Genomic DNA, 110931 nt, shown 5'->3' with positions numbered 1-110931 from the left:
CAGCTGGGAGAGCGAACGTGAGCGAACCCGCTTCGCCCGGCCAGCCTGCGGTTCGCCATGCCAACAAGCGCGGTGCTGCCCGTCTGGCCGCTGTGCAGGCGCTCTACCAGATGGACGTCGCCGGCAGCGGTGTGTTTGAGATCACCGCCGAATACGAGGCGTTCAGGCTCGGCAAGGAAGTCGACGGCGCGCTCTATCGCGAAGCCGATGCGCAATGGTTCCGCGCCATTCTTGCCGGCGTTGTCGAGCACCAGAAGACCATCGATCCAGTCATCCGACAGGCGCTGACCGAGGACTGGCCTCTGTCGAGGCTCGATTCCACATTGCGCGCCATATTGCGCGCCGGCGTCTACGAGCTGATGCAGCGCGAGGACGTGCCGGTGGCGGTCATCGTTTCCGAATATGTCGACATCGCCAAGGCATTTTACGAGGAAGACGAGCCGAAACTGGTCAATGCGGTGCTTGATCGCGTGTCGCGCCGGGTGCGCGGCGAGGGCCGCGGCAAGGACGCCCCATGACTGCCGTCGTCGCCGTTGAGGCGGGCAGGGAAGCGCGTCGCACCGCCTTCATCCTTGCAGCCTCGCAGGCGGTCATCGGTTCGGCGGCACCCATCGCCATTTCCATGGGTGGATTGGCCGGGCAGTACCTGCTCGATGCTGACAAGTCGCTGGCAACCGCGCCGATCACCGGTTTCAATGTCGGCGTGGCGCTCGGTTCCTTACCGGCCGCGGCGATCATCCGCCGGCTCGGCCAGCGCGATGGCTTCATGACCGGCACGGCGGTGACAGCGCTTGGCGGCCTGATCGCCACGTTGGCGCTGTTCCATGCCAGCTTCTGGCTGTTCGCTTTCGGCCTTGCCGTAATCGGCATCGGCGGTGCCTTTGTCCAGCAATTCCGCTTTGCCGCCGCCGACAATGCGCCGCCGGAATTCAAGGCGCGTGCCATCTCCTTCGTGCTGGCCGGCGGCATCGTCACCGCCGTACTCGGGCCGCAGATCGTCATCTTCACCGGCGATCTGTTCTCGCCGGTGAAGTTTGCCGGCGCGTTTTCGTCCATCCTGGTGCTGGCGGCGGTTGGCGCCGCCATTCTCTCTTTGTTGCGCATCCCAGCCAAGGCAACCGAGAAGGTGGAAATCGCCGACAGCGACGCCCGGCCGCTCTCAGAAATCGTCACCAGGCCACGCTTCATCGCGGCGTTGTTTTGCGCCATCGGCAGCTACGCACTGATGAGCTTCGTGATGACCGGCGCGCCGCTGGCCATGGTCGGCTGCGGCCTTTCGACCGACGACGCCACGCTCGGCATTTCCTGGCACGTCATGGCGATGTTCGCGCCGAGCTTCTTCACGGGGTCGCTGATCCATCGTTTTGGCGCGGAACGGATCGTGGCCATCGGGCTGGTGCTGCTCATTGGCTGCGGTATAGTCGCGCTGTCGGGGTTGGCACTGTGGCAGTTCTGGACGACGCTGATCCTGCTCGGCCTTGGCTGGAACTTCAGCTTCATCGGTGCCACCGCCATGGTGGCCGACAGCTACCAGCCATCCGAAAAAGGCAAGGTCCAGGGGTTCCACGATTTCGTCCTGTTCGGCTCCGTCGCCTTCGCCTCGCTGATGTCGGGCGCGGTCTACAATGCCTGGGGCTGGGAGATGCTGAACTGGATGATTTTCCCGGTCGTCGCGCTGTGCTTCGTGGCACTGGGCGTGTTGAAGATGACAGGCTTGCGCGCGGCCAGCTGACGTCACGCTGTCGGGACGAGGCAACAGCGGAGTCACTCGCATCCGAACAAAATTATTGCGTCCATCCCCCTTCTTATGAAACCGTGTACCCCGACGTGACATCGAAGCCATGCTCATATGCGGCAGCCGTATTCCGGTTCACAGCAAGGGATTTGTGAGATGTTTTCAATCAAGGTTCTGGCCGGCGCTGTACTGGCGCTCGGCATCACGGCAGCCTCGGCAAGCGCCCAGGTGGTGGTGTCGTCGAAGATCGACACCGAAGGCGGCGTGCTCGGCAACATCATCCAGCTGGTGCTGAACGCCAACAATATCCAGACCACCGACCGCATCCAGCTCGGGGGCACGCCCGTGGTACGCAAGGCGATTACAGCCGGCGAGATCGACATCTATCCCGAGTACACCGGCAACGCCGCCTTCTTCTTCGAGAAGGCCGACGATCCGGTGTGGAAAGATGCCGCCAAGGCCTACGAGACTGCCAAGAAGCTCGACTACGACGCCAACAAGATCGTCTGGCTATCCCCGTCACCGGCCAACAATACCTGGGCGATCGCCCTGCGTAAGGAAGTCGCCGATACCAACAAGCTCGTCACCCTCTCCGACTTCGGCAAATACGCCTCGGGCGGCGGCAAGGTGGTGCTGGCGGCCTCCGCCGAGTTCGTCAATTCGGCGGCCGCGCTGCCCGCTTTCCAGAAGACCTATGGCTTCACGCTGAAACCGGACCAGTTGATCACGCTGTCGGGCGGCGATACGGCGGCGACCATTGCCGCTGCGGCCAACCAGACCAACGGCGCCAACGCCGCCATGGTCTACGGCACCGACGGCGGCATCGCGCCCTCCGGCCTCGTCGTGCTTGAAGACAACAAGGGTGTGCAGCCGGTCTACCAGCCGGCGCCGATCATCCGCGAGGCGGTGCTGAAGGAGCATCCCGAAATCGAGACGCTGCTGAAGCCGGTCTTCGCCAAGCTCGATCTCGTCACGCTGCAGGAGTTGAATGGCCGCGTGCAGGTTGGCGGCGAGCCGGTCAAGGGCGTCGCTGAGGACTTTTTGAAGAAGAACGGCTTCCTGAAGTAAGGCAATTCCGGCGCGCCGCTGTCGAGGTGCGCCGGATCGGCCGACGGGGGAGGGCGTGCGCATCCGGTTCGACAAGCTCGGCGTGGTCATCGCGGCGATATCGGCCTATGCGGCTTTTGCGGCGCCATTCGCCACCTTCCGCGCCAATCGCATCGTACCCGGCGAGGCGCGCTCGATCCTCGAATCTTTGCCTGCGGCAGTCGGTCCGCTATTGATGGCGATTGTTGTCGCAGCGGCGCTCATTGCGCTGCTGAAAACGCCGCTTGCTCTGCGCCTCGCCGCCAGTGCGGTTGCACTTGCGGCGCTGGCGCTGCTGATCGGCGTTGCCGGCAGCTTCCTGACGCCCGCCGGCAACACCTTCGCCCGTATCTCGCCGGCTTCGGGCTTCTGGCTGCTTATCTTCGCCTTCACGCTTCTGCTCGCCGACGTGCTTACAAGGCTGAACCTGTCGCCGCAGGCACGGGTCGGCGTGCTCGTTGTCGCCGCAGCGGCGATCGGCCTGCTGCTGGTCTCGGGGAGCTGGAACAGCCTGTCGATCCTCAAGGAATATTTCAATCGCGCCGATAGTTTTTGGGCGGAAGGCTCCAAACACGTGAGGTTGGCGCTGGGTTCACTGGCGGCAGCAGTAATCATCGGCTTGCCGCTCGGCATCCTTTGCCACCGCGTCGAGAAATTGCGGGCCGGTGTGCTCAACGTACTGAACATCATCCAGACCATTCCTTCGATCGCGCTGTTCGGCCTCTTGATCGCACCGCTCGGCTGGGTTGCTTCGCATGTGCCGGGTGCTGCCGCGCTCGGGATTCGCGGCATCGGCACAGCGCCGGCTTTCGTCGCCCTGTTCCTCTATTCGCTGCTGCCGGTGGTGGCTAACACCGTGGTCGGCCTTGCCGGTGTACCGCGTGCCGCCAACGACGCAGCGCGCGGCATGGGCATGACCGACCGCCAGCGGCTGTTCGGCGTTGAGTTTCCGCTGGCCTTCCCGGTGATCCTCACCGGCATCCGTATCGTGCTGGTGCAGAATATCGGCCTCGCCACGATTGCCGCGCTGATCGGCGGCGGCGGCTTTGGTGTGTTCGTGTTCCAGGGCGTCGGCCAGACGGCGATGGATCTGGTGCTGCTCGGTGCCGTGCCGACGGTCGCGCTGGCCTTCGCCGCCGCCATCATCCTCGATGCAGTGATCGAAATGAGCGCCAGCAAGCGCAGGGTTGAAACGACATGATCGAGATCGAAGGCATCACCAAGCGCTACGGCGAGACGACAGTTGTCGACGACGTGTCGATAGTAATCGAGCCGCGCAGCATCGCCGTCATCGTCGGCACCTCCGGCTCCGGCAAGACGACGCTGCTTCGCATGATAAACCGGCTGGTCGAGCCGACGTCGGGCGTGATCAAGCTCGACGGCGTCGACAACCGCTCGGTGCCGGATTACGAGCTGCGTCGCAGCATCGGCTATGCCATCCAGGGCCACGGCCTGTTTCCGCATCGCACGGTGGCGCAGAACATCGCCACCGTGCCGGTATTGCTTGGCTGGGATGCCAACCGCATCAAGGCCCGCGTCGACGAGCTGATGAGGCTCTACCAACTCGACCCCGAAGCCTACGGGCCACGCTATCCGCATGAGCTTTCCGGCGGCCAGCAGCAGCGCGTCGGCGTCGCCCGCGCGCTTGCTGCGGAACCCAACGTGCTGTTGATGGATGAGCCGTTCGGCGCGCTCGATCCGATCATTCGCAACAAGGCGCAGGAGGACCTGCTGGCGATCCAGAAGCGCTTCGGCACCACCATCATCCTTGTCACCCATGACATGGAGGAGGCTGTTCACATGGGCGACAAGATCGCGGTGATGGATGGCGGCAAAGTGGTGCAATATGCCGGGCCGGCCGAGATACTGGCAAAACCGGCCAGTGCGTTTGTCGAAACCCTGGTAGGTGCCAGCGAAAAACCGTTCCGGCTGTTGTCGCTTGGCCGGGTCCGCGACGCGGTGGAAAAGGGCACCGCCGAAGGCGAGGCGATCCCCGGTGATGCCAGCCAGCGCGACGCGCTCGCCGAACTCCTGTGGTCGGGCCGCCCGGCGCTGCCGGTGAAGGATGCCGAAGGCAAGCCGCTTGGCCGCGTCACGGTGGACGGGCTGGTTAAGCGCGCGGCGAGGCCGGCATGAAGGCCTGGCTTCCCTCGCTGCTCAGGCTTGCCCTGGTGGTGGTGCTTATTGCCTTCGTCACCAATCCCGGCTGGTTCGAACCGCTGCTGAAGCCGCTGACAGAGAACAATGCGCCGGTAATCTACAATCAGGGCAGCCTGTTGACGCTGACGCTGCTGCATCTGCGGACCGTGCTGATCGCAACGGTTGCCGCGACGATCGTTGCAGTCGCGCTCGCCATCCTGGTCACCAGGCCGGCCGGCGCCGAATTCCTGCCGCTGTCGCGCAGCCTGGTCAATATAGGCCAGACCTTTCCACCGGTGGCGGTACTGGCGCTTGCCGTGCCGGCAGTCGGCTTCGGCGAAAAGCCGACGCTGATTGCGCTGTTTCTCTATGGGCTGCTGCCGATCTTCGAGAACGCGCTGACCGGCCTGACGACGCTGCCGGCCAACGTCGTCGAGGCGGCGCGTGGCGCCGGCATGACCGGCTGGCAAAGGCTGGTCAAGGTCGAGCTGCCGCTCAGCGCGCCGATCATTCTTGGCGGTATCCGGCTGTCGGTGGTGATCAGCCTCGCCACCGCGACCATCGGCTCGACGGTGGCAGCGAGGACACTGGGCGAGGTGATCATCGCCGGCCTGCTGTCGAACAACCTCGCCTTCATCCTGCAGGGCGGCCTGATCGTCGCCGCCCTTGCCGTGCTGATCTATGACGGGCTGTCGGCGATCGAGCGCTACACGGCTCGGCGCATGGGACGCGAGGCCGAGTAACCTCTCGGGGCGAAGTTCGTTTCTTTCAGCGGCCCGTTGAACGCGCTGGATGATCGAGCGTCAGTTCGAGCGTGGTGCCCGTTTCGCTAGCGACCCAGCGGCGGCGGATGATGGCGAAATCATGCCGTGTGTCGGCTCTAACCACAGAGACCAAGTCACCCACCGCGCAATCACTGTCGAGATCGAGGGCTTCGACAGTCTCGGCAATGTCTTGCTTGCCGGCATAATGTCTCGCGACAGCTGTGAGCACGATGATCACTGGCCCACCCGTTGCGCGATCTTCGGGACTCGGCGATTGATGAATGTGATGCCCCGATCTTTCAGCAGGAGTTCTTGCCATGACCGCGCGTTTCTCCAAGATCGTCATGTGTTTGTGTCTGGCGGCTTTCGCCTTCCTCGTCGCCTTCGGCAACATCACCGATTACGGGTCAAACTTCGCCTTTGTCCAGCATGTGCTGAGCATGGACACGACCTTTCCCGGCAACGCACTGATGTACCGCTCGATCACCAACCCGGCCTTGTGGACGGCGGGCTACTGGCTGATCATCATTGGCGAGGCGCTGACCTGCCTGCTCTACTTGATCGCCGCCTGGCAACTCTGGCAGGCGCGCAACGCCAGCGGACAGGCTTTCAACGACGCCAAGAAGTTCGCCATCATTGCCGCCACCATGGGTTTCCTCGTTTGGTATTTCGGCTTCATGGTCGTTGGCGGCGAGTGGTTCGCCATGTGGCAGTCTTCGACATGGAATGGTCAGGAAGCGGCGTTCAAATTCTACATGACCATGCTGGTGGTGCTGGTCTTCGTCATGCAGCCAGACGGCGACCCGCGCAAAGCCTGACGACCGTTCGCCGATTTCGATCGATCTAACCGGGCGGCAGTGTCGACAGGCGCACTGCCGTCCAGCCTTTTGGACGAAACCCGGGATCTTTTGGGCGAAAGCCGGACAAGAACCGAACAATATCTTGACGTTCCGAGCCCTGTTTCGCATAAGCCGCTGCGAAGGGACGGATTCCGGTTGCGGAAAATTCGTCCCTGTCTCAACGGCCCGGGGAGGGGTTCTTTTGGGCCACCAATCGAGGAAAATTCGGCAATGACCATAATTTCAGCTGTCATCGCCTGCGGTCTGCTTTCAGTCCTTTACGCCATCTGGGCGACACGTTCGGTCCTCGCGGCCGATCAGGGCAATGCACGCATGCAGGAAATTTCCGCGGCCATCCGCGAAGGCGCCCAAGCTTATTTGGCGCGCCAGTACACCACCATCGCCATCGTCGGCGTCGTGGTCCTGCTGCTTGCCTGGTGGCTGCTTTCGATCACCGCCGCCATCGGTTTCCTGATCGGCGCCGTTCTCTCGGGTGCCGCTGGCTTCATCGGCATGCACGTCTCGGTGCGCGCCAATGTGCGGACCGCGCAGGCAGCTTCCAACAGCCTCGCTGCCGGCCTCGAGATCGCCTTCAAGTCGGGCGCCATCACCGGCATGCTGGTTGCTGGCCTGGCCCTGCTCGGCGTCTCGATCTACTACCTGATCCTGACCCAGTTCATGGGTCTGCAGCCAAACGATCGCGTCGTCATCGACTCGCTTGTTTCGCTCGGCTTCGGCGCCTCGCTGATCTCGATCTTCGCTCGTCTCGGCGGCGGCATCTTCACAAAAGGCGCCGACGTCGGCGGGGATCTCGTCGGCAAGGTTGAAGCCGGCATTCCCGAAGACGATCCACGCAATCCGGCGACCATTGCCGACAATGTCGGCGACAATGTCGGCGATTGCGCCGGCATGGCCGCCGACCTGTTCGAGACCTATGCGGTGACCGTGGTCGCCACCATGGTCCTCGCCTCCATCTTCTTCGGTGGCACCGCCGTTCTCGGCGCGGCCATGCTCTATCCGCTGGCCATCTGCGGCGCCTGCATCCTCACCTCGATCGTCGGCACCTTCTTCGTCAAGCTCGGTTCCAGCGGCTCGATCATGGGCGCGCTCTACAAGGGCCTGATCGTCACCGGCCTGCTGTCGATTGTCGGCCTTGCCGTAGCCACTTCGGCATGTATCGGCTGGGGCGAGATCGGCACCGTCGCCGGCATGGCCATCACCGGCACGAACCTGTTCATCTGCGGCCTGGTCGGGCTTTTGGTAACCGGCCTGATCGTGGTGATCACCGAATATTATACCGGCACCAACAAGCGCCCGGTGAACTCGATCGCCCAGGCCTCGGTCACCGGTCACGGCACCAACGTCATCCAGGGCCTCGCGGTGTCGCTGGAATCGACGGCGTTGCCGGCGATCGTCATCGTCGGCGGCATCATCTCGACATACCAGCTTGCCGGCCTCTACGGCACGGCGATCGCGGTGACGACGATGCTTGGCCTCGCCGGCATGATCGTCGCGCTCGACGCCTTCGGCCCGGTCACCGACAATGCCGGCGGCATTGCCGAAATGGCCGGCCTGCCAAAGGAAGTGCGCCAGTCCACCGACGCGCTCGACGCGGTCGGCAACACCACCAAGGCGGTAACCAAGGGCTACGCCATCGGTTCGGCCGGTCTCGGCGCGCTGGTGCTGTTCGCGGCCTACTCCAACGACCTCAAGTTCTTTGCCGCCAATGGCGACAAATACCCCTACTTCCAGGGCATGGGCGAGGTCTCCTTCGACCTCTCCAATCCTTATGTCGTCGCCGGCCTGATCTTCGGCGGCCTGATCCCGTATCTGTTCGGCGGCATCGCCATGACCGCCGTCGGCCGAGCCGCGGGTGCTATCGTCCAGGAGGTGCGCAAGCAGTTCCGCGAGGATCCGGGCATCATGGCCGGCACCTCCAAGCCGAACTATGCGCGCGCCGTCGACCTTCTGACCAAGGCAGCGATCCGGGAGATGATCGTTCCATCATTGTTGCCGGTGCTGGCGCCGTTGGTGGTCTATTTCGGCGTCCTCCTGATCTCGGGTTCGAAGGCATCCGCCTTTGCCGCCCTCGGCGCCTCGCTGCTCGGCGTCATCGTCAACGGCCTGTTCGTTGCCATCTCGATGACCTCCGGCGGCGGTGCCTGGGACAACGCCAAGAAGTCGTTCGAAGACGGTTTCGTCGACAAGGACGGCCTCAAGCACCTCAAGGGCTCCGAAGCGCACAAGGCCTCGGTGACCGGCGACACGGTGGGTGATCCCTACAAGGATACTGCTGGGCCGGCGGTCAACCCGGCGATCAAGATCACCAACATCGTCGCGCTGCTGTTGCTGGCCGTGCTCGCGCACGGCTAAGCTCAGCCGCTACGACTCAAGACAAAACCCGCGGGATCGCTCCCGCGGGTTTTTCATTGCCTGAGATGTGCCGCTTACAGGGAAGCGAAAGGAACGAAAGCCGATACCGCCGGGGTGGATCAGGTGCCGCCGAGTGTGCTGCCGCCGCTGGCGCCCGGAACACCAGGCGCCAGCTTGCTGGCGCCACTGATGATCTGGCTGAGGAAGTTCTGGTCCTTGCCGCCGGTCGGCGTGGTGCGCGAGATGAAGTCGAACACTTTGCCGTCCTTCAGGCCGTAATTGGCGATCTGGGTGACGCGCCCGTCATCGCCAAAATAGACCGCCAGCACATGCTGGTCGACGAGCCGCGGCTTGTCGAAGGCGACATAGCGCTTGCGCGTCTGCGAAATGTAATAAAAGGCCTCGTTGTCGAAGGTCGCCTTCGTCGAGGGAGTGCCGAGCGCCAGCAGCACCTGTTCGCGACTTGAGCCGACCGGCACCAAGTCGATCGCCTGCTGGTCGATGACGTAGCCCTGCGTCAGCGTCTCGCTCGGATTGAGATCGCCGATCATCTTGGACGAATTGCAGGCGGAAAGCGCCGCGGCGATCACCAGCAGCGAAACCGCACCGGCGGGCCTGGGCAGGAAAGTCGACTTGAATTTCAGCGCGTGCAACTACAACTCCATAAGCTGGCCGCAACTTGCGCTGGGCCGCAAAACCGGTAAACCAGCTTGCTTGCCGATGCAACAAGGCCACTTCAACAAACGGTCCCGGGAGACCACCCTCTAATGTTCCAGCGCCTCTTTGGCCGCGAACGTCATGCCAACCGCGCCATCACCGAGGCGCTTTACGCACAAATCGTGGCGGCGGCGCGGCAAACGGTGTTTTATTCCGCCTGGAACGTGCCGGACACGCCGCTCGGCCGCTTCGAGATGCTGTCTTTGCACATGTTCCTGTTCCAGCACCGGTTGCGCGGCGAGGGCGGTGCCGCGGCAGAGGTAGCGCAGGTGCTGATCGACGAGTTCTTCATGGATGTCGAACATTCGTTGCGGGAACTGGGCATTGGCGACGTCGGCGTGCCGAAGCGCATGCGGAAACTGGCGAAGATGTTTTATGGCCGTACTGCCGCCTATGATGATGCGCTGCAACGAAATGACCATGATGCGCTTGCCGCCGCCCTTGCCCGCAATGTCCGGCCGGATGCCGGCGCCTGGCCGCAAGCGTCGCAACTGGCACTCTATGCCGCCGATGCATCCAGGCAACTCGCGGAACAGCCGACCGAATCGATCGTTTCCGGCACGGTGGCATTTCCCGTGGCCAACGCTTGAGCGACGGCAGGCCGAATGAAGGTGGCGAAGTGGAGGCGAAGATGAAACATCCTGATACCCACAGCCCAGTGTCGTTCCTGGCAAATGTCGCCCGGCTGCCGCAAAAGGGGCTACCGGTGGTGATCGATGCCGACGCTGGGCAGCGCGCCCTGCTGGCCGTCGAGCACGAGCTGCTTTCGGTCGAGAACTATCGCGCCGAACTCCTGGTCGAGCCCTGGAAGCGCAACGGGGTAAAAGTCAGCGGCCATGTCGAGGCCGATATAACGCAGGCCTGCATCGTCACCCTCGACCCGGTCGAGGCGCATATCGACGAGCCGCTCGAAGCGCTGTTCCTGCCAGAGCAATCCAAGCTCGGGCGGCAAGGTTTCGACGGCGGCGGTGAGATCCTGCTCGACGCCGAAGGCCCGGACAGCCCGGAAACCTTTTCGGGCGATACGATCGACGTCGGGGCGCTTGCCGAGCAGTTCTTTGGCTTGGCGATCGATCCCTATCCGCGCAAGCCGGGTGTGTCGCTGGAGGCCGCCGGCGATGCCGAGCCTGTGGAGAATGAATTCCAGCAAAAGCTCAGATCACTGTTGGGAAAATCCTGATGGCTGACCCAATTTGAGAAAAGTTGGTTGTGCGGCAGCCCAAAACCGTTATTTTCGCCGAACCTTCGCGAGCCCCGTATCTTGGCAAGCCCGCTGGCCAAGCAACCGTGAGATGAACACCGCGTGATCAGGATTTCCATCGATGCCATGGGCGGCGATCACGGGCCAAGCGTGGTCATCCCGGCGCTCATGACTGTCGCCACCCGCCGTCCGGATATACGCTTCGTCATTTACGGGCGCGAGGAAGTGGTACGGCCCGAACTCGCAAAATTCCCCAAGCTGGCGGAAGTGAGCGAGTTCATCCACTGCGAGATTGCAGTGCGGATGGACGACAAGCCGAGCCAGGCGCTGCGCCACGGTCGCTGGAAATCATCGATGTGGAAGGCCGTCGAGGCGGTTAAGGCAGGCACTGCCGACGCCTGCATCTCAGCCGGCAATACCGGCGCGCTGATGGCGATGTCCAGATTCTGCCTTCGCACTATGGCGACCATCGATCGCCCGGCAATCGCGGCGCTCTGGCCGACATTGCGCGGCGAAAGCGTGGTGCTGGACGTCGGCGCCACCATCGGCGCGGATGCGCATCAACTGGTTGATTTTGCCATTCTGGGCACCGGCATGGCGCGCTCGGTTTTCGGCATCGAACGGCCGAGCGTCGGCCTGCTCAATGTCGGCGTCGAGGAGATCAAGGGTCAGGAGGAGGTCAAGGAGGCGGGCCGTATGCTGCGCGAGGCCAACATGGCCTCGATGAACTACCATGGCTTTGTCGAGGGTGACGACATCGGCAAGGGCAGTGTCGACGTCGTCGTTACCGAAGGATTTGCCGGCAACATCGCGCTGAAGACGGCGGAAGGCACCGTCAGGCAGATCGCCGGCTATCTGCGCGCGGCGATGAACCGGACGCTGATGGCCAGGATCGGCTATATCTTCGCCAAGACCGCCTTCGATCGCCTGCGCGAGAAGATGGATGTCGGCCGCTCCAATGGCGGTGTCTTCCTCGGGTTGAACGGCATCGTGGTGAAAAGCCACGGCGGGGCTGATTCGGATGGCTTCGCGGCGGCGATCGAGCTTGGCTACGACATGGTGCGCAACAATCTGCTCGACCGCATCGAGGCCGATCTCGACCTGTTCCATGCCCGCAATCCGAATGCCCAGACAATCCGGAAATCCGACGTCGTCATCGACGCAAAGGAATAGGAAAGAGTATTGATCAGATCAGTCGTGCGCGGCACGGGCGCCGCGCTGCCTCGCCGCATTATGAAGAATGCCGATTTCGAAGGCATGGTCGAGACGTCGGACGAGTGGATCGTCCAGCGCACCGGCATTCGCCAGCGCCACATTGCGGCCGACGACGAGACGACGGCCTCGCTGGGCGAGGCGGCAGCGCGCGCAGCCCTCGACAGCGCCGGCCTGACGGCTGACGACGTCGACCTGATCGTGCTGGCGACCTCGACGCCCAACAACACCTTTCCCGCGACGGCGGTCGAGATCCAGAACCGGCTCGGCATGCACCACGGTTTTGCCTTCGACCTGCAGGCGGTCTGCTCCGGCTTCGTCTATGCAGTGACGACCGCCGACCTCTATATCCGCGGCGGCTTGGCCAGACGGGTGCTGGTGATCGGCTCGGAAACGTTTTCGCGTATTCTCGACTGGAACGACCGCTCGACCTGCGTCTTGTTCGGCGACGGCGCCGGCGCGATGGTGCTGGAAGCAGGCACGGGGGCAGGCGGCATCGGCGACCGAGGCGTTCTGGCAGCCAGCCTGCGCTCCGACGGCATCCACAAGGACAAGCTTTTCGTCGACGGTGGGCCGTCGACCACAGGAACGGTCGGGCACCTCAGGATGGAAGGCCGCGAAGTGTTCAAGCACGCGGTCGGCATGATCACCGACGTCATCGAGGCGACGTTCGCACAGGCCGGCATCAGCGCCGGCGACCTCGACTGGTTCGTGCCGCATCAAGCCAATAAACGAATTATTGACGCTTCGGCCAAAAAGCTCGGGATAGAGGAGCGGAAGGTGGTGGTGACCGTCGATTTGCACGGTAATACCTCGGCTGCTTCCGTGCCGCTGGCACTGTCCGCGGCCGTCGCCGATGGTCGCATCAAAAAGGGTGACCTGGTGCTGCTCGAGGCGATGGGCGGGGGCTTCACCTGGGGCGCGGTCCTGCTCCGCTGGTAAGTGCCGAACTATCGGGTTCGGGTCCTTGACCTTGACGGATCAATTACTTAGGTTCTGCCGTTGCTTGTATCGATTTATGTTTTTGAGCTGATGGGACGGTTCGTATGGGGGGAAAGACACTTACGCGCGCCGACCTCGCCGAAGCCGTTTATCGCAAGGTTGGGCTGTCACGTACTGAATCCGCCGAGCTTGTCGAGGCGGTGCTGAATGAGATCTGCGAAGCGATCGTTCGCGGCGAGACGGTGAAGCTGTCGTCCTTCGCGACCTTCCATGTCCGCTCCAAGAACGAGCGCATCGGGCGCAATCCCAAGACCGGTGAGGAAGTGCCAATCCTGCCGCGCCGGGTGATGACCTTCAAATCATCGAACGTGCTGAAGAACCGTATCCTGCGCTCCCATCAAAGCAGCAAAGCCAAGGGCAGCAAGTAGACGTCCACTCCCGCTTTGCCGAGAATCATGCTCCCAGGCTTCGGTTGAAAAACGAACCCTGCTTTTGCGCCGGGCTTGAATATTGTTTCATAAACCGCTGAAATAAGATGCGATTCGGCAGGCCGGATCGGTATTTGGGTGTGATCCGTTCCGACGGGACGGGAAGCTGCTCTCCTTGTTAAGCGTAATGTCGCCCGAACCGGTTCCCACCTTTCGCGATCATGTTCTAGCGTGAGGATTCGTCCATGGACAAGAGCCCCGATGCTTTCCGCACCATCAGCGAGGTCGCGGAGGATCTGGATTTGCCGCAGCACGTGCTGCGCTTCTGGGAGACGCGTTTCAACCAGATCAAGCCGATGAAGCGCGGCGGCGGCCGCCGCTACTACCGTCCGCAGGACGTCGAGCTGATCAAGGGTATTCGCCATATGCTCTACGATCAGGGCTATACGATCAAGGGCGTGCAGAAGCTGTTGCGCGAGAACGGCAACCAGTTTCTGATCGCCGTCGGCAGTGGCGACATGGCGGCGGTCGAGGCGATCTCGCAGCGCCGACAGGCTGACGCGGTACCGCTGACGCAAGCGGCGCAGCCGCGCGGCCCGGACGACGAAATGCTGGTCGGCCAGCCGAGGGTGAAACCCAGCCGTCGTTTTTTCGGCATAGGCAAGACCGACGAGGAAGGCCCGGTTCCGCCGGACACGTCAAAACTTTCCCGTGACAATCGCGCTTTGCTGCAGGAGGCGCTATTCGACCTCCTGGAATGCAAGCGCCTGCTCGATCAGGTTCGCTAGAGCCCGCCGGGTTGACCGGAACGGTCTTCAGGGTCATGCGTTAGGCTTCCTTCTGCAGATGAAGGAAGCACGTCATGGCATCGCTTTCGAGCATCTCCGACACCGATCTGAACAAGCAGGTCGCGGCCTTGACCAGGGAACTGGCCACCTTGAAGAAAGCCGTGTTGAAGCAGGGCGGCGCCTTTTACGAAGACGGGCGCGATACCGCGTCGGATTATTATTCGGATATCACTGAGCGGCTCGGCCACGCCTTGCCGGCAATCAGAAGGCAAGGCCGGGCGATCGAGCAGACCGCCCGAGATCACCCGGCGACAGCGGCCGCTGTCGGGCTGGTTCTGGTCGGGCTCGTCGCCAGTCTGTTCCTCACTGGCCGGCAGCAAAACGTGCCGCGAGCGCGTTCAAGGTCGGCACGTTGAGATAAGCAAATGGCGGTGGTCGGCGGACCGCCGCCATTTTTCGCCGACACGGCAAACCCGGCAAGCGCGCCGCCCTTGGTCAAGGACCAGAACGCCTGCTTGCCGGTCGTTCGCCCGAGGGTGTTTTCAGTACTTCTTCGCCACAACCTTCTTGTGGTGGTGGCGGTAGTGGTGGACGCGGTGATGGTAGTGATGGCGGTGATGCTTCTTGACGGTGGTCTGCATCGTCGTTGCGTTCGCGCTGCTTGCGCCGATGATCGGCATTGAAAGGGCAAGTGCGATTGCAAGTCCAAGGGCGGAGAGAAGAGGCTTCTTCATGACATCGTTTCCTTTTTGCGCAGGCGGAATTTGAGCGTCACTGATTCAGGTTGGTGACTCGAGCGCTGCAGTTGGGACTATCGCCTTGGAGTTTTTCGGTAGTTTTTCCGGCCTGTAGAATTTTGTTTCCGGACTGTGTCTGCCGACGATCCGGCCAGATGTCGGCTCGCCGGCATCCGCCTTCATTCCGGCGTCGGTTCACGATGCCGTGACGCTATCTTTGATGCTTGGCAAATCACCGGCGAGCGGGCATTCTCCCGATCGTCTCAGGCAACAACATGATTTGATCTAACTCTTTCATCCCACGGAGTTGCCAATGCCCCAAATAGCAAAACGCGAACCTTACTCCGAACTGGCGGCGAGCGCGGTTACGCCTGAACGCAGTGCTGTCCGAACCGCCCGGGAAGCCCGTGGATACAGCATCGAAGAGCTGTCCCTGGCGTGCGGGCTGGCAGCCTATGAGATTGCCGACATTGAAAGCGGCAAGGATGCCGATCCCTCGAAACGTCGGCGTATTGCCTCCGCGCTTCAGTTTCCGGAAAGCGCTCTGTTTGATGAAGCCGTGTTGCACGCCAAAAGGCGATCCGTGTCGTAGCGGCGTGCCATGCTTTTGTTCCACGAGCTCGCCATGGGTCGCCCTGGCGGGCTTCGTTTTTTTCGGCCACGTAGTAGACTTGCCGGCCGCCACGGCGACGCCAGACGGAAATTGCTGGAGATGAGCCTCGAATCCGTTCGCGCCTTCTTCGCCGCACACGCGCCCGACATTGACGTCATCGTCACGGAGGCAAGCTCGGCGACGGTGCCTCTTGCAGCCGAAGCGCACGGCGTAGCGCCGGCGCAGATCGCCAAGACGATCTGCTTGCGCGCCGGCGACCAGACGATGCTGATCGTGGCCGGCGGGGTCTCCAGGCTGGACAACCGCAAGTTCAAGGACCGGTTCGGCGGCAAGGCGCGAATGCTGGACGCCGAGCAGGTGTTCGCCGCGACCGGTCATCCCGTCGGCGGCGTATGTCCGTTCGGCCTGCCATCACCGCTGCCGGTCTATTGCGACATCTCGCTGCGCGCCTTTGACGAAGTTGTCCCCGCCGCAGGCGCAACCAACGCCGCCGTGCGGCTCAGCCCGCAACGCATGGCGGAACTCGTTGGCGCAGAATGGGTGGATGTTTGCCAGTAGCCATTTATCCGGGTCCTGGGACCCGCTGAGCGCTACCGCTATTCGGTCTTCTGCGACTCTTCTTTCTTGATCGTCTGAGCGTCCGTGACAGTCGACATATCGGCCTTGTCGACGCTCGCTGTCTTCGTCTGCGTGTCGACCGATGCCTGGACCTTGGAATGCGCGGGGCAGTCCGCAGAGGCAGCTGATATGGACATGGTCAGTGCCGCAGCCATTGCGAGGAATGTCTTCATGGTCACTCTCCTCTTTCGTTCGATGGGTAAAGTTAGCCCGTCTGGCGCCGACCGCAAAATCACATTTGTTCACACGCGCTCTTGCGCACACGGAAGCCTACGCTGGCCCAGCAATTCAATTGGTTGCGCGGATAGCCGCTTGCCGTATCAAAGCCCACCGGCTGCGGCCATAGGATTTTTGGCGTTAAAGATCTCGCCGCTCAGAGCCAGTCTCAAATCTTCGGCGCTGAGCTGACCGCTTTCAAATAAATCCATCACCCTGCGGCCGAGCACGTCTCTGCCTGGATCGCCGTCAGCGAGGCCTAGTTCACGGCATCGGGCATCAAGTGCCCTGGTCAACATGGTCAGCTCGGCAGGACAGGCAACTCCTTGAAGCGACATTGCATCTCTCCTGAAAGGGCGAAAGCGCGTGGCATCTTCGAAGCGTCCGCTCGCCCTTACAACTGCGGACGACGGCGATTCAACTAAAACCAACCTTTTTCGAACTCAACATTCAATCGTACCAAAACGCCGCGCGCTCCAATGGGAGGATACTGCTACAATACGGGATGGCCGTCCGAATAGCGGTTGTCCTCGCGCTTCTTTTCGCCTTCGCCTACGGTTTCGCAAAACTCGCGGAACATTATGGCGGCGTTCGCGACCGGCCCTCTCCGTGTAAAGAATTGCCCTATCCTGATTGTCCTGACCAAAAAGCTCCTCCCCGGGAAGAAACTAAGCCTTGAGCAGGCGCTTGTTCAGGTCAGGCCAGCCATCGGCATTGAACTAGTTCTTTCCAACCGACGGTTGGTGGACGCATTGCAGCTGATGCGCCTAGGGTTCACTACGATCCGCGCGCACCGGGCATGCCCAACCCCCGAGTCACCCCTGCCTGATGCAAGGCGCCTGATCGAGTCCCGCCGTTCTGGCATGTGCGGCGGGACCTTTTTTCATTGAAGCTGGAACACGGGCTCACGGTGAAGGTTGGCGTACGCAGCAAACCTTACCTAGCCATTACCGCGCGGTTTCTCGGTGGGCTTCTGGCTAGACGTCAGCCTCCGTGCCTCGCGCCTAAGTGATGCGTGATCGATTCCTCGATGAGATCACGCGCCTGCGTACGCTGCGCTGGCTGCAATGCGGCTATTGTCTGTATAGCCAGTTTGGGGGAAAACTGGCTAAGCCTTTGGATTTTAATGGTCGGAGTGGCCGGATTCGAACCGACGACCCCTTGACCCCCAGTCAAGTGCGCTACCGGGCTGCGCTACACTCCGGACCGGTCGCGATGTATCGTGATAGACCGGCTCCGGTCAACCGAATTCGGTTGCTATCCTGCCTGAAGTAACAGCAACGGGGATTGCCGGTCGCTGCGCCGCCCGCAACTGCCACTGGTGGCGGTATTCGAGCGCGATGGCACCCCAGATCAGGCCAAGCAGCAGGTAGACATGGCGCCAGTGGTCGATGTCGATGAAGGTGCCGAGCCCGATATTGCCGATGAAGGCGACGTAGGCGCATAGAAGATAAGGCTGCCACGGCCGGTCGCGCAGCAGAATGCGGAAGCCGGCGGCGATCGTCCAGCACGTCAGCGTCAGGAACGACACGAAGCCGAGCCAGCCGTAATCCATCAGCATCTTCAGCCAGATGTCGTGGGTGTCCTCGCCGAACATCTTGCCGAACACGAGCGGGCCGATGCCGAACGGATGCTCCAGTGCCATCTGAAAGCCGATCGTATAGCGGGCGAAGCGGCCGAGGCGGGCGGTGTCGTAGCTTTGTTCGAGTTGCGCGCGGTTCGAGAACATCTCCGCGACGCCCGGCAGTTGCAGGATGACGATCATCGCGATGACCAGCAGTCCGACGGCGGCGATGGTCATGACGACGACGCGCAGCCTGAACTTGCCGCTGGCGCTCTGCAGGAACAAGGCACCGGTCAGCAGGATCGCCGAAACGGCGAACATGCCCCAGGCGCCGCGCGAAAAGGAAAAGAAGATGCCGGCGGTGATGATCAGCAGCGGCACCGCCAATAGCGGCATGCGCGCGACCGAACCGGTAAGCAGCAGGTAGAGCAGGTAGATGCCAGGCAGCACCAGGAAAGGCCCGAACACGTTCGGGTCCTGGAAGGCGCCGGCGGCGCGGTCGTATTTGGTGAAGATCTCGGCTCCTGGAAAGGCATGGAAATAGCCGGCTATGCCGACCAGCGAAGTCAGCACCGCCGACACCACATAGGCGACGAAGATCACCCGATAGAGACTGGGCCGGACGGCCGTAACGGAAGCGAAGAAAACCGCGGTGAGGGCCAGGAACAGCGAGACGGCGAGATAGAGCGGCGTGCCGGCGAGGTCCGACATCTGCGTCATCGAGATCATGCCGCCGATGTTCATGATAACCAGCAGCACCAGCAGCGGCACCGCCACGCGCTGTATGCGCAGGCCGAACAAGGGCCACACCACGATCAGCCCGATCATATAGAGGTCGTACGGCGCGGGCTCGGCAATGACGAAGCCGGACAGGAAGACGCCGAGGAAAACCGCCCCCGACGCAATCAGTGCAATCAGCTTGGCGTTGACCGCCGCAGCCGACAATTCATAGGCCGTCGCGCTCAATATGCGTTTTCCGTGTTGAGCAGGCGGATCGGCGTCAGGAACAGGATTTTGAGGTCGAACAGGAGCGACCAGTTCTCGATGTAGTAGAGGTCGTATTCCGTCCGCATGCGAATCTTCTCGTTGGTATCCATCTCGCCGCGCCAGCAATTGATCTGCGCCCAGCCGGTCACACCGGGCTTGACCTTGTGACGGGCGAAATAGCCGTCGACCACCTCATTGTAGAGGAGGTTGTGCGACTGCGCGGCAATGGCGTGCGGGCGCGGCCCGACCAGCGACAGCGAGCCGAACAGCGAATTGAAGAACTGCGGCAGTTCGTCGATCGAGGTCTTGCGGATGAAGCGCCCGACACGGGTGACGCGTGGATCGTTCTTGGTCACGGTCTGCTTCGCCGTCGGGTCCGCCTTGTCGGTGTACATCGAACGGAACTTGTAGACCTCGATGATCTCGTTGTTGAAGCCGTGCCGCTTCTGGTGGAACAGCACCGGCCCCTTGCTGTCGAGTTTGATCGCGATTGCGGTCGCCAGCATCACCGGCGAGAACGCGATGATGCCGATGATCGAAAAGACGATGTCGAAGGCGCGCTTGGCGACCGAATCCCAGTCGTTGATCGGCTTGTCGAAGATATCTAGCATCGGCACCGAGCCAATGTAGGAATAGGCGCGCGGCCTGAACTGCAGCGCGTTCGAATGCGCCGATAGCCGGATGTCGACCGGCAGCACCCACAGCTTCTTCAATAACTGCAGCACGCGCGATTCGGCGGTCAGCGGCAGCGATACGATCAGCATGTCGATGCGCGCGATGCGGGCAAATTCGATGAGTTCGGAAATCGTGCCGAGCTTGGGATAACCGGCGACAACCGGCGGCGACCGCTTGTCGCCCCGGTCGTCGAAGATGCCGCAGATGCGGATGTCGTTGTAGGGCTGCCTTTCGACCGAGCGGATCAGTACCTCCGCCGCCTTGCCGCCGCCGACGATGACGGCGCGGCGCTCCATCCGCCCGTCGCGTGCCCAGCGCCTGATCAGCTTCGACATCACCAGGCGGAGACCCAGGATCAGCACGAAGCCGACGACGAACCACGTGCCGAAGAGCAGGCGCGAATAGTCTTCCGACATTTTCATGGTGAAGGCGGTGAGCGCCATCAAGGCGAATGTTCCGGCCCAGACCAGCAGGAGACGGCCGAAATTGGCGATCGGCCGCATCAACGCGACGATCTGGTAGCAGTCGGTGACGTCGAACAGAACGACCGCGAGGAACGAGGTGGCGGCGATTGTCAGTGAGTATTGCCAGGCAAGATAGTTGAAAAAGCCGACATAATAGAAATAGACGGCAAGACCTGACACCAACAGCAGCGCGAATTCCACCATACGCAGGACGCCGCTCACCATGATCGGCGACATCGTATCGCGCCGGTATTGCGAGGCGACCTGGCGGGCAACATCGTTCATGCCGCCGGCCGTATTGTTCTCGGCAGGGGCGTCGAATTTGCGCACCGCGTCTAGCGAAAAACGGCGCGCTGGGTCGATTTCGTTCATGGGGCGTCCGCAGGTTTCCCTCAGGTGAATAGCAAAAGAGAGCTAAGAAACCCTTGAAACAACAGATGGCTTTGGAGACGCTTTCACCGGGGGGCCTTTTGCAGCCGTTGCTCTATTGTTTGAGCGCGGCGAAATAAGCCTTTTCGATTTCAGCGGCCATTACATCGGCGCCGAAGCGTGCCTTGAGGTCGGCGAGGCCGGGCATCAGGCCCTTGTAGGTGTCGAGATCGGCCAATGCGGCGCTTATCTTGTCGCCGAGTTCGCGCGGGTCGGGCCGGATCAGGGCAGGCGAGCCGGTGTCGAAGATTTCCGGTATGCCGCCGACCGCCGTCGCGATGATCGGCTTGCCGGCGGCGAGCGCTTCCAGAACGATATAGGGCATGGCTTCCGCGCGCGAGGGAACGACGACCAGTTCGGCCAGCGTGAAGGCGAGCCTGGCCGGCATCGGCGCCAGGAAGCTGACCTTGAGGCCGAGCTGATTCACCTGGGTGCGATAGCGCGGCAGGTCGTCGCCGTCGCCGACCATCAGCGCCCTCAATGGGCGGCCGAGGCGTGTCGCGGCTAGCCCCAGCGCATCGATGAAGATGTCCGGGCCTTTGAGGTCTCGCATCATGCCGATATAGAGGAGGTCAACCGCATCGTGCTCGGTCCGCACCGGCTCGAATTCGGCGGCGCGCAGGCCGTTGTGGACGAGAGCGTTCGGAATGGGCGGCTCGCCGACCTTCCTGCGATAAGTCCGCCGCTCATAATCGGAAACAAACAGCAGGCAATCGGTGAAGCGAGCCATGAAGCGCTCAAGCGCGAAGAACAGCTTCCCCATGGCGGTGGTCTCGTCATAGTGAAGCGAGCCGCCATGCGGCGAATAAAGGCGGGCTACGCGAGACCTGGATACCCGCAACAATGAGCCGAACAGACGGGCATAGGCGCCACCTTTGGCGCCATGCCCGTGCAGCACGTCCGGCCGCAATTCTTTTATGATCCTATAGGTGCGCCGGGCCGAAGCGAGATCGCCTGGCCCGACATGCCGCTGCATCGGGGTGCGATGAATGCCGAGCGCCAGGCTGCCTTTCATCTGTTCGAACAGCCGTTCCTCGAAATCGCCGCCAGTGGTCGAATCGCAGACGATGCCGACGGCATGGCCGGCGGCGACCTGAGCCTCGGTCAGGTCGCGCACATGCCGGAAGATGCCTCCGACCGGTGAGCGAAAGCAGTGGACGATCCTGAGTGTGTCCGCCACTTGGTCAGCACATCAAAACAGGCGTTCGCGAACATAGACTGTATCGCCGGGTAGTAGCGGATCGGAGGTCACCACGCGTCCGGTTATCACTTTGCCGTTGATGTCGCGGGTGATGTCGACGCTTTCCTGGTTGGCGCGCGGCGTGAACCCGCCGGCGATGGCGACGGCTTTCTGTACGGTCAGGCCTGGAACGTAGGAATACTGCCCCGCCGCACCCACTTCACCCATGACGAAGATCGGCCGGTAGCGATCGATTTCGACCGAAACATCGGGATCCCGCAAATAACCCTGGCGCAGTTTCTCGGCGATCTCGCCCTCGAGCTGCTGGGCGGTGTGGCCGCGCGCCGGCACGTTGCCGACGAGCGGCAGCGAGAGATAGCCGGACTGGTCGACGCTGTAGGTATTGGTCAGTCCTTCCTGCTCGAACACGGTTACGCGGACGCGGTCGCCGGCGCCGAGGCGATAGGGCTGGTCGAGAACTTCATGGAATGCGGCCGGCGTCGGCCGGTAGCTGGAGCAGCCCGAAAGCATCGATACGGCAAGCAGCGCGCGGAAAAGGGGAGCAGTGCTTTTCATGAGCGGACACGTACCTTTGAATAGCCGGCGACTCTGCGGCAAACCTTAACGATCGAGCTCGGTTATCATCCTGTTAGGGTTAATGGCCGGTAAAGGCGCGCGGCCGATGCGGGCCGGATCGACAAATGCAGATGGTTTTCAGCCTCTTGTTTGCTGATTGTTAGTAGAGCCTAACAGGTTCTTACCGCGATATTAACGGCTGAGTTACCATAGTTGTTTACGGTGCATGCTGACTCAGTACCGGAGCAGGGATGCATGTCCGTTCAATCCGCGGCCGCAGATGTCGACGTCGATCTCAGGCAGCTTTTCGCCAGCCTGGCGCGAAACTGGCTGCGCATCCTTGTCGTCGCGCTGGTTGTAACCGGCCTGGCCTTTGCGCTCGCCTGGCTTGCAACGCCCGAATACAAGGCGGCAGCCAAGCTGGAGATCGGGCCTCGAGAATCGGAGTTCACGCGGCCAGCCGGGGCCAACGGCAACGAGCGGTCGATTCCCGACGAAGAGGCTGTGGCCACCGAGGTCCAGATCATCTCGTCCCCCGACATCCTCAAGCAGGTGGCGGCGAAGCTCAACCTGGCGAAATTGCCCGAATTCGACGAGGCGCTGAAGATGTCGGCGCTGAGCCGCGCCCTTGTCCTTGTTGGCTTGAAAAGCGATCCGTTCGAGATTCCGCTGGAAGAGCGCGTGCTGGACGCAATGCATGAGAAGCTCAACGTCTATGGCGTTGAAAAAACCCGCGCGATCGCAATCGAGTTCTCGTCAGAGGATCCAAAGCTTGCCGCCGCGATCCCGAACGCCATTGCAAATGCCTATATCGCCTCCAAGGGCAATGCCAAGCTCGAATCGAATTCCGCCGCCACCGACTTTCTGGCGCCGGAAATCGCGGATCTGCAGAACCGGGTGAAGGAGGCGGAAGCCAAGGTTGCCGCATTCCGTGCGCAGTCCGATCTTTTGATGGGCGGCAACAATTCGGTGCTTGCCACCCAGCAGCTGTCCGAATTGTCGAGCGAACTGTCACGCGTGCGCGCCAATCGCGCTTCGGCGGAAGCGACCGCTGACGGCGTGCGCAGGGCGCTGCGCAATGGCGGCTCGCTGGATGCCGTTCCGGAGGTGTTGTCTTCCGAACTGATCCAGCGCCTGCGCGAGCGGCAAGTCGAACTCAAGAATAACATCGCCGACCTTTCCACCACCTTGCTCGACAACCATCCGCGCATCCGCGCGCTGAAGTCGCAGCTCGCCGATCTCGACCGCCAAATCCGCAACGAAGCGGAAAAGATCATGAAGGGTCTGATGGCGCAGGCCGAGACGGCGAAGGCGCGAGAGGCTCAACTCGTGGCAGACGTCAACACGCTGAAGGCGGCGTCCGCCCGCGCCGGCGAAGAGCAGGTGGAACTCGATGCGCTGCAGCGTGATGCAGCGACCAAGCGTCAGCAGCTCGATCTCTATTCGTCCAGCTATCTCCAGGCGGCTGCACGCAAGGATCGCAACTACCTGCCTGTCGATGCTCGCGTATTTTCGGAGGCCCAGGTGCCGGCCGAACCCTATTTCCCCAAGATTGGTCCGATTGTCAGTGCGGCCTTTGTCGGCTCGTTGCTCATCATGGCGATTGTCACGCTGCTGCAGGAACTGTTTTCCGGCCGCGCCATGCGTCCGGCCGCCGGTGCCCATTTCGAGCGCATCGAGCAGGTTGCGATGCCGGCTGTCCAGGCCGAACGCGTAATGGCCGAGCCCGACCCACCGATTGCCCGGCCCGAACCGGCAGCCGCCGAGATCGATGAGACCGACGACGACAAGATTATCGAGACCAAAGTGGAGCCGGAACCCGTCGCGGTGGCGGAAGCGGCTGCCGAGAAAATCGAACCGGAGTACTCTGAAATGGCTGCTGCAGACATTGAACCGGCACGTTCTGTCCTCGGCGAGGTCGACATCGACAAGGCCGCGGAAAAACTGATCGCCACCGGTGCCGCCCGCGCCATATTCGTGTCGCCGGAAGGCGACGAGGCGGCCGCCTCGGCGGTGCTGGTGGCGCGTGCGGTCTCTGACGCCGGGCTACGCGTGCTGCTGCTTGATCTCACCGCTTCGGGTGCCGCCTCGCGGCCGATGCTGGACAGCGGGCTGTTTCCCGGCATCACCGATCTGCTCGCCTCGCAAGCGCAGTTCAGCGATGTGATCCACCCCGATCTCTATTCGGACTGCCACGTTATTCCCGTCGGCACAGCCGATCCGGTTCGCGCCATGCGCGCCGCCGACCGGCTGCCGATCATCATGCAGTCGCTGACCACCGCCTATGATCTGGTCGTGGTCGAATGCGGGCCGGCCGACGCGCAAGGCATCAGCCGCCTGGTGGGCGAGGGGACCGAGGTCCTGCTCTCCATGCTGGAGCCGGACGACGAGGTGACGCTGGCCGCGGTCGCGCTCATCGAGAGCGGCTATCCTGACCTGACGCTGGTCACGCCAATCGGCCATGTGGCGCCGGGGCCAATGCCGGGACGGCGCTCGGCCGCCTGAGGCAGTTTTCTCAAATCGAAATCAGCTGTCGTCTTCGCCTGCGGCCGGTGCTGTCCGCCCCACGGCTTTGCGGCGCAGCAGCTTGGTCAGCTTCCAGACCATTGGGCTGTGCTTGATGAATGCCTTCAGGCTTGCGCCGTGCCTGAGCGCAAGCGCCAGCGCACGACCCTTCAGCGTCAGCGGAACCAGCACCTCGAAATGCTGCGTTTCGACATCGCACCACAATCGCTTGTAGGGTTCGTCGCCAACCGAGAAATCATAGATTTTGAAACCCGCCTCGCAGGCTTCCTGGATGTTCTCAAAGAACAGGAAGTCGCCCGGGCTGGTGTGTGCGAGGTCGTCCTCGGCAATCGCCCCGAATTCGCAGATCAGCCGCTTGCCCGAGCGGCTCGATCCGGTGACTGCACGAAGTTTGCCGGCGACTTCCAGCCCATGCAGGACGAACGACGGATCTTCCTCTTGAAGCGCGTCGGCAAACAGCGAGCGGAAAAAAGCGCGCACCTCCGCTCCACCGAAAACATTGGCGATACCCATCTTGCGAAAGCGGAATTCCTTCATCTCGAAAAAGGCATCGAGCTGCCTGTTCACCTCGTCCGCAGTCTTCGCCTCGACGCGACGATAGCTGCCGACGGCCTCGAACTTGCGCGCCTGCGAGCGATGTTTCTTGCGCCTGCGCTTGCCGCTCACGCGGGCGAGCAGTGCATCAAATCCTCCTATAAGACTGGCGGCCAGCGACAGATTGGGGCTCGAAAAATGCGACAAGGCGGAGAGCGGGTTGGCAACGCCGTCGAGATCGGGCAGCAGCCGCTCTAGTGCGACCAGATCGATGTCGCGCCGCGCCTTGGCAATCGCAGCCAGCATCGAGCGGATCGCCGCACTATCGGCATTCGCCAGCCATTGCGGGTCGGCGGCGGCAAAATTGCCGTTGGCATGGCGGCCGCCCATGAAGCGGGCGATGCGAAACGCTCCACCGCGAGTGACCTCCAGCGCCAACGAGAAGACCGGCCTGTCGTCGGCGCGCAGCGTCGCAACGACAACGTCGGCGCCGGTACGTGCGGCCCAGTTCAGGATCCAGCCTGCGCTCTGCGCCGGGGCAAAAAGCGCCGAATGGCAGAATTCTGCGTACCCCGCCAGCGCCGCACCATCGGCGACCGAGGTTGACAGGCCGGCCTTGCCGGCCGGCAAGGCACACGGCGACGCCTCGCTGCTTGCCAGCCGATTGCCGTCAAATGACGCGGTGGCGTCAACCATACCTCAATCCTTAGGGCGTATTCGTCGCGATTGGGGGTCCGCGCAGGCGCATTCCATGCTTGATGAGCTTAGGCGCAAAAGGTGAATGAATGATCGACGGGGGCGAGGCAATCCGCAAACTGGCGCTCAATCTCGCCCGTTATTCCGGTCTCGCTCCGCTGGCTAAACCATTTATCGGCGGCCTCGGCGCCATCCTGATGCTGCATCGGGTCACCGCAACACCGGAAAAGCCGAACGGCGTCAACCGCCACTTGAACATCGCGCCTGGGTTTCTCGACGCCGTGATCGCCGACATGAAGGCGAACGGCTACAGTTTCGTCACGCTGGACGAGGCGATCGAGCGCATCAAGGCTGGCGACAAGGACGGCCAGTTTGCGACGATCACGGCCGACGACGCCTATCGAGACAATATGACCGAGGCGCTGCCGGTGCTGGAGAAACACGGCGCGCCGATCACCATCTACGTCGCGCCGGGACTTATCGACGGCGCTGCCGATTTGTGGTGGGACGTGGTCGAGGACATCGTCAATGCGCGCGATCGCCTGACGCTGACGACGCCGGATGGCCCGGTGACGATCGACTGCTCTAGTCCGGGAAAAAAGGTCCAGGCCAATGCGCGCCTGCATGCTCATCTGACGCTGAAGGTGCGCGAGCAGGACCAGCGCGCGGTGTTGCGGGATCTGGCGCGCTCGAACGGCATCGTGTTGGGTGGTCCGCGCCCGAGCACGCTGATGAACTGGGACGAGATCCGCACCATGGCCGAGCACCCGCTGGTGACGATCGGCGCACATAGCGTCAATCACTGCAATCTGAAGCGGCTTTCCGAGAGCGACGCGCGACATGAAATCGGCGACGTCAAGCGCATATTGCAGGCCAAACTCGGCGAGGAGCCGCGCCATTTCGCCTATCCCTATGGGTATGCCAGCGCCGTCGGCCGCCGCGAAGTGGGCCTAGTCCGCGATGCCGGCTATGCCTCGGCGGTGACGACCCGCCACGGCATACTCCGCGCCGAGCATGCTGGGTTCCTGCATGCCCTGCCGCGCATTTCGGTCAACGGCCGCTATCAGAGCGTCGCCCACATCCGAACCATGCTGTCGGGCGTCACGACGCCGCTGGCCAATGCCGGCAAGACGGTGGTGACGATCTAACTGTTACCTCGGCTCTTCGGCCGCGGCTCCAGGATCAGCCACTTGATGATCCCCATCGCCGGCAGCACCCACAAAAGCCCGCTGAGCAGGAAGAAGACGAAGTGCGCCAGCGGCCCGGACTGCGACAATTGGGCGACCGCCACGATCGAGGCGACCAGCGCATAGACTATGACCAGCACTACCAGCAGGAAGCTTCCGATCAGCTTTTTCAGGCGAATGGGCATGGCGCGATCTCGTTGATCGTTATCGCTTAGGCCGAACAGCCAATACGCGCAACCCGCCAGAAACGGCGCGACGGCGTGCCGCGCTGTCCGGTCTTGCAAGCCGGGTTGCGATGGTTCACCAATCCGCGAATTCAACTGCCGGGACAAATCCATGGCTGCTGCCATATCCGATGCTGCGCCTTTCGCCGCCCGCGATCGCGACCTTCGCAACCGCGCGCTGGTACGCGGTTGGCTCTATGTCGTGCTCCTGGTGCTGTTTGGGCTGGTACTGGTCGGCGGCGCTACAAGGCTCACCAATTCCGGCCTGTCGATCACCGAATGGCAGCCGATACACGGCGTCATTCCGCCGCTCAATGATGCCGAGTGGCAGGAGGAGTTCGTGCGCTACCAGCAGATCCCGCAATATGCCGAACTCAACAAGGGCATGAGCATCGAGGCGTTCAAATCGATCTTCTGGTGGGAATGGGTGCACCGCATCCTGGCACGTAGTGTCGGTGTGGTCTTCGCCCTGCCACTGCTGTTCTTCTGGGCGACGCGCCGCATCGAGCGGGGCCTCGGCACGAAATTGTCGGGCATCCTCCTTCTCGGCGCCCTGCAGGGCGCGATAGGCTGGTGGATGGTGGCGTCCGGGTTGGTTGACCGGGTTTCCGTCAGCCAGTACCGGCTGGCGACGCATCTGACGTTGGCGGCACTTATCTTCACGGCGACCATGGTGGTCGCGCGTGGGCTGGCGCCGCACTCGGAACCTGCCGCCGACCGCTCGACGCAACGTCTGGCGGGCTTCCTGGTGCTGCTGGCGCTGGTCCAGATCTATCTCGGCGGGCTGGTCGCAGGGCTAGACGCCGGCTTGAGCTACAACACCTGGCCGCTGATGGACGGCAAGCTGGTCCCCGGCGACCTGCTGCTGCTCGAGCCGGCATGGCGCAATTTCTTCGAAAATCCGAAGACGGTGCAGTTCGTCCACCGGGTCGGCGCCTACACGATCTTCGCGGTCGCGCTCTGGCACATGATTGCGACTCGCCGGCGTCTGCCAGGCACGACGCATGCCCGGCGTGCGACGCTGCTGTTCCTGATCGTCGCGGTGCAGGCGTCGATCGGCATCGGCACGCTATTGATGCAAGTGCCGCTGCACATGGCCCTGACGCATCAGGCATTCGCGCTGGTTCTGCTGGGCTTCGCCGCCGCGCATTGGCGCGGTACCAAGGGCGCTTACCCGCTGCCCCACCAGATTGCTCTCAGAGGCTGAGCCGCACCCGCAGGATTGCCGCGGCAATCGCCAGTTCGCGGTTTTCGTCGACCGCATTGCGATCTTCATGGTGCCATGCAGCCGACAGGCAGCCATAAGCGATGGCGTGGTCCAGTATGGCGGGCGCCGTCTGGCCGAGCGTTGCGGCAAAGACTTGCGCCATATGGGCGATCCGCCGCGGATCGAGGCAAAGATCGTCTCGGTCGAGTGGGTTGTAGAACATGTTGGCGGCATCGAAGCCCGGGTCGCCGAGAACGCCCTTCGGGTCGATCGCCAGCCAGCCGCGCGGACCGTGCATGATGTTGTCGTGATGCAGGTCGCCATGCAGCGGCCGCACGTCATGCGGATTGGACAACAGCCGTTCCGCGATTTCGGCAGCTTGGACATACAGGCTCCTTTCGCCGGCGGCGCGATCGGCCTTTGCCTTTTTGAACAGGCTGAAAAACCGTGTCCGCAGCGGCTGAAGGTCCGGCGGGGCAGGACGCGTCGACGGCGAGAGCAGTCTGGCCATCACCTCCGCCGCGATGGTGGTGGCGGTATTGTCGTCCTGATCCACAATGATCTGTGACAGCGAGGTTTCGCCGGCGTATTCGAGCAGCATGCGGTGGCCGTCGCGGCCGAGCAACCGCACCGCGCCTTCGCCGCGTCGCCAGGCGAGGAAATGCTCGCCACGCAACTCGTCCTCGACATCGTCGAAAGGCTTTAGATCCTTGACGATTGCCGGCGAGCCGTCCTCGCGCGCGACCTTCCAGATGCGGCTGCTGAACGTTTCGACGATCAGTTCGGGCGCGCCGACCTTCCAGCGCTTCGGAAATGCCGGCGCATCCATTCAGAGGCCGAGCATCAGATCCATGTTCTGCACGGCGGCGCCCGAGGCGCCCTTGCCGAGATTGTCGTAGACCGCAAGCAGCAGCGCCTGCGCTCGATCGTCATTGGCGAAGACGTAGAGCTTCATCCGGTTGGTGCCGTTATAGATCTCCGGATCGATCTCAGGCACGCGTTCCTGATGCAGATACGGCGCCACCTCGACCACGCCGCCATCGATGGAAGCGAAATGATCGGCGATCGCCGCGTGAAGCTCGGCGCCGGTCGGCACATGGTCGAGGCCGCCGAGTTGCAGCGGCACCACGGTGATCATGCCTTGCGCGAAATTGCCGACCGCCGGCTGCATGATCGGATCGTACGAAAGCCTGGCATAGGTCCTGAGCTCAGGCACGTGCTTGTGCTGCAGCGTCAGCCCGTAGGGCAGGAATTCCGGCGCATCCTCGCCCTTGGCGACATAATCCTCGATCATCGGTCGGCCGCCGCCGGAATAGCCGGAAATGCCGTTGACGGTGACCGGAAAATCGGCCGGCAACAGCCCCGCCGCAACCAGTGGCCGCAGCGTCGCGATTGGTCCTTGCGGCCAGCAGCCTGGATTGGCGACGCGCTTCGCCGAAGCGATCTTCCTCGCCTGGTCCTTATCCATTTCGGCGAAACCATATTCCCAGCCGTCGGCGACACGATGCGCTGTCGAGGCGTCGATCACTTTGGTGGTGTCATTGGCGATCAGCGCAACGCTTTCCTTGGCGGCCGCGTCCGGTAGGCAGAGGATCGCGACATCGGCGGCATTAAGGAACTCGGCGCGCGCTGCCGTTTCCTTGCGGCGCTCGGTCGGGATGGAGATGATTTCCAGGTCGCCGCGCTCGGCAAGCAGCGCCCTGATCTGCAGGCCGGTGGTGCCGTGTTCGCCGTCGATGAAGATTTTCGGTTTCATTGCCTGTCAAAATTCCTGTTGTCTCAAAGCTATATGCCGCTTGCCTGATTCAATGCGGCAACGCTGTGATTGCCCTGGCTCATTTCCTCGAGCCGGACCTTTCGTTCCGCCAGCAGCCCGAGATAGTGCATGGCCACCATCGAGCCGGCAATTGCCGTTATATCGGCGTGATCATAGGCTGGCGCAACCTCGACGACGTCGGCGCCGACGATATCGACCTGGTTGATCTGGCGCAGCACCGACAGGATCTTTGCCGAAGACGGGCCTCCTGCGACCGGCGTTCCGGTGCCGGGCGCAAAAGCCGGATCCAGGCAGTCGATGTCGAAAGTGACATAGGTCTTCTTTCCGCCGGTACGGTCGACAATGGCATAGGCAATGTCGGACGCTCGCATTTCCTCCACTTCATGGCCATACAGGATCTTGATGCCGAACGTGTCGGGCGCATGGGTGCGAATGCCGATCTGGATCGAGCGGTCGGGGTCGATGATGCCCTCCTTGACCGCACGGCCGACGAAGGAGCCGTGATCGATGCGCTTGCCGTCGTCGGGCCAGGTGTCCTGGTGTGCGTCGAACTGCACCAGAGCCAGCGGGCCGTGGACGGCGGCATGCGCCTTGAGCAGCGGCCAGGTGACGAAGTGATCGCCGCCGAGTGACAGCAGAAAGGCGCCGGATTTCAGGATCTTCGCCGCTTCGCGTTCGATCGTGGCAGGCGTCTTCTGGTGATTACCGCTGTCGAGCAGGCAGTCGCCATAATCGACCACGGCAAGCTGTTCGAACAGGTCGCGCGAAAACGGATATTGCGGATCGTTGTCGAGGATGGCCGAGGCGCGGCGAATCGCCTGCGGTCCGAAACGGGCGCCCGGCCGATTGGTGACCGCAGCGTCGAAGGGAATGCCCCACACCACTGCATCGGCATCCTTCACGTCCTTCGAATATTTGCGCCGCATGAACGACAGCGCGCCGGCATAGGTCGGCTCGAACGACGCGCCCGTCCTGGAGCGGGTGGTGAAGGCGTGATCGATGGTCCTTGGCGGCATGAAGAGATCTCCTGTGCGTCGACGCGCAACCTTATTGGACATAATTCTCAGAATTGCGACCCCTGCGGAGGATCATGGCCATTCGATCGGGTCACAAATCCTTGCTCGCCAGGCGAACCCCGCATGGCTCGCCAGGAGACTGCCTGGCAAGCAACCGAAAGTCGCCGCCGACTGCTTCGGCCGGCGCTGACCTGATTTTCAGGCATTTGCAAGCCGGCTTCGTTCACCTGCCTGTCACGGGCATCGCTTAACCGGGGTGCGATCCCGGTAAGGAGCGATTCTCATGCGAACGATTTGGCTGAGCCTTGTGCTTTCCGCGGCGCTGGCGGTCTCCCTTGGTCATGCATCCGCAGGCGAAACGCGCGCCAGGCAGATTCTCGACCGGTTCGAGCACGCCAACCAATGGCGCGACCATGTGATGGTGGCCGCGCACCGCGCCGGTGGCATGCAGGCCGGCAAGACGCTCTATCCCGAAAATTCGATCGCCGCCGTCGAGGCGTCGATCGCAATGGGGGCCGAAATCGTCGAGGTCGACATCAGGCGCTCGAAGGACGGCGAATTCGTCGTCATGCATGACAGCTGGCTTGACCGCACCACGACCTGCAAGGGCGAGGTGGTCAACCGAATGCTGGCCGAACTCAAGACGTGCCGTTTAGTGATCGAAGGCACCGGCGCCGTTACCGGCGAGACGGTCTCGACCTTGGGCGAAATGTTGATGGCGACCAGGGACAGGGTCCTTATCAATCTCGACAACAAGCTCGATGTCGATAGCCTGGCGGGCATGATTGCGGTTGCGCGCGATCTCGGCATGGCCGAACAGGTGATCGTCAAGGAGAACCTGTGGAGTGCGGAGAGGATCACCACGGTCAAGGCTGCCATGGACGCGATCGGCAGCGGCTTCCAGTTCATGCCGATCATCGCCGATGACGCGGTTCGCGACGCCATGTTTGCCGAGAAAGTCAGCCAGGCCTTCCCGGTGCGCGCAGTCGAGATGATCAACTGGCGCATGGGATCGGAGACACTGACGGAGACCGGCGGTCCGCTGTTCAGCCCGCGCATGCGCGCGCTGGCGGTGAGGGGCGACTGGCACATCTGGGCCGACACCTACGCCATCGTCAACAAGCCGGGTGGCTTCCTCGCCGGCGGCCGCGGCGACGAGCTGGCGGTGGCGGCCAGCCTGCCGCGCGAGACCTACGGCTTCTGGGTCGAGCGCGGCGCGACCATCATCCAGACCGACGAACCGAGGGCCGCCATCGGTTGGCTGGCGGCGAACGGTTTTCGCGTACCCTACGCCGGTGAGAAGCGCCCGTCCGAGCCGGCCAACACGGCCAGCATTAACTAACGCCTGGCACGAACCAGAGTGATTGCCACGCTACGCGTGAGCGGGGACATTGCCGCCGATACCGTCCAATTCCTCGAGCGCATCTTCCGGCAGCGCGAGATCGCCCGCGGCGAGGTTCTCCCTGAGATGCGCGACGGAAGACGTGCCCGGGATCAGCAGGATGTTGGGCGCACGCTGCAGCAGCCAGGCGAGTGCGACCTGCATTGGCGTGGCGCCGAGGCGCGCCGCGACATTCGACAAGGTCGACGACTGCAACGGGTTGAAACCGCCAAGCGGGAAGAACGGCACATAGGCGATGCCGTCACGGCCAAGTTTGTCGATCAGGGCATCGTCGCCCCGGTGCGCCAGATTGTACTGGTTCTGCACGCAGACGATTTCGACCATCCGCCGCGCTTCCGCGATCTGCGCAGCGGTGACGTTGCTCAGCCCGATGTGACGCACCAGGCCCTGCCGCTGAAGCTCGGCCAGAACGGCGAGCTGCGCCTCGATCGATCCTTCGGCGGGGCCATGCACGTCGAATGTGATTCTGAGGTTGACCACATCCAGCACGTCGAGCCCGAGATTGCGCAAATTGTCGTGCACCGCCTGGGTCAATTCTTCGGGCGAGAAGGCCGGGATCCACGAGCCGTCCGCGCCGCGCCGGGCACCAATCTTGGTGACGATTGTGAGGTCGTCGGAATAGGGCGCGAGCGCCTCTCGGATCAGCCGGTTGGTGACATGCGGACCATAGAAATCGCTGGTATCGATGTGATCGACACCTTGCGCGACGGCTTCGCGCAGCACGGCCAATGCCGCGTCACGGTCCTTGGGCGGACCGAAAACGCCCGGCCCTGCGAGTTGCATGGCGCCGTAGCCGAGCCGCTTCACGGTGCGGTCGCCGAGAGTGAATGTGCCTGACTTGTCGATGCTGGACATGATCTTTGCTCCTTCTGGGATGATGCACAGATACACGCTGTCCGATCTCATGATAATTGGGTACAATTTGCACGGGCTGTACGGAATAGCGAACAATGAATATCGACCTTGGAGATCTGAACGCCTTCGTGACCGTAGCGCGCGCCAGGGGTTTTCGCGATGCGGCGCGCATGAGCGGCGGCAGTGCGTCGGGCTTGAGCGAGGCGGTGCGGCGCCTGGAGACGCGGCTCGGTGTCAGGCTGCTCAACCGGACGACCCGCAGCGTTGTCCTGACGGAAGCCGGCGAAGGCCTGTTGGCGCGGCTCGGTCCTGCCTTGACCGAGGTGGAGTCGGCCCTCGACGTGGTGAACGGCTTTCGCGACAGGCCGGCAGGTACGTTGCGCCTCAATGTGCCGGTCAGCGCGGCGCGGCTGGTGCTGCCCGGCATCGTTCCGCCTTTTCTCGCCGCCTATCCAGGCATCCGGTTGGAGGTGATCTCAGAGGAGAGCTTCGTCGATGTGCTGGCGGCGGGGTGTGACGCCGGCATTCGCTATGAGGAGCGGCTGGAGCAGGACATGATCGCCGTGCCGATCGGACCGCGCGTGCAGCGCTTCGCTACAGCCGCCAGCCCTGCCTACCTGGATCGTCATGGCCGGCCGCAACACCCGAGCGACCTGCTCGGCCACGCCTGCCTGTGCGGCCGCTTTGCCAGCCGTGCGATGCCGCCGTGGGAGTTCGAGCGCGACGGCGAGGTGGTGCGGGTCGACCCAAGTGGGCCGCTTCTCGTGACCCTGGGCGGGGCGACCCACCTCAAGGTCGATGCAGCCATCGCCAGCACAGGCATCGTCAGCCTGTTTGAGGATTGGCTGCGCCCTCACTTCGAGAGCGGGGCGCTCGAACCGGTGCTTGAACCGTGGTGGCAGAGCTTCTCCGGGCCGTTCCTTTATTATCCTGGCCGGCGCCTCGTACCGGCGCCGCTGCGGGCGTTTATCGACTTCATCAAGGTATCGGCCGGCCAGCCCTGACATCCGGGAGAGCCGCGCCCGAAAATAAGCGCGGCTCCCTTCCCTCAGGTGACCTGCCGCTATGCTTCGCGGCAGGTCTTGCTTGGACTATTTGACCGGGATCATCAGGTGCGCGTACGGCGTACCGGGGAACATGACATATGGCTGCGTCGGATTCGGCTCGTGGGGATACAACGCCATCAAGTCCGGTGCATTCATGACCATCACGTGCGGACCGTCATGCAGCCATTCGGCCCCTTCCGGCGGCTTGGTTGCAAAGGGATCGGTATTGCTGGCCGCATCGCCTCCCTTCAGCATATAGGCGAAGGCAACCTTTCCTGCTGGCGGCTCCTTCTTGGACATGATCGCGTGCATCCACGCCATTCCATTCTCATCCGTGCACATTGGGTCGTCTGCGGGAGTGCCAGGGTCGTCCGGGATGCAAGTGAAGCCGTTGGTGCCCTTCCTCAACGTCTTCATCTCCCAATTCACGACGGCGGCGTTTTTGCCAACAGCCTCCGGTGCCGCTGTAATCGCATTCTCGATCAGCTGCTCGTCGCTTTTATCGGCCGCAGGCGCGGCGAATGCCCAAGTCACGGCGACAGCTGCTAGAAATACACTGCTGGAATGGATGCGCATTGCCTCCTCCTTCGCGAGCGTCAGGTTGCCGGCGCGTCGCAACGTGCACAGCTCCCGCTCTTTGAAGTTGGCTGCTGCCCTGGGGTCTGGAACGCGCCTGTAATTAAGATACTACTAATATTACGTGGGGTCACCTGAAGATGCGGGATTGCTATGTCGACAAACAAAAGGGGCTGCGAATACGCAGCCCCTTTGAAAAAATCGATAGAAAATAGGGTATTTAGCGCTTCGAGAACTGGAAGCTCCGGCGGGCCTTCGCCTTGCCGTACTTCTTGCGCTCGACGACGCGGCTGTCGCGGGTCAGGAAGCCGCCCTTCTTGAGTACGGCGCGCAGCGCCGGCTCGTAATAGGTCAGCGCCTTGGAGATACCGTGGCGCACGGCACCGGCCTGGCCGGAAAGGCCGCCGCCGATGACGGTGGCGACGATGTCGTACTGGCCGGCGCGATTGGCGGCGATGATCGGCTGGTTGAGGATCATCTGCAGGACCGGGCGTGCGAAATATTCGGCGAACACCTTGTCGTTGACGACGATCTTGCCGGAGCCGGGCTTCACCCAGACACGGGCGATGGCGTTCTTGCGCTTGCCGGTGGCATAGGCGCGGCCCGATTTGTCGAGCTTCTGGACATGGACGGGTGCTGCCGGCTGGGTGTTGGTATTGCCGGTTGCAGTTCCGAGTTCTGCGAGCGAGGAAAGCTCAGCCATCTTACGAAACCTTCTTGTTCTTGGCGTTCAGCTTGGCCACGTCGAGGACGACGGGCTGCTGGGCGACATGCGGATGTTCCGTGCCTGCATAGACGCGGAGATTCTTCATCTGGCGACGGCCGAGTGGGCCACGCGGGATCATGCGTTCGACGGCCTTCTCGACGACACGCTCGGGGAAACGACCCTCGAGCAGCTGGCGCGCGGTGCGCTCCTTGACGCCGCCGGGGTGGCCGGTGTGCCAGTAATAGACCTTGTCGGTGAACTTCTTGCCGGTGAACACCACCTTGTCGGCATTGATGACGATGACGTTGTCGCCGTCGTCGACATGCGGGGTGAAGGTGGGCTTGTGCTTGCCGCGAAGATGATTGGCGATGACAGTGGCGAGACGGCCGACGACGAGACCCTCGGCGTCGATCAGCACCCACTTCTTCACCACATCCGCAGGCTTCTGCGAAAAGGTTGCCATGGATTGTTGCTTTCGGTTCGGACCTTCAAAAGAAGGCGTTTCTTGTTGCTTGGATTGGCGAAAGGCACTTGCCGTCGCCAATAACAAAACGGCGGCCTTTGCGGGCCGCTGTTCCGTGAGGGCTTATAGGGGAGGGTGGCGACTACGTCAAGGCGCGTGAAAAGCCATCTCTGGGGTAAAATAAAACAAAAACAATGACTTGATAATAAGGTATTATTTTACCACATCTCCAATCCGCCTTGGCGGGATCGAATAGGTGCCCGTTGCGTGCGCTACCGTGTGTCCCTCCGGGCCGGCGACGATGTCGATATCGAACACCATCAGGCTCTTGCCCAGCTTCAGGATGCGGCAATGGCCGTCGATCGGTCCGGCCTCGGCCTTGCGGACGAAATTGATGTTGAGACTGGTAGTGACCGAAAGCGCATCCGGCCCGGCATGCGAAAGCACGCAGACATAGCCGCCTATGTCGGCCAGCGTGAACAGCGCCGAACCCGAGACGGTGCCGCCGGGACGCAAATGGCGCTCGTCGGCATTCAGCCGCACGACACAGCCGCCTGGAAACACCTCCAACGCCTCATAGAAGTTGAACTGGTCGTTGAGTTGCGGGAAAACGGTCGCCATCAGCGCGTTGACGTCAGCAGCCGTCAGCACCGGCTTGAGATTGCTTTGGGCAGGCATGGCGGTCTCTCGTTTGCGCCTGCCTGTTTGAGCGCAGCGTGCGGTTTCTGGCAACAGCCATTCATTATGGCAGAAGCGGAGTGTTGGACGAAGCGAGACCCGGATACTAGATTAGTCGATCACCGATCCGGAATCGCGGAGGAATGACCCATGGCCGAAATCGTCGCCATCAAGCCTGCCGTTGCCGAAGGGCCGGTCGCCGCCCGGCTGGATAAGGGCGTCCTGCGCCTGACGCTCGCCAATCCGCCGGCCAATGCTCTTTCGCTCGCAGTGATGGCGGCACTGACGACGGAACTCGACCGCGCCAAGGCCGACAAGTCCGTCCGCGTCATCATCCTTGGGGCGGCCGGCAAAGTGTTCTGCGCCGGGCATGACCTCAAGGAGTTGAGCACGCATCGCGCCGATGCCGATCGCGGCAGGGCCTTCTTCGAAAAGACGTTTTCCGCCTGCGCTTCACTGATGCAGGCGATCGTTCGCCATCCCAAGCCGGTGATCGCCGAAGTCGACGGCCTGGCGACGGCGGCCGGATTGCAGCTGGTCGCCAGCTGCGACCTCGCCATCGCCTCGCACGAGGCGACCTTCTGCACGCCTGGCGTCAATATCGGACTGTTCTGCTCGACGCCGATGGTGGCGCTGTCGCGCAACGTCTCGCGCAAGCACGCCATGGAGATGCTTTTGACCGGCGAGACCATCGATGCGGCAACCGCCAAGGAATTCGGCTTGGTCAACCGCGTCGTGCCGCGCGAATATCTGAATCAGATTGTCACCAAATACGCGCAAACCGTTGCGTCCAAATCGTCCCTGGTCGTCAAGATCGGCAAGGAAGCCTTCTATGAGCAGGCGGAAATGGGGCTGGCCGAGGCCTATGATTACACCGGGCGCGTCATGGTCGAGAACATGCTGGCGCGCGATGCGGAAGAGGGCATTGGCGCCTTCATCGGCAAGCGCAAGCCGGAATGGCCGGAGGAATAGGAGCCGGATATGGAACCGCGCATCTCCATCATCACCATCGCCACCGACGATCTCGAGCGCGCGACGCGCTTCTATGAGACGATGGGCCTGACCCGCCATGCCGGGATCACCGACGGCGTTGCCTTTTTCCAGATGGGCGGCGCCATTCTTGGCTTGTTTCCGCGCCCAAGCGCCGAAGAGGATTCGGGCGTTACCTTCTCCAAGGCGCCGTCGGCCGTCTACCTCGCCTACAACACCCGCTCCGACGCCGAAGTCGATGAAGTGCTGGCGATGGCCAAGAAGGCCGGCGGTGGTATCGTCAAGCCGGCCGGGCGCGCCTTCTGGGGTGGCTGGTATGGCTATTTCGCCGATGCGGACGGGCATGTCTGGGAAGTGGCGCACAATCCGGCTTTTCCGATCGCGGAAGACGGATCGATTTCGCTGCCGGCCTGACGAGGTTCCCCTCTGGCTCATCGCAAGCAACTGACGCGGCTGAAGGCGCCCTATCTCAAACGCATCCTGATCGAGCCCAGCCGGGTCGTCGATTGGGAAAAATATCCCTGGAACCTGCCGATCTTTCACGGTCATGAATTCGAGCTCGAATTCACCACGCCGATCACCATCATCGTCGGCGAGAACGGCACCGGCAAATCGACATTGCTCGAAGCGATCGGCGCGCTGGCCGGCTACGATGAAGCCGGCGGCGGCAAGGGCTACATGCCGGTCGACCACTCCCGCGCCATCGACAAGAGCGGCGCGGCGCTGGCGGCAACGTTGCGCGGCCACTGGCTGCCGAAGGTCACTGCTGGCTGGTTCTTTCGCGCCGAATCCTTCTATTCGGTCGCCCGCTATCTCGATCAGGCTGCCATCGACGCACATGAGGCGCCGCCCGACTTCCTGTCCTGGTCGCATGGCGAGGGCTTCATCAGATTCTTCGAGGAGCGCTGCCGCCGGCAAGGCATTTACATTCTGGACGAGCCCGAAAGCGCCTTGTCGCCGACGCGGCAGATCGAACTTCTCAAGATGCTGCGGCGGATGGACCAGTCCGGCACGGCACAGGTGATCATGGCGACGCATTCGCCGCTGCTGATGGCCTGTCCCGGCGCGCGGCTGTTCCGCATCAGCCGGTCCGGGCTCGACCCCGCCGATTTTAGCGATACCGACCATTTCCGCATGATGCGCAATTTTTGCAATGATCCAGATGGTTTTCTCGCCGAAGCGCTGTATGAGGACGAGGCATGAACCACGACGCCTACGACAACGCCTATATCGCCGGCATTCTCAATTCGGTGAAGACCATCGCCATGGTCGGCGCGTCGGCCAATGACGTGCGGCCGAGCTATTTCGTGCTGAAATATCTGCTCGGCAAGGGGTTTTTGGTGTTCCCGATCAATCCCGGCCAGGCCGGCAAGGAGATCCTCGGCCAGATGACCTACGCCAGGCTCGCCGACGTTCCGGTGCCCGTAGACATGATCGACGTCTTTCGAGCTTCCTCTGCCGTGCCGGGCATTGTCGACGAGGTGTTGCGGCTCGATCCGCTGCCGAAGGTCATCTGGATGCAGCTTGGCATACGCCATGACGAGGCGGCCGCGCGCGCCGAAGCCGCCGGCATCAAGGTGGTGATGAACCGTTGCCCCAAGATCGAATATGGCAAGCTGTCGGGCGAGATCGGCTGGACCGGCGTCAATTCAGGCGTGCTGTCGTCGAAGAAGCCGCTGATGCGCCCGGGGTTCCAGAGTTTCGGCGTTCGCCAGAAGTAGGTGGTGAATGGTGAATAGAAGGATTTTTCTGGAAGGCCGGCAACGCGGCATATGAGCCGCTTGCAATCAGGGTGGGGCTGGCCGACTTTGCCATTCACCATTCACCATTCACCATTCACCATTCACCATTGAGGGAGGTTTTCGATGGCCCGCACGCCCGGTTTCAACACGCTCGCCGTCCATGCCGGCGCCAAGCCGGATCCGGCGACCGGCGCGCGAGCGACGCCGATCTACCAGACGACCTCCTTCGTCTTCGACGATGCCGACCATGCCGCCTCGCTGTTCGGGCTAAAAGCGTTCGGCAACATCTACACCCGCATTATGAACCCGACCCAGGCGGTGTTGGAAGAGCGCATCGCGGCACTCGAAGGCGGCACGGCAGGCCTTGCGGTCGCCTCCGGCCATGCCGCGCAGGTGCTGGTCTTCCACAATCTGATGCAGCCCGGCGACAATTTCGTTTCAGCGACAAAGCTTTACGGCGGCTCGATCAACCAGTTCGGCCATGCCTTCAAGAATTTCGGTTGGCAGGTGCGCTGGGCCGACACCAACGACATCTCGACCTTCGAGAGCCAGATCGACGACAGGACCAAGGCGATCTTCATCGAAAGCCTGGCCAATCCGGGCGGCGTCTTCGTCGACATCGAGAAGATCGGCGACATTGCCCGCAAGCACGGCCTGCCGTTGATCGTCGACAACACACTGGCCTCGCCCTATCTGCTGCGGCCGATCGAACATGGCGCCGACATCGTCGTGCATTCGCTGACCAAGTTCATCGGCGGTCACGGCAATTCCATCGGCGGCGCCATCGTCGACGGCGGCACCTTCGATTGGTCGAAGTCGGGCAAGTATCCGATGCTGTCGGAGCCGCGCCCCGAATATGGCGGCCTCGTGCTGCACGAAACCTTCGGCAATTTCGCTTTCGCCATTGCCGCCCGCGTGCTCGGCCTGCGCGATATCGGCGCGGCGATTTCGCCGTTCAACGCCTTCCTGATCCTGACCGGCCTGGAAACCTTGCCGCTCAGGATGCAGCGCCACTGCGACAATGCGGCGGCGGTCGCCGGATGGCTCTCCAACCACCCCAAGGTTGCCTGGGTGTCCTATCCCGGCCTGCCCGACGACAAGAACAATGCGTTGCAGAAGAAGTACTCGCCGCTCGGCGCCGGCGCGGTGTTCACCTTCGGGTTGAAGGGCGGCTACGCGGCGGGCATCAAGTTCGTCGAGGCGCTCGAACTGTTCTCGCACCTGGCCAATGTCGGCGACACTAAGTCGCTGGTCATCCACCCGGCATCGACCACGCATCGCCAGCTTTCCGACGAGCAGAAGATCAACGCCGGGGCAGGGCCGGACACGGTCAGGCTTTCGGTCGGTATCGAGGACGTCAATGACATCGTCGCCGATCTGGAACAGGCTCTCGCCAAGGTTTGATCGCCATGACCACGCCGAGATTTCTTTCCGTCGGCGTCGACACCGTCGAACCGGAACTTGGCGCACCGGCGCCGGATCGCCTGATTTCGGGCGATCCGAAATTCCGCACCTGGAATGTCGAGGAACAGGACGGCGGCCTCTATGCCGGCATTTGGGAAGCGACGCCAGGCAAATGGCGCATCGAATATGATGAATGGGAGTTCTGCCACATCCTGTCAGGGGTCTCGGTGATCGCCGAAGACGGCGGCGATGCGCGCACTGTCGGGGCCGGCGATAGTTTCGTGCTGAGGCCGGGCTTTAAGGGCAGCTGGGAAGTGCTTGAAACGACTCGCAAGGAGTATGTGATCAAGCTTTGATCACCCCTGCGGCTGAGCCTGCCGGACCGAATGCTCAAAAGCGCACGGCGAGCGTCTCCAGCCCATGGAAATGATAGGTGTCGCGTAAGCGCGGCTGTTCGGCAAGATGCAGCCGCGGTAAGCGCTCGAACAAGGTTTTCAGCGACACCTGCAGTTCGAGCCGGGCGAGCGGCGCGCCGATGCAGAAATGGATGCCGGCGCCGAACGATATGTTCTTCTGGTCGGCACGGTCCGGCCTGAAGGCGAAGGGCTCGGCAAAGGCCACCGGGTCGTGGTTGGCCATGCCGAGCAGCAGACCGATCGTCTCGCCCGGCTGAACGATGATCCCGGCCCCGGCCTCGATCTCTTCATAGGCATAACGCGTGAACATGTGCAGTGGCGCGTCATAGCGTAGGCACTCTTCGACTGTCGCGGCTGTTGCTTCCGGCGAGGCGAAGAAGCGGCGCGGGTCGCCGCCTTGCGCAAGGATCGAGCGCACAGCATTGCCGGTCTGGTGGACAGTTGCCTCATGGCCGGCATTGAGCAAAAGGATTGCCGAGGACACCAGTTCGTCCTCCGACAGTTTCTGGCCGTCCTCCTGTGCTGCAATCAGCAGCGACAGAAGATCCTCGCCAGGCCTCTTTCTTCGCTCGGTGACGTAGCCGCGCAGAAAATCGGAAAAGTCGCGCGCGGCGCGATTGGCCGTGTCCTCCGTCTCGCGGGTGCGGCCATGCATGTACATGGCGACCATCCGATGCGACCAGTCGAGCAGCTGCGGCCCCATGTCGACCGGCACGCCGAGCATTTCCGCAATGATGGTGATCGGCAAGGGAGCGGCGAACGCCGGCAGCAGGTCGACTCCTCCTGGTTCGAAACGGTCGATCAGTTCATTGGCCAGCGCCTCGACGCGCGGCCTGAGCCGCTCGACCTGGCGCGAGACGAAGGCGCGGTTGACCAGCGTTCTGAGCCGTGTGTGGACCGGTGCCTCCAGCTCCAGCATCGAATTGGCCTCGACACCGTCGAAGGCGCTGAGATGCGTGCGGTCCTGGCCGATGCCCCGGCTGTCTGGAATGCCGGCCGGGTTCTGGCGGCCGAAGCGGCGATCGCGCAACAGACGGTTGACGTCGTCGAAGCCGCCAAAGCACCAGAAACCAAATTCTTCCCAGACGAAGGCGTTCGATGCGCCGTGCAGGAAGGCATACGCCTCGTATGGATTCTGGAAAAAAGCCGGCTCGTGCGGATCGAGCCGCAGGCGACGCGTGGCTGGATCAAAGGCGAGGTAGGGCGGCTTCAATTCGGTCATGCCAGATCATTAGCGCGGCTTGCTAGTCTGGTGCCAGACCGTATGTTGCCCTCCCGTGAGGTGAGCCGCCGAAGCGGTTGCGGAAGGACGGTTTCATGAATGTGATCGTGGTCGGTGCGGGCATTGCCGGGCTTTCCACAGCGTGGTCGCTGGTCAAGGCCGGTCACCTCGTCTCGATCGTCGAGCAGGGACCGATTCCCAATCCGCTTGCAGCGTCGGGCGACCATCATCGCATTATCCGCCGCGCCTACCGGGCCGGAACGGGCTACGGCCGGCTGATCACCGAAGCCTACGAAGCATGGTTCGAGATGTGGGCCGATCTCGGCGAAAGCCATCTCGATCCGCGCGGCTTCATCTGTATTTCGCGGGAGCCGGGAGATGAGGCGGAGGAATACCGCGAAGGCATGGAAGCCGGGAATTATCCGTTCGAATTGTTCGAACCGGACGCCGCGGTCGAACGCTGGCCGTTCCTGCAGCCCGGTTCGTTCCGCTATGCGTATTTTTCGCCGGACGGTGGCGCGTTGCATTGCCGCAAGATCGCCTGGGGCCTCGCCAGATGGCTGCGCGCGAACGGCGCCAATGTCTACGAAAACAGCAAGGTGGTCGAGATCGACGCCGCCACCGGACATGTCGTGCTTGCGAGCGGCGAAACGATGCAGGCCGACCAGATCATCGTCGCTGCCGGCGCCTGGGTGCTAAAGCTGTTCCCGGAGCTGGATGGCCAACTGAAAACCTGGCGCACCGCACTCGCCTACGTCGAACCGCCGGCGGATCTGAAAGCAGCTTGGCAGGCTGCACCGGTCGTCCTCGACATCGGCGGCAGCGTCGACGGCTATGCAATCCCGCCGACAGGTGGAGCCGGCATGAAATTCGGCTCGGGCCTGCACAGGGTGCCGACCAGCGATGCCGAGTGGAACCGCCAGCCGGTGCCGGGCGAGGGTGAGGCGATCCGCAACCTGTTTTCGCCGCCGATTGCCCGCATCGCGGAATACAAGGTCACCGAAGTGGTCACCTGCGCCTACACCTTCACCGCCGACGAGAAGTTCCTGGCCCACCGGAAAGGCAGATGCCTGGTCGTCTCGGCCTGCTCCGGCCACGGCTACAAGTTCGGCGCGGCAGTTGGCAGAAGGGTTGCGGCCTGCGTCGGCAATGGCGATGTCGACGGCCTGAAGAAATGGCTCAGGGCCGAGGCGGCCTGAGCGCCTAGTATCGGCAATGCCTCGGAATATGCACGCGCCGCCAGCTCGACGAGCCCTCCCTGATCACCACGCGGCGAGCCACTGTCTGATAGGACGCCGGAATGTCGATGATGCGCCGCTGCTCCGGCCGCACCAGCACCTCTTCGGCGACGCTCTCGTATTCGGCGGGGAGGACAACGCGCCGCCGGCGTTCCGGCTCAACCACGACGATTTCGGCCACGCGTTCATAGCGCGCCCTGTGCCTGACCTTGCACAGCACCTTGCGGCCATGAATGATGCGCCATTCCCAGGAATAGCCGCCGTCATCGACCCTCACGGTGCGGTAGATGGTGCGGGTGATGGCGGGCACGATCTCGTAGCTGACGCGCGCCGGTGCGATCTGTACCACGCGCTCGCGCGACCCGTAGATTGGCGCCTCGTATTCCACCTGCTGGCCGGCTGGGCTGACGAGCACGTCCTCATAGACGGTGTCGTAGACGGCCGGCCGGTTGACCTGCTCGTAGCATTCCACCGCGCGTCCGCCGGCGGACGTCTCGGACGCCATGCCGAGAACGGTGATGCTGGTAAGGGCCAAGGAAGCAGCTTTCCTGATCATCGCACTCCCCCTGTTAAACTGCCTGAGGCGAGTTCAACGTTGAATTGTAGGGCAAGCCGTGGCCGGAAAAAGCGGTTTCACCACTTTTCGTTAAGCGATGCGGTTAAGAAACTGCTAAACAACGGCCAGGCATGAGCGCCCCTTCCCACCGCAGGAGAGGGGCTGCCGGGACGGCGACAGGCGAAACTGGTTTGGAATCCTTGATTCGACTTAACCGGATGGCTAGGAGAGGCGGCCTTGCGCTAGGGTGAGCCGGCATCCTATTTACACAATAACGATCCAGAACCGATTCTGCCCGATTGCAAATCTCCGGCGCCGGAATCCCATCCTCAAAAAGGGATAGTCCATGAAGAACCCCGTCGAAACCTACATGAACCTCGTTCCGATGGTGGTCGAACAGACCAATCGCGGCGAGCGGGCCTACGACATTTTCTCGCGGCTCCTCAAGGAGCGCATCATTTTCATCACCGGTCCGGTCGAGGACGGCATGGCGACACTGGTCTGCGCGCAGCTGCTGTTCCTCGAGGCGGAGAATCCGAAGAAGGAAATCAACCTTTACATCAACTCGCCCGGCGGCGTCGTCACCTCCGGCATGGCGATCTACGACACCATGCAGTTCATCAAGCCTGCCGTGTCGACGCTGTGCATCGGCCAGGCCGCATCGATGGGCTCGCTGCTTCTCACCGCAGGCGAGAAGGGCATGCGCTTTGCCACGCCGAATGCCCGCATCATGGTCCACCAGCCTTCCGGCGGCTTCCAGGGCCAGGCCTCGGACATCGAGCGCCATGCCCAGGACATCATCAAGCTGAAGCGCCGCCTCAACGAGGTTTACGTCAAGCACACCGGCAAGAGCTACGATGAGATTGAAAAAACGCTCGACCGTGACCATTTCATGACTGCCGACGAGGCCAGGGATTTCGGTCTCATCGACAAGGTCATTTCGTCACGTGAGCCGGTCGAAGGTATTGCCTTATAGGTCCGCGGTGGCCCCGCGGTGGCAATGAGTGGCGGGATCACGCGCTTTTGGCGCAGCTTGCGGCATTTCGGCCACAATTGGCTGTTCCCTCGACGGGTGCAATTGCCTACGTTAAGGCTATGTTGATTTTCGACGGCTTAGCTTTGCGTGGGGTTGTTCGAATCATTGCCCCGTTTTCCGATTTGTGTTTCGTACGGAATGCGTTGCGGGAGCCGGGGCACTGGCGGCAGCGGATTCCCGCGATAGATTGAATATGCGCCCTTTCAACCAGACCATCGGCGGGCGGCCATGAAAGGACAGGAAAATGAGCAAGGTCGGCAACAACAGCGGTGATTCCAAGAACACGCTTTATTGCTCGTTTTGCGGCAAAAGCCAGCACGAAGTGCGCAAGCTGATCGCCGGGCCGACGGTGTTCATCTGCGACGAATGCGTCGAACTGTGCATGGACATCATTCGCGAGGAGAACAAGACCTCGATGGTGAAGTCGCGCGAGGGCGTGCCGACCCCGCAGGAAATCCTCAAGGTTCTCGACGACTACGTCATCGGCCAGCCCTACGCCAAGCGCGTGCTGTCGGTGGCCGTCCACAACCACTACAAGCGCCTCGCCCATGCCGGCAAGAACAACGACGTCGAGCTGGCGAAGTCCAACATCCTGCTGATCGGCCCGACCGGTTGCGGCAAGACGCTGCTAGCGCAGACGCTGGCCCGCATCATCGACGTTCCCTTCACCATGGCCGACGCGACGACGCTAACCGAGGCCGGCTATGTCGGTGAGGATGTCGAGAACATCATCCTGAAGCTGTTGCAGTCGGCCGATTACAACGTCGAGCGCGCCCAGCGCGGCATCGTCTATATCGACGAGATCGACAAGATCTCGCGCAAGTCGGACAACCCCTCGATCACCCGCGACGTGTCGGGCGAGGGCGTGCAGCAGGCACTTTTGAAGATCATGGAAGGCACTGTCGCCTCCGTGCCGCCGCAGGGCGGCAGGAAGCATCCGCAGCAGGAATTCCTGCAGGTCGACACTGCGAACATCCTGTTCATCTGCGGCGGCGCTTTCGCCGGCCTGGACAAGATCATTTCGGATCGCGGCAGGAAGACCTCGATCGGTTTCGGCGCCATCGTCGCTTCGCCCGAGGATCGCCGCACCGGCGATGTTTTCCGCCTGGTCGAGCCTGAGGATCTCTTGAAGTTCGGCCTCATTCCCGAGTTCGTCGGCCGTCTGCCTGTCCTGGCGACGCTGGAGGATCTCGACGAGCCGGCACTGATCCAGATCCTGACCGAGCCGAAGAACGCGCTGGTCAAGCAGTATCAGCGGCTGTTCGAGATGGAGAATGTCGACCTGACCTTCCACGAGAACGCGCTCTCGGCGATCGCCAAGCGCGCCATCGAACGCAAGACCGGTGCGCGCGGCCTGCGTTCGATCATGGAAGCGATCCTGCTCGACACCATGTTCGAGCTGCCGGCACTGGAAGGCGTGCGCGAAGTGGTTATTTCGGAAGAGGTGGTGTCAGGCAACGCCAGGCCGCTCTACATCTATTCCGAGCAGAAGGAAAAGAAGGGCAACGTCAGCGCCTGACGTGAGCCGGCAATGGAGTTTTCTGAAACGGCGCCGCAGGGCGCCGTTTTGCTGTCGCACCCAGCGTACGGCGCCGCGTAATTGGCCGCGGATTGGAGGGACGGACCGTGTTGACCCTTGATCTTTACGCCCTGTGCCTCCAACTAATGGCAGAAGGCCGTGGTGCCGAATTCTGTGCTGTAAAACTCCCGTCACAAACGGTGGTAGGCGGAACGATCCCCGGTCGTTAATATGAGATTCGCGGTTGGCCGATTGGCGGCCGCGACATGAAAGGTTGGACAATGGCCAAATTATCCAAGGCTCCCAGCGACGGCGTCTTCGCAGTCCTCCCACTGCGCGACATCGTGGTGTTCCCGCACATGATCGTTCCGCTCTTTGTCGGGCGTGAAAAGTCGATCAAGGCGCTGGAAGAAGTGATGGGTCAGGAAAAGCAGATCCTGCTCGCGACCCAGATGAATGCCGCCGACGACGATCCGGAGCCCGATGCCATCTTTGACATCGGCACGCTCGCCAACGTGCTGCAATTGCTGAAGCTGCCGGACGGCACCGTGAAGGTGCTGGTCGAAGGTGCCTCGCGCGCGAAAATCGTCGCGTTCACCGACCGTCCCGACTTCCATGAGGCCCGTGCTGCGGCGCTGGTCGAACCGGATGAGGAAGAGGTCGAGGTCGAGGCGCTGGCACGTTCCGTGGTCACCGACTTCGAGAACTACGTCAAGCTGAACAAGAAGATCTCGCCCGAAGTGGTGGGTGCCGCCAGCCAGATCGACGACTATTCCAAGCTCGCCGACACGGTCGCTTCGCATCTTGCCATCAAGATCCCCGAGAAGCAGGAGATGCTCGCCACGCTGTCCGTCAAGGAACGGCTGGAAAAGGCGATGGGCTTCATGGAAGCCGAAATCTCGGTGCTGCAGGTCGAGAAGCGCATCCGCTCGCGCGTCAAGCGCCAGATGGAGAAGACGCAGCGCGAATACTACCTCAACGAGCAGATGAAGGCGATCCAGAAGGAGCTCGGCGAGGGCGAGGACGGCCGCGACGAGGCCGCCGAGATCGAGGCGCGCATCAAGAAGACGAAGCTCTCCAAGGAGGCCCGCGAAAAGGCGGAAGCCGAACTGAAGAAGCTGCGGACGATGTCGCCGATGTCGGCTGAATCGACCGTCGTGCGCAACTATCTCGACTGGCTGCTGTCGATCCCGTGGGGCAGGAACTCCAAGGTCAAGCAGGATCTGGCCTTTGCCCAGAACGTGCTCGATACGGATCATTTCGGCCTCGACAAGGTCAAGGACCGCATCGTCGAATACCTCGCCGTGCAGAGCCGCCAGAAGAAGCTGAAGGGGCCGATCCTGTGCCTCGTCGGACCTCCCGGCGTCGGCAAGACCTCGCTCGGCAAGTCGATCGCCAAGGCGACAGGCCGCGAGTTCATCCGCATGGCGCTGGGTGGCGTGCGCGACGAGGCCGAGATCCGTGGCCACCGCCGCACCTATATCGGCTCGATGCCCGGCAAGGTCATCCAGTCGATGAAGAAGGCGAAGAAATCCAACCCGCTCTTCCTGCTCGACGAGATCGACAAGATGGGCCAGGATTTCCGCGGTGATCCGTCATCGGCTTTGCTCGAGGTGCTCGATCCCGAGCAGAACTCGACGTTCATGGACCATTACCTTGAGGTCGAATACGACCTGTCGAGCGTGATGTTCGTGACGACGGCGAACACGCTGAACATCCCTGCGCCCTTGATGGACCGCATGGAGATCATCCGTATCGCCGGCTACACCGAGGACGAGAAGATCGAGATCGCCAAGCGTCACCTGATGCCCAAGGTGATCCGCGACCACGCGTTGCAGCCGAAGGAGTTCTCCGTCGGCGAGGACGCGATCCGCGGCATCATCCAGACCTACACCCGTGAAGCGGGCGTCAGGAGCCTGGAGCGCGAGCTGATGAAGCTCGGGCGCAAGGCGGTGACCGAGATCCTGAAGACGAAGAAGAAGACGATCAACATTACGGCGGACAATCTTGCCGATTACCTTGGTGTTCCGCGCTTCCGCTTCGGTCAGGTCGAGAGCGACGATCAGGTCGGCGTGGTCACCGGGCTCGCCTGGACGGAAGTCGGCGGCGAGCTGTTGACGGTGGAAGGCGTCATGATGCCCGGCAAGGGCCGCATGACGGTGACCGGCAATCTGCGCGACGTGATGAAGGAATCGATCTCTGCGGCGGCCTCTTACGTCCGCTCACGGGCCATCGATTTCGGCGTCGAGCCGCCGCTGTTCGACAAGCGCGACATCCACGTCCACGTGCCAGAGGGCGCAACCCCGAAGGACGGACCCTCGGCTGGCGTGGCGATGGCGACGGCGATCGTCTCGGTGCTGACCGGTATCCCGGTCAGGGCCGATGTGGCGATGACCGGCGAGATCACGCTGCGCGGCAGGGTGCTGCCGATCGGCGGCCTTAAGGAAAAGCTGCTTGCCGCACTGCGCGGCGGCATCAAGAAGGTGCTGATCCCGGAAGAGAACGCCAAGGATCTGGCGGAGATTCCGGAAAACGTGAAGAGCGGCATGGAAATCATTCCGGTCTCACGCGTTGGCGAAGTGTTGCGCCATGCGCTGGTGCGCATGCCGGAACCGATCCAGTGGGTCGAGCCCGTTAATGCGCCGGCCGTGGTCGATGTCGGAGACGAGGCTGGTAAATCGCTGGCGCATTAGCGCGTGCTAAAGTTGCAATGCACAAAGAGAGAGCCGGGCCTTGAGCCCGGCTTTTTCATGTGAAGAACCGCGGATTTCCGGGCTTTTTTCGACTTTCTTGGCGCTTTTCGACTTGGTTGCCGGAGCGCTTCTTTCTAAAGTCCGTTTCCTGCCGGATGAGTCGAGTATTCCGGTTTTCTCATGGAAGGGAATTTTTATGAACAAGAACGAACTGGTATCCGCTGTCGCCGATGCCGCGAGTATTTCGAAGGGTGACGCGCAGTCGGCGGTTGATGCGGTGTTTTCCGTCATCACCGGCGAACTGAAAAAGGGCGGCGATGTCCGGCTTGTCGGCTTCGGAAATTTCACCGTGTCAAAACGCGCCGCGTCGACCGGCCGCAATCCGCAGACCGGTGCGGAAGTGAAGATCCCGGCGCGCACCGTGCCGAAGTTCTCGGCCGGCAAGGGCCTCAAGGACGCGGTCAACTAAGCGCCTCCTTAAGTCTTTCAGAGAAAAGAAAAGCCGGCATATCCGGTTTTTCTTTTCTGTTGGAAAAGGCGGCGCTATACCGTTGGCGCGTCAGTGCGCATCAAGCCTTCCTTCTTGAGATCGGCCCACAGCGCCGATGGCAGCTTCGCGTCGAGCAGCGAGCGATTGCTTTCGACTTCGCCCGGCCGCTGGCCGCCGGGGATTACCGAGACAACGGAAGGATGCAGCAGCGGGAACTGCAGCGCCGCCTCGATCAGGCGCACGCCGTGGCGCTTGCAGACGGCCTCGATGCGGGTGACGCGGTCGATGATGTCCTGCGGCGCCTCCGAATAGTTGTAGTAGGCGCCGGGCTTCGGCCCGGTTGCCAGGATGCCGGAATTGTAAGGCCCGCCGAGAACGATGCCGATGCCGCGTTGCTGGCATAGCGGCAGGAAAGACTGCAGCGCTTCCTGCTCCAGCAGCGTGTAACGCCCGGCAAGCAGGAACAGATCGAAATCGCCGCGCTCGGCCAGCGTCTGGGCAACCTGCCACTCGTTGATGCCGCCGCCGAATGCCTTGATCACGCCCTGATCGCGCAATGCCAGCAATCCGTAGTAGCCGGAGCTCATGAATTCCTGGATGCGCTGGTCCGAGGCTTCCTTGCTGCCATGGGTGAAGATGTCGACATCGTGCACGAAGAGGATGTCGATGCGGTCGACGCCGAGCCGTTCCAGCGAGGCTTCGAAGGAGCGCATGACGCCGTCATAGCTATAGTCGTAGACCTCGCGGCGCGATGGGGTGTCGAAGAACTTGCCGATGCCGGTGCGCTGTTCCGGCGGGCAGGCGCGCATGATGCGCCCGACTTTGCTGGACAGCAGGTAGTCGTCGCGCTTCTTCGAACGCAGGAACGGATTGAGCCGCGTTTCGGCAAGGCCCAGCCCATAGAGCGGCGCGGTGTCGAAGTAGCGGCAGTCGACCCGCCATGCCGCCTCCAGGGTGGCATTGGCATCCGCATCGGAAACGGCGCGGTAGAGATTGCCGAGCGGCGCGGTGCCGAAGCCGAGCTCGGTGAAGGTGATGCCGCCATTGCCAATGCGGTCGAAATGCCGTGTCTTCATATGCTGTCGTTTCCTCATTTGCGATTTGCCGTGACACTATCACGGCTGTGGCGCATCAAAAGCACTGCGTATCGTTGGACACCGATTTTCGCGGTGATAGCATGAATGAAAACAAGCCGTTCGGGGCAGATGTGACTGAGATATTCAAGTGGTTCTACAGCACCTGCAAGCTGGTGCAAATGTCATGACGGACGTCGGCGAAAACCTGTTTGGGATTGCGCTGAACGAGCTTGGCACCGTGCTGGAGCGTATCGACGCAAGCCGCATCGACGCGGCTTGCGCCATCCTGGCCGGTGCGAAAAAGATCGTCACCTATGGCTGCGGCCGCGAGGCGCTGCAGGTCCAGGGTTTTGCCATGCGGCTCTACCATCTCGGTCTGCCGGTGTTCGTCGTCGGCGACATGACCACGCCGCCGCTGGGCGCGGGCGATGTCTTCCTCTGCAGTTCCGGCCCGGGCGAGACCTCGACCGTGCTGACCTTGATGCAGGTCGCACGCGATGCCGGTGCAGCCGTCCTGCTGCTCACCGCGCAAGCCGACAGCACTGCCGCGAAGCTGGCCGACTTCACACTGTTTATCCCGGCTCAGACCATGGCCGACGACCAGGGTCCCGAAAAAACATCCGTCCTGCCGATGGGCTCGGTTTTCGAAGGCGCGCTGTTCGTCCTCTTCGAAGTGATGGTGCTGAAGCTCAGGGATCTGACCGGCGTCTCGCCGGAAGCGATGCGCGCCCGCCACACTAATATGGAGTAGGTGTCATGCGCTACGAATTGATGCTGCCGCACCAGATCCGCAAGGCGATCGCCGAGAACCGGCCGGTCGTGTTGCCGCTCGGTGTGCTCGAATATCATGGCGAGCACATGGCCGTCGGAATGGACACGCTGGCGGTGGTCAAGAGCCTGGAACTGTTCGAAAAAGAAGCCGAGATCGTCATTCTGCCGCCCTTCTATTACGGCGCGGCGAGCTATGCGGTGGCGGCGCCGGAAGGTAGTGGTTCGGTGCAGGTCGGCGGCAATGTGCTGGCGCCATTTGCGGAAGAATTGTTCTATAGCCTGCTGCGCATCGGCTTCCGCAACATCCATGCCATCATTCACCACCAGACCGAAAATTTTGCCGCCGGCATGCCAACCGATCTCGCCTTCAAGGCCGCCGGCCGGCAGGCGATCTTCCGCTTCCTGGAGAAAGAACGCGGCGAAGGCTGGTGGGGCTCTGCGGCGATGGCCGACTATTATGCCGAGCACGCCGAGGGCAGCAATTTCTTCAACTGGGTGCAGGTGCATCCGCTGATGCCGGCTTCAATGCACAGCCAGTACCCGTTCGACCATGCCGGCACCGGCGAGACGTCGCTGATGCTGGCGTTGTGCCCGGAAGCGGTGGATGCCGGCCGCTTCGCCGACAACACCGGCTGGTACACGGCAAGTGCGCCCGAAGCCTCGGCGGAATTGGGGCAAAAAGGGGTTGCCATGATCCTCGAGCATTTGCGGGCAACACTTTCGGGTTAGCGCGGTTTTCCCTTCTCCCCTTGTTGTGGGAGAAGGGAAGGCTGGCGCAATTACTTCACCGCGCCCGCAGTCATGCCCATGATCAGGTAACGCTCGAGCGCGATGCCGATGACGGCGAGCGGTGTGATGGCGGCGGTGGCAAGCGCTGCCATCGACCACCAGTTGATGCCTTGTGAGCCGGTCTGGCTCGCCACCATGACAGGAATGGTCTTGGCGTCGGTCGAGGTCAGGAGCGCGGCGAAGAAATACTCGTTCCAGCACAGCACCATCGCCAGGATGAAGGCGGCGACCATGCCCGGCAGCGCGATCGGCATGACGATGCGGAAGAACGCGCCCCAGATCGACAGGCCGTCGACGAGGGCTGCTTCCTCAAGCTCGACGGGAATGGAATTGAACTGGTCGCGCATGATCCAGATGACGATCGGCAGCACCATCAGCGTATAGAGCAGGATCAGCCCGACGCGCGTGTCGAGCATGCCGACTTCCCGGTAAAGCACGAGAAAGGGCAGCGCCAACACGACCGGCGGCAGGATCAGCTGCGACAGGAAGAAGAACGAGATGTCCTCGTTCTTGAACCAGGCGAAATGGTAGCGATAGCGGGTCAGCCCGTAGGCGGCGAGGCTGCCGATGATGATGGCGAGGCTCGATGCGCCGACCGAGGTGATCACCGAATTCATGAAGCGCTTGAGGAATTCCTCGCGCACCGTCGAGGTCTGGAAGATCGAGTCCGGTGAAAGGCCGAGCGAGCGCCAGCCTTTCCAATCCGGCTGGAAATCGACGAACGGGATCAAATGACCTTGAGTGACGTCGACCGCGGTCTTGAACGAGGTGGTTATCGTCCAATAGATCGGAAACAGGCAGATGAACGCCCAGAAGGCGAGCGCGCCGTAGATGAAGACGCGGTTGGCGACGAAGCTCGCCGGCGAGCGGATCTCCGAGGCGACATATTCGGTGGTCTGGACGCTCATCTTGTTTCAATTCACCCGATCTTGCTTCAATTGACATTGCGCACGAAGCGGTTGGCAAATTTCAACAGCCACGTGACGAACACAACGATGATGACCAGATAGGCCATCGCCAGCATAGTGCCGTAGCCGACATTCGAGCGGTCGCGATACTCGCGATAGATGAAGCTCGACACGGAATCTGTCGCACCGCCCGGACCGCCGGACGTCACCGTGATGATGATGTCGGCAAGCTTCAGCTTGAAGATGATGCGCAGGATCACCGCCGTCACCGACACCGGCAGCATCAGCGGGAAAGTGACCTGCCAGAAGGTCTGCCAGGCGTTGGCGCCGTCGACCCGCGCGGCCTCGAGCACCTCGCGCGACATCGCCTGCAGCCCGGCCAGCAGCATGATCATCATGAACGGGATGAAGGTCCACGCGTCGAGCACCATGATCGAGATGCGGGCAGTGATCGGGTTGGAGAAGAAGGCCGGGTTTTCCCAGCCGAGATGCCGCGCCAGCGTCGCGGCCGGTCCGAAGCGGTACTCCATCAGCGATTTGCCGATCATCCACGACACCGCGACGGGTGACAGCATCAAGGGCAAGAGGAAGACAACGCGGAAGAATTTTCGCGCCCGGATCTGCGCGTTGAGCAACAACGCCAAGCCAAAGGCAATGATATATTCGACCGACACCGCCAGCACATAGAGCGCCATGTTGAACAGCGCGTTGCGGTAGTAGGGATCGCCCAGCATCTGCCAGAAATTGGCGAGCCCGTTGAACGTGCGGCCGCTGAAGGAACTGAGGTTCCAGTCGGTGAGCGCGATGTAGAAACCGAACAGGGTCGGGAAGATCACCATGGCGATGGTGAACAGCAGCGCCGGCAGCAGGAACAGGGCACGCTGGCCGTCCTCGCCGCGGGTCAGCACCTGGCCGGCGCCAATCGCCAGGCCCCACAGAACATAGGCATAGACGACGGGCCGCCAGGTCTCGAAGCCGATGGTGTCGGCTTCGGTCTTGTACAGGATCTCCAGCGCGATTACCGCCAGCAAGCCAAGCGTCGCAACGGCCATCAGCCCCCAGCCGAGCCGTTTGCGGCGAGGGGAAATCAGATCGGAAGGGACGGCATCCGCCGGCCACGGGTTTACGGTCGAAGTCTGGTCAGCCACAAATTTCGCCCGTTTGAAGGCTCATCGAGGAGCCGGAGCTGTCTGGTGTGGTCCGGCGTTGCCGCCGGACCACGGTTTCACATAGCCTACATGCCGAGCGAGGCCTTGTAGAGCTTGATCTGGTTGTCGCGGCCGATCTGGTCGGTCAGCTTCTCCCAGGCCGCCGCAATGGCATCGGCGCCTTCCTGTGCCTTCATCTTGCCGGCGAAGGTGTTGGCCAAAATATCCTCGGCGGCGCTGTAGTATTGGAAGATGCCGGGGATGCGTGGCTCGATCGCCGCGTTCGGATGGTTGTAGCTGTCGGATTCCGACTTGAGGTACGAGGTGATGAACGCCTCGTCGTAGCCGGCCGCCACCCACTCCGGAATATCGAAATGGCTGTTGCGGTAAGGCTGGAAGCCCGACGGATACGCCGCGCACCACAGTGACAGGTCCTTGCCGCCGAGATGGGCGGCGGCGGACCAGGCTGCCTTCTTCTTCTTCTCGTCGCTGTCGACGCGGGCCATGACATAGACGCCCCAGCCGAGATAGGCGCAGTTTGGCGCATAGTTCGGGCCGCTGGCGAGCTTGTCCCACTTGCCGGTCTTGGAATTATAGACATCGTCCGAGCCCGGCAGGATCGAGAAGCCTGTGACGTCGCCGACGACCGAGGAGTCGTTAGTCTTCGCATTCGAGCCAGCGTCTCCCCACCAAGCCAGCATCGAACCAGTGCCGCCCAGGAATTGGGAGAAACAGGTCTGGTTCGGGTCGGCATTGATTTGATCCTGCGGTTCGAAGGGCAGCGCGTCGATCACGTCCTGGATCGCCCGCACCCAAGCCGGGTTGTTGACGCGCGGCTTCATCGTATCGGCGTCGAACAGCCATGCCTTGTCATCAGGGTGCTTAGCATAAGCACTGGCACGGCTGCCGAGGAAGTAGAAGCCGAATCCACCCCATGCCTTGGGCGCGTCGAGGTAGCCGTAGACGTCCTGGCCCTTCATCTGCTTGCCCTTGAGGAACTTGGTCACGGCCTGCACCTGCTGCCAGGTCTTCGGCACGCCCCATTCCGTCAGGCCTGCCTTGTCGCCGCTATCGGCTTTCCAGGCTGCTGCCAGATCAGAGTCGGAGAACACGTCGGTGCGGTAGTTGAAGTTGTGCGCGTCTCCGTCGACGGTCACGCGATACTGCTTGCCGTTCCAGGTGCCGACCGGCGGCTTCAGATAGGCCACCAGATCGTCCATATCGATCTGCTTCCTTACCCAGTCGGGCATCTCGGAAGTGAGGCCCTTGCCGCAGACATCGCCTTCGAAAGGAGCGCCCATCTCGACGATATCAAAGTCGATTGTGTTCGTGGCGATAGCCTGCTGCAGGCGCGGATTGTAGTCCGCCTGTGCAAGGTCGATCCAGTTGATCTTGGCGCCGGTATAGGCCTCCCACGGCTTCAGGAAGCCGCGGAAAAGCACATTGTGCAGGTTCTGGTTGTTGAGGCCCATGAAGGAGAGCTCGACGCCGGCGAATTCGCCTTCCTTAACGTTGGCCTTGGTGGCTTCGAGGCAAAGCTCGCCGACCTTCTGGAAGTCGGCATCGGTCGGCTGACCTTTGCCGACGCCAGGGATCTGCAGGATCTTGGTGCGCAGCTCGCTGGCAGCCGAAGCCGGCCGCGTCAGTGCGCCGAGGCCGGCGCCGGATGCCGCGGCGATCGCGGCCATGCTGGCCGCCCCCTTCAGCACGTCGCGGCGGGTGGCCCCGGCGCGGACAAGTTGGTTATAAAGGCTGATTTTCATCTCGTTCCTCCCAGAAGGTCAATTGTGAATAGGTTCAGATGGTGGAGCGCCGATTATGTTCCCCAACGACAGCGACTCCCGTAAATAGCGGCCCGAATTCTCCCTCCCGCGACGCTTGGCATTCAGTGCCGGACAAGCGTACCGGTGCGCCCGGAACAGGGTCATAAGCCGGGCAGTTGTCACTATTCGCACAACGAAGTGCGGTGTCAACGTGAATGGGTTTTTTATCTATAAGAGACTGACTTGCCCTCGCCGTTTGCGTTGTTTAGCTTCACGGCAACTGAAGGGGGAATGATGGCTCAAGTCGCGATCCGCAATGTGGCCAAGGCGTTCGGAACCGTCAAGGTTCTGCACGATGTCAGCGTCGACATCGCCGACGGGCAGTTCGTGGTGCTGGTCGGGCCTTCCGGCTGCGGCAAGTCCACGCTGCTGAGGATGGTGGCCGGGCTGGAAACCGTTTCCGGCGGCACCATCGCCATCGGCGAGCGCGTCGTCAACCATCTGCCGCCGGCCAAGCGCGACATCGCCATGGTGTTCCAGAACTACGCGCTCTATCCGCACAAGACGGTCGAGCAGAACATGGCCTTTGCTCTCAAGCTGCGCAAAACCGACCCGGCGGTGGTCACTGAGCGGGTCAAGCGCGCCGCCGACATCCTCGACCTCAACCCCTACCTCAAGCGCTATCCGCGCCAGCTTTCCGGCGGCCAGCGTCAGCGTGTCGCCATGGGCCGCGCCATCGTGCGCAACCCGCAGGTGTTCCTCTTCGACGAGCCGCTCTCCAATCTCGACGCCAAGCTGCGTGTCCAGATGCGCACCGAGATCAAGGAACTGCACCAACGACTGAAGACCACCACCATCTACGTCACCCACGACCAGATCGAGGCCATGACCATGGCCGACAAGATCGTGGTGATGCGCGACGGTCGCATCGAACAAGTCGGCGCGCCGCTGGAATTGTTCGACCGGCCGGCCAACCTGTTTGTCGCCGGCTTCATCGGCTCGCCTTCGATGAACCTGCTCAAGGGCGTTGTGCGCAAGGGTGACAAGCCCATTGTCGAGATCGCCGGGACGCTGTTCCCGATTGCGGCCAAGAGTGCCGTGGAAGATGGCCGCAATGTCGTCTACGGCGTGCGGCCCGAGCATCTCGAAATCCATCCCGATGGTGTTCCGGCGAAGATTTCGGTGGTCGAACCGACCGGTTCCGAGACTTTGGTGTTCCTGCGCTTCGGCGAGGGCGAGATGGTGGCGCTGTTCCGTGAGCGCCACGACTTCAAGCCGGGCGACACACTGCACCTGAAACCGCGGCTCGACCAGGTTCATCTCTTCGACGCAGAGACCGGCAAACGTCTCTGATTCGCCCCAGCAAACTTCGCGAGGAATGCCATGCTCAAAGGAATCAATCCGCTGCTCAATGCCGATGTGCTGCAGGCGCTGCGGGCGATGGGCCACGGTGACGATCTGATTATCGCCGACACCAATTTCCCGTCCGATTCGGTGGCGCGCCAGACTGTGCTTGGCCGGCTGCTGCGCATCGATGCGTCGGCGGCCGACGTGGTCAAGGCGGTGCTGTCGCTTTATCCGCTGGACACCTTCGTCGACGACGCGGCCGCGCGCATGGAGATCGTCGGCAAGCCGGACGACATTCCCGCCGTGCAGCAGGAAGTGCAAAAAGAGATCGATGCCGCCGAGGGCAAGGCCTGGCCGATGATCTCGGTCGAGCGCTACGCCTTCTACGAACGCGCCAAGAAGGCCTATTGCGTCATCCAGACCGGCGAGCGCCGCTTCTATGGCTGTTTTGCCTTCCGCAAGGGGGTCGTGCCGCCGGATGCGGAGTAGCGGCATGCCGGCGAAACCAATCGTCACGAAGCCTATTGTCATATTGGGCGTCTTCGTCGCCGATACGGCCTACCGCGCCGCCCGCCAGCCGCGCATGGGCGAGACGATCCTGGGCACGTCCTTCACGCTCGGCCCTGGCGGCAAGGGCTCGAACCAGGCCGTGGCGGCCGGCCGGCTCGGCGCCGACATCACCTTCCTGACGCGCCTCGGCGTCGATCCTTTCGCAGAGATGGCGAGGCAGACTTGGGCGCATGCCGGCGTAAAGAGCGCCGTCATCGACACGCCGGAAAGCTACACCGGTGCCGCCTATATCTTCATCGAGGAGACGAGCGGCAACAACGCCATCATCGTCAGCCCCGGTGCGGCGATGCTGATCTCGCCCGTCGATATCGAGGCAAATGCCGGCCTGATCCGCGCGGCCGGCGTCTTCGTCACCCAGCTCGAACAGCCGATCGAGGCGGCGCTGCGGGCGCTGGAGATCGCGCGCGGGGCAGGGGTGACCACCATCCTCAACCCGGCGCCGGCGGCCAAGCTTCCGGACCGGATCTACACGCTTTGCGACTATGTCACGCCGAACGAGACCGAGGCCGAGGAGTTGACCGGCATCAAGGTGTCCTCCATCGACGATGCCCGCCGTGCTGCCGACAGTTTGCTGGAGAAAGGCGTTGGCGCGGTCATTGTGACGCTTGGCGAAAAAGGTGCGCTGCTGCACACGGCCCATCGTTCCGAACATGTCGCAGCGGTCGCCGCCGGCCCGGTTGTCGAGACCACCGGCGCGGGCGACGCCTTCAATGGCGGCCTGGCTGCGGCGCTGTCGAGGGGGATCGAACCCCTGCAGGCTGTGCGCTTCGCCTGCGCCGTCGCCGGCATCTCGGTGACGCGCCCGGGCACCGCGCCGTCTATGCCGACGCTGCAGGAAGTCGAGGCGTTACTCGCCAAGGGGTGAGGTCGTGTGGATTACCTCACGAACGACGATGGTTTTTGACAAATCAACGTCGACATTTCTCCGACACCAAGGGCCGTGGCCCGAAGGAGAAATGGCGCGAGTGACGGGGCTCGAACCCGCGACCTCCGGCGTGACAGGCCGGCACTCTAACCAACTGAGCTACACCCGCGCATGGACGAGCACGTGTCAGCCGTGTTCGTCGTTGGGGCGGTGGATAAGGGGTAAGCCAGCGGGTGTCAAGCGGACCCGGACAGCATAACAGCAAACAGCAGAAGGTTTTTTGACAAGCCGAACTTTGTTGCCGAAACCCGCCCCCGGCCAAGCCACTGGCCGCTCATTTGGCCTTGCGAAGCCGGTCCTAACTGCTTAAAGGTCCGGCCCGGAGCGGGCGATTAGCTCAGTTGGTAGAGCGCTTCGTTTACACCGAAGATGTCGGCGGTTCGAGCCCGTCATCGCCCACCATTTTCCTCGATGTGTTTATCCAGGCATTGTCTTTTTGCGATGTCCGGTTCACACGCTTGCTCTGCAGGAGAATCGTCCAACTGGCGGTTGGTAGACGCAACTATCTGGCATCCCTATCATTTTCCTTGATCGCCCCGCCGTCGAAAAGACGCGGCGGGCTTCTTCGTTGCCCAGGCGTTGCTCTTCGCGATAATGTCGGCATGGTTGGAGGTCGGAGCGTGAAAGAATTCCCGCGGAAGCCCGACAATAGCCAAGTAGCACGTGCTCGTCAGGCCACTGAACGCGGAACCGCGTTGATTGAAGAGCTTCGCTACACGATCGCCCTATCGCGCCGGCTGATCGAGGCGTCACATTCACTGCTGAAGAGGTCGCAGAGCCAAGGCAGGCGTCTCGAGAGTGATGGTATCGAGATTGGCTAACAAGCACGTGGTTTGTCGATGCTAACGTCCCTCGTACGGCACACGGACCCTGGATACTGAGCCGCCCGGCAAACAGACCAGCGATCAATGCAACCAATGGTTTCGTCTTTGTTGCGGTAACTTCGCTCCCAAACGCTTCACGCTCCGGGGTAGGGCGCATAGGTACTAGGACTTTGGTCTGATCAATCGGTCTTTCCCGTTGGGACCTAAGTCTGATCTGCTGCCTCCTTAGGTGGCAAACGATTGCCGAAAGCTAAAACTTGCAGTAATTCTAGAGATCACAAACAAAAACTAAACCTTACTTGCGTATGGGCATGGGCGGGAGCGAAAATATTCCTGGATGGCTTACGAGTCATCTTCCGAATGATCCTGTGATCGCAGGAGATCTCGCGGATAAGATATCGAAGGAGGCTGAAAAAATACAGCTTCCAGGCGAACGGGTTTTGACAACCCGGAGCGAAGAAGACACCTTTAAGAAGGAAAAAGTTGAACCGTATCGCCGCGCCACGGTTGCGGGAATCTTTGCCAGGGGGTCATTCCTAGCGTTATTGGTACTAACCATTTATCTGCTTTATGTGTTCTCCATCGTGGCCGGGGAAACGGTCGCGGATGTTCCTCTGCCCCCACACTGAACTGTTAGACGCTCCGCCAAGACTCCGATTGGCCGCACCGTGTTGATGTTGCGATCCTTTGATGTCCGTGGATGTCGTGTGCGATTTGTGCGATTGCCCGCCGCGGCTCAGCTTGCGGCTTCCGCCGTATTCGCAAGCCGTTTTCCGACGTAGACGGATTGCTTCGCTGGTTCCGGATCCTGCACCACCTCGAAGCCGATTGCCTTGTAGAACTTCAACGCATCATTATTCTCCGGCATGACTTCGAGGTGGACGCCGGTCGAGCCGCTCGCGGCAAGGCGCTGCTCGAGGAAGGCCATCGCGCGCCTGCCGATGCCTTTCCCGCGCGCCTGCGGCAACAGGTCGATATGACCATGCGACGGATAGGCCGCCAGCGCAGTCGGAACAGCGAAATCGGGATGATGGACCCGGTGCCGCGCCCTATCGCTGCCGCGCCAGCGTGAGCTGTCGGGTCCCGGGTCGGCGACGCGCCGCTGCAGGTCCGGATACCAGTCTGACGCCAGGCTGGCATTGAAAGCGGCTGTGTCGGCGGCGCCAAGCAGATAGCCGGCCGCACCTGCGGGACTATCGATAATGAAGGCCAGCTCGGGTTCGAGCACCTGGTAGGGAATGGTGTAGAGCAGGCCGAGCAGTTCCGGGTCGTCCTCGCGGCTGCTGGCGTCCTTGCCGGCATCGCCGGTCTTGAGACAGATCATCGCAAGTGCCGGATGATCGGCGGTTGTCGCCCGGCGCAGGAAGAAACCGCCGCCGAAATCGAGGATCATGGCGGCAGCAGCCGGAAATCCTTACCCTCGGGCAAAAGCTGCCCGCCGTCGACGATGATGGTCGTGCCGGTGATGTAACTGGCATCGTCAGAGGCCAGGAACAGGAAGGCATTGGCCACATCGCGCGGGCTGCCGAGGCGGCCGAGCGGGATGGCGTCTTCCATGTTCTTGATGAAGGCCGCACCGCGATGCTGCTCTATGCCTTCGGTGAGGATGTTGCCGGGCTCGACGCCGTTGACTGTAATGCCGTAGCCCGAGAATTCGAGCGCAGCCGAACGGATCAGCCCGTTGATGCCGGCCTTGGTCGCCGAATAATGGCCGTGGCCGGGGCTGGTGACATGCGGGCCGGTGATCGAGGAGGTGAACAGCATGCGGCCAAAATGCTGTGCCTTCATCGGCACCAGCGCCGCACGTGCGGCGACAAAGCTGCCGCGCAAGTTCACCGCCATGACCCGGTCCCAATCATCGGGACTGGTATTTTCCAGCAATTGCCAGGGATAGATGCCGGCATTTTGGACCATGATGTCGAGCCGGCCGTGACGGTCGAGGGCTAGCGCCACGGCTGCTTCCGCATCGGCCATCTGCGAAATGTCGGTGCGAATGAAATGGGCGCCGACCTCATCTGCCGTTGCTTGTCCGGCTTCGGTCTCGGTATCGGCCAGCACGAGCTTTGCGCCTTCCTCGGCAAAGCGCTGCGCGATCGCCTTACCGATGCCGCGGGCGGCGCCGATGACCAGCGCCACCCTGCCAAAAAGTCTCCCGGTTTGCGGTAGGCTGCTCATGCGAGCCTCTGGCGGATTGTTTGCTTGAACGCGTCGAGCAGCACGGCGGCGAGCACGAGCAGGCCGTGGATCACCTGGGTGAAGTTGGCCGGCAGGCCCATCAAATTGATCGCCGTGTTGATGGCCGAGAGCAGCAGCACGCCGGCATAGACGCCGGGCAAGGTGCCGACGCCCCCCTTCAGGCTGACGCCGCCGATGACGACCGCGGCAAAGGCATTGAACAACAGGCCGACGCCGAGATTGGCGGTGGCACCGGAGGTGCGGATCGCCAGCAGCCAGCCGGCAAGGCCGGCGATGGCGCCGGCAAGGACAAAGGCTATGACAAGGTTGCGGTTGACGCGGATGCCGGTGCGAAAGGTCGCCGTCTCGTTGCCGCCGATCATGACCAGGTGCCTGCCGAAGGGCGTCTTGGCCATGATCAGCGAGAACACCACGAAACACGCAATGGCGATCCAGGCGGTTAGCGGCAGGCCACCCAGGCGCTGGATGCCGAACCAGCGGATTGCCGGCGCAAGGTCCTGCGCCGAGCGGCCGCCGGAGATGACCAGCACCAGGCCGCGCACCCAGATGTAAGACGCCAGGGTGATGATGAAGGCGCTCATCTTGACCCTGACAACCAGGTAGCCGTTGAAGGCGCCGATGAGGCCGCCGACGGCAAGCGCGATGAGCAGCGAAACCGGAACCATGAGCCATTGCGGCTGCAACTGGATGCCAAGGCCGATGCCCGACGAACAGAACAGGATGCCGACCGCCATGGCGCTGAGCGCCGCCACCGATTCGACCGACAGGTCCATGTGGCCGGCGATGATGACCAGCGCCAGGCCGATCGACATCACGCCGAGCACGCTCGACGCCTCGATGATGTTGGCGAAGATGCCGAGCTGAAAATAGTTCGGGATAAGGATGGAAAAGACCACCAGCACGAAGACCAGCATGAACCAGACAAGATTGTCGAGAATGAACTCGAGGGTTTGGCGCGTGCGGGGGTTCATCTCAGGATCCGGTTGGCGCATGACCCGAAGAACCACTCGGTCGTCGGAAAAATCAGGCGCGGTTGAAAATTGCTGCAACGTTCCCGTGCGCGTCCGTTCGAACGCACCAGGGCTGCAGGGCTGGCTCCGGGCCTGTGTGGCCCGGAGCTTCTGGCGAGTTTGCTATTCGACCGGCTTTATGGTTTCGGTCGGCGGCTTCATGTTGCCCCAGAAGGCCGGGTTATCGACATTTTCCTTGGTGATCGCAGCGCCGGGGATCTTGATGTTCGGCCCCCACGCTTCCTTGGTCAGTGTCGATTTCAGGCCAAGCACGTCGTATTCGCCGGGCTTGATCTCCTGCTTGTTGACCACCTTGTCCATGAACATCGCGACCGCCGCAGCCTGGGCGTAGAGCGGCTGCTCGACTTCGACATTGAGCCAGCCCTTGCGGATCAGGTCGAGGCCGACCGGAGCGCCGTTCGAGCTCATCAGCATGACGTCGCCCGGTTTCTTGCCGGCGGCCTCGAGCGAGGCGACGGCAGCGACCGAAAGATGCGCGGCATGGCTGAAGATCAGGTCGATGTCGGGGTTGGCGAGCATCTGGTCGGCAACGATGGTGCCGGCGTTACTGGCCTCCCATTGCATGGCCGGGAGCGAGATGATCTTGACATCCGGGAACGCCTTCATCTTCTCCTCGAAACCCTTCTGGATGTCGAGCGTGTAGGGGTCGCCCGGATCGCCGAGCACCTGCAGGATCTTGCCCTTCACCGAGCCGTTCTTTGCGGTCAGGAGCTTTTGCGCCTGATCGGCGGCGACGTAGCCGATCTCGACGGTTCCGGCCACCGAGGTGAAGTCGGACGGGGTCGAGGTGATCTGGCGGTCGAACTCGACGACCGGGATGCCGGCGGCACGGGCCGCCTCGACCGACGGTTTCAGCGCATTGAAATCGACAGCGGCAAGAATGATCGCCGCCGGCTTCAGCGCGATGGCGTCGTTCATCTGCGATTGCTGCGCGTCGGTCTTGTTGTCGGCGTTCAGCGTCTTCATCTCGTAGCCGACCTGCTTCAGGAACAGTTCGAGCGCGCTCACCGAACCGGTCTGGAACTCATCGAGCAATGTCGGCACCATGTAGTAGACGGTGCCCTTCGACTGAGCGAATGCCGGCGTGAGCGTGGCAAAGGCCAGTGCCAGGATACCGAAGACGGAAAGAAGTATTTTCTTCATGTCGTTCGCTCCTCTTGCGCCGGACCCCTCATTTGTCCCTCAGCTCGCCGGTCCGGCACCGACGAGCGTCTCTCCGGTGATCATGTTGATCACCGCGTCGGGACTTGTTTTGTTGCGTGCGACATCGCCAGCCACGACGCCCTGCCGGATCACCACGATCCGGTCGGCGACCTGGAAGGCCTGCTGCATGATATGGGTGATGATGACGACACCGATGCCCTGGCTCGCCACCTGACGGATCATGTCGAGGCCGCGCCGCGTCTGCTCGACGCCGAGCGCCGCGAACGGCTCGTCGAGAAGCACCAGCTTGCCGCCGAAATGCACGAACCGGTTGAGCTCGATGGCCTGCCGCTGGCCGCCGGAAAGGTGCTCGACATTGGTGCGAAGCGAGGGAATGCGGGTGCCGGCGCTGGCCAGCGCCTTTTGCACCACCTGCTCCATGGCGCGCTCGTCGAGCACCGGAATGCCGAGAACCTTCCTGGTGATCTCGCGGCCCATGAAGAAATTGGCGACCACGTCGACATTGGTGCAAAGCGACAGGTCCTGGTAGACCGTCTCGATCCCCGCGGCCTTGGCCTCGGCGGGAGATTTGGCGAGGAATTCCTTGCCCTCGAAAAGCATGCGGCCGGAAGTCGGCTCAAGGCCGCCGGCAATGATCTTGACCAGCGTCGATTTGCCGGCGCCGTTGTCGCCCAGAAGCGCCACCACTTCGCCCTTGCCGATCGAAAAGCTGATGCCTTTCAGCGCTTCGATGGCACCGTAATTCTTGGCAACGTTATCGAGCACCAGCAGCGGTTCGCTCATGCCGCGATCCCCTTGTTGTGCAGGAGATCCCGCCCGCGTTCGCGCTCGGCGGTGAAGATCTGGCCGAAGCGTGGCGAAAGCACTCCTGAGACGGCAAGTGCGGCGGCGCCGCGCAACACCGCATGCTGGCCGCCGCGCGCGACGCTGACGCGGGGCGTCGTGCGGTCGCTTCGCGCCGAGACCGAATTGGGCAGGTGCGCGGCCGCGCCGGCAAGCCTTTCGAGCAGATCGGTTGAGGCAAGCCCGCCGAGGATGATGGTTTCGGGGTCGAACAGATTTTCGATGATGGTGACGGCGTTGCGGAAGATCGGCGCGATCTCGCTCACCCAGTCGGCGTCGGCGATGTTGCGGCGCCGCAGCGCCTCGAGCGAGAGATACCGTTCGAGGCAGCCGCGATTGCCGCACGGGCAGGGCTCGCCGCCCGGCACTGCGGGAATGTGGCCGATCTCGCCGGCATTTCCCCAGGCGCCGCGCAATGCGGCCCCGTCATGCACCATGACGCCGCCGAGACCGACGCCGAAATAGAGATAGTAGTACTCGGAATATGCCGTGCCGAGGCCATAAAGGCGCTCGCCGATCGCAGCCGCCGCCATGTCGGTTTCGAAAAAGGCCGGCAGCCCGGTCGAGGCGGCCAGCCGCTCGCGCAGTGCCACATCTTTCCAGCCGGTCATAGTGGTCGGTCCGACAAAGCTCATGGACTCCACGCCGAACGGGCCGGGCAGCGCCATGCCGATGCCGAGAACGCGGCCACCGGGCCGCAATACGGTCAATTCGAGCACCATGGCACCGATCAGCTCGAAAGCGTGGTCGGGCGTTGCATTTGGGGCTTCGCGGTAGGTGCTCTCGATGACATCGCCGCTGAGGTTGATCAGCGCGGCATTGATGCCCAGTGGGGTGACGTGGATGCCGACGGCATAGCCGCCTTCCGGATTGATGCGCAGCGTTGCCGGCGGCAGTCCGCGCCCCTTGGGCTCTTCGCGCAGCGACAGCACGTAACCGTGTTCTTCCAACTCGCGAACGATGGTCGACACCGTCTGCACCGTGAGCCCGACCCGCCTGGCAATGTCGCCACGGGCGATCGGGCCATGAAGGCGGATCGATTCGAGCACGATGCGCCGGTTATACGGCCGCCCGAACTCCTGATTGGTCCCCCGCAGTGCCATGCCTTTGCGCCCTCGAGAGAGGCCAGACTGGCACCGAAGATTTATTCAGTCAAATGGAATTCAAAAATAAATCGACAGCCGCGCTGAGCGAAGCCGGCGGATGGCCGCTCAACTGCACGGTCAGTAGCGGATGGTACGTCGCTCCAGCAGAACCACGATCGCAAACAGCGCGATCGACAGCGAAGACGACAGCACGATCGCCGCATAGAGCCGGTCCGACTGATAGTTGAAGGTCGCCTGGATGATGAGCGCGCCGAGGCCCTTATCCGACCCGATCCACTCGCCGACAATGGCGCCGATCACGGCCGTGGCCGAAGCAATTCTCAGCGAGGAGAACAGCATCGGCAATGCTCTTGGCAGGCGCAGGCTCCAGAAGATCTCCCAGCGCGTAGCCGATAGCACCCGGAACAGTTCGTGCTCGTTGTCGCTGGCCGAGTCCAGCCCGCGGATCATGTTGACCAGCGTCGGGAAGAAGCAGATCACCGCAGCGATCACGATCTTCGGCGTCATGCCGAGCCCGAAGATCAGGATGATAATCGGGGACAGCGCCAGGATGGGAATGGTGTTGAAGAACAGCACGACCGGAAAATAGGCGGCCTGCAGGATGCGGCTGTGCACGAAAACCACCGCCAGCAGCACACCGGCGAGATTGCCGATGACAAATCCCGCCAGTGCCTCGATCAGCGTCGGCCAGAGATTGCTGAGCAGTATAGCGAGACTCTTCCGGAACACGCCTGATATGGCCGTCGGCGTCGGCACGATATAGGCCGGCACGCCGAGCCATGGCAGCAGGAACTGCCAGGCGAGCAGGATCGAAGCCGCGCCAAAAACGGGCAGGGCGACGGCCAGCGCCGATGGCAAGGGCGCCTGCCTCATGAGGCCTGTTCCAGCGCGCCGCGCAGTTCGGCCATCGCGGCAACGATCGCCGGATCCTCGCGCGAACAGCGGTTGCCCGCCTGCTTGAACGGCCGCATGTCGAGGTCCCTGGCCAGGCGGCCCGGATTGGCGGCGAGAACGATGACCCGTTCTCCGAGATAGGCCGCTTCGGCGATCGAATGAGTAACGAAAAGAATGGTCGTGCCGGTGCGCCGCCACAACGACAAAAGCTCGTCGTTGAGGCGGTCGCGGGTGATCTCGTCCAGCGCGCCGAAAGGCTCGTCCATCAAAAGCAGCCTAGGTTGCCCGAGCAGCGCCCGGGCGATCGCCACGCGCTGGCGCTGGCCGCCGGACAATTGGTGCGGCAGACGCTCACCGAACCCGGCAAGCCCCATCAGATCAAGCAGCTCGTCGGTTCGATCGTCTATTGTCCGGGTCAGGCGTCCCTGTCCGACATCGAGCGGCAGGCGGACGTTGTCGCGCACGGTGCGCCAGGGCAGCAGGGTCGAGTCCTGGAAGACGAAACCGACATCGCGCCGCGAACGGACAGCATGCGGTGTCTCGCCAAGCACGCTGATCGAGCCGCCGAGCGGATCGAGCAGGTCCGCGACTACCCGGAGCAAGGTCGACTTGCCGCATCCCGAAGGTCCAAGGATCGACAGGAAGGAGCCGGCCTCGACCGACAGGTCGAGACCGGAGAGCACTTTCACCATCGGCTGCCGGCCGCCATAGCCGACATCCAGCCTGCGGGCCTCGATCGCGTTCGCCATCAAGCGGCGGGCGCGTCGAGCTTGGGTCGGTCGGGGGCCGACAATTCGAGTATCTTGGTGGTGTAGACATCGGCTGCCGCGGGCCGGCCGTTCGGGTATTGGCCGACCTTGTCCAGCAGTGCCAGCTGCTCCTCGATCGAGGCGGGATCGAAGGTTCCCCATCCGTCCTTGGCGGTTGCACCGTCGAAGGAAAGTTTCAGCACCAGATTGATCGTCTTCTGCTCCCAACCGAGGTCCATTTCCGGATAGGCCTCGACCATTTTCTTGACGGCTTCCTGCGGATTGGCGTGCACCCAGCCCCAGCCCTTGGCGACGGCGCCGATGAATTTCGCCAGCGTTTCCGCATCCTGTTCGATCGCGGTGTCGGTAGCGAAATAGACGTCGGCATAGGAGTTCAGCCCGAGATCGCGCACCAGAAGATCGATCCTGTCGTCGCCGACGACGCTCAGCGCCTGGGTGTTGGTGATCCATCCGCCAATCGCGTCGACGTCGCCGCGCACCAGCGGCGCCTTGTCGAAGCCGACATTGACGACGGTGACCTCGGACGCATCAATGCCGTTCTTGGCCAGGATCTCGTCGATGACGAAGCGCGCCGTAGGCTGGATGCCGATCTTCTTGCCCTTGAGGTCGGCCACGCCGCGGATCGGCTTGGCAGGCTTCGAGGTGAAGGCATAGGGACCGGTGCGGAAACCGCAGGCGATGATCTTCACCGGCACGCCGCTGGCACGCGCCGCGTAGAGCTGGGGCGTTTCGGAAAACTGGCCAAGTTGTGCAGCGCCCGAAATCACAGGCGGCACCGTCGCCGCATTGGGACCGCCCGGGCTGAATTCCACCTCGAGGCCCACGTCCTTGAAATAGCCGTTGGCGACGGCAGCGATGTCGCCGATCTGGCCGTTGGACATCAGCCAATCATACTGGATGACGACCTTTCCGGCAGCCCTGGCGCCGGGCGTCAGCACGAGCTGCATTCCGGCCGAAGCTGCCGCGACGGCGGCGAAGCCGGCTTTCACGAAGCTGCGGCGGTTCATGTCGTAGTCTCTGTTCCCACTCATTTTTCGCTCCTGTTGCAAGACGTTCTCGTCTCTTCATTGCGCGCCGTTCCCGTGGCGCGGCGTCGTCTACGGCTGTTCGTCGTGATAGTCGCCGGGGCCGCCGTCGAGCCAGGCGTATAGTTCCCAAAGCGTGTCGTCGGGATCGGTGAAATAGGCGCAGCGCGCGTTCCAGACATAATCCTCCGGCGGGCCGTAGAAGGGGACGCCCTTGGCTGCCAGTTCGCCATGGAGCCGGTCGATCTCGCCGGGCGCGTCTAGCCTGACCGCCACGCAGACCTTGTGCGCCTGGCGCGGCGACCTCAATTTCGAGACGCCGGTGTGCCGGTTGATGTGGTCGATCTCCCACGCCGCCAGTGTGACGCCTTTGCCATGGAAGTCGGCAAAGCCCTCGGCGCGGCGCCGCAGGCGAAAGCCGAGTTTCTCGACGTAAAATTCAACCGTCCGCTCGATGTTTTCGACGAGCAGGCAGACGTCCGAAATCGCATATGCGCCTCCGACCGGCATGGCTATCTCCCTGTGCTGTGCGCGGCGCGCGATGCCGGCAGCTTGACGCCGACGCGGTCGGCGGCGCCGATGATGTGGGCGCGCATCGCCGCCTCGGCGGCCGTGGGATCGCCCGCGACCAGCGCCTCGTAGATGCGCACATGCTCCCCAACATTGACTTCGACCAGGTCGTGCAGCGGATTGGTGAGGCGGGCGTAGTGGATCGAGCGGCGGATCTGCTCGCAAACGAAGGAAATAAAGGTGTGGATGTAGTTGTTGCCGGTCGCCCGCGCGATCTCGCGATGGAACAAAAGATCGGCGTCGATACTGCCTTCTTCCCAGCGCTCCTCGCCGCTCATCCGGTCTAGCGCCGCCTTGATTGCGTCGAGGTGCTCCTGCCCGCGCCGTTCGGCGGCGAGCGCAGCTGACTCGGCTTCCAGTATGCAACGCAGCTCGAACAGCCGCTCCATATTCCCGGTCGCTTTCAGCGCCTCGCCATCGATGCGGATCGACGCGCGCTGCTCCGGCGCCAGCACGAAGGCGCCGACGCCTTGCCGGGCTTCGATCATGCCATCGGCCCTGAGTTGAGCGATCGCCTCGCGCACCACATTGCGACTGACGCCGAATTTTTCCGAGAGCTGCTGCTCGGTCGGCAGCCGCGTGCCTGGATTGAGCTCGCCGGATTCGATCTCGCGGCTGAGGAATGCGGCGACGCGATGCGGCAGCGCCTCCACCGTGCCGATAGCGGCCAGTCTTTGCTTCATGGAAAGGTCTCCGTCGATGGCAGCAGGCAGCCGGGATTCATCGATCCCTGAGGGTCGATCGTTCTCTTGAACGCCGTGACGAGCCGGCGATGGGCAGGCGCCAGGCCGGCCCAGAAAGTGCGGTGGCGGGTGCGGCCGATACCGTGCTCGGCGCTGATCGAGCCGCCAAGTGCGCCGACGATCTGGTAGAGTCCGGCGGTGATCTCCGCGCCCTGGGCACGAGCTTCACCCTCGGCGAGCCCAGACGGTGGCAGGACGTTGAAATGGATATTGCCGTCGCCGGCATGGCCATAGGCCTGCGGCAGCCAGCCGGGATGTTCCAGCGCCACTAATTGGCGGGCCTGATCGATGAGGACAGGGATGTCCGATATCCTGACCGCAAGGTCGGTGCGCACATGGTAGCCGCGCTTTGCCTGGCCCTCGACCAAGCCCTCCCGGATGGCCCAGAACGCCCTGGCCTGCGCGATGCTTTCAGCAACGACGGCATCGGCAACCAGGCCGCTCTCCATGGCTCCGGCCAGGAAATCGACCAGCATGGAGCGCAGATCGACCGCGGCGCTTGCGGAGAGTTCGATCAGCACGTGGACGGGAGCTTCGACCGGCGAAACGATGTCGGCATCGATCAAGCGGGCGAGGTCGATGCACTCCGAACCGATGATCTCGAAGGCCGAAATCAGATCGGATGAGGCCCGACGAGCCTGCCGGAACAGGGTGATGGCCGCTTCGAACGAGGCGAGACCGAGATAGGCGGTCTCGACCCGGGCCGGTTTAGGGAACAGCTTGAGCTCGACGCCGGTGATGATGCCGAGCGTTCCTTCGCTGCCGATGAAGAGCTGCTTCAGGTCGTAGCCGCGATTGTCCTTGCGCAGGCCGGAAAAGCCGCTCCACAACTCGCCGTCGGGCAGGACGACTTCGAGGCCGAGGATGAGATCGCGCGCCATGCCATAGCGCAGCACGTTGGTGCCGCCGGCATTGCTGGCCGCATTGCCGCCGATCTGGCAGCTTCCCTGCGCGCCGAGCGCCAGCGGAAACAGGCAATCCTGTGCCTCTGCCGCATCCTTGATGTGCTGCAGGATGCAGCCGGCGTCGGCCTGCAGGATGAAATTGTCGGCGTCGACGAGACGGATGCCGTTCAACCGCTCCAGACTGACGACGACCGCGCCACGGCTGTCGATGTCGATCGCGCCCGCCACCAGCCCTGTGTTCCCGCCTTGCGGGATGATTCCGAGCCCAAGCGTGCCGCAGAGCCGCACCACGGCCTGGACTTCGCTGACCGAAGCAGGCTTCAGCACTGCAAGGGCTCCGCCGCGATGATCCCCGGACCAGTCCCCAAGATATTTCGCCATACCGGCAGCATCGGCAGCCACGCCGCTTCGTCCGACGGCGCCCTCCAAGGCATTCAGAATTTCAGGCGGGACACCATGAACGGTCATTACAAGCCTTTTGGGCTAAGGCGTAGGCTTATACATATCATCCTACAACCGCGCGCGAGTCAACGCTGCGGGCGCAAGCCATCAAGGGCTGGAGCCGAAATGTTTGTTAGGAGAAGAGAGCAAAGGGCGGTCGCCGGAGGATACTTACGCGAGGCTGCCTAGCGTGGCTGCGCCGGCCGATGCCGGTCAATTGCTGGTTCGTCTGGGGAACAGCCCGGCTCCTAGAGGTACCGCTCGACCTTCTTGCCGACGGTCAAAAACCGCAGCGGGTCGATCGCCTCGCCATTGTGGCGAACCTCGTAGTGCAGATGCGGGCCGGTCGAGCGGCCGCTATTGCCGGTCTTGCCGACGACGTCTCCGGCATCGAGCTTCTGGCCGACGGCGACGTCGATTTCGCTGAGATGCCCGTAACGCGTCACAAAACCGTTGCCGTGGTCGACCTCGACCATGCGGCCGTAGCCGCCGTTCCAGCCGGCCTTGACGACGACGCCGGCTGCCGTGACCTTGGCAGGCATACCGACCGGCGCCCTGAAATCCATGCCGGAATGCAAGGCGGCCGTGCCGAGGATGGGGTCGGTGCGCACGCCGAACGGGCTGGTGACGCTATGGCCGGGCGCGGGGTTGGCGAGCGGCAGCCGGCGCGCTTCCTTTTTCAGATGATCCAGCGCGTCAAGCGCTTCGTCCAACTCCTTGACCTTGCTGTCGAAGACCAACGAACTGTCGAGCGGTATCAGCGGACCGCCGACATCGCTCTTTTCGAATTCGCTGTCGACCGGCAGGCCGGCGGCCTCGAGCGCCTGCGAGATCGCGTCGGCGCTCTTGTAGGCATTGTCGGCGAGCGTCGCGATACGGGTGAGCTGCTGGCTCTCGATGGCCTTCAGCGAGTTGTTGATCGAAACGAAGAGCTTGTCTGCCCGGTCGGCCGCGCTTTCGCTCGGCAGCGGATCGGCGCGGGTCGACCACAGGGAGAACGGCCTGGTGTCGTCAACGCCCACAGGAGCGGCAAGCGGGGCCGCAAGGCTGGCGACTGAATAGGCCGTCGGCTGGATGCTGCCGGTCGCGTCGGCATGTTCGTCCGGCTTTGCCGTCGGCACGGGCGGCGTTGCGACCTCATTTTCGGCTCGTTCGAGGATCGGGCCGAGGCGGCCGTGACGCAGGCTGAGCTGGCTCTGCCGTTCCAGCAGCTCGCTGACCTTGGTTTCCATCAGCTGCTGATCGAGTAGCTGGCGGCTGGTGATGCGGTCGACCTGGCTGCGCAGTGCCGAGATGCGGTCTTCGTAGGCCTGCTGCATGCGCGCCTGCCGCGCCGTCGTGGCGCCGATCAGATCATCGCGCAGCACCAGATAGGAGGTCGCCAGCAAGTAGCCAATGACGATCGCTGCCAGCGCCGAGCCGCAAAATGCCGCAAGCCACGGGCGTATGGTGAAATGCCTTATCTGGTCGCCCCGGGCGATGATGACCGTGTGGGGCTCTTTGCGTCTGCCGAAGACCGCTGACTGACTGGCTACGTTCACGGGACCAAGCTTTCGTTACGACACCAACGACGAGCCTGATTACACATTATTAGGGTTAACAAAGTTTTGCCGGATCGAACGACAGCCAAAGGTCTTCGCGCAAAACGGGTATCGAATTGCAGCGGCCTGGCGCAGCTCTCAAATTGCGCGAACCGCCTCCAGCACGTCTTCGGCGTGCCCCTTGACGCGGACATTGCGCCAGATCCTGGCGATGCGTCCGTCGCGGCCAATCAGGAACGTCGCCCGCTCGACGCCCATATAGGTGCGGCCGTAGAGCTTCTTTTCCACCCACAAATGGTAAGCCTCGATCACCTTGCGCTCCTCGTCGGCGACAAGGTCGACGCTCAGATCGTATTTCGCCTTGAATTTGTCATGTTTTTTGATGCTGTCCGGCGACAGCCCGATGACGACAGCGCCGGCCTTTTCGAACTCCGGCTTCAACTGCGAAAAGCCGATCGCCTCGTTGGTGCAGCTTGTGGTGTCGTCCTGTGGGTAGAAATAGAGTACGATGGGCTTTCCCAGCAGTGCGGCGAGGCTGAGTGAACCGCCGCCATCGCGCGGAAGATCGAATTGCGGCGCAACATCGCCCACGTCGAGGTCAGCCATACCGATGCCCTTGTTTGAGGTTACGCGCCAGGCTGCATCGATATAATGTCGAGCGGGGATTCGTCCACGATCGAATTCGTTTCAACGGAAGATTGCGTGGATCAGGAGCTACCGCAGCACGAGAAGATCAGGTTCAGGCGTGACGAGATCACCGACCTGGGAACCTTTCCGTCCGCGTGCCGCGTCCCGCCGCTTGGGCAGGCGTCGATCGGTCGCGGCGTTCGTTTGATGGCGCGGCTGTTTGCCGGCCTCTTCGCCCTTGTGCTGCTGGCCGCCGCCGGCGTCTATGCGATCGGCGTGTCCGGCTTCGGCTCGGAGCGGCTTCGCGCGGAAGCCGAAACGGCAATCGAGAAATTGGCCGGCTTCGATGTCGACGTTGCCGTCGGGCCGGCCCGGCTGACGCTTGACGGGTCGAGCTTCATTGCGCTGCAGGTGAGCGACATCAGCCTCAAGACCGCCGACGGAAAACCGATGGCCGATGCCGGCCGGGTCCGCTTCGGCATCCGGCTGATCCCGCTGCTTTCGGGCGAGGTACGGCTGACCAGCGCCCGGATTTCCGACGCGCACATCGTCATGGCGGCGATGCCGTCCGGCGGCGACCGGACGGCCGGGCTGCGCAACCAGGACGGCCTCATCGATCCGGAAAAACTTTCCGCCGCCGTCTTCGCCAATCTCAACCGCGCGCTCGATGCGGTGCGCGAGGATTCGATGCGCCAGATCGATCTGCGCAATGTCGAGCTGGCACTGCCCGAGACCGGATCGGTCAAGTCGGTCACCATCGCCGATGCCTCCGTCTCGCAGTCGGGACCGGGAAGCATGGAGTTTTCATCCGACGCCGATGTCGACGGCAGGGCGCTTACCATCGCCGCTTCCGCCACCCGCGATCCGGCGACGCGACGCATCACCACGCTGGACGCCAGTATCCTGGCGGCGGATGCCGACGCTGCGGCAGCAGGTGGCAAATTGGGTGCGATCGCCTTGAAGCTGGCGGGGTCGGAAGGAGCCGGCGAAAACGGCTCGCGGCTGACCGCTGGCCTGTCGCTGACCGGGTCGGTGCTCGATCTCGGTTCGCGCGGCCTGCTCCCGGCCGACATCGATCTCGATGCGACGCTCGTCGCAGGCTCGAACAAGATCCAGGTCGACAGTTTGCTGGTGAAAACCGGCCGCTCGACCTTCGATTTCGCCGGTTCGATCGGGCCGAAGCCGGCTACCGGCACAGCAGGCGAGGAGCCATCCTATCGTTACGACCTGACCAGCGACGGATCGACCCTGGCGCCTTCGGATTCGCCGGAGCCGGCACTCAGCTTCATTGCCCGTATCGCCGGCGTCTACCAGCCGACCAGCCAAAAGCTGGTCGCCGAGCAGATCGGCGTCCGCTCCGGCCCGGGCAGCGAAGTGCTGGGCACGGCTTCGGTTTCATTCGTCGCCAACCAGGCGCCGGGCATATCGGTCGCGCTCAATGTCCACGACATGCCGGTCTCGCACGTCAAGCAATTATGGCCATGGTTTTCGGCGCGCAATGCCAGGCTGTGGGTGCTTAAGAACCTGTTCGGCGGCCGCGTCGTCGATGGCAGCCTGCAATTCCAGGTCGTACCCGGACGGCTCGGTAACGGCGTGCCGCTTTCAGCCGATGAAGTGTTCGGCCGATTCCAGGTCGAAGGATCGCGCTTCGACACGGCCGGCCGCATTCCGCCGATCCGCGATGCCGTCGGCGTCGTCGGCTTCCACGGCAACGACGTCGACGTCGCGCTGTCCTCGGGCAGCGTCTATATGCCGAGCGGCCGCACGGTGGCGGCGAGCAACGGCACGCTCACCGTCAAGGCGGCGAACCATCCGCCGGTGATCGGCGCGCTCGATATCGATGTCGCCGGCGAGGCGCCGGCAATCGCCGAACTGGCATCGTTTGACCCGATCAACGCCATGCGCCATGTCGGCCTGCTGCCGGACGACCTGTCCGGCACGGTGACCGGCCACGTCAAGGCCGATATTCCGCTGCAGTCCGGTGTCGACTCGTCCAAACTGGATTGGCTGGTGGCGCTCGATTACAAGGATCTGTCGCTGGGCAAGCCGTTCGAGGGCCAGACGGTCAGCCATGCCGACGGCTCGATCACGGTCGCGCCCGACCGGGCGGTGATCTCGGCCAAGGCACTGCTCAACGGCATTCCGGCCGAACTCGACCTGATTGAGCCGCTCAGGGATGGCGGCCCGCCGCGCAGCCGCAAAGTGGCGCTGGTGCTCGACGACAAGACGCGCGCCATCGCCATGCCTGGCCTGTCGACGCTGCTTTCCGGAACCATCAAGGTGGCGATCGACAAGAGTGGCACCGGCAACCAGAACGTGTCGGCCGACCTGACCAATGCCAGGCTGGACATTCCCTGGGCTGGCTGGAGCAAGGGGCCCGGCATTCCCGCCAAGGTCGTCTTCGCCATGACGAAGACCGGCGACACCACGACGCTGTCCAATTTCGAACTCGACGGCAAGACCTTCTCCATCGACGGCAGCGCGGTGCTGGTCAACGGAGCCTTGTCCTCGGCCCGGTTCAGCAAGGTCACGTTGAACAGGGGCGACGACGTCGCCGTCTCGGTGAAGCGGTCAGGCAAGGCCTATGCGGTCGAGGTCAGCGGCAGCGCGCTGGACGCACGCTCGCTGATCAAGCAATTCACGTCCGACGTCGATACCGCCACCAAGACCACCGGCGTCGATACGATCTCGGTCAGCGCCGACGTCAGCTCCCTGACCGGCTTCCATGACGAGGTGCTGTCGAATCTGAAGCTCGACTACAGCGCCGCCGGCTCCAGGGTAAACGGGCTCAGGGTGAGCGCCACCGCAAGTTCGGGAGCCGCGATTACTGTCAGCAACACGACCGGCGACGGCCTGCGAACGCTCAACATGAAGTCGGCCGACGCCGGCGCCATACTACGCTTCCTCAACATCTACGAGCATATGGAAGGCGGCTCGATCACGCTGGCGCTCACCGGGGCCGGCGACGGTCCGATGAAAGGCCAGGTCGACGCCAAGAACTTCTTTGTCGTCAACGAGCCGAAGCTCGCCTCGATCGTATCGACGACGCCGGCCGGCGACAGCCGCAGCCTCAACGAGGCGGTCAAAGGCAATCTCGACACGTCGAGGGTGAAGTTCGAGCGCGGTTTCAGCGAGATCGACAAGGGCAGCGGCTATCTCAAGCTGCGCAACGGCGTGCTGCGCGGCTCGCGCATCGGCACCACCTTCCAGGGCACGCTCTACGACCAGAACAACAACATGGACATGACCGGCACGTTCATGCCGGCCTACGGCGTAAACCGCATCTTCGGCGAACTGCCGCTGATCGGCGCGCTGCTCGGCAACGGACGCGACCGCGGCCTGATCGGCGTCACCTACAGACTCAGGGGCAACGCCAACAAGCCAATCCTCGACGTCAATCCGCTATCGGTAATCGCGCCCGGGATATTCCGGTCGATCTTCGAGTATCGCTGAGGCGGGGTAAGGTAGGCGGCGATGGCTCGGAATAAAATCGCTCTGCAGTGATCCTTCGCCGACAGCAACTTTGAGCGTCAAACCGGCCGCACCAGAACGTGCTTCTTCTTGCCGAGCGATAGCTTTGCGACGTTTTCCGGGCCAAGGTCCTGCAGCGTCACCATCCTGCGATCGTCGGAAACCGGCTGGTCGTTGAGGCGCACGGCGCCGCCCTGGATATGCCGCCGTGCCTCGCCGTTCGACCCAGCCAGCCCGGCGGTGACGAACAGCGACAATATGCCGACGCCGGCTTCAAGATCGGCCCTGCCCACCTCGACGGTCGGCAGTGTTTCGGCGAGCGCCCCTTCTTCGAACGTCTTACGCGCCGTTTCGCTGGCCTCCTCCGCCGCCTCGCGGCCATGCAGCATGGCGGTGATTTCGGTGGCGAGGATCTTCTTGGCTTCGTTGATCTCCGAGCCGCCGAGCCGTTCGAGACGTGCGATCTCGGCGAGCGGCAGGGTCGTGTAGAGCTTGAGGAAACGGCCGACATCGGCATCCTCGGTGTTGCGCCAATATTGCCAGAACTCGTACGGGCTCAACATCTCCGCATCGAGCCAGACCGCGCCCGAGGCCGACTTGCCCATCTTGGCGCCGGACGACGTGGTGAGCAGCGGCGTCGTCAGCGCATAGAGCTGCGCGCCTTCCATGCGATGGCCGAGATCGATGCCGTTGACGATGTTGCCCCACTGGTCGGAGCCGCCCATCTGCAGCCGGCAGCCGAGGCGCTTGTAGAGCTCGACGAAGTCATAGGCCTGCAGGATCATGTAATTGAATTCGAGGAACGACAGCGACTGCTCGCGATCCAGCCGGAGCTTGACCGAATCGAAGGCCAGCATGCGGTTGACCGAAAAATGCCGGCCGACATCGCGCAGGAAATTGACGTAGTTGATATCCATCAGCCAGTCGGCATTGTTGATCATGACGGCGTCGTTGGGCCCGCTGCCGAATTTGAGGTAGGGCATGAAGTTGCGGCGGATGCCGGCGAGATTGTTCTCGATGTCCTGCGGCGTCAAAAGCTTGCGCGCCTCGTCCTTGAACGACGGATCGCCGATCATCGAGGTGCCGCCGCCCATCAGCGCGATCGGCCGGTGGCCGGTCTGCTGCAGCCAGTAAAGCATCATAATCTGGATCAGCGACCCGGCATGCAGGCTCCTCGCGGTGGCGTCGAAGCCGATATAGGCGCTCACCGTTTCCGTGGCGAAAAGCTGGTCGAGGCCGGCATCGTCCGAGGTCTGGTGGATGAAACCGCGCTCGCTCATGGTGCGCAGGAAATCGGATTTGAAGGCGGACATTTTCTTTCCCGAAAGGCTTCCGGCCGAACGCGGCCCGGCTATGCATGAAGGCGGGCGTTTAGCACTCAAGCGCGATCAGCAAAAGTGGAATCCGGTTTTGCGTCCGATCGCGCTTCGGATTGCTTTGCGCGATCAGCAAAAGTGGAATCCGGTTTTGCGTCCGCGCGGATAGCGTGCGGCCTGCTTGCGTCATTGTTTCGGCTGGCGTAATGAGGCGCCGCGCCAGCGGGGCTCTTCCTCTGGACCGCGCGGCATCGATCGAATGCCATATCCTGTGACAGAGTCGAGATGCCGGAGATATCCATCGTCATTCCTTGCCGGAACGAGGCGGCGAACCTGCCGCTTCTGCTCGACGAGATCGGCATTGCCATGGCCGGGCGCGACTTCGAAGTCATTGTCGTCGACGATGGCTCGACCGACGATACGCCTTCGGTGCTTGCCGCAGAAGCAGCGCTTCGCCGGTTTCCGCTGCGCCATCTCAGGCATGAAAAATCCGCCGGACAGTCGCTTTCGGTGCGTTCAGGCGCCTGGGCGGCGCGCGGCGATATCGTCGCCACCATCGACGGCGACGGTCAGAACGACCCCGGTTATATCCCAGTGTTGATCGACGCGCTGCGGCAGGCTGGTCCCGAAGTCGGGGCCGCGCAGGGACAGCGTCTGAAGCGCCGCGACAGCAAGATCAAGCAACTGGCGTCGCGTTTCGCTAACGGGCTGAGAAAAGCCATCCTGCACGACGAGACGCGGGATACCGGTTGCGGCCTCAAGGCGATCCACACCGACATCTTGCGGAAATTGCCGTTCTTCGACGGCACCCACCGCTTTGTTCCGGCGCTGGTCATCCAGGAGGGCTACCGCGTCGTCCATTGCGACGTCGTCGACCGCTCCCGCCGTCACGGCAAATCGAATTACGGCATCTTCGATCGCGGCCTTCAGGGCGTGCTCGATCTTGCCGGCGTCTGGTGGCTGCGCCGCAGGCGCCGCAGAATGCCCAAAGTAGAGGAAATCAAGCATGGGTAACGTGCTTCAGGAATTGGCGACCTGGCTTCACGATGTTTTCGTCAAGCAATTCGATGCCTGGGTTCTGCTCGGCTTCGTCGCCCAGTTCTTCTTCACCATGCGCTTTCTGGTGCAGTGGGTGGCGTCGGAAAAGGCCAAGCGCAGCGTCGTGCCGATCGCCTTCTGGTTCTTTTCGCTGTTCGGCGGTGGCCTGCTGCTGATCTACGCCATCCAGCGTCAGGATCCGGTGTTCATCGCCGGCCAGGCCATGGGCCTGTTGATCTATATCCGCAATCTCTGGCTGATCGCCAACGAGCGAAAGGCGGCGATGACCAAGGTCGATTGAGCCCACGACCGGCCTGAAACCGGTCGAGCAAGCAATCCAGATTACTTGCCGTCCAGCCCGCCGTAGGACCTTACCAGCCGGACCATGTCGGCCGAATCGGCAGTCTCGCTCTCGAGCCCCTCGGCGACACCGACGCGGTCGGCGGCCGGGCGGTTCTGGCTGACTTTCCATTTGCCGCTGATTTCGGTGATTTCGATTTCCAGGCCGACGATCCCCTTGATCTGCGACTGGATGAAGGGCGCCGGCGCGTCGGTTACCGCCCATGGCGCCGAGCGGTTGCCCTCCTGCGACATCGTCAGATCGGAAATCTGCTCGGCCAGCCAATCCTGGTCTTCGATCACCGTGACGATGCCGCGCACCTGGACGATGGCGTAGTTCCAGGTCGGTACCACTTTGCCGGTTTCACGCTTGGTCTCATACCAGGACGGCGTCACATAGGCGTCGGCGCCCTGGAAGACGACCAGCACCGGCGCCAGGGGATTGTCGGCCAAAAGCCGCCATTGCGGATTGGCTTTCGCCAGATGTGCGCGCAGCCTGCCATTCGGCGGCACATCCGCGTTGAGCAGGGAGGGCGCGTCTAGAAGAAAGGGAATTGCGTTGGCGACCGGCCCCTCGGTGCCGTTCGACACCAGCAGGCCAAGCGGATGCGCCCGGATCAGCCCGTGCAGGACGTCCGGCCGTGTTTCCTGAAAGTGAGGTGGTTGGTACATCGCCGATTATCTCAGCCGCTTCGGCCGTGGGTCGGACAGTTCCCCGGCCAGCCGGCGATCGAGATAGTCCGCGCATTCCTCGATCAGAAGCTCCGCATGGTTGGCAAAGAAATGGTTGGCGCCGGGCAAGGTCTTCTGGGTGATGGTAATGCCCTTTTGCGTGTGCAGCTTGTCGACCAGGCCCTGCACGTCCTTGGGCGGCGCGACCTTGTCGGCATCGCCATGGATGATCAGGCCGGACGACGGGCATGGCGCCAGGAACGAGAAATCATAGGTATTGGGCTGCGGCGCGACCGAGATAAAGCCCTCGATCTCGGGCCGGCGCATGAGAAGCTGCATGCCGATCCACGAGCCGAACGAATAGCCGGCAACCCAGCAACTCTTGGAATCCGGATGCAGCGACTGCACCCAGTCGAGCGCCGCGGCGGCGTCGGACAACTCACCGGTGCCGTGGTCGAACTCGCCCTGGCTGCGGCCGATGCCGCGGAAATTGAAGCGCAGCGTGGTGAAATTGCGCTTCTGGAACATGTAGAAGAGGTCGTAGACGATCTTGTTGTTCATCGTCCCGCCGAACTGGGGGTGCGGGTGCAGGACGATGGCAATCGGCGCGCTCTTTTCCTTCGAGGGCTGATAGCGACCCTCCAGGCGGCCGGCCGGACCGGTGAAAATGACCTCAGGCATGAAATACTCCACTTGGCATAAATTGCGCGGCGCCCGGAACAACTTTCCCTAGGCCTTGACGCAGGGCGAGCGTCTTTCTAGAAGCTAGTTTAGAATTGTTCAAAACTGGGCGGCCAAAAGCTGTGGCTCGGCCACCCACGCCGCAAGCCGCGTAAATAGGACGTCTTGCCTTGCAATTTCAAGGAAATAACGCGCTATCTTCGCGGAACGGCTTTTGAAGGGACCAGTTGGACGGAAATGGCCGGAGCACGCGCCTATCTCGACTACAACGCCAGCGTGACGCTGCTTGCCTCGGCGCGCGCGGCGGTGGTCGCTGCGCTCGACATCGCCGCCAACCCGTCCTCGGTCCATGCCGAGGGCCGCGCTGCGCGGCGGCTGATCGAAGACGCCAGGCGCGACGTGGCGCGACTGGTCAGCGCCAAAGCCGAGCATGTCGTATTCACCTCTGGCGCGACGGAAGCGGCCTCGACGCTGCTGACGCCGGACTGGCAGATGGGGCGCGGCGCCGTCCGCATGAGCCGGCTTTACGTGTCCGAGGCTGACCATCCCTGCCTGCTCAATGGCGGGCGCTTCCCCGCGGGGCAGGTAACGCGGATCGGCGTCGATGCCGACGGCATCGCCAAGCTCGACACCTTGGCGTCAGCACTTAGTGCGCATGACAAGGCCGACGGTTTGCCGCTAGTCGCGATCCACGCCGCCAACAACGAGACCGGCGTGATCCAGCCGATTGGCCGCGTTGCCGAAATCGTCAAGGCGGCGGGTGGCATCCTGGTTGTCGATGCGGTGCAGGCGGCCGGCCGCATTCCGCTCGATATGTCAGCGGGTTACGCAGACTATTTGATTCTCTCCTCGCACAAGATCGGCGGCCCCAAGGGCGTCGGCGCCATTGTCGCGGCGTCGGACTTGATGATGCCGAAACCGCTGGTCAGCGGCGGCGGCCAGGAGAAAGGCCATCGCGGCGGCACTGAAAACCTGGCGGCGATTGCTGGGTTTGGCGCGGCGGCGCGCGAGGCGCTTGCCGGGTTGCAAACGATCGATGCGGTGCGGCAGCGCCGCGACGAAGTCGAGGCGATGGTGAAAACGCAGGTGCCAGACGCCGAAATCTTCGGGACCGGCGCTCCGAGGCTTGCCAACACCATGTTCTTCGCTATTCCCGGCATCAAGGCCGAGACGGCGCAGATCGCTTTCGACCTGGCCGGCGTGGCGCTGTCGGCCGGATCGGCCTGTTCGTCGGGCAAAGTCGGGCCGAGTCACGTGCTGAAAGCCATGGGTTACGGCGACGGCCTTGGCGCGCTGCGCGTGTCCATCGGCCACGCGACCAGCGCTGAAGACATCGAGCTGTTTCGTTCGGCGCTGGCGACGATCGTCGCGCGGCGGGCAAACAGGGAAAAGGCCGCCTGAGCGCGGCAACGGAATATTTGGGCCCTTGTGGCCTGGTAGAGCCGTGCGTTCGCATTTGGCCGGGTGAATTTCCGGCATGAACGCACTATATGAAACTTACGCTGCCTCGGGTGTCCAAGGGTGCTCGTTTGCGGTGCCATAGTTTGAAAACTGCCGGGCCTTGACCCCGGCGTGGATGGAGAACGCTGATGCCTGCTGTGCAGGAGACGATCGATCGAGTCCGAAAGATCGATGTCGACCAGTATAAATACGGATTCCAGACCGAAATCGCGATGGACAAGGCCCCCAAGGGCCTGAGCGAAGACATTATCCGCTTCATTTCGGCGAAGAAGGACGAGCCGTCCTGGATGCTTGAATGGCGCCTGGAAGCCTATCGCCGCTGGCTGACGCTGGACGAGCCGAAATGGGCGCGCGTCCACTATCCCAAAATCGATTTCCAGGATCTCTATTATTACGCCGCGCCCAAGAGCACGCCCGGACCGACTTCGCTCAGCGAGGTCGATCCCGAACTGCTGAAGGTCTATGAGAAGCTCGGCATTCCGCTCCGGGAGCAGGAAATCCTCGCTGGCGTGCAGAAGACCGATGCGTCGGAGTTCGAGGAAGCCAGCGACAACGTCTACAAGTCGGGCCGCGTCGCCGTCGACGCGGTGTTCGATTCGGTCTCCGTCGTCACCACCTTCAAGAAGGAACTGGCGCAGGCCGGCGTTATCTTCTGCTCGATCTCGGAAGCCATCCGCGAGCATCCGGAACTGGTGAAGAAATATCTCGGCTCGGTCGTGCCGACCTCCGACAATTTCTACGCGACGCTGAATTCGGCCGTGTTCACCGACGGTTCCTTCGTCTTCGTGCCCAAGGGCGTGCGCTGCCCGATGGAACTGTCGACCTATTTCCGCATGAACGAGAAGAACACCGGCCAGTTCGAGCGCACGCTGATCATCGCCGAGGAGGGGGCTTACGTCTCCTATCTCGAAGGCTGCACGGCGCCGCAACGCGACGAGAACCAGCTTCATGCCGCGGTGGTCGAGCTGATCGCGCTCGACGATGCCGAGATCAAATATTCGACGGTGCAGAACTGGTATCCCGGCGATGCCGAGGGCAAGGGCGGCATCTATAATTTCGTCACCAAGCGCGGCGACTGCCGTGGCCATCGTTCGAAGATTTCGTGGACGCAGGTCGAGACCGGCTCGGCTATCACCTGGAAATATCCGAGCTGCATCCTGCGCGGCGACGATTCCAGCGGCGAGTTCTATTCGATCGCCGTCTCGAACGGCTACCAGCAGGTCGACAGCGGCACCAAGATGATCCATCTCGGCAAGAACACGTCGAGCCGCATCATCTCCAAGGGCATTGCCGCCGGCTTCTCGCAAAACACCTATCGCGGCCAGGTATCGGCGCACCGCAAGGCGACCAACGCCCGCAACTTCACCAATTGCGATTCCCTGCTGATCGGCGACCAATGCGGCGCACACACCGTGCCCTACATGGAAGCCAAGAATTCGACGGCGCAGTTCGAGCACGAAGCCACCACCTCGAAGATTTCCGAGGACCAGAAATTCTACGTCATGCAGCGCGGCATCCCGGAAGAAGAGGCGATCGCGCTGATCGTCAACGGCTTTGTCAAGGACGTCATCCAGCAACTGCCGATGGAGTTCGCGGTCGAGGCGCAGAAGCTGATCGGGATTAGCCTTGAGGGCTCGGTCGGCTGACCGGATAAGAATTTTCAGGAAAGAAAAAAATGCTTGAAATCAGAAACCTCCATGCCCGTATCGTCGATGACGGCACCGAGATCATTCGCGGCCTGAACCTGACGGTCAGGGCCGGCGAGGTTGCCGCCATCATGGGTCCGAACGGCTCGGGGAAATCGACCTTGTCCTACATCCTCGCCGGCCGCGAGGACTATGAGGTCACCGAAGGCGACATCCTCTACAACGGCCAGTCGATCCTCGAAATGGATCCGGCCGAGCGCGCTACCGCGGGCATCTTCCTCGCCTTCCAGTATCCTATGGAGATACCGGGCGTGGCGACCATGGAATTCCTGAAAGTTGCGATGAACGAGCAGCGCAAGGCGCGCGGCCAGGAACCGCTAAAAATCCCGGAATTCCTCAAGCGCGTGAAGGAAGCGGCGGCCTCGCTCAACATGGACATGGCGATGCTGAAGCGGCCGCTCAATGTCGGCTTTTCCGGCGGCGAGAAGAAGCGCGCGGAGATCCTGCAGATGAAGCTGCTGGAGCCGAAGCTGTGTGTCCTCGACGAGACCGATTCCGGGCTCGACATCGACGCGTTGAAGATCGTCGCGGACGGCGTCAACACGCTGCGCTCGCCGGACCGGGCCATCGTCGTCATCACCCACTACCAGCGCCTGCTCCAATACATCGTGCCGGATACGGTGCACGTGCTCTACAGGGGCCAGGTGATCAAGTCGGGCGACAAGTCGCTGGCGCTCGACCTCGAGGCCAATGGCTATGCCGGCGTGATCGGGCAAGCCGCGTGAGATGCCAGCAGGCCCGGAAGGCAAGCCAAACAAGGCGATACTGATGAATATGCACACGACACCCCAGCGAACATTGGCCGAAACGGCGCTGATCGACGCCTTTGGCGAGCGGCTGTCGCTGCTGCCCGGCGACGGCGCGGTGATGCTGAAGCGCGACGACGCCATTGAGGCGATCAAGAGCGGCCTGCCGACGCGGCGCATCGAATCCTGGCATTATACGGACCTGCGCCGGCTGCTGACCTCGGTGCCGGACTTCGATCCGGCAGCGGTCGCGAAAGCCATTGCGCCGATCGTCGAAGGCTCCAGCGTTTTGCCGGTGCTGAACGGCGTTTCGAGTACGAAACTGCCCGATATCGAAGGCGTTGTCGTGCAGCGCCTGTCGGAGAAGCTGACCGACGGCAGCGCAGCACCTGGGTTGGATTCCTATGGCAGCGACGACGCCATAGGCGCGCTGAACACTGCCTTTGTTGCCGACGGCTATTTCGTCGACATCGCTGACGGTACCCAACTGGAAAAGCCGCTCGAACTGCAGAATTTGCAGGCCGGTGGCCAGACGCATGTACGCCTGACCATCCGTGTCGGTGCCGGCGCCAATGCTGTCATCGTCGAACGCCAGGCAGGCGAGGGGGCGGCGCTGGTCAGTTCGGTCAGCCAGCTTGTGCTTGGCGAGGGCGCCGAGGTGACATGGCTGGTCGTGCAGGAGCAGCCGGATACGGCAACGCATCTCGCCCAGTTCAAGGCGCATCTCGGCAAGAATTCGAAACTGACGCTGTTCGTGATGAATGCCGGCGGCAAGCTGGTCCGCCAGGAGGTCGTTGTGAAGACGACCGGCGAGGGCGCCGAATTCACGCTGCGCGGCATCAATCTGCTCGCCGGCGACACCCATACCGACGTCACCATGGTGCTCGACCATGCCGTGCCGCATACTGCGTCGACCGAAGTCATCCGCAACGTGGTGACCGGCAAGGCGCGCGGCGTCTTCCAGGGCCGCATCAACGTCCACCAATATGCGCAGAAGACCAACGCCAAGATGGCCTGCAACACGCTGCTTCTGTCGGATGACGGCGAGTTCTCGACCAAGCCGGAGCTTGAAATCTTCGCCGACGACGTTGTCTGCGGCCATGGCGCGACCGTCACCGAGATCGACCACAGCCATCTGTTCTACCTGATGGCGCGCGGCATCGACGAGAAGACCGCACGCGGCTTGCTGGTCAAGGCCTTCGTCGCCGAAGTGATCGAGGAACTGGACGACGAGGCGATCGTCGAGGCGCTGGAAGCACGTCTCGACAACTGGTTCGTGGCGCATGGGTGAGTGGCTCAAGACTCCGGCGTCATCCTCGGGCTTGTCCCGAGGATCTGCCGCGTGGACGAGGAACTGGCAAAATCCGAGGGCTAGTAGATCCTCGGGACAAGCCCGAGGATGACGGTCGAGACGATGGACCAGAAAGTCGAAAACATCCCCTATGACGTCGAGGCGATCCGCCGCGACTTCCCGATCCTGTCGCGGCAGGTCTACGGCAAACCGCTGGTCTATCTCGACAATGGCGCCTCGGCGCAGAAGCCGCAGGCCGTGCTCGACGCTATCCAGCACGCCTATTCCCAGGAATATGCCAACGTCCATCGCGGCCTGCATTTCCTGTCGAATGCGGCGACCGACGCCTATGAGAACGCGCGCAAGATAGTGCAGAGGTTTCTGAACGCACCGAGCACCGACAACATCGTCTTCACCTCGAACACCACGGCGGCGATCAACACGGTCGCCTACGGCTTCGGCATGCCCAATATCGGCGAAGGCGACGAGATCGTGCTTTCGATCATGGAGCACCACTCCAACATCGTGCCGTGGCATTTCATCCGCGAGCGGCAGGGCGCCAAGCTGGTATGGGTGCCGGTCGATGACCTCGGCGTCTTCCACATCGAGGAATTCGAAAAGCGGCTGACAGACCGGACAAAGCTGGTTGCCATCACCCATATGTCGAATGCGCTGGGCACGGTGACGCCGATCAAGGAGATCGTGCGCATCGCGCACGCCCGCGGCATTCCGGTGCTGGTCGACGGCAGCCAGAGCGCCGTGCATATGCCGATCGACGTGCAGGATCTCGACTGCGATTTCTTCGTCTTCACCGGCCACAAGGTCTATGGCCCGTCGGGCATCGGCGTGCTCTACGGCAAGAAGGATATGCTGGAGCGGATGCGCCCGTTCATGGGCGGCGGCGAGATGATCGAGGAGGTGACCCAAGACATCGTCACCTACAACGACCCGCCGCACCGTTTCGAGGCCGGCACGCCGCCGATCGTGCAGGCGATCGGGCTTGGTGCTGCGCTGGAATACATGGAAAAGATCGGCCGCGAGCGCATCGCCGCGCATGAGGCCGATCTGAAGGATTATGCGCATCAAAAACTGCGCGCCATCAATTCGCTGCGCATCTTCGGCGATGCGCCGGGCAAGGGTGCCATCATCTCGTTCGAGCTGCAGGGCATCCACGCCCATGACGTGTCGATGGTCATCGACAGGCAGGGCGTGGCGGTCCGCGCCGGCACGCATTGCGCCCAGCCGCTGTTGAAACGCTTCGGCGTAACATCCACATGCAGGGCATCGTTCGGCATGTACAATACCAGGGCTGAAGTCGATGCTTTGGCCGATGCGCTGGAAAAGGCGCGAAAGTTCTTCGGGTGACGATCATGGATGATGCCAGCCACACCGCCGAGACCGCTTCGGAAACGACGACCAATGCGGCGGTTTCCGGATCGACGATTCCCGCCGACGAACTGGCGCGGCTGACCGACGACATCGTCTCGGCGCTGAAGACGGTCTATGACCCGGAAATCCCGGCCGACATCTACGAACTCGGCCTCGTCTACAAGATCGACATCGAGGACGACCGCTCGGTCAAGATCGACATGACGCTGACCGCGCCGGGCTGCCCGGTGGCCGGCGAAATGCCGGGCTGGGTGGAGAATGCCGTCGGCGCCGTCGAAGGCGTCTCCGGCGTCGAGGTCAACATGACCTTCGATCCCCCCTGGTCGCCCGACCGTATGTCGGAAGAGGCGCAGGTGGCGGTTGGGTGGTACTAGCATCCGACCAGCCAGAGGCTGGCGCACTTGCGCCGGGTACAAAACTTCACCATTTTAGGTGAGGAATCATTCGGCAGGCCTTGAACCTGCGCGCAATGGAGAAGGAAAAAGATGGGACGCTTCGCCGTCATCACGATGACCGAAAAGGCCGCCGACCGGGTGCGCGAGATCGTCGCGACCCGTGAGAATGCGCACGGCATTCGCCTTGGCATCAAGAAGGGCGGCTGCGCCGGCATGGAATATACGGTCGATCTGGTGACCGAACCCAACACCAAAGACGACCATATCGAGCGCGACGGCGCCCACGTCTATGTCGCGCCGGAGGCAGCGCTTTTCCTGTTCGGCACCGAGATGGACTTCGAGCAGACGACGCTGCGCACCGGCTTCACCTTCCGCAACCCGAACCAGAGTTCGGCCTGCGGCTGCGGCGAATCGGTCGAGTTGAAGCCGGCTGATCTGAAGGCACTGGCCGAGGCCCGCGCTTCAGCTTGATTTTCCTTCGCCGTTCCCGGCGGCAATCGCATACGGAGAGCCCCCTCATCCGGCCCTTCGGGCCACCTTCTCCGCGATGGGGAGAAGAGGCTGGCGCCAGCGCTGGCGACTTCCTCTCCCCTCGGGGAGAGGTCTGATTGCCCCGAATTGCCCTTCGCAATTCGGTTGGCAATCCGGGTGAGGGGGCGCTTGTCCATATGCGATAGCTCTGCCGTAAACGGGGAGAAGAACGCTAATCCACCCACATCCCCGTTCGCTTGTGCCAGTCTGCGATCGACTCCTCCGGGTAGACATCGAAAACCTTGTCGCCCTTGCCGATATCCGGCTCGACCCAGTTCGCCTTGTATTTCAGCATCAGATGCACCTTCTCCGGCGGCTTCGGCAGGTCGGTGTCGATCGCCGAGGCAAACGGATGCACCAGCTCCGGCCAGGTCGGATCGTAGAGCCAGAGCGCCGTCCCGCATTTCGTGCAGAAATTCCGTTCGCCCGTCGAGATCTCGCGTTGCGGGTGCTCGTCGTCCTCGATCTCGGCGCGGTAGACGCCGAGATGGCGCTTGCCCTGGATTTTCAGCGTCTCGTAATCGGCGCCGAGATTGATGGCGAAACCGCCACCGCCCTGCTGCTTGCGGCAGATCGAGCAATAGCACAGCATGAACGGCACCGGCGTGTGGCTTTCCACCTCGAAACGCACGGCATTGCACCGGCAGGACCCCTTGAGCAGAAGCGGCATGAAAAAACTCCGACGAAATTGATTCTGAACTTGTCAGGATGGTGCCGGTTGCGTCGATGACAAGGGGAAATCCTGGTGACATGATCGCCGCATGGACAACGAGCGCATAGAAGAGCTTTTCGAAGGCCTCGGCCCGGTCAGCATCCGCAAGCTGTTCGGCGGCAAGGGCATCTATTTCGACGGCGTCATCGTCGCCATCGTCATCCGTGGCGAACTGATGCTGAAGGCCGACGCGGAAAGCGCCCCGGATTTCGAAGTGGCCGGCTGCCGGCAATGGACTTATACCGGCTCGCGCCACGGCAAGCTCGTGTCGATGCCCTATTGGAGCGTTCCCGACAGCGCGTTCGACGATCCCGACGAGATGGCGATCTGGGCACGCCGCGCCTACGAAGCGGGACGGCGCGCCGGCAAATAGGCTGCGTCACGCTTCGGCATTCCGGGCCGCATTTCACGCCAGTTCCCGCGCCTCGGGCACGAGCGCCAGCGCCTCGGCAAAGCTGGCGCTGGTGAAGGCGGCGCTCTCGACGGCGAGCGCCGCGGCGGCAATGCCTTCGCGCAGTGCCGCGCGCAGCGTCAGGCCGCGCAGCAGGGCAGCGATCGTGGCGCCGGCCAATGCGTCGCCGGCGCCGGCAGCATCGGTCCGCTTTTGCAGCGGCGGTGGCGAGATCGAGAACGCGCCCAATTCGTCGAAACCGAGCACCGGTCCGTCGCCGGCGGTGATCACGCCGCTTTTCAGGCCGGCGCGTCTCAGGCCGTCGATGACGCCTTGATCGTCAGCATCGATATCGGTGCCGGCAAGCACGCCGGCCTCGCGCCAGTTCATGAACGCCATCGCCAGACGGTCGAGCACCGGCGTCAGCCGCGTCGCTTTGCTGGGCGAGACGGCAAGCGCAAACACCGGCTTGCCGGCGGCGAGTACCGCCAGCCGCTCCAGCGCGGAAGACGGCAGGTTGGCGTCACACAGCACCGCGTCGGCCGAACCGATGGCTTCCCGCACCTTGGCGCGGCGGATCTGCTTGGGAAGCGCCAGCTCGTAGAGCACCATGTCGGCAAGGCCGGCGATCAGCCCGCCGTCGCTATCGATCAGCATCGTATGGCTTGGCGTTGCCCGGTCGAGGAACACCGCCGACAGGTCGGCGATGCCGGCCTCGGCGACGGCGCGTAACACCGTGTCGCCCAGGGCATCGCCGCCGCGCACCGAAAGCAGCGAGGCCGAGACGCCGCGCCGCACCGCCCAGCGCAGGGCATTGAAGACGGCACCGCCGACATGCTCGCGCATCGTGCCGGGGTTGGAAGCGGCCGGCACGAAGGCGCCGGCAACCCGGCCGCGCCGCTCGATATAGGCGCCGCCCACGGCCAGGATCGTCGGGGAGTTCATCATGCCGGCAAAATGCCCTTTGCTGTTGCCCGGGAGGAGACTAGGTCGCCGGGCGGAACCCTGCAATCGCGGCTCCGATTCGGCTGATGACCGCAACGGCGCCGCATGCGAGGCGGGACACATCCGGAAGCAAAATTGCGAAACAAAAATAGAACAAATATGGATATCCGTTGTTTTTCAAACCCTTGGCGCTCATTGACAAATGAGAACAAATGAGGTACATTCTTTTTAGGGATCGCGGGATTGTCCGGCCTCCATTGACGACCACGGGGTGATGTATCATGGCTCAGAATTCTTTGCGGCTTGTAGAGGACAAAGCGGTGGACAAATCAAAGGCTCTGGATGCGGCGCTGTCGCAAATCGAGCGTGCCTTCGGCAAGGGCTCGATCATGCGGCTCGGCGCGAACGAGCAGGTCGTCGAGATCGAAACGGTGCCGACCGGCTCGCTTGGGCTGGACATCGCGCTTGGCGTCGGCGGCCTGCCGCGCGGCCGCATCGTCGAGATCTACGGCCCGGAAAGCTCGGGCAAGACGACGCTGGCGCTGCACACGGTGGCCGAAGCCCAGAAGAAGGGCGGCATCTGCGCCTTCGTCGATGCCGAGCACGCGCTCGACCCGGTCTATGCCCGCAAGCTCGGCGTCGATCTCGAAAACCTGCTGATCTCGCAGCCCGATACCGGCGAGCAGGCGCTGGAGATCTGCGACACGCTGGTGCGCTCCGGCGCCATCGACGTGCTGGTGGTCGATTCGGTGGCGGCGTTGACGCCGCGGGCGGAAATCGAAGGCGAGATGGGCGATTCGCTGCCCGGCCTGCAGGCCCGCCTGATGAGCCAGGCACTGCGCAAGCTCACCGCCTCGATCTCGCGCTCCAACACCATGGTCATCTTCATCAACCAGATACGCATGAAGATCGGCGTCATGTTCGGTTCGCCCGAGACGACGACCGGCGGCAATGCGCTGAAATTCTATGCCTCGGTCCGCCTCGACATCCGCCGTATCGGCTCGGTCAAGGATCGCGACGAGGTCGTCGGCAACCAGACCCGCGTCAAGGTCGTCAAGAACAAGCTGGCGCCGCCCTTCAAGGTGGTCGAGTTCGACATCATGTATGGCGAGGGCGTCTCCAAGACCGGCGAGCTGGTCGATCTCGGCGTCAAGGCGGGCGTGGTCGAAAAGTCGGGCGCCTGGTTCTCCTATAATTCGCAGCGTCTTGGCCAGGGCCGCGAAAACGCAAAACTGTTCCTGCGCGACAATCCCGACACGGCGCGCGAGATCGAATTGGCGCTGCGGCAGAATGCCGGGCTGATCGCCGAGAAATTCCTCGAAAACGGCGGCTCCGAAAGCAGCGACGACGGCTTCGAGGACGACGCCGGGGTCATGTAGGGCAAGCGACGTCTCGCGGAGCATCAGACCGGTTTGGATTTGATGTTTTGATTCTGAGTTTGTGTAATCGATGCGTTTCGAACCGCCGGCTCCGTGCCGGCGGTTCGCGTTTGACGGCGAGGCAGACGCGTTTCAAAGCGCTGGTGAACGCCGGGATTTGAGCACATTTGGTGTTTCTGGACAGGCTGCGGTGCGACCGCTAAAAGGCCATGTCTATTTTCCGCCGGCAGCCGGCGGTTCTCTCGAAAAGGCAGTATTCATGAGTGGCGTCAACGAGATCCGGTCGGCATTTCTCGACTATTTTCGCAAGGAAGGTCACGAGGTCGTCGCGTCGAGCCCGCTGGTGCCGCGCAACGACCCGACGCTGATGTTCACCAATGCCGGCATGGTGCAGTTCAAGAACGTTTTCACCGGTCTGGAGAAGTGGCCGTATTCGCGCGCCACGACCGCCCAGAAGAGTGTTCGCGCCGGCGGCAAGCACAACGACCTCGACAATGTCGGCTACACCGCGCGTCACCTGACCTTCTTCGAGATGCTCGGCAACTTCTCCTTCGGCGACTATTTCAAGGAGCGGGCCATAGAGCTTGCCTGGAACCTGATCACCGGGGAGTTCGGGCTGAAGAAGGACAAGCTGCTGGTCACCGTCTACCACACCGACGACGAGGCGGCCTCGTACTGGAAGAAGATCGCCGGCCTTTCGGACGATCGCATCATCCGCATCGCGACTTCGGACAACTTCTGGGCAATGGGTGACACCGGACCTTGCGGGCCGTGTTCGGAGATATTCATCGACCGTGGCGAGCACATCTGGGGCGGCCCCCCCGGCAGCCCCGAGGAGGATGGCGACCGTTTCCTTGAATTCTGGAACCTGGTGTTCATGCAGTACGAACAGGTGACGAAGGACGAACGCGTCGACCTGCCGCGTCCGTCCATCGACACGGGCATGGGCCTCGAGCGCATGGCCTCTATCCTGCAAGGGGTTGAAAGCGTCTTCGAGACCGACCTGTTCCGCCACCTGATCGACGCTGCATCGTCTGCGCTTGGCAAAGGTCCGGATGCGGACACCGTCGCATCGTTCCGCGTCATCGCCGATCATTTGCGTTCGTCCTGCTTCCTGGTCGCCGACGGCGTGCTGCCGTCCAACGAAGGCCGCGGCTATGTGCTTCGCCGCATCATGCGCCGTGCCATGCGCCACGCGCAGTTGCTCGGCGCCCGCGATCCGCTGATGTGGCGCCTGGTGCCGGCGCTGGTCCGCGAGATGGGCCAAGCCTACCCGGAACTGGTGCGCGGCGAACAGATGATCACCGAGACGCTGAAGCTGGAGGAAACTCGTTTCCGCAAGACGCTGGTGCGCGGCTTGGGCTTGCTTTCGGAGGCGACGGAAAAGCTGGCATCCGGCGACATGCTGGATGGCGAAACAGCGTTCAAGCTCTACGACACCTATGGCTTTCCGCTCGATCTGACGCAGGATGCGCTGCGCCAGCGCAACATCTCGGTCAACCTTGCCGGCTTCACCGAGGCGATGGAGCGGCAGAAGGCGGAGGCGCGCAAAAGCTGGGCTGGTTCCGGTGAGGCCGCAACCGAGACGGTATGGTTCGCGGTGCGTGAGGAGAACGGCGCCACCGAATTCCTGGGTTATGAGACCGAGCAGGCGGAAGGCCTCATCCAGGCGCTGGTCAGGGACGGCAAGACCGTCGACAGTGCCGGCAAGGGCGACGCCGTTGCCGTGGTTGTCAACCAGACGCCGTTCTATGGCGAGTCCGGTGGCCAGATGGGCGATACCGGCGTCATTTCGGGCGACGGGTTCTCGATCGAGATATCCGATACCCAAAAGAAGGCCGATGGGCTTTTCGTCCATCTCGGCAAGGTGGCCAACGGCACCGTCAAGACGGGTGCGACCGTCGAGCTGAAGGTGGACCACGCGCGTCGCTCCAGGCTGCGCGCGAACCATTCCGCCACGCATCTGATCCATGAGGCGCTGCGCGAGGTGCTGGGTACGCATGTCGCGCAGAAGGGCTCGCTGGTCGCGCCCGAGCGTCTGCGCTTCGACATTTCGCACAACAAGCCGATCTCGCCGGACGAGCTCGAAGAGGTCGAGCGCATGGCAAACGAGATCGTCGTTCAGAATAGCCCTGTAACCACGCGCCTGATGTCGGTCGACGACGCCATTGCCGAAGGCGCCATGGCGCTGTTTGGCGAGAAATATGGCGACGAAGTGCGCGTCGTTTCGATGGGCACGGGCTTGCATGGCGCCAAGGCCAACCGGCCCTATTCGGTCGAGCTATGCGGCGGCACCCATGTCAGGGCAACCGGCGATATCGGTCTGGTGCGCATCGTATCCGACAGTGCGGTCGCTGCCGGCGTGCGCCGCATCGAGGCGTTGACCGGCGAGGCGGCCAGAAAGCATCTCGACGAACAGGACAAGCGGCTGAAGGCAGCCGCCGCCGCGCTGAAGATTTCGCCGGCGAATGTGCCGGCCCGCGTCGAGGCGCTGCTCGACGAGCGCAAGAAGCTCGAAAAGGAGCTGACCGAGGCGCGCAAGAAGCTGGCGCTCGGCGATCGCTCGCCAGCCGGTGTGCCTGCGGAAAACGAAACCATTGCCGGTGTCGGTTTTCTCGGCAAGGCGGTATCGGGCGTCTCGCCAAAGGATCTGAAGCCGCTGGCCGATGCCGGCAAGAAGTCGCTCGGCTCCGGCATCGTCGTCTTTGTCGGCGCGGGCGAGGACAACAAGGCGAGCGTCGTCGTCGCCGTCACCGATGATCTGACCGGCCGCTTCAGCGCCATCGATCTGGTGCGCGTCGCGTCCGCGGCATTGGGCGGGCAGGGCGGCGGCGGCCGACCCGATATGGCTCAGGCCGGCGGCCCGGACGCCTCGAAGGCCGAAGACGCGATCGCTGCGGTGAAAGCGGCTCTCGAAGCGGCGTGAACCTGCACCGGGGCGGCACGGCCGAACTGGCGCGCCGCCCAGCGGAGATCTTTGAGGGCCGATATGCCGACGCTGACGATGTATCAGGTCGATGCGTTTGCCGAACGGGCCTTCCAGGGCAACCCTGCCGCCGTTCTCCTTCTGGAGGAGTGGCTGTCGGAGGAGGTAATGCAGGCCATTGCCAACGAAAACAATCTTGCTGAAACGGCGTTCGTGCGGCCGAATGGCAAAGGGTGGGATTTGCGCTGGTTCACGCCGGTCCATGAAGTCGACTTCTGCGGCCATGCCACTCTTGCGGCCGCCCATGTGCTGGCTACCGAATACAATGGTCAGGGCGAAATGGCCTTCGCCACCCGGGTGGGCGAGCTGCGGGTTTCCCGGCGGGAAGGGACCTATCAGCTCGATCTGCCGTGTTTTCCGCCGCAGCCCATCGAGGAAGAGCTGAACTCGGCTCTGCAAACAATATTGCCTCAGCGGCCGGTTGCGAGCTTCCGCAATTTCGAGAACCTGTTTGTCGAGCTTGCCGACGAGACAACCGTGCGATCTTTCGTTCCCGATCTGCTCAGGATCGGACGTTTTCATCCTCTCGGCCTGGTCATTACCGCGCCTGGGCGAGTCCACGATTTCGTCTCCCGTTACTTCGTGCCCGGAGCAGGCATTCCCGAGGATCCGGTAACCGGCTCCATTCATGCGACGCTGGTGCCGTACTGGGCTGAAAAGCTCGGCAAGACGCATCTGTCGGCATTCCAATGCTCGCAGCGCGGCGGGCATTTGCTATGCGAGCTGGCCGGAGATCGCGTGCTGATCACAGGCCGTGCGAGGACCTTCATGAAGGCGGAGGTCTACCTTCCCGATTGAGCGGTATTTCGCAGTGGGTCGCCTTCGGCGAAGCTGCCGATCTCCCCCCTTGCGGGGGAGATGCCGGGCAGGGCAGAGGGGGGTGCTGTCCCTCCGGCTTGCCAGCCCAATCGGAGCCATGTTCTCAGGCCGTTCCCAGTTGGAAGGATCAGTCGAAGGTTGGCGATCCTTCATACCCCCCTCTGTCCTGCCGGACATCTCCCCCGCAAGGGGGGAGATTGGATGTCACTTCGGCTTTCGCTAGTCACCAGAGGGGCCTATTGCCGAACGCTTGTCTCCTCACCCTGCCTTTTCGGTTTTCGCAAAACTCGCGCGTTGAGTGATGCGCGCATACCAATCCCGAATATCGGCAAACTCGGCCAGCAATTTTCGCCCCTCGGCCACCTTGACGAAATAGCCGATGATTGGCGCGGCGTGCAGGTCGGCCAGCGTCAGGTCCGTCCCCAACAGCCAAGGCCCTTCGGCTTTCAGCGAAGAGAGCGCCTGCAGCGTTGTTCTCGCCTGCCGCAAACCGTTGGCGATCACGGCTTCGTCGGGCGGCGTTTTTTCCAGCCGCTCGACCGCCACATCCCAGACCATGGCCCTGTAGGCGTAGCCATCGAGCAGGCCGGTGATCTGGTTCATGCGTGCTCGAGGCCGGGCTCCGGCCGGCTGCAGCGCCGGGCCGTCAAAGGCTTCGTCGACATAACGGGCAATCGCGCCGGTCTCGTAGAGGCGAAAGCCGTCATGCTCGAAGGCCGGGATGCGGCCGAACGGCTGGTGCTCGAAGTACCAGCCGGGAATGCCGTCCGCCGCAAAGATGTCGACGGGAACGAGCTCGTAGCCGCCGCCCTTTTCCTCCAATACCAGCCGGACGATGCGCACATAGACGCTGTAGTCCGCGCCGTAGACGACGGGCTTGCCCATGTGGGTTGGGCTCAGGCCATCGCCTTCTGCAAATTCTCGTCGATCTTGTCGAGGAAGCCGGTGGTCGAAAGCCATGGCTGGTCGGGGCCGATCAGCAGCGACAAGTCCTTGGTCATGAAGCCGGACTCGACCGTCTGGATGCAGACCTTTTCCAGGGTCTCGGCAAAGCGCTTCAGTTCGGCATTGTCGTCGAGCTTGGCGCGATGCGCGAGGCCGCGCGTCCAGGCGAAGATCGAGGCGATCGAATTGGTCGAGGTCTCCTCGCCCTTCTGGTGCTGGCGATAGTGGCGGGTAACGGTGCCGTGCGCGGCTTCCGCCTCGACGGTCTTGCCGTCCGGCGTCATCAGCACCGAGGTCATCAGGCCGAGCGAGCCGAAGCCTTGCGCCACCGTGTCGGACTGCACGTCGCCGTCATAATTCTTGCAGGCCCAGACATAGCCGCCCGACCATTTCAGGCTGGAGGCCACCATGTCGTCGATCAGCCGGTGCTCGTACCAGAGCTTCTTCGCCTTGAATTCGGCTTCGAACTCCGCCTCGTAGACCTCCTGGAAGATGTCCTTGAAGCGGCCGTCATAGGCTTTGAGGATGGTGTTCTTGGTCGAGAGGTAGACGGGGTAATTGCGCAGCAGGCCATAGTTCAGCGAGGCGCGGGCGAATTCGCGGATAGATTCATCGAGATTGTACATGGCCATGGCGACGCCGGCGCCGGGTGCGTCGAACACATCGTGCTCGATCACCTGGCCGTCTTCGCCGACGAATTTGATCGTCAGCTTGCCCTTGCCGGGGAAGCGGAAGTCGGTGGCGCGGTACTGGTCGCCGAAGGCGTGGCGGCCGACGATGATCGGCTTGGTCCAGCCTGGCACCAGCCGCGGCACGTTTTTCATGATGATCGGCTCGCGAAAAATGGTGCCGCCGAGAATGTTGCGGATGGTGCCATTCGGCGACTTCCACATCTTCTTCAGCTTGAATTCCTCGACGCGCTGCTCGTCGGGCGTGATCGTCGCGCATTTCACGCCGACGCCGTATTTCTTGATGGCGTTGGCCGAATCGATGGTCACCTGGTCGTTGGTGGCGTCGCGGTGCTCGATGCCGAGGTCGTAATATTCGAGCTTGAGGTCGAGATAAGGGTGGATCAGCTTGTCCTTGATGAACTGCCAGATGATGCGGGTCATCTCGTCGCCGTCGAGTTCGACGACCGGGTTCGCCACCTTGATCTTCGCCATGGAAAGAATGCCTCGCTTTTGGGGAACGGAACGGCCTTGCCCGCACGGCTGCCGGCCCTGGGATGCGGCCCGTATATCAAAGGCTTTTTGGCCGCGCAAACGGCGAACCACGCCGTGGTGACGGCATTCCTTGCGAAAGCTTCATTTTCGCCGCCAAATGTGGCAGGGGACTGCGAAATGCCGCAAACAGCAGTTCATTTGACAATCATGGCCGCTACCCAGGATCCCGATATCCCTCTTGCCTCCGGAACTCCTGCGTCCGGACCGGCGATCATCCTGGTCGAGCCGCAGCTCGGCGAGAATATCGGAATGGTCGCGCGCGCCATGGCCAATTTCGGCCTTGCCGAGCTGCGGCTCGTCAATCCGCGCGACGGCTGGCCAAGCGAGAAGGCGCGTGCCGCCGCAAGCCGCGCTGACCACGTCATCGATGCCGTCACGGTGTTCGGCGACCTGGCCTCGGCGGTTGCCGATTTGAACTTCGTCTTCGCCACCACGGCGCGCGCACGCGACAATTTCAAGCCGGTGCGCGGTCCGGTCGAGGCGGGCAGGGCGCTGCGGGCGCGGCAGCGGGCCGGCCAGCGCACCGGCATCCTGTTCGGCCGCGAGCGCTTCGGCCTCTATAATGACGAGGTCGGCCTTGCCGACGAGATCGTCACCTTCCCCGTCGATCCAGCCTTCTCCTCGCTCAACATCGCCCAGGCGGCCCTGCTGATGTCCTATGAATGGATGAAGTCCGGCCTGGAAGACGAGACCAGGACCAACTTCTCCGGCCCCGAAATGCCGCCGGCTGCCAAGGAAGAATTGCACGGCCTGTTTGCGTATCTGGAAGGTGCACTCGAGGCGCGCGGCTATTTCCGCCCGGCAGCGAAGAAGCCGAAGATGGTCGACAATTTGCGCGCCGTGCTGACCCGCCCCGGTTTTGCCGAGCCGGAGCTCAAGGTGCTGCGCGGTATAATATCATCGCTGGACAGGTTTTCGCCGGCCATGCCGCGCGGCGACGGATCGCCCGGCGACGACCCCAGGCGGCTCCCGGCGGCCGCAGCACGCGCTGCGAGGGCGAAAGACAAAGACTAGCCTCGGAACTTCCCATACCTCACCAGTAACCGAATTTTATTTGGTTTGATCCATGGTTTTCAAAACGATGGATCCTCGGATGTTTAGCTCAAATATCGGTCGTCTTCGCTTTTTCTTCTATTCCGTGGCTCTGCTGGTTGCGGAAATCGTGACCTTTGTGCTGTGCGTCTTGTGGACCATCGGCATCGAGGGCTTGGCCAATTCGCAACCTGGTCCTTCCAGGGAAGGACTGGCCGCGGCCGTTCTCGTCGCCTCGCTGGTGATCGTTCTATTCCGCGCGAATTTCGCCTGGCGTCGAAGCCGCGACGCGCAAGGGTCGGGTTGGATCCTTTGGTCGTATATCGTGTTCTCGACGCTGTTCGCGATCCTGCAGGCCGGCACTGTTCTTGTCGTAAATTTCGACGGCGAAGATTCGCATTCCGGCCTTAACCTGCTGGGATTAGCTCTTGTCGGGCTGTGGGCCGTCATCTTGGCGGCCAGGCCGGCGGGCGGTGGCTCTTCCGATATGGCGTCATCCCTGAGTTTCGACGATTTCGACCCGCCCGGGCCGCTGCGCGGCACCGCGGCGCTCCATTCAGCGTCGGCCGCCGGCGTGACCGCCCAGGCTCCGCCCTACGCCATGCGGGCCGCACCGGTGCCGTCGAGCCACCCTGCATCTCAACCTGTATCTCCGGCAACCGGCCGGCCGCGGGCAGGCGGCTTCGGCAAGCGCGGCCTTGTGTGAGCGGCTGCCGCATCAAGGCCACGATGGCTCCACATAGAAGCATCCGGGATAATGCATTATTGGCCGAAGCAAAATGCATGGGCCGGCCTTCTCTCGTGATCTCGTTTGTGATTCCCCAGCCTTCAGTGATTCCCAGCCCTTAGTGATTCAATGACAATGACCGATCCATCGAGCGCCCGTCCGATCCTGATGTTCGATTCCGGCATTGGCGGCCTCACCGTGCTGCGTGAGGCGCGCGTCCTGATGCCTGACCGCCGCTTCATCTATGTCGCCGACGACGCGGCGTTCCCCTTCGGCGCCTGGGAGGAGCCGGCGCTGAGAACACATATCCTGGAGTTGTTCGCCAGGCTGCTCGACCGGTTTTCGCCGGCCATTTCGGTCATCGCCTGCAACACCGCCTCGACACTGGTCATCGATGCCTTGCGCGAGAGGTTTCCCGGCCACCCTTTCGTCGGCACCGTGCCGGCCATCAAGCCGGCGGCGGAACGCACGCGCTCAGGTCTGGTTTCGGTGCTGGCGACGCCCGGCACCGTCAAGCGCCAGTACACGCGCGATCTGATCAGCAAATGGGCGCAGAAATGCCACGTCCGCCTGGTCGGCAGCGACAGGCTGGCTGGATTGGCCGAAGCCTATATGCGCGACGGTTTTGTCGACGAGGACGCCGTGCGCGCCGAGATCGCGCCGTGCTTCGTCGAGCATGACGGGTTGCGCACAGACATCGTCGTGCTTGCCTGCACCCATTATCCTTTTTTGGCCAACCGCATGCGCAAGACAGCACCTTGGCCGGTCGACTGGTTGGACCCGGCCGAGGCTATCGCACGCCGGGCGCTTTCGCTGCTGGCGGACACCGAGGCCGGTTATCGCAGAGAGGCGCTGCCGGAAGGCGCCGACCTTGCATTCTTCACCTCGAACAGCGCCGATTTTCCGACGCGCCGGCTGATGCAGGGATTTGGCCTGGCGATATCCTGACCGCAGGCAATTGTCGCTTTGGGAACATCGCACCAGACAATGCGTTTTCCTCTCATTGGAAACGGGAGAAACCATCATGCCAGCCACCTCAAAAGCCCAGCAGAAAGCGGCCGGCGCGGCATTGTCAGCCAAGCGCGGCGAGACCAAGAAGGGCGCGCTCAAAGGCGCGTCGAAGGGAATGTATAAATCCATGAGCGAAAAACAGCTCGAGGAATTCGCCGAGACCAAGCGCAAGGGCCTGCCGGAAAAGAAGTCGAAACACTGATCGACTGACCATTCTGGCGATGCCGGTCAACAAAAGGCCCGCGGCTGAGCCGCGGGCCCTGAAGTCTCAACGGGCGAGGGCGAAAATTACCAGTTCCAGCCCCAACCGCAGCGCCGCACTTTGTAGCGGATGACCTTGCGATGACCGTGGCGCCATACCACTTTCTTCTTGACCACGATGCGGCAGACCTGGTGATGCCTGTGCCCATGCCAATGCCGGGCCTGCGCCGGCTCGGGCGCGACCGCCATCGTGCCGGCCATCACCGCGGCACCTACCAACGTAAGGAAGAACTTCTTCATGCGAATTTCAGCTCCTCTGACTTCAGTCGCTTCCTGATGCCGCTGGCGCAACCTCCCGCCACATCCGGCACGTTCTACAACCATAACACTACCCGCTTCGGCGATTCGCGCCAGCCAGAAGCTTGACAGCGGTTAAATCTCCGTTTAACCAGCCCACCAACACCGGGCCGCAATGCCCGGTGGTTTTCTTTATGTGTGCAAGGCGTTTGGGAAGCCGGTTTTACTTTCCCTATGTCTTGTTTGAAATGACGTGTCCCGTGGGTTTTCCGTCGCGTTGCGTGGAAAACCCTGTCAGGTCTCGAAAACGGAGGCCAGAGGAGGGCGCGTTTCCTTCACCCGGACCATGAGGTTCCGGGTGTGTTGTTTTGAAAGGGAATGCGATGAGCAAGCGCGAATCCGCGAAGTACAAGATCGACCGCCGTCTCGGCGAAAACATCTGGGGCCGCCCGAAGTCCCCGGTCAACAAGCGTGAATACGGCCCCGGCCAGCATGGCCAGCGCCGCAAGGGCAAGCTTTCCGATTTCGGCCTGCAGCTGCGCGCCAAGCAGAAGCTGAAGGGCCACTATGGCGACGTTTCGGAGAAGCAGTTCCGCAAGGTCTATGAAGAGGCGGACCGCCGCAAGGGCGACACCTCGGAGAACCTGATCGGCCTGCTCGAATCGCGTCTCGACGCGGTCGTCTACCGCGCCAAGTTCGTGCCGACAATCTTTGCGGCGCGCCAGTTCGTCAATCACGGCCACGTCAATGTCAACGGCAAGCGCGTCAACATCGGCTCGTACCGCTGCAAGCCGGGCGACATCATCGAAGTGCGCGAGAAGTCGAAGCAGCTGGTGATCGTCCTCGAATCGGTGGGCCTGGCCGAACGCGATGTCCCGGATTACATCGAAGCCGACCACAACAAGATGACCGCGAGCTTCACGCGCATCCCCAGCCTGGCCGACGTTCCGTTCGCCGTACAGATGGAACCGAACCTGGTCGTCGAATTCTATTCGCGCTGATCGATTTCTTCGTCTGCGACACCATCGAAGGCCGCCCGTCGAGGCGGCCTTTTCTTTTAGGCATCCGAAAATCGATTTCGATTTTCAGGCCGATGCGCTACTCCGGGCGGCAACAAGGATTTTGGGGCCGACGCGCCATGAACATGCTGCCAGAAACACTCGAACCGGTTGCCGATGCCGAAGGCGGCTTTCATCCGCTGTTTGCCGATGTGCCGTCTTCTGTCGAGTTCAACAAGCTGCGCAAGCGGCTGCTGCGGCTTACCCGTCAGGCGATCGACGATTTCGCGATGGCAAGGCCCGGCGCTCGCTGGCTGGTGGCGCTGTCGGGCGGCAAGGATTCCTACGGCCTGCTTGCTCTGCTGCTCGATCTCAAATGGCGCGGCCTGCTGCCGGTCGAGTTGCTGGCCTGCAATCTCGACCAGGGTCAGCCGAACTTCCCCAAACACATCCTGCCCGACTATCTCGACAGCCATGGCATCCCGCACCGCATCGAATATCAGGACACCTATTCGGTGGTCACCGACAAGCTCCCCGAGGGCAGCACCTATTGTTCGCTCTGCTCGCGGCTGAGGCGCGGCCATCTCTACCGCATCGCGCGGGAGGAGGGCTGTTCGGCCCTGGTGCTCGGCCACCACCGCGAGGATATCCTCGAAACCTTCTTCATGAACCTGTTCCATGGCGGACGCCTCGCCGCCATGCCGCCAAAGCTCATCAACGACGAGGGCGACGTCATGGTGCTCAGGCCGCTCGCCTATTGCGCCGAGGTCGATCTCGAAAAATTCGCCGGCGCCATGAGGTTCCCGATCATCCCCTGCGATCTCTGCGGCAGCCAGGAAGGCCTGCAGCGCAATGCCATGAAGGCGATGCTCGACGATCTGGAAAAGCGCATGCCCGGCCGCAAGGACACGATGATCCGCGCCATGGCCAATGTGAGGCCCTCGCATCTGCTCGACCGCAAACTCTTCGATTTTACCGCCCTCAACGACACCCTCACCGCAAGGCAAGCCGATGACATTTGACGATACCGCGATCGACTGGCTCGCTGAACTTCTGTCCGACGTCGCCAAGGCCGAGATCATGCCGCGTTTTCGCCGGCTGAACGAGGGCGACATTCGCCAGAAGACTTCGGTCGCCGATTTGGTGACGGAGGCCGACGTCAACGCCGAGCGACTGATCACCGTCAAGCTGCGCGAACGTTACCCCCAGGCGATGATCGTTGGCGAGGAGGCGTGCTCCGACAATCCGGCGCTGCTTGAGGGCCTCGGCGATGCCGATCTCGCCTTCGTCATCGATCCGGTCGACGGCACCTTCAACTTCGCCTCCGGCGTGCCGCTGTTTGGCGTCATGCTTGGCGTCGTGGTCAAGGGCGAGACGGTCGCCGGCATCATTCACGATCCCGTCGGCAAGGATTGGCTGATCGGCGTTAGTGGCGCCGGCAGCCATATCCGCCATGCCCATGGCAATCTGGAAAAGGTTCATGTCGCCAAACCGGCGCCGATATCGGAAATGACCGGTGCGGTCTCATGGCACTATGTGCCCGAGCCGGACCGCTCACGTTTGGCGCGCAACCAGACCAAGTCGCTATCGCAGTTCAATTATCGCTGCGCCGCCCACGAATACCGCCTGCTCGCCAGCGGCCACGGCCATTTCGTCGTCTACAACAAGCTGATGCCTTGGGATCACCTGGCTGGCGTGCTAATCCATGCGGAGGCCGGCGGCCATGCCGCGCGCTTCGACGGCAGCGCCTATCTGCCGTCGCATGTCGGAGGTGGCCTACTGGTCGCGCCGGACCGGGAAAGCTGGCGGGAGCTGCGCCGCGAGCTCTGGGCCGAATAATTCTTCGCTGCCAAACTTGTCCAATCTTGTGCGAAACCGGAGACCTCGAATGAAACCTCGGTCCGCAATTGTTGCAACGGCCTTTGCGCTTGTCCTGGTTGCCGGTGTCAATGAAACAAGATCTGGGGAACGCGCATGTCGCAGCCCCGACTCCGTCGACACCATAGACGAGATGTTCTCCGCGATCTTCGCCTGCTGGGAGCCGCCGCCCGGAACCGCGGGCATGACCCTGACGCTGCAGTTCTCAATTCGCCGAAACGGCACGCTTATTGGCAAACCGCGCGCCACTTACTCCCATCTAGGGGACGACGGTCCGCTCAACCGGGCCTTCGTGGCTTCCGTCCTCGAGGCGCTCGACAAAGCTCTCCCGCTGCCCGTTTCGGACAGCATGGGTGGAGCAATCGCAGGACGTACGCTGTTCCCTCGCTTCAAAGCGGTCAGTGAGGGCGCATCCTAGGCGCCCGGCAATGTGCATTAGACCGGCGGGTTATGCGGCTGGAATAGTCTGCCGCGCTCGGCCAGGAGGATCATCAGCAGCGCTGACACTGACACGCTACAGAACCCGGCGGCCAGCGGCGTCACCGTGCCGTTGAAGGCTTGGCCGATCAGCGTGCCGAGAATGCCGCCAAGAAATGTCTGCATGAACCCAAGGATCGATGACGCAGTGCCGGCCAGGTGCCCCAGCGGCTCCATGGCGAGCGCGTTGAAGTTCGCGCCGAGCGCGCCGAACGGGACCATGGCGCAGGCAAAGAAGGTAATGAAGAGCCAGAGCGGCATCTTCATTTCGATGGAAACGACCAGCCAGGCAAGGCTGATGGCCAGAAACAGCAGCAGCGCGCTTTGCGACAGGCGGCGCATGCCGATACGGCCGACGAGGCGCGCGTTGAGGTAGTTCGAAAAAGCAAGCACGCCCGCAACCCCCGCGAAGATGACCGGGAACATCTCGCCGACATCGAACACGCTGACATAGATCTGCTGGGCCGAGGCGATGAAGCCGAACATGGCGCCGAAGATGAAGGTGCTGGCGAAGGCGTAGCAGAGCGCGATGCGGTTGGTGAGAACGATGCGGAAGCCGCCGATGATGGAGGACAGCGTCAGCGGCCGGCGATATTCGGGGTGTAGCGTCTCGGGCAGGCGGAGCAGCGACCAGGCGGACACGATCAGTGCGCCGGCTGCCATGGTGACGAAGATCACGTGCCAGGTCGCAAACAGCATGATGAACTGGCCGATACCGGGCGCCACCACCGGGATGGCCATGAACACCATGAAGATCAGGGACATGACTTCGGCCATACGCCTTCCGTCGAACGTATCGCGCACGATCGAGACGGCAATGACGCGCGTCGCCGCCGCGCCGATGCCTTGCACGGCCCGGCATAGCAGAAGCGTGGCGAATGACGGGGCGATTGCCGCAGCGCCGGCCGCCACGACGTAGATCACCAGCCCTGCGACAAGAGGCGCGCGGCGCCCGAAGCGGTCCGAGATCGGCCCGAAGAACAGCTGTCCGCCGCCAAAGCCAAGGATATAGGCGGTGACCACATATTGCCGGTGGTTTTCATTTTCGACGCCAAGCGAGGCGCCGATCTGCTGCAGTGCCGGCAGCATGATATCGATGGCCAGCGAATTGAGCGCCATCAGCGCCGCGCACAGCGCAATGAATTCCCAGCGCGGAATAGGCAAGGTGCTTGCCTTTTGCTGCGCTTGTGCTTGCTGATCCACGGCCAGTCCGATCCTCAAACGAAAATGCGTCGGCTGACCGACGCATCCATTCGTTGATTGCCCCGACAGCGGGCAGAACTTTTTGCCAAGGTGCCCGGCGCTTAGGGTAAGACCCCGAAAATCGCAGTCGATCTTCGGAAGCTCATACGCAGAAACAGAAGTCAGGCGGCGCCTTTGACGCTGACACCCTTTTCGACGAGGAAGGTCTGCAATTCGCCTGCCTGGAACATCTCGCGGATGATGTCGCAGCCGCCGACGAACTCGCCCTTGACGTAGAGCTGCGGGATCGTCGGCCAGTTGGAGTAGTCCTTGATGCCTTGCCGCAGTTCGGCCGACGTCAGCACGTCGACGCCTTTATAGTCAGCGCCGATATAGTCGAGGATCTGCACGACCTGGCCGGAAAATCCGCATTGCGGGAAGCCGGGCGTGCCCTTCATGAAGAGAACGACGTCGTTGCCCTTCACTTCATTGTCGATGTAGTCGTTGATGCCGCTCATGGAAAACCCTTTCATGCCTGTGGGAGTCAGGCTCGAACATTACCCTTCAAATAAACCCATGGGTTGCGCGAAACAAGATGTTTGCCGCCTTGCCATGCAAATGGCGCAAAGGAACGTCCGATCTTGGGCCAAGCCGTTGGCCACCATCTTCCCCGAGGCGCGATGAAAAGACGATATCCCGCCGGGTTCCTCCTCGCCGTTCTGGTCGCCGCATTGATCTTGATCTGGTGGGCCAAGTCGCCGAGAGAGCCACCGCTGGTCGTCGGCGGTGAATTGCCGGCGCCGTGCCGCGATGCGAGCTTCGAGGCGGTCGCCTATGTCATCTGCGAGATCGATCTGCGCCGCTATGACGTCGCTGTGTTCCACACAGGCCTCGATGGCAAGGCTTTCGGTTCACTGGACAAATTCGACAAGGCGATGGCGGATCAGGGCCGGACGGTGCTGCTCGCCATGAACGCCGGCATGTATCACGAAGACCTGACTCCGGTCGGCCTTCTCGTCGAAGACGGCCGGGAGAAGGCGCCGATCAACGTCGCCGATAGCGAAGGCAATTTCTTCCTGAAACCGAACGGCGTGTTCCTGGTCCGCAAGGACGGCAAGGCGGCGGTCATGGAAACAAGCGCCTATGCCGCCGCCAGGCCGGACGTGATGTTCGCCACGCAATCCGGCCCGATGCTGGTGATCGACGGCCGGCTTCATCCCCGCTTCGAGCAGAACGGCACATCGCGCTATATCCGCAACGGCGTCGGGATGCGTGACGAAAACACCGTCGTGCTGGCGATCTCGCGCTCTGAAGTCAGCCTCGGCAGCTTCGCACGGCTATTTCGCGATGGGCTCGACTGCGCCAACGCGCTTTTCTTCGACGGCGTCGTTTCGGCGCTGTCGAACGGCGAGCGGATGATTGTTGGTGGAAACTATCCGGCCGGGCCGATCATTGCCGTTTCGGCGAAAAGGTGAGGGAGGGTTATTTGTGCGCACGCACGCATATGAATGCAGGCGCCAAACTCAGTTCGGCAAAATGCCTGGGGTCGACCATTTCCATCTCAGGCGCGGGAAGTGGTTCGACGAAGCGGTCGAGCGTCCAGCCCGTATCGGCAAGGCCATTGAGGATATCGCCGAGCGGTCTACGATAGGATTCAACATAGGGATTTGGTTCGCCAAAACCTCCCCAATGCATGCCCCAGCGATTCGTTTCAAAATAGGTTTCGTCCCGCGCGTGCGCGTGTCCTGCCAGTCGCGCATTGGATGGCTCATAGAGAACACCAGCCAGCCGCCCGGGCAGGAGACGCGATGAAACTCAGCGAATACCGGGCCCAGTTTTTCGACATAGTCGAGCGCCAACGAGCAAAGTATGCGATCGAAACTGCCATCCGCGAGCCAGTCGAGAGCCCTTTCGAGATTGCCAAGCCGCATATCGACATTGAGCCCAGCGCAGCGCTGACGTGCCAAAGCCAGCATTTCCGGCGTAATGTCGAAGGCACTTACCCGCGCACCTGAGCGAGCCAGCTTTTCCGAGCAGATACCGGAGCCGCAACCGGCGTCCAGTATGTTCAGACCCTTCACGTCGCCCAGCAACTCCAGCGAGGCCGGCCGTTCATAGAGGGCGTTGTGCGGCTTGATCGGCGCCAGCGCATCATAGCGCTCGGCAAAGGAAGCATAGGCACTCACTGCAACCGGATCGCTGTCGCCTTTGGCCATGACTTCCCGCTTGCGTAGAATTAGTCCGGCACGCTGGTCTGCAGGGCAAGCGCGTGCAGCACGCCGCCCATGTTGCCCTTCAGCGCGTCATAGACCATCTGGTGCTGCTGGACGCGGCTTTTGCCGCGAAAGCTTTCGGCCACAACCTCGGCCGCATAATGGTCGCCGTCGCCGGCCAGGTCGCGAATCGTCACCTTGGCGTCCGGAATGCCTTCCTTGATCAGCCGTTCGATGTCGTGGGCGTCCATTGCCATGCGAGGATTCCTTGTTCAGGTCGTGATCTCATAGATATGGTCGAAATGGCGTATGAACCACACCGAAAGGGCGCCACTCGATCACATCACGGATCCACGACCTCATTTGCCATGAAGCGAGGGAACCAGGATTCGTGGGCGGCGGTCAATTCGCTGACCGGTATCGCACGTGCCTCGCCCAGCTTCAATTCGCTGCCGCCGGTCGAGCCGATCCATGGTGCGAAGATGCCGAGCTTGCTTTGCTGTTCGCGAATGGCGTCCCACGCCTCGCTCTGCGGATCGATCGACAGCGTCAGGAGATAGCGGCCCTGATCCTCGCCGAACCAGACCGGGACCAGATCTGTACCGATCAGGCCGGGAATGGTCGCGCCGATGCCTGAGGCCATCGCCATCTCGGCCAGCGCCACCGCGATGCCGCCATCGGAAACGTCATGCGCCGCGGTAACGACGCCGGAGCCGATCAGCGCCCGCACATGGTCGCCGACCCGCTTCTCGTGGTCGAGATCGACCGGCGGCGGCGGGCCGTCGGCGCGGCCATGGATGTCGCGCATATAGGCGGACTGGCCAAGATGCGTGCCCCACATGGTCGGCGCGCCGACCAGCACGATCATCTGGCCTTCGGCGGCAAAGCCGATGCGCACCATTTTCGACCAGTCGGCAATCAGACCGACGCCGCCGATGGTTGGCGTGGGCAGGATGCCCTGTCCGTTGGTCTCATTGTAGAGCGAGACGTTGCCGGAGACGATCGGAAAGCCGAGCGCCCGGCAGGCATCGCCGATGCCTTTCACAGCGCCAACCAGCTGGCCCATGATCTCCGGCCGTTCCGGATTGCCGAAATTGAGGTTGTCGGTGGCAGCGAGCGGCAGAGCGCCAGTGGCTGTCAGATTGCGCCAGCATTCGGCCACCGCCTGCTTGCCGCCCTCGTAAGGGTCGGCTTCGCAATAGCGCGGTGTCACGTCGGAGGAGAAGGCGAGCGCCTTGGTCGGGTGGCCGTCGACGCGCACGACGCCGGCGTCGCCGCCGGGAAGCTGCAGGGAATTACCCTGGATCAGCGTGTCGTACTGCTCCCACACCCAGCGGCGCGAGGAAAGGTCCGGTCCGCCCAGCAGCTTGAGCAGTGCGTCGGCCACATCGGCTTGCGGTGCATCGCCAGCCAATGGCGCCGGCTTCTTCGGCTCGACCCAGGGACGGTCATATTCCGGCGCCTGGTCGCCGAGATCCTTGATCGGCAGGTTGGCGACCTCGTCGCCCTGGTGCAGCACGCGGAAGCGCAGATCGTCGGTGGTCTTGCCGACGATGGCAAAATCAAGGCCCCATTTGTGGAAGATCGCCTCGGCCTGTTTTTCCTTTTCGGGGCGCAGAACCATCAGCATGCGCTCCTGGCTCTCCGAAAGCATCATCTCATAGGCGCTCATACGCTCTTCACGCACCGGCACCTTGTCGAGATCGAGCTCGATGCCGAGGTCGCCCTTGGCGCCCATTTCTACGGCAGAGCATGTGAGGCCGGCGGCACCCATGTCCTGGATGGCGATAACGGCGCCGGACGCCATCAGTTCGAGGCAGGCTTCGAGCAGGCATTTTTCGGTGAACGGATCGCCAACCTGCACGGTGGGGCGCTTCTCGTCTATCTTGTCGTCGAATTCGGCCGAGGCCATGGTGGCGCCGCCGACACCGTCGCGCCCGGTCTTGGCGCCGAGATAGACGACCGGCAGGCCGACGCCCTTGGCCTCGGACAGAAAGATTGCGTCTGTCTTCGCGAGGCC

Annotated in this window: 116 protein-coding genes and 3 tRNA genes (2 of these 119 only partly in view); 65 read left to right on the top strand and 54 right to left on the bottom strand. The window is 62.5% G+C overall.

Features of this window, described 5'->3' with window-relative positions:
- From ribH to NKJ46_RS05395, 7 genes are all read left to right on the top strand, one after another.
- Positions 1 to 21 carry the final stretch of a 6,7-dimethyl-8-ribityllumazine synthase gene (gene ribH, locus NKJ46_RS05425; RefSeq protein WP_352449305.1) on the top strand. It extends 474 nt beyond the left edge of the window, so 21 of the gene's 495 nt are visible here — the last part of the coding sequence; the start codon falls outside the window, past its left edge; the stop codon is at positions 19 to 21.
- Positions 18 to 518, top strand: a complete 501-nt coding sequence (nusB, locus tag NKJ46_RS05420; RefSeq protein ID WP_352662798.1) for a transcription antitermination factor NusB — start codon at positions 18 to 20, stop codon at positions 516 to 518. The genes ribH and nusB overlap by 4 nt, the downstream gene beginning before the upstream one ends.
- Positions 515 to 1732 (top strand): MFS transporter, encoded by a 1218-nt coding sequence (locus NKJ46_RS05415; protein WP_352662795.1) that lies wholly within the window; start codon positions 515 to 517, stop codon positions 1730 to 1732. Before nusB ends, NKJ46_RS05415 begins: the two co-directional genes overlap by 4 nt.
- 159 nt (positions 1733 to 1891) lie before the next feature.
- Positions 1892 to 2803 (top strand): glycine betaine ABC transporter substrate-binding protein OsmF, encoded by a 912-nt coding sequence (gene osmF / locus NKJ46_RS05410; RefSeq protein ID WP_352662792.1) that lies wholly within the window; start codon positions 1892 to 1894, stop codon positions 2801 to 2803.
- A gap of 55 nt (positions 2804 to 2858) precedes the next feature.
- Complete coding sequence (locus NKJ46_RS05405) at positions 2859 to 4022, top strand: ABC transporter permease (protein WP_352662789.1); 1164 nt, start codon at positions 2859 to 2861, stop codon at positions 4020 to 4022.
- On the top strand, positions 4019 to 4957 hold the full coding sequence (locus NKJ46_RS05400; RefSeq protein WP_352662786.1) for an ABC transporter ATP-binding protein: 939 nt from the start codon (positions 4019 to 4021) through the stop codon (positions 4955 to 4957). The genes NKJ46_RS05405 and NKJ46_RS05400 overlap by 4 nt, the downstream gene beginning before the upstream one ends.
- Complete coding sequence (locus NKJ46_RS05395) at positions 4954 to 5703, top strand: ABC transporter permease (protein ID WP_352662783.1); 750 nt, start codon at positions 4954 to 4956, stop codon at positions 5701 to 5703. The genes NKJ46_RS05400 and NKJ46_RS05395 overlap by 4 nt, the downstream gene beginning before the upstream one ends.
- A 25-nt stretch (positions 5704 to 5728) precedes the next feature.
- Here the strand turns inward: NKJ46_RS05395 and NKJ46_RS05390 are convergent, their stop codons facing one another.
- A complete protein-coding gene (locus NKJ46_RS05390; RefSeq protein ID WP_352662780.1) occupies positions 5729 to 5962 on the bottom strand; it encodes a hypothetical protein in 234 nt (77 codons plus the stop codon).
- 79 nt (positions 5963 to 6041) lie between these two features.
- Between NKJ46_RS05390 and NKJ46_RS05385 the strand changes: the two genes are divergently transcribed.
- Together NKJ46_RS05385 and NKJ46_RS05380 are read left to right on the top strand one after the other, a co-directional pair.
- Complete coding sequence (locus tag NKJ46_RS05385; protein ID WP_352662777.1) at positions 6042 to 6542, top strand: DUF2165 family protein; 501 nt, start codon at positions 6042 to 6044, stop codon at positions 6540 to 6542.
- A 252-nt stretch (positions 6543 to 6794) separates the two neighbouring features.
- Positions 6795 to 8936, top strand: coding sequence for a sodium-translocating pyrophosphatase (locus NKJ46_RS05380; protein WP_352662774.1), 2142 nt, complete (start codon positions 6795 to 6797; stop codon positions 8934 to 8936).
- 119 nt (positions 8937 to 9055) lie between these two features.
- Here NKJ46_RS05380 and NKJ46_RS05375 read toward each other — a convergent pair whose 3' ends face one another.
- Positions 9056 to 9589 carry an outer membrane protein assembly factor BamE gene (locus NKJ46_RS05375; RefSeq protein ID WP_352662772.1) on the bottom strand — a complete coding sequence of 178 codons (534 nt, stop codon included), beginning with the start codon at positions 9587 to 9589 and terminating at the stop codon, positions 9056 to 9058.
- Positions 9590 to 9703: 114 nt separating this feature from the next.
- Between NKJ46_RS05375 and NKJ46_RS05370 the strand changes: the two genes are divergently transcribed.
- The 7 genes from NKJ46_RS05370 (at position 9704) to NKJ46_RS05340 (ending at position 14640) form a co-directional block, all read left to right on the top strand.
- Positions 9704 to 10243, top strand: coding sequence for a ubiquinol-cytochrome C chaperone family protein (locus NKJ46_RS05370; RefSeq protein ID WP_023674506.1), 540 nt, complete (start codon positions 9704 to 9706; stop codon positions 10241 to 10243).
- Positions 10244 to 10284: 41 nt separating this feature from the next.
- Positions 10285 to 10833, top strand: coding sequence for a YceD family protein (locus tag NKJ46_RS05365; RefSeq protein WP_352662769.1), 549 nt, complete (start codon positions 10285 to 10287; stop codon positions 10831 to 10833).
- Positions 10834 to 10956: 123 nt separating this feature from the next.
- Positions 10957 to 12027: a phosphate acyltransferase PlsX gene (gene plsX, locus NKJ46_RS05360; protein ID WP_352449317.1), complete on the top strand. Its 1071-nt coding sequence runs from the start codon at positions 10957 to 10959 to the stop codon at positions 12025 to 12027.
- Positions 12028 to 12036: 9 nt separating this feature from the next.
- Positions 12037 to 13008, top strand: coding sequence for a beta-ketoacyl-ACP synthase III (locus tag NKJ46_RS05355; protein ID WP_352662766.1), 972 nt, complete (start codon positions 12037 to 12039; stop codon positions 13006 to 13008).
- A gap of 104 nt (positions 13009 to 13112) precedes the next feature.
- Positions 13113 to 13436: an integration host factor subunit alpha gene (locus NKJ46_RS05350; protein WP_352662763.1), complete on the top strand. Its 324-nt coding sequence runs from the start codon at positions 13113 to 13115 to the stop codon at positions 13434 to 13436.
- 245 nt (positions 13437 to 13681) lie between these two features.
- Positions 13682 to 14224, top strand: coding sequence for a MerR family transcriptional regulator (locus NKJ46_RS05345; protein WP_352662760.1), 543 nt, complete (start codon positions 13682 to 13684; stop codon positions 14222 to 14224).
- 74 nt (positions 14225 to 14298) lie between these two features.
- The gene (locus tag NKJ46_RS05340) at positions 14299 to 14640 is read left to right on the top strand and encodes a hypothetical protein (RefSeq protein WP_352662757.1); all 342 of its coding nucleotides are present in this window, start codon (positions 14299 to 14301) and stop codon (positions 14638 to 14640) included.
- A 126-nt stretch (positions 14641 to 14766) separates the two neighbouring features.
- On the opposite strand, the gene NKJ46_RS05335 is transcribed toward NKJ46_RS05340, so the two are convergent.
- Positions 14767 to 14958, bottom strand: coding sequence for a hypothetical protein (locus NKJ46_RS05335; protein WP_352662754.1), 192 nt, complete (start codon positions 14956 to 14958; stop codon positions 14767 to 14769).
- Between the two features lie 316 nt (positions 14959 to 15274).
- Here NKJ46_RS05335 and NKJ46_RS05330 point away from each other — a divergent pair, with 316 nt between their 5' ends.
- The gene (locus NKJ46_RS05330) at positions 15275 to 15553 is read left to right on the top strand and encodes a helix-turn-helix domain-containing protein (protein WP_352662751.1); all 279 of its coding nucleotides are present in this window, start codon (positions 15275 to 15277) and stop codon (positions 15551 to 15553) included.
- Between the two features lie 120 nt (positions 15554 to 15673).
- On the top strand, positions 15674 to 16132 hold the full coding sequence (locus NKJ46_RS05325) for a YbaK/EbsC family protein (protein ID WP_352662748.1): 459 nt from the start codon (positions 15674 to 15676) through the stop codon (positions 16130 to 16132).
- A 38-nt stretch (positions 16133 to 16170) separates the two neighbouring features.
- On the opposite strand, the gene NKJ46_RS05320 is transcribed toward NKJ46_RS05325, so the two are convergent.
- The 7 genes from NKJ46_RS05320 to NKJ46_RS05290 form a co-directional block, all read right to left on the bottom strand.
- Positions 16171 to 16365: a hypothetical protein gene (locus tag NKJ46_RS05320; RefSeq protein ID WP_352662745.1), complete on the bottom strand. Its 195-nt coding sequence runs from the start codon at positions 16363 to 16365 to the stop codon at positions 16171 to 16173.
- 147 nt (positions 16366 to 16512) lie between these two features.
- A complete protein-coding gene (locus NKJ46_RS05315) occupies positions 16513 to 16746 on the bottom strand; it encodes a hypothetical protein (protein ID WP_352662742.1) in 234 nt (77 codons plus the stop codon).
- Between the two features lie 789 nt (positions 16747 to 17535).
- Positions 17536 to 17612, bottom strand: a tRNA-Pro gene (locus tag NKJ46_RS05310).
- 36 nt (positions 17613 to 17648) lie between these two features.
- A complete protein-coding gene (locus NKJ46_RS05305; protein WP_352662739.1) occupies positions 17649 to 18938 on the bottom strand; it encodes an O-antigen ligase family protein in 1290 nt (429 codons plus the stop codon).
- On the bottom strand, positions 18935 to 20470 hold the full coding sequence (locus tag NKJ46_RS05300) for an undecaprenyl-phosphate glucose phosphotransferase (RefSeq protein ID WP_352662736.1): 1536 nt from the start codon (positions 20468 to 20470) through the stop codon (positions 18935 to 18937). Before NKJ46_RS05300 ends, NKJ46_RS05305 begins: the two co-directional genes overlap by 4 nt.
- Before the next feature lie 112 nt (positions 20471 to 20582).
- Entirely contained in the window at positions 20583 to 21707 is a 1125-nt protein-coding gene (locus NKJ46_RS05295; RefSeq protein ID WP_352662733.1) for a glycosyltransferase family 4 protein, read from the bottom strand.
- A 12-nt stretch (positions 21708 to 21719) separates the two neighbouring features.
- Positions 21720 to 22283, bottom strand: coding sequence for a polysaccharide biosynthesis/export family protein (locus NKJ46_RS05290; protein WP_254817578.1), 564 nt, complete (start codon positions 22281 to 22283; stop codon positions 21720 to 21722).
- Between the two features lie 255 nt (positions 22284 to 22538).
- Here NKJ46_RS05290 and NKJ46_RS05285 point away from each other — a divergent pair, with 255 nt between their 5' ends.
- The gene (locus NKJ46_RS05285) at positions 22539 to 24788 is read left to right on the top strand and encodes a GumC family protein (protein WP_352662730.1); all 2250 of its coding nucleotides are present in this window, start codon (positions 22539 to 22541) and stop codon (positions 24786 to 24788) included.
- A gap of 21 nt (positions 24789 to 24809) precedes the next feature.
- Here NKJ46_RS05285 and NKJ46_RS05280 read toward each other — a convergent pair whose 3' ends face one another.
- Complete coding sequence (locus NKJ46_RS05280) at positions 24810 to 26039, bottom strand: GNAT family N-acetyltransferase (RefSeq protein ID WP_352662727.1); 1230 nt, start codon at positions 26037 to 26039, stop codon at positions 24810 to 24812.
- Between the two features lie 89 nt (positions 26040 to 26128).
- Here NKJ46_RS05280 and NKJ46_RS05275 point away from each other — a divergent pair, with 89 nt between their 5' ends.
- On the top strand, positions 26129 to 27187 hold the full coding sequence (locus NKJ46_RS05275; protein ID WP_352662724.1) for a polysaccharide deacetylase family protein: 1059 nt from the start codon (positions 26129 to 26131) through the stop codon (positions 27185 to 27187).
- On the opposite strand, the gene NKJ46_RS05270 is transcribed toward NKJ46_RS05275, so the two are convergent.
- Positions 27184 to 27411 carry a DUF2842 domain-containing protein gene (locus tag NKJ46_RS05270; protein ID WP_352663355.1) on the bottom strand — a complete coding sequence of 76 codons (228 nt, stop codon included), beginning with the start codon at positions 27409 to 27411 and terminating at the stop codon, positions 27184 to 27186. The two genes, NKJ46_RS05275 and NKJ46_RS05270, sit on opposite strands and share 4 nt — an antisense overlap.
- Before the next feature lie 151 nt (positions 27412 to 27562).
- Between NKJ46_RS05270 and NKJ46_RS05265 the strand changes: the two genes are divergently transcribed.
- Positions 27563 to 28657: a COX15/CtaA family protein gene (locus tag NKJ46_RS05265; protein WP_352662721.1), complete on the top strand. Its 1095-nt coding sequence runs from the start codon at positions 27563 to 27565 to the stop codon at positions 28655 to 28657.
- On the opposite strand, the gene NKJ46_RS05260 is transcribed toward NKJ46_RS05265, so the two are convergent.
- From NKJ46_RS05260 to speB, 3 genes are read right to left on the bottom strand one after another with little or no spacing between them, the layout of a single operon-like run.
- Entirely contained in the window at positions 28647 to 29486 is an 840-nt protein-coding gene (locus NKJ46_RS05260; protein WP_352662718.1) for an aminoglycoside phosphotransferase family protein, read from the bottom strand. The two genes, NKJ46_RS05265 and NKJ46_RS05260, sit on opposite strands and share 11 nt — an antisense overlap.
- Complete coding sequence (argC, locus tag NKJ46_RS05255) at positions 29487 to 30413, bottom strand: N-acetyl-gamma-glutamyl-phosphate reductase (protein WP_352662715.1); 927 nt, start codon at positions 30411 to 30413, stop codon at positions 29487 to 29489.
- A 29-nt stretch (positions 30414 to 30442) separates the two neighbouring features.
- Positions 30443 to 31450: an agmatinase gene (gene speB / locus NKJ46_RS05250; protein WP_352662712.1), complete on the bottom strand. Its 1008-nt coding sequence runs from the start codon at positions 31448 to 31450 to the stop codon at positions 30443 to 30445.
- Between the two features lie 283 nt (positions 31451 to 31733).
- Here speB and NKJ46_RS05245 point away from each other — a divergent pair, with 283 nt between their 5' ends.
- Positions 31734 to 32792 (top strand): glycerophosphodiester phosphodiesterase family protein, encoded by a 1059-nt coding sequence (locus NKJ46_RS05245; protein WP_352662710.1) that lies wholly within the window; start codon positions 31734 to 31736, stop codon positions 32790 to 32792.
- Between the two features lie 30 nt (positions 32793 to 32822).
- Here the strand turns inward: NKJ46_RS05245 and NKJ46_RS05240 are convergent, their stop codons facing one another.
- Positions 32823 to 33707, bottom strand: a complete 885-nt coding sequence (locus tag NKJ46_RS05240; protein WP_352662707.1) for an aldo/keto reductase family oxidoreductase — start codon at positions 33705 to 33707, stop codon at positions 32823 to 32825.
- 95 nt (positions 33708 to 33802) lie between these two features.
- Here NKJ46_RS05240 and NKJ46_RS05235 point away from each other — a divergent pair, with 95 nt between their 5' ends.
- Positions 33803 to 34711 carry a LysR family transcriptional regulator gene (locus NKJ46_RS05235; protein ID WP_352662704.1) on the top strand — a complete coding sequence of 303 codons (909 nt, stop codon included), beginning with the start codon at positions 33803 to 33805 and terminating at the stop codon, positions 34709 to 34711.
- Between the two features lie 87 nt (positions 34712 to 34798).
- Here NKJ46_RS05235 and NKJ46_RS05230 read toward each other — a convergent pair whose 3' ends face one another.
- The 4 genes from NKJ46_RS05230 to NKJ46_RS05215 all read right to left on the bottom strand — a co-directional run bounded on the left by NKJ46_RS05230 (position 34799) and on the right by NKJ46_RS05215 (position 37176).
- On the bottom strand, positions 34799 to 35329 hold the full coding sequence (locus NKJ46_RS05230) for a hypothetical protein (protein ID WP_352662701.1): 531 nt from the start codon (positions 35327 to 35329) through the stop codon (positions 34799 to 34801).
- Between the two features lie 220 nt (positions 35330 to 35549).
- Positions 35550 to 36032, bottom strand: coding sequence for a 30S ribosomal protein S9 (gene rpsI / locus NKJ46_RS05225; protein WP_023717316.1), 483 nt, complete (start codon positions 36030 to 36032; stop codon positions 35550 to 35552).
- Position 36033: 1 nt separating this feature from the next.
- Positions 36034 to 36498, bottom strand: a complete 465-nt coding sequence (gene rplM / locus NKJ46_RS05220; protein WP_023674645.1) for a 50S ribosomal protein L13 — start codon at positions 36496 to 36498, stop codon at positions 36034 to 36036.
- Between the two features lie 213 nt (positions 36499 to 36711).
- Positions 36712 to 37176: a PaaI family thioesterase gene (locus NKJ46_RS05215; RefSeq protein WP_352662698.1), complete on the bottom strand. Its 465-nt coding sequence runs from the start codon at positions 37174 to 37176 to the stop codon at positions 36712 to 36714.
- 150 nt (positions 37177 to 37326) lie between these two features.
- On the opposite strand from NKJ46_RS05215, the gene NKJ46_RS05210 reads away from it, so the two are divergent.
- From NKJ46_RS05210 to NKJ46_RS05185, 6 genes are all read left to right on the top strand, one after another.
- A complete protein-coding gene (locus NKJ46_RS05210; protein WP_352662695.1) occupies positions 37327 to 38148 on the top strand; it encodes an enoyl-CoA hydratase in 822 nt (273 codons plus the stop codon).
- 9 nt (positions 38149 to 38157) lie between these two features.
- Positions 38158 to 38580, top strand: coding sequence for a VOC family protein (locus NKJ46_RS05205; RefSeq protein ID WP_352662692.1), 423 nt, complete (start codon positions 38158 to 38160; stop codon positions 38578 to 38580).
- A 12-nt stretch (positions 38581 to 38592) separates the two neighbouring features.
- Positions 38593 to 39369, top strand: coding sequence for an AAA family ATPase (locus NKJ46_RS05200; RefSeq protein ID WP_352663353.1), 777 nt, complete (start codon positions 38593 to 38595; stop codon positions 39367 to 39369).
- On the top strand, positions 39366 to 39887 hold the full coding sequence (locus NKJ46_RS05195; protein WP_352662690.1) for a CoA-binding protein: 522 nt from the start codon (positions 39366 to 39368) through the stop codon (positions 39885 to 39887). Before NKJ46_RS05200 ends, NKJ46_RS05195 begins: the two co-directional genes overlap by 4 nt.
- 144 nt (positions 39888 to 40031) lie before the next feature.
- On the top strand, positions 40032 to 41312 hold the full coding sequence (locus NKJ46_RS05190) for an O-acetylhomoserine aminocarboxypropyltransferase (RefSeq protein ID WP_352662687.1): 1281 nt from the start codon (positions 40032 to 40034) through the stop codon (positions 41310 to 41312).
- Between the two features lie 5 nt (positions 41313 to 41317).
- Positions 41318 to 41668: a cupin domain-containing protein gene (locus NKJ46_RS05185; RefSeq protein WP_352662685.1), complete on the top strand. Its 351-nt coding sequence runs from the start codon at positions 41318 to 41320 to the stop codon at positions 41666 to 41668.
- Positions 41669 to 41702: 34 nt separating this feature from the next.
- Here NKJ46_RS05185 and NKJ46_RS05180 read toward each other — a convergent pair whose 3' ends face one another.
- Positions 41703 to 42950 carry a cytochrome P450 gene (locus tag NKJ46_RS05180; protein ID WP_352662682.1) on the bottom strand — a complete coding sequence of 416 codons (1248 nt, stop codon included), beginning with the start codon at positions 42948 to 42950 and terminating at the stop codon, positions 41703 to 41705.
- Between the two features lie 95 nt (positions 42951 to 43045).
- Here NKJ46_RS05180 and NKJ46_RS05175 point away from each other — a divergent pair, with 95 nt between their 5' ends.
- On the top strand, positions 43046 to 44149 hold the full coding sequence (locus NKJ46_RS05175) for an NAD(P)/FAD-dependent oxidoreductase (protein ID WP_352662680.1): 1104 nt from the start codon (positions 43046 to 43048) through the stop codon (positions 44147 to 44149).
- A gap of 4 nt (positions 44150 to 44153) precedes the next feature.
- Here the strand turns inward: NKJ46_RS05175 and NKJ46_RS05170 are convergent, their stop codons facing one another.
- Positions 44154 to 44744, bottom strand: coding sequence for a hypothetical protein (locus tag NKJ46_RS05170; RefSeq protein ID WP_352662678.1), 591 nt, complete (start codon positions 44742 to 44744; stop codon positions 44154 to 44156).
- Positions 44745 to 45090: 346 nt separating this feature from the next.
- Here NKJ46_RS05170 and clpP point away from each other — a divergent pair, with 346 nt between their 5' ends.
- The 4 genes from clpP (at position 45091) to NKJ46_RS05150 (ending at position 50461) form a co-directional block, all read left to right on the top strand.
- Complete coding sequence (clpP, locus tag NKJ46_RS05165) at positions 45091 to 45720, top strand: ATP-dependent Clp endopeptidase proteolytic subunit ClpP (protein ID WP_352516802.1); 630 nt, start codon at positions 45091 to 45093, stop codon at positions 45718 to 45720.
- A gap of 304 nt (positions 45721 to 46024) precedes the next feature.
- Complete coding sequence (gene clpX, locus NKJ46_RS05160; RefSeq protein WP_006332719.1) at positions 46025 to 47299, top strand: ATP-dependent Clp protease ATP-binding subunit ClpX; 1275 nt, start codon at positions 46025 to 46027, stop codon at positions 47297 to 47299.
- A 281-nt stretch (positions 47300 to 47580) separates the two neighbouring features.
- Entirely contained in the window at positions 47581 to 49992 is a 2412-nt protein-coding gene (gene lon, locus NKJ46_RS05155) for an endopeptidase La (protein WP_352491903.1), read from the top strand.
- A gap of 196 nt (positions 49993 to 50188) precedes the next feature.
- A complete protein-coding gene (locus NKJ46_RS05150; protein WP_006201846.1) occupies positions 50189 to 50461 on the top strand; it encodes an HU family DNA-binding protein in 273 nt (90 codons plus the stop codon).
- A gap of 74 nt (positions 50462 to 50535) precedes the next feature.
- Here NKJ46_RS05150 and NKJ46_RS05145 read toward each other — a convergent pair whose 3' ends face one another.
- Entirely contained in the window at positions 50536 to 51558 is a 1023-nt protein-coding gene (locus NKJ46_RS05145; RefSeq protein WP_352662674.1) for an aldo/keto reductase, read from the bottom strand.
- Between the two features lie 184 nt (positions 51559 to 51742).
- Here NKJ46_RS05145 and hxlB point away from each other — a divergent pair, with 184 nt between their 5' ends.
- Together hxlB and NKJ46_RS05135 are read left to right on the top strand one after the other, a co-directional pair.
- On the top strand, positions 51743 to 52309 hold the full coding sequence (gene hxlB / locus NKJ46_RS05140) for a 6-phospho-3-hexuloisomerase (RefSeq protein WP_352662671.1): 567 nt from the start codon (positions 51743 to 51745) through the stop codon (positions 52307 to 52309).
- 5 nt (positions 52310 to 52314) lie between these two features.
- Positions 52315 to 53058 (top strand): creatininase family protein, encoded by a 744-nt coding sequence (locus tag NKJ46_RS05135; RefSeq protein ID WP_352662668.1) that lies wholly within the window; start codon positions 52315 to 52317, stop codon positions 53056 to 53058.
- 50 nt (positions 53059 to 53108) lie between these two features.
- Here the strand turns inward: NKJ46_RS05135 and NKJ46_RS05130 are convergent, their stop codons facing one another.
- The 3 genes from NKJ46_RS05130 to NKJ46_RS05120 form a co-directional block, all read right to left on the bottom strand.
- Complete coding sequence (locus NKJ46_RS05130; protein WP_352662665.1) at positions 53109 to 54026, bottom strand: carbohydrate ABC transporter permease; 918 nt, start codon at positions 54024 to 54026, stop codon at positions 53109 to 53111.
- A 26-nt stretch (positions 54027 to 54052) separates the two neighbouring features.
- Complete coding sequence (locus tag NKJ46_RS05125) at positions 54053 to 55174, bottom strand: carbohydrate ABC transporter permease (protein WP_352662662.1); 1122 nt, start codon at positions 55172 to 55174, stop codon at positions 54053 to 54055.
- An 86-nt stretch (positions 55175 to 55260) separates the two neighbouring features.
- Positions 55261 to 56937: an ABC transporter substrate-binding protein gene (locus NKJ46_RS05120; protein ID WP_352491909.1), complete on the bottom strand. Its 1677-nt coding sequence runs from the start codon at positions 56935 to 56937 to the stop codon at positions 55261 to 55263.
- 294 nt (positions 56938 to 57231) lie between these two features.
- Here NKJ46_RS05120 and NKJ46_RS05115 point away from each other — a divergent pair, with 294 nt between their 5' ends.
- Genes NKJ46_RS05115 through rbsK form a run of 3 tightly spaced genes read left to right on the top strand, consistent with a single transcriptional unit; the run spans position 57232 to position 59719 of the window.
- Entirely contained in the window at positions 57232 to 58290 is a 1059-nt protein-coding gene (locus NKJ46_RS05115) for an ABC transporter ATP-binding protein (protein WP_352662659.1), read from the top strand.
- 30 nt (positions 58291 to 58320) lie between these two features.
- Positions 58321 to 58773 carry an RbsD/FucU family protein gene (locus NKJ46_RS05110; RefSeq protein WP_023674665.1) on the top strand — a complete coding sequence of 151 codons (453 nt, stop codon included), beginning with the start codon at positions 58321 to 58323 and terminating at the stop codon, positions 58771 to 58773.
- A gap of 4 nt (positions 58774 to 58777) precedes the next feature.
- Positions 58778 to 59719 carry a ribokinase gene (gene rbsK / locus NKJ46_RS05105; RefSeq protein WP_352662656.1) on the top strand — a complete coding sequence of 314 codons (942 nt, stop codon included), beginning with the start codon at positions 58778 to 58780 and terminating at the stop codon, positions 59717 to 59719.
- Positions 59720 to 59811: 92 nt separating this feature from the next.
- Here rbsK and NKJ46_RS05100 read toward each other — a convergent pair.
- Positions 59812 to 59888 (bottom strand) — tRNA-Asp (locus NKJ46_RS05100).
- Between the two features lie 217 nt (positions 59889 to 60105).
- Between NKJ46_RS05100 and NKJ46_RS05095 the strand changes: the two genes are divergently transcribed.
- Positions 60106 to 60181: transfer RNA gene (locus NKJ46_RS05095), tRNA-Val, on the top strand.
- Positions 60182 to 60914: 733 nt separating this feature from the next.
- On the top strand, positions 60915 to 61232 hold the full coding sequence (locus NKJ46_RS05090) for a hypothetical protein (protein ID WP_352662653.1): 318 nt from the start codon (positions 60915 to 60917) through the stop codon (positions 61230 to 61232).
- A 107-nt stretch (positions 61233 to 61339) separates the two neighbouring features.
- Here NKJ46_RS05090 and NKJ46_RS05085 read toward each other — a convergent pair whose 3' ends face one another.
- From NKJ46_RS05085 to NKJ46_RS05020, 14 genes are all read right to left on the bottom strand, one after another.
- A complete protein-coding gene (locus NKJ46_RS05085; RefSeq protein ID WP_352662650.1) occupies positions 61340 to 61996 on the bottom strand; it encodes a GNAT family N-acetyltransferase in 657 nt (218 codons plus the stop codon).
- The gene (locus tag NKJ46_RS05080; protein ID WP_352662647.1) at positions 61993 to 62778 is read right to left on the bottom strand and encodes an SDR family oxidoreductase; all 786 of its coding nucleotides are present in this window, start codon (positions 62776 to 62778) and stop codon (positions 61993 to 61995) included. The genes NKJ46_RS05085 and NKJ46_RS05080 overlap by 4 nt, the downstream gene beginning before the upstream one ends.
- Complete coding sequence (locus NKJ46_RS05075; protein ID WP_352662644.1) at positions 62775 to 63770, bottom strand: ABC transporter permease; 996 nt, start codon at positions 63768 to 63770, stop codon at positions 62775 to 62777. The genes NKJ46_RS05080 and NKJ46_RS05075 overlap by 4 nt, the downstream gene beginning before the upstream one ends.
- Before the next feature lie 162 nt (positions 63771 to 63932).
- The gene (locus tag NKJ46_RS05070) at positions 63933 to 64973 is read right to left on the bottom strand and encodes a sugar ABC transporter substrate-binding protein (protein ID WP_352662641.1); all 1041 of its coding nucleotides are present in this window, start codon (positions 64971 to 64973) and stop codon (positions 63933 to 63935) included.
- Positions 64974 to 65012: 39 nt separating this feature from the next.
- Positions 65013 to 65777, bottom strand: coding sequence for an ATP-binding cassette domain-containing protein (locus NKJ46_RS05065; protein ID WP_352662639.1), 765 nt, complete (start codon positions 65775 to 65777; stop codon positions 65013 to 65015).
- The gene (locus NKJ46_RS05060; RefSeq protein ID WP_352662636.1) at positions 65774 to 66940 is read right to left on the bottom strand and encodes an ROK family transcriptional regulator; all 1167 of its coding nucleotides are present in this window, start codon (positions 66938 to 66940) and stop codon (positions 65774 to 65776) included. The genes NKJ46_RS05065 and NKJ46_RS05060 overlap by 4 nt, the downstream gene beginning before the upstream one ends.
- Positions 66941 to 67060: 120 nt before the next feature.
- Positions 67061 to 67816: an ABC transporter permease gene (locus tag NKJ46_RS05055; protein ID WP_352662633.1), complete on the bottom strand. Its 756-nt coding sequence runs from the start codon at positions 67814 to 67816 to the stop codon at positions 67061 to 67063.
- The gene (locus NKJ46_RS05050; RefSeq protein ID WP_352662630.1) at positions 67813 to 68586 is read right to left on the bottom strand and encodes an ABC transporter ATP-binding protein; all 774 of its coding nucleotides are present in this window, start codon (positions 68584 to 68586) and stop codon (positions 67813 to 67815) included. Before NKJ46_RS05050 ends, NKJ46_RS05055 begins: the two co-directional genes overlap by 4 nt.
- The gene (locus tag NKJ46_RS05045) at positions 68586 to 69614 is read right to left on the bottom strand and encodes an ABC transporter substrate-binding protein (protein ID WP_352663351.1); all 1029 of its coding nucleotides are present in this window, start codon (positions 69612 to 69614) and stop codon (positions 68586 to 68588) included. Before NKJ46_RS05045 ends, NKJ46_RS05050 begins: the two co-directional genes overlap by 1 nt.
- Positions 69615 to 69704: 90 nt before the next feature.
- On the bottom strand, positions 69705 to 70142 hold the full coding sequence (locus tag NKJ46_RS05040) for a VOC family protein (RefSeq protein WP_352662627.1): 438 nt from the start codon (positions 70140 to 70142) through the stop codon (positions 69705 to 69707).
- A gap of 2 nt (positions 70143 to 70144) precedes the next feature.
- A complete protein-coding gene (locus NKJ46_RS05035; RefSeq protein ID WP_352662624.1) occupies positions 70145 to 70885 on the bottom strand; it encodes a FadR/GntR family transcriptional regulator in 741 nt (246 codons plus the stop codon).
- The gene (locus tag NKJ46_RS05030) at positions 70882 to 72318 is read right to left on the bottom strand and encodes an FAD-binding oxidoreductase (protein WP_502903360.1); all 1437 of its coding nucleotides are present in this window, start codon (positions 72316 to 72318) and stop codon (positions 70882 to 70884) included. The genes NKJ46_RS05035 and NKJ46_RS05030 overlap by 4 nt, the downstream gene beginning before the upstream one ends.
- Before the next feature lie 221 nt (positions 72319 to 72539).
- A complete protein-coding gene (locus NKJ46_RS05025; RefSeq protein WP_352662618.1) occupies positions 72540 to 73832 on the bottom strand; it encodes a M23 family metallopeptidase in 1293 nt (430 codons plus the stop codon).
- 138 nt (positions 73833 to 73970) lie between these two features.
- Positions 73971 to 74438 (bottom strand): peroxiredoxin, encoded by a 468-nt coding sequence (locus NKJ46_RS05020; RefSeq protein ID WP_352566127.1) that lies wholly within the window; start codon positions 74436 to 74438, stop codon positions 73971 to 73973.
- 96 nt (positions 74439 to 74534) lie between these two features.
- On the opposite strand from NKJ46_RS05020, the gene NKJ46_RS05015 reads away from it, so the two are divergent.
- Positions 74535 to 77912: a hypothetical protein gene (locus NKJ46_RS05015; protein WP_352662615.1), complete on the top strand. Its 3378-nt coding sequence runs from the start codon at positions 74535 to 74537 to the stop codon at positions 77910 to 77912.
- A 77-nt stretch (positions 77913 to 77989) separates the two neighbouring features.
- On the opposite strand, the gene tyrS is transcribed toward NKJ46_RS05015, so the two are convergent.
- Positions 77990 to 79243, bottom strand: a complete 1254-nt coding sequence (gene tyrS / locus NKJ46_RS05010; RefSeq protein ID WP_352662612.1) for a tyrosine--tRNA ligase — start codon at positions 79241 to 79243, stop codon at positions 77990 to 77992.
- Between tyrS and NKJ46_RS05005 the strand changes: the two genes are divergently transcribed.
- From NKJ46_RS05005 to NKJ46_RS04995, 3 genes are all read left to right on the top strand, one after another.
- On the top strand, positions 79230 to 79415 hold the full coding sequence (locus NKJ46_RS05005; protein WP_352662609.1) for a hypothetical protein: 186 nt from the start codon (positions 79230 to 79232) through the stop codon (positions 79413 to 79415). The two genes, tyrS and NKJ46_RS05005, sit on opposite strands and share 14 nt — an antisense overlap.
- 116 nt (positions 79416 to 79531) lie before the next feature.
- Entirely contained in the window at positions 79532 to 80260 is a 729-nt protein-coding gene (locus NKJ46_RS05000; RefSeq protein ID WP_352662606.1) for a glycosyltransferase family 2 protein, read from the top strand.
- Positions 80253 to 80585 carry a lipid-A-disaccharide synthase N-terminal domain-containing protein gene (locus tag NKJ46_RS04995; protein ID WP_023674681.1) on the top strand — a complete coding sequence of 111 codons (333 nt, stop codon included), beginning with the start codon at positions 80253 to 80255 and terminating at the stop codon, positions 80583 to 80585. The genes NKJ46_RS05000 and NKJ46_RS04995 overlap by 8 nt, the downstream gene beginning before the upstream one ends.
- Positions 80586 to 80626: 41 nt before the next feature.
- Here the strand turns inward: NKJ46_RS04995 and NKJ46_RS04990 are convergent, their stop codons facing one another.
- Positions 80627 to 81295 carry an FMN-binding negative transcriptional regulator gene (locus tag NKJ46_RS04990; protein ID WP_352662603.1) on the bottom strand — a complete coding sequence of 223 codons (669 nt, stop codon included), beginning with the start codon at positions 81293 to 81295 and terminating at the stop codon, positions 80627 to 80629.
- A 6-nt stretch (positions 81296 to 81301) separates the two neighbouring features.
- The gene (locus tag NKJ46_RS04985; protein ID WP_023674683.1) at positions 81302 to 81976 is read right to left on the bottom strand and encodes an alpha/beta hydrolase; all 675 of its coding nucleotides are present in this window, start codon (positions 81974 to 81976) and stop codon (positions 81302 to 81304) included.
- 237 nt (positions 81977 to 82213) lie between these two features.
- Here NKJ46_RS04985 and NKJ46_RS04980 point away from each other — a divergent pair, with 237 nt between their 5' ends.
- The 7 genes from NKJ46_RS04980 to sufA all read left to right on the top strand — a co-directional run bounded on the left by NKJ46_RS04980 (position 82214) and on the right by sufA (position 89435).
- Positions 82214 to 83377 carry a cysteine desulfurase family protein gene (locus NKJ46_RS04980; protein WP_352662600.1) on the top strand — a complete coding sequence of 388 codons (1164 nt, stop codon included), beginning with the start codon at positions 82214 to 82216 and terminating at the stop codon, positions 83375 to 83377.
- Between the two features lie 188 nt (positions 83378 to 83565).
- Positions 83566 to 85083, top strand: coding sequence for a Fe-S cluster assembly protein SufB (gene sufB, locus NKJ46_RS04975; protein WP_352662597.1), 1518 nt, complete (start codon positions 83566 to 83568; stop codon positions 85081 to 85083).
- 29 nt (positions 85084 to 85112) lie between these two features.
- Positions 85113 to 85868, top strand: coding sequence for a Fe-S cluster assembly ATPase SufC (gene sufC, locus NKJ46_RS04970; RefSeq protein WP_023674687.1), 756 nt, complete (start codon positions 85113 to 85115; stop codon positions 85866 to 85868).
- Positions 85869 to 85911: 43 nt separating this feature from the next.
- Positions 85912 to 87180 (top strand): Fe-S cluster assembly protein SufD, encoded by a 1269-nt coding sequence (gene sufD / locus NKJ46_RS04965; protein WP_352662594.1) that lies wholly within the window; start codon positions 85912 to 85914, stop codon positions 87178 to 87180.
- A 123-nt stretch (positions 87181 to 87303) separates the two neighbouring features.
- Complete coding sequence (locus NKJ46_RS04960) at positions 87304 to 88545, top strand: cysteine desulfurase (protein WP_352663349.1); 1242 nt, start codon at positions 87304 to 87306, stop codon at positions 88543 to 88545.
- Positions 88546 to 88550: 5 nt separating this feature from the next.
- Complete coding sequence (locus NKJ46_RS04955; RefSeq protein ID WP_292663164.1) at positions 88551 to 88943, top strand: SUF system Fe-S cluster assembly protein; 393 nt, start codon at positions 88551 to 88553, stop codon at positions 88941 to 88943.
- A gap of 111 nt (positions 88944 to 89054) precedes the next feature.
- Positions 89055 to 89435 (top strand): Fe-S cluster assembly scaffold SufA, encoded by a 381-nt coding sequence (gene sufA / locus NKJ46_RS04950; RefSeq protein ID WP_006206001.1) that lies wholly within the window; start codon positions 89055 to 89057, stop codon positions 89433 to 89435.
- A 232-nt stretch (positions 89436 to 89667) separates the two neighbouring features.
- Here sufA and NKJ46_RS04945 read toward each other — a convergent pair whose 3' ends face one another.
- Positions 89668 to 90165 carry a GFA family protein gene (locus tag NKJ46_RS04945; protein WP_352474723.1) on the bottom strand — a complete coding sequence of 166 codons (498 nt, stop codon included), beginning with the start codon at positions 90163 to 90165 and terminating at the stop codon, positions 89668 to 89670.
- Positions 90166 to 90256: 91 nt separating this feature from the next.
- Here NKJ46_RS04945 and NKJ46_RS04940 point away from each other — a divergent pair, with 91 nt between their 5' ends.
- Positions 90257 to 90580, top strand: a complete 324-nt coding sequence (locus NKJ46_RS04940; RefSeq protein WP_352662590.1) for a TfoX/Sxy family protein — start codon at positions 90257 to 90259, stop codon at positions 90578 to 90580.
- Positions 90581 to 90613: 33 nt separating this feature from the next.
- Here the strand turns inward: NKJ46_RS04940 and NKJ46_RS04935 are convergent, their stop codons facing one another.
- The gene (locus tag NKJ46_RS04935; protein WP_352662587.1) at positions 90614 to 91546 is read right to left on the bottom strand and encodes a PfkB family carbohydrate kinase; all 933 of its coding nucleotides are present in this window, start codon (positions 91544 to 91546) and stop codon (positions 90614 to 90616) included.
- Between the two features lie 278 nt (positions 91547 to 91824).
- On the opposite strand from NKJ46_RS04935, the gene recA reads away from it, so the two are divergent.
- The 3 genes from recA to NKJ46_RS04920 all read left to right on the top strand — a co-directional run bounded on the left by recA (position 91825) and on the right by NKJ46_RS04920 (position 96706).
- Entirely contained in the window at positions 91825 to 92922 is a 1098-nt protein-coding gene (gene recA, locus NKJ46_RS04930; protein ID WP_023674696.1) for a recombinase RecA, read from the top strand.
- A 259-nt stretch (positions 92923 to 93181) separates the two neighbouring features.
- On the top strand, positions 93182 to 95848 hold the full coding sequence (gene alaS / locus NKJ46_RS04925) for an alanine--tRNA ligase (RefSeq protein ID WP_352663347.1): 2667 nt from the start codon (positions 93182 to 93184) through the stop codon (positions 95846 to 95848).
- A 63-nt stretch (positions 95849 to 95911) separates the two neighbouring features.
- A complete protein-coding gene (locus NKJ46_RS04920) occupies positions 95912 to 96706 on the top strand; it encodes a PhzF family phenazine biosynthesis protein (RefSeq protein WP_352662585.1) in 795 nt (264 codons plus the stop codon).
- Positions 96707 to 96985: 279 nt separating this feature from the next.
- Here the strand turns inward: NKJ46_RS04920 and NKJ46_RS04915 are convergent, their stop codons facing one another.
- Positions 96986 to 97612 (bottom strand): glutathione S-transferase family protein, encoded by a 627-nt coding sequence (locus NKJ46_RS04915; protein WP_352662582.1) that lies wholly within the window; start codon positions 97610 to 97612, stop codon positions 96986 to 96988.
- A gap of 11 nt (positions 97613 to 97623) precedes the next feature.
- On the bottom strand, positions 97624 to 98835 hold the full coding sequence (locus tag NKJ46_RS04910) for an NADP-dependent isocitrate dehydrogenase (RefSeq protein ID WP_096445278.1): 1212 nt from the start codon (positions 98833 to 98835) through the stop codon (positions 97624 to 97626).
- A gap of 207 nt (positions 98836 to 99042) precedes the next feature.
- Between NKJ46_RS04910 and NKJ46_RS04905 the strand changes: the two genes are divergently transcribed.
- The 4 genes from NKJ46_RS04905 to NKJ46_RS04890 all read left to right on the top strand — a co-directional run bounded on the left by NKJ46_RS04905 (position 99043) and on the right by NKJ46_RS04890 (position 101867).
- A complete protein-coding gene (locus NKJ46_RS04905; RefSeq protein WP_352663345.1) occupies positions 99043 to 99909 on the top strand; it encodes an RNA methyltransferase in 867 nt (288 codons plus the stop codon).
- A gap of 79 nt (positions 99910 to 99988) precedes the next feature.
- Positions 99989 to 100633 carry a DUF805 domain-containing protein gene (locus NKJ46_RS04900; RefSeq protein WP_352662579.1) on the top strand — a complete coding sequence of 215 codons (645 nt, stop codon included), beginning with the start codon at positions 99989 to 99991 and terminating at the stop codon, positions 100631 to 100633.
- Between the two features lie 156 nt (positions 100634 to 100789).
- Positions 100790 to 101602 carry a glutamate racemase gene (murI, locus tag NKJ46_RS04895; RefSeq protein ID WP_352662576.1) on the top strand — a complete coding sequence of 271 codons (813 nt, stop codon included), beginning with the start codon at positions 100790 to 100792 and terminating at the stop codon, positions 101600 to 101602.
- A 76-nt stretch (positions 101603 to 101678) separates the two neighbouring features.
- Entirely contained in the window at positions 101679 to 101867 is a 189-nt protein-coding gene (locus NKJ46_RS04890) for a DUF3008 family protein (RefSeq protein WP_023674705.1), read from the top strand.
- Positions 101868 to 101953: 86 nt separating this feature from the next.
- Here the strand turns inward: NKJ46_RS04890 and NKJ46_RS04885 are convergent, their stop codons facing one another.
- On the bottom strand, positions 101954 to 102166 hold the full coding sequence (locus tag NKJ46_RS04885; RefSeq protein WP_023674706.1) for a hypothetical protein: 213 nt from the start codon (positions 102164 to 102166) through the stop codon (positions 101954 to 101956).
- A gap of 380 nt (positions 102167 to 102546) precedes the next feature.
- Between NKJ46_RS04885 and rpsD the strand changes: the two genes are divergently transcribed.
- From rpsD to NKJ46_RS34725, 4 genes are all read left to right on the top strand, one after another.
- Positions 102547 to 103164, top strand: a complete 618-nt coding sequence (rpsD, locus tag NKJ46_RS04880) for a 30S ribosomal protein S4 (protein WP_352662573.1) — start codon at positions 102547 to 102549, stop codon at positions 103162 to 103164.
- Positions 103165 to 103301: 137 nt separating this feature from the next.
- On the top strand, positions 103302 to 104183 hold the full coding sequence (gene ttcA, locus NKJ46_RS04875; protein WP_352662570.1) for a tRNA 2-thiocytidine(32) synthetase TtcA: 882 nt from the start codon (positions 103302 to 103304) through the stop codon (positions 104181 to 104183).
- Positions 104173 to 105000, top strand: a complete 828-nt coding sequence (locus tag NKJ46_RS04870; RefSeq protein ID WP_352662567.1) for an inositol monophosphatase family protein — start codon at positions 104173 to 104175, stop codon at positions 104998 to 105000. Before ttcA ends, NKJ46_RS04870 begins: the two co-directional genes overlap by 11 nt.
- The gene (locus tag NKJ46_RS34725; protein ID WP_502903358.1) at positions 104885 to 105457 is read left to right on the top strand and encodes a UCP034077 family protein; all 573 of its coding nucleotides are present in this window, start codon (positions 104885 to 104887) and stop codon (positions 105455 to 105457) included. Before NKJ46_RS04870 ends, NKJ46_RS34725 begins: the two co-directional genes overlap by 116 nt.
- 17 nt (positions 105458 to 105474) lie before the next feature.
- Here NKJ46_RS34725 and NKJ46_RS04860 read toward each other — a convergent pair whose 3' ends face one another.
- Positions 105475 to 106674: a multidrug effflux MFS transporter gene (locus tag NKJ46_RS04860; protein ID WP_502903366.1), complete on the bottom strand. Its 1200-nt coding sequence runs from the start codon at positions 106672 to 106674 to the stop codon at positions 105475 to 105477.
- Positions 106675 to 106880: 206 nt separating this feature from the next.
- Positions 106881 to 107216, bottom strand: coding sequence for a Grx4 family monothiol glutaredoxin (grxD, locus tag NKJ46_RS04855; RefSeq protein WP_023674712.1), 336 nt, complete (start codon positions 107214 to 107216; stop codon positions 106881 to 106883).
- A gap of 162 nt (positions 107217 to 107378) precedes the next feature.
- Here grxD and NKJ46_RS04850 point away from each other — a divergent pair, with 162 nt between their 5' ends.
- Positions 107379 to 108173: a phosphodiester glycosidase family protein gene (locus NKJ46_RS04850; protein WP_352662559.1), complete on the top strand. Its 795-nt coding sequence runs from the start codon at positions 107379 to 107381 to the stop codon at positions 108171 to 108173.
- A gap of 48 nt (positions 108174 to 108221) precedes the next feature.
- On the opposite strand, the gene NKJ46_RS04845 is transcribed toward NKJ46_RS04850, so the two are convergent.
- The 3 genes from NKJ46_RS04845 to purL form a co-directional block, all read right to left on the bottom strand.
- Positions 108222 to 108914 carry a class I SAM-dependent methyltransferase gene (locus tag NKJ46_RS04845; RefSeq protein WP_352662557.1) on the bottom strand — a complete coding sequence of 231 codons (693 nt, stop codon included), beginning with the start codon at positions 108912 to 108914 and terminating at the stop codon, positions 108222 to 108224.
- 20 nt (positions 108915 to 108934) lie between these two features.
- A complete protein-coding gene (locus NKJ46_RS04840; RefSeq protein ID WP_023674714.1) occupies positions 108935 to 109168 on the bottom strand; it encodes a BolA/IbaG family iron-sulfur metabolism protein in 234 nt (77 codons plus the stop codon).
- An 86-nt stretch (positions 109169 to 109254) separates the two neighbouring features.
- Positions 109255 to 110931, bottom strand: the 3' portion of a protein-coding gene (gene purL, locus NKJ46_RS04835; RefSeq protein WP_352663343.1) for a phosphoribosylformylglycinamidine synthase subunit PurL. 561 nt of this gene lie beyond the right edge of the window; 1677 of the gene's 2238 nt are visible here — the last part of the coding sequence; the start codon falls outside the window, past its right edge; it ends in the stop codon at positions 109255 to 109257.

Source organism: Mesorhizobium sp. M0166 (genome assembly GCF_040322255.1).
Classification (GTDB): Bacteria; Pseudomonadota; Alphaproteobacteria; order Rhizobiales; family Rhizobiaceae; genus Mesorhizobium.
The sequence above is the reverse complement of the archived record's forward strand: the minus strand, read 5'-3'. Positions and strand labels throughout refer to the sequence as shown.

Coding starts and splice junctions, on each gene's coding strand:
- NKJ46_RS05415 (WP_352662795.1), top strand. CDS start 515: ATGACTGCCGTCGTCGCCGTTGAGGCGGGCAGGGAAGCGCGTCGCACC.
- osmF (WP_352662792.1), top strand. CDS start 1,892: ATGTTTTCAATCAAGGTTCTGGCCGGCGCTGTACTGGCGCTCGGCATC.
- NKJ46_RS05400 (WP_352662786.1), top strand. CDS start 4,019: ATGATCGAGATCGAAGGCATCACCAAGCGCTACGGCGAGACGACAGTT.
- NKJ46_RS05395 (WP_352662783.1), top strand. CDS start 4,954: ATGAAGGCCTGGCTTCCCTCGCTGCTCAGGCTTGCCCTGGTGGTGGTG.
- NKJ46_RS05385 (WP_352662777.1), top strand. CDS start 6,042: ATGACCGCGCGTTTCTCCAAGATCGTCATGTGTTTGTGTCTGGCGGCT.
- NKJ46_RS05380 (WP_352662774.1), top strand. CDS start 6,795: ATGACCATAATTTCAGCTGTCATCGCCTGCGGTCTGCTTTCAGTCCTT.
- NKJ46_RS05370 (WP_023674506.1), top strand. CDS start 9,704: ATGTTCCAGCGCCTCTTTGGCCGCGAACGTCATGCCAACCGCGCCATC.
- NKJ46_RS05365 (WP_352662769.1), top strand. CDS start 10,285: ATGAAACATCCTGATACCCACAGCCCAGTGTCGTTCCTGGCAAATGTC.
- NKJ46_RS05350 (WP_352662763.1), top strand. CDS start 13,113: ATGGGGGGAAAGACACTTACGCGCGCCGACCTCGCCGAAGCCGTTTAT.
- NKJ46_RS05345 (WP_352662760.1), top strand. CDS start 13,682: ATGGACAAGAGCCCCGATGCTTTCCGCACCATCAGCGAGGTCGCGGAG.
- NKJ46_RS05340 (WP_352662757.1), top strand. CDS start 14,299: ATGGCATCGCTTTCGAGCATCTCCGACACCGATCTGAACAAGCAGGTC.
- NKJ46_RS05335 (WP_352662754.1), bottom strand. CDS start 14,958: ATGAAGAAGCCTCTTCTCTCCGCCCTTGGACTTGCAATCGCACTTGCC.
- NKJ46_RS05330 (WP_352662751.1), top strand. CDS start 15,275: ATGCCCCAAATAGCAAAACGCGAACCTTACTCCGAACTGGCGGCGAGC.
- NKJ46_RS05325 (WP_352662748.1), top strand. CDS start 15,674: ATGAGCCTCGAATCCGTTCGCGCCTTCTTCGCCGCACACGCGCCCGAC.
- NKJ46_RS05320 (WP_352662745.1), bottom strand. CDS start 16,365: ATGAAGACATTCCTCGCAATGGCTGCGGCACTGACCATGTCCATATCA.
- NKJ46_RS05315 (WP_352662742.1), bottom strand. CDS start 16,746: ATGTCGCTTCAAGGAGTTGCCTGTCCTGCCGAGCTGACCATGTTGACC.
- NKJ46_RS05300 (WP_352662736.1), bottom strand. CDS start 20,470: ATGAACGAAATCGACCCAGCGCGCCGTTTTTCGCTAGACGCGGTGCGC.
- NKJ46_RS05290 (WP_254817578.1), bottom strand. CDS start 22,283: ATGAAAAGCACTGCTCCCCTTTTCCGCGCGCTGCTTGCCGTATCGATG.
- NKJ46_RS05285 (WP_352662730.1), top strand. CDS start 22,539: ATGTCCGTTCAATCCGCGGCCGCAGATGTCGACGTCGATCTCAGGCAG.
- NKJ46_RS05280 (WP_352662727.1), bottom strand. CDS start 26,039: ATGGTTGACGCCACCGCGTCATTTGACGGCAATCGGCTGGCAAGCAGC.
- NKJ46_RS05275 (WP_352662724.1), top strand. CDS start 26,129: ATGATCGACGGGGGCGAGGCAATCCGCAAACTGGCGCTCAATCTCGCC.
- NKJ46_RS05270 (WP_352663355.1), bottom strand. CDS start 27,411: ATGCCCATTCGCCTGAAAAAGCTGATCGGAAGCTTCCTGCTGGTAGTG.
- NKJ46_RS05265 (WP_352662721.1), top strand. CDS start 27,563: ATGGCTGCTGCCATATCCGATGCTGCGCCTTTCGCCGCCCGCGATCGC.
- NKJ46_RS05260 (WP_352662718.1), bottom strand. CDS start 29,486: ATGGATGCGCCGGCATTTCCGAAGCGCTGGAAGGTCGGCGCGCCCGAA.
- argC (WP_352662715.1), bottom strand. CDS start 30,413: ATGAAACCGAAAATCTTCATCGACGGCGAACACGGCACCACCGGCCTG.
- speB (WP_352662712.1), bottom strand. CDS start 31,450: ATGCCGCCAAGGACCATCGATCACGCCTTCACCACCCGCTCCAGGACG.
- NKJ46_RS05245 (WP_352662710.1), top strand. CDS start 31,734: ATGCGAACGATTTGGCTGAGCCTTGTGCTTTCCGCGGCGCTGGCGGTC.
- NKJ46_RS05240 (WP_352662707.1), bottom strand. CDS start 33,707: ATGTCCAGCATCGACAAGTCAGGCACATTCACTCTCGGCGACCGCACC.
- NKJ46_RS05235 (WP_352662704.1), top strand. CDS start 33,803: ATGAATATCGACCTTGGAGATCTGAACGCCTTCGTGACCGTAGCGCGC.
- NKJ46_RS05230 (WP_352662701.1), bottom strand. CDS start 35,329: ATGCGCATCCATTCCAGCAGTGTATTTCTAGCAGCTGTCGCCGTGACT.
- rpsI (WP_023717316.1), bottom strand. CDS start 36,032: ATGGCTGAGCTTTCCTCGCTCGCAGAACTCGGAACTGCAACCGGCAAT.
- rplM (WP_023674645.1), bottom strand. CDS start 36,498: ATGGCAACCTTTTCGCAGAAGCCTGCGGATGTGGTGAAGAAGTGGGTG.
- NKJ46_RS05215 (WP_352662698.1), bottom strand. CDS start 37,176: ATGCCTGCCCAAAGCAATCTCAAGCCGGTGCTGACGGCTGCTGACGTC.
- NKJ46_RS05210 (WP_352662695.1), top strand. CDS start 37,327: ATGGCCGAAATCGTCGCCATCAAGCCTGCCGTTGCCGAAGGGCCGGTC.
- NKJ46_RS05205 (WP_352662692.1), top strand. CDS start 38,158: ATGGAACCGCGCATCTCCATCATCACCATCGCCACCGACGATCTCGAG.
- NKJ46_RS05195 (WP_352662690.1), top strand. CDS start 39,366: ATGAACCACGACGCCTACGACAACGCCTATATCGCCGGCATTCTCAAT.
- NKJ46_RS05190 (WP_352662687.1), top strand. CDS start 40,032: ATGGCCCGCACGCCCGGTTTCAACACGCTCGCCGTCCATGCCGGCGCC.
- NKJ46_RS05185 (WP_352662685.1), top strand. CDS start 41,318: ATGACCACGCCGAGATTTCTTTCCGTCGGCGTCGACACCGTCGAACCG.
- NKJ46_RS05180 (WP_352662682.1), bottom strand. CDS start 42,950: ATGACCGAATTGAAGCCGCCCTACCTCGCCTTTGATCCAGCCACGCGT.
- NKJ46_RS05175 (WP_352662680.1), top strand. CDS start 43,046: ATGAATGTGATCGTGGTCGGTGCGGGCATTGCCGGGCTTTCCACAGCG.
- NKJ46_RS05170 (WP_352662678.1), bottom strand. CDS start 44,744: ATGATCAGGAAAGCTGCTTCCTTGGCCCTTACCAGCATCACCGTTCTC.
- clpP (WP_352516802.1), top strand. CDS start 45,091: ATGAAGAACCCCGTCGAAACCTACATGAACCTCGTTCCGATGGTGGTC.
- clpX (WP_006332719.1), top strand. CDS start 46,025: ATGAGCAAGGTCGGCAACAACAGCGGTGATTCCAAGAACACGCTTTAT.
- lon (WP_352491903.1), top strand. CDS start 47,581: ATGGCCAAATTATCCAAGGCTCCCAGCGACGGCGTCTTCGCAGTCCTC.
- NKJ46_RS05150 (WP_006201846.1), top strand. CDS start 50,189: ATGAACAAGAACGAACTGGTATCCGCTGTCGCCGATGCCGCGAGTATT.
- NKJ46_RS05145 (WP_352662674.1), bottom strand. CDS start 51,558: ATGAAGACACGGCATTTCGACCGCATTGGCAATGGCGGCATCACCTTC.
- hxlB (WP_352662671.1), top strand. CDS start 51,743: ATGACGGACGTCGGCGAAAACCTGTTTGGGATTGCGCTGAACGAGCTT.
- NKJ46_RS05135 (WP_352662668.1), top strand. CDS start 52,315: ATGCGCTACGAATTGATGCTGCCGCACCAGATCCGCAAGGCGATCGCC.
- NKJ46_RS05130 (WP_352662665.1), bottom strand. CDS start 54,026: ATGAGCGTCCAGACCACCGAATATGTCGCCTCGGAGATCCGCTCGCCG.
- NKJ46_RS05120 (WP_352491909.1), bottom strand. CDS start 56,937: ATGAAAATCAGCCTTTATAACCAACTTGTCCGCGCCGGGGCCACCCGC.
- NKJ46_RS05115 (WP_352662659.1), top strand. CDS start 57,232: ATGGCTCAAGTCGCGATCCGCAATGTGGCCAAGGCGTTCGGAACCGTC.
- NKJ46_RS05110 (WP_023674665.1), top strand. CDS start 58,321: ATGCTCAAAGGAATCAATCCGCTGCTCAATGCCGATGTGCTGCAGGCG.
- rbsK (WP_352662656.1), top strand. CDS start 58,778: ATGCCGGCGAAACCAATCGTCACGAAGCCTATTGTCATATTGGGCGTC.
- NKJ46_RS05090 (WP_352662653.1), top strand. CDS start 60,915: ATGGGCGGGAGCGAAAATATTCCTGGATGGCTTACGAGTCATCTTCCG.
- NKJ46_RS05085 (WP_352662650.1), bottom strand. CDS start 61,996: ATGATCCTCGATTTCGGCGGCGGTTTCTTCCTGCGCCGGGCGACAACC.
- NKJ46_RS05080 (WP_352662647.1), bottom strand. CDS start 62,778: ATGAGCAGCCTACCGCAAACCGGGAGACTTTTTGGCAGGGTGGCGCTG.
- NKJ46_RS05075 (WP_352662644.1), bottom strand. CDS start 63,770: ATGAACCCCCGCACGCGCCAAACCCTCGAGTTCATTCTCGACAATCTT.
- NKJ46_RS05070 (WP_352662641.1), bottom strand. CDS start 64,973: ATGAAGAAAATACTTCTTTCCGTCTTCGGTATCCTGGCACTGGCCTTT.
- NKJ46_RS05065 (WP_352662639.1), bottom strand. CDS start 65,777: ATGAGCGAACCGCTGCTGGTGCTCGATAACGTTGCCAAGAATTACGGT.
- NKJ46_RS05060 (WP_352662636.1), bottom strand. CDS start 66,940: ATGGCACTGCGGGGGACCAATCAGGAGTTCGGGCGGCCGTATAACCGG.
- NKJ46_RS05055 (WP_352662633.1), bottom strand. CDS start 67,816: ATGAGGCAGGCGCCCTTGCCATCGGCGCTGGCCGTCGCCCTGCCCGTT.
- NKJ46_RS05050 (WP_352662630.1), bottom strand. CDS start 68,586: ATGGCGAACGCGATCGAGGCCCGCAGGCTGGATGTCGGCTATGGCGGC.
- NKJ46_RS05045 (WP_352663351.1), bottom strand. CDS start 69,614: ATGAACCGCCGCAGCTTCGTGAAAGCCGGCTTCGCCGCCGTCGCGGCA.
- NKJ46_RS05040 (WP_352662627.1), bottom strand. CDS start 70,142: ATGCCGGTCGGAGGCGCATATGCGATTTCGGACGTCTGCCTGCTCGTC.
- NKJ46_RS05035 (WP_352662624.1), bottom strand. CDS start 70,885: ATGAAGCAAAGACTGGCCGCTATCGGCACGGTGGAGGCGCTGCCGCAT.
- NKJ46_RS05030 (WP_502903360.1), bottom strand. CDS start 72,318: ATGACCGTTCATGGTGTCCCGCCTGAAATTCTGAATGCCTTGGAGGGC.
- NKJ46_RS05020 (WP_352566127.1), bottom strand. CDS start 74,438: ATGGCTGACCTCGACGTGGGCGATGTTGCGCCGCAATTCGATCTTCCG.
- tyrS (WP_352662612.1), bottom strand. CDS start 79,243: ATGTCCGCCTTCAAATCCGATTTCCTGCGCACCATGAGCGAGCGCGGT.
- NKJ46_RS05000 (WP_352662606.1), top strand. CDS start 79,532: ATGCCGGAGATATCCATCGTCATTCCTTGCCGGAACGAGGCGGCGAAC.
- NKJ46_RS04995 (WP_023674681.1), top strand. CDS start 80,253: ATGGGTAACGTGCTTCAGGAATTGGCGACCTGGCTTCACGATGTTTTC.
- NKJ46_RS04990 (WP_352662603.1), bottom strand. CDS start 81,295: ATGTACCAACCACCTCACTTTCAGGAAACACGGCCGGACGTCCTGCAC.
- NKJ46_RS04985 (WP_023674683.1), bottom strand. CDS start 81,976: ATGCCTGAGGTCATTTTCACCGGTCCGGCCGGCCGCCTGGAGGGTCGC.
- NKJ46_RS04980 (WP_352662600.1), top strand. CDS start 82,214: ATGGCCGGAGCACGCGCCTATCTCGACTACAACGCCAGCGTGACGCTG.
- sufB (WP_352662597.1), top strand. CDS start 83,566: ATGCCTGCTGTGCAGGAGACGATCGATCGAGTCCGAAAGATCGATGTC.
- sufC (WP_023674687.1), top strand. CDS start 85,113: ATGCTTGAAATCAGAAACCTCCATGCCCGTATCGTCGATGACGGCACC.
- sufD (WP_352662594.1), top strand. CDS start 85,912: ATGAATATGCACACGACACCCCAGCGAACATTGGCCGAAACGGCGCTG.
- NKJ46_RS04960 (WP_352663349.1), top strand. CDS start 87,304: ATGGACCAGAAAGTCGAAAACATCCCCTATGACGTCGAGGCGATCCGC.
- NKJ46_RS04955 (WP_292663164.1), top strand. CDS start 88,551: ATGGATGATGCCAGCCACACCGCCGAGACCGCTTCGGAAACGACGACC.
- sufA (WP_006206001.1), top strand. CDS start 89,055: ATGGGACGCTTCGCCGTCATCACGATGACCGAAAAGGCCGCCGACCGG.
- NKJ46_RS04945 (WP_352474723.1), bottom strand. CDS start 90,165: ATGCCGCTTCTGCTCAAGGGGTCCTGCCGGTGCAATGCCGTGCGTTTC.
- NKJ46_RS04940 (WP_352662590.1), top strand. CDS start 90,257: ATGGACAACGAGCGCATAGAAGAGCTTTTCGAAGGCCTCGGCCCGGTC.
- NKJ46_RS04935 (WP_352662587.1), bottom strand. CDS start 91,546: ATGATGAACTCCCCGACGATCCTGGCCGTGGGCGGCGCCTATATCGAG.
- recA (WP_023674696.1), top strand. CDS start 91,825: ATGGCTCAGAATTCTTTGCGGCTTGTAGAGGACAAAGCGGTGGACAAA.
- alaS (WP_352663347.1), top strand. CDS start 93,182: ATGAGTGGCGTCAACGAGATCCGGTCGGCATTTCTCGACTATTTTCGC.
- NKJ46_RS04920 (WP_352662585.1), top strand. CDS start 95,912: ATGCCGACGCTGACGATGTATCAGGTCGATGCGTTTGCCGAACGGGCC.
- NKJ46_RS04915 (WP_352662582.1), bottom strand. CDS start 97,612: ATGGGCAAGCCCGTCGTCTACGGCGCGGACTACAGCGTCTATGTGCGC.
- NKJ46_RS04910 (WP_096445278.1), bottom strand. CDS start 98,835: ATGGCGAAGATCAAGGTGGCGAACCCGGTCGTCGAACTCGACGGCGAC.
- NKJ46_RS04905 (WP_352663345.1), top strand. CDS start 99,043: ATGGCCGCTACCCAGGATCCCGATATCCCTCTTGCCTCCGGAACTCCT.
- NKJ46_RS04900 (WP_352662579.1), top strand. CDS start 99,989: ATGTTTAGCTCAAATATCGGTCGTCTTCGCTTTTTCTTCTATTCCGTG.
- murI (WP_352662576.1), top strand. CDS start 100,790: ATGACCGATCCATCGAGCGCCCGTCCGATCCTGATGTTCGATTCCGGC.
- NKJ46_RS04890 (WP_023674705.1), top strand. CDS start 101,679: ATGCCAGCCACCTCAAAAGCCCAGCAGAAAGCGGCCGGCGCGGCATTG.
- NKJ46_RS04885 (WP_023674706.1), bottom strand. CDS start 102,166: ATGAAGAAGTTCTTCCTTACGTTGGTAGGTGCCGCGGTGATGGCCGGC.
- rpsD (WP_352662573.1), top strand. CDS start 102,547: ATGAGCAAGCGCGAATCCGCGAAGTACAAGATCGACCGCCGTCTCGGC.
- ttcA (WP_352662570.1), top strand. CDS start 103,302: ATGAACATGCTGCCAGAAACACTCGAACCGGTTGCCGATGCCGAAGGC.
- NKJ46_RS04870 (WP_352662567.1), top strand. CDS start 104,173: ATGACATTTGACGATACCGCGATCGACTGGCTCGCTGAACTTCTGTCC.
- NKJ46_RS34725 (WP_502903358.1), top strand. CDS start 104,885: ATGCCGCGCGCTTCGACGGCAGCGCCTATCTGCCGTCGCATGTCGGAG.
- grxD (WP_023674712.1), bottom strand. CDS start 107,216: ATGAGCGGCATCAACGACTACATCGACAATGAAGTGAAGGGCAACGAC.
- NKJ46_RS04850 (WP_352662559.1), top strand. CDS start 107,379: ATGAAAAGACGATATCCCGCCGGGTTCCTCCTCGCCGTTCTGGTCGCC.
- NKJ46_RS04845 (WP_352662557.1), bottom strand. CDS start 108,914: ATGGCCAAAGGCGACAGCGATCCGGTTGCAGTGAGTGCCTATGCTTCC.
- NKJ46_RS04840 (WP_023674714.1), bottom strand. CDS start 109,168: ATGGCAATGGACGCCCACGACATCGAACGGCTGATCAAGGAAGGCATT.